General features: G+C 40.5%; 105 protein-coding genes and 8 tRNA genes (2 of these 113 only partly in view). 82 read left to right on the top strand and 31 right to left on the bottom strand.

All coding sequences use genetic code 11. The features are described 5' to 3' along the window. The 10 genes from HWV03_RS19980 to HWV03_RS19935 all read left to right on the top strand — a co-directional run. Positions 1-1,533, top strand: partial view of a CTP synthase gene (locus tag HWV03_RS19980; RefSeq protein WP_211677603.1) — the 3' portion only. Its footprint begins 105 nt before the window's first position; 1,533 of the gene's 1,638 nt are visible here — the last part of the coding sequence; the start codon falls outside the window, past its left edge; the stop codon is at positions 1,531-1,533. A 69-nt stretch (positions 1,534-1,602) separates the two neighbouring features. Continuing rightward, entirely contained in the window at positions 1,603-2,904 is a 1,302-nt protein-coding gene (eno, locus tag HWV03_RS19975) for a phosphopyruvate hydratase (protein ID WP_045108897.1), read from the top strand. 125 nt (positions 2,905-3,029) lie between these two features. After that, positions 3,030-3,308 (top strand): cell division protein FtsB, encoded by a 279-nt coding sequence (ftsB, locus tag HWV03_RS19970; protein ID WP_211677602.1) that lies wholly within the window; start codon positions 3,030-3,032, stop codon positions 3,306-3,308. 9 nt (positions 3,309-3,317) lie between these two features. Further along, complete coding sequence (ispD, locus tag HWV03_RS19965; RefSeq protein WP_211677601.1) at positions 3,318-4,010, top strand: 2-C-methyl-D-erythritol 4-phosphate cytidylyltransferase; 693 nt, start codon at positions 3,318-3,320, stop codon at positions 4,008-4,010. Positions 4,011-4,022: 12 nt separating this feature from the next. Then, positions 4,023-4,502 carry a 2-C-methyl-D-erythritol 2,4-cyclodiphosphate synthase gene (gene ispF / locus HWV03_RS19960; protein ID WP_067041671.1) on the top strand — a complete coding sequence of 160 codons (480 nt, stop codon included), beginning with the start codon at positions 4,023-4,025 and terminating at the stop codon, positions 4,500-4,502. 17 nt (positions 4,503-4,519) lie between these two features. Continuing rightward, the gene (truD, locus tag HWV03_RS19955) at positions 4,520-5,605 is read left to right on the top strand and encodes a tRNA pseudouridine(13) synthase TruD (RefSeq protein WP_255546949.1); all 1,086 of its coding nucleotides are present in this window, start codon (positions 4,520-4,522) and stop codon (positions 5,603-5,605) included. After that, on the top strand, positions 5,602-6,243 hold the full coding sequence (locus tag HWV03_RS19950; protein WP_211677599.1) for a protein-L-isoaspartate(D-aspartate) O-methyltransferase: 642 nt from the start codon (positions 5,602-5,604) through the stop codon (positions 6,241-6,243). Before truD ends, HWV03_RS19950 begins: the two co-directional genes overlap by 4 nt. Before the next feature lie 63 nt (positions 6,244-6,306). After that, positions 6,307-7,233: a peptidoglycan DD-metalloendopeptidase family protein gene (locus tag HWV03_RS19945; RefSeq protein WP_255546948.1), complete on the top strand. Its 927-nt coding sequence runs from the start codon at positions 6,307-6,309 to the stop codon at positions 7,231-7,233. Between the two features lie 69 nt (positions 7,234-7,302). Next, entirely contained in the window at positions 7,303-8,262 is a 960-nt protein-coding gene (gene rpoS / locus HWV03_RS19940) for an RNA polymerase sigma factor RpoS (RefSeq protein ID WP_211677597.1), read from the top strand. A gap of 170 nt (positions 8,263-8,432) precedes the next feature. Continuing rightward, complete coding sequence (locus tag HWV03_RS19935) at positions 8,433-9,119, top strand: RNA polymerase subunit sigma (protein ID WP_211677595.1); 687 nt, start codon at positions 8,433-8,435, stop codon at positions 9,117-9,119. 3 nt (positions 9,120-9,122) lie between these two features. Here HWV03_RS19935 and mutS read toward each other — a convergent pair whose 3' ends face one another. Further along, entirely contained in the window at positions 9,123-11,690 is a 2,568-nt protein-coding gene (gene mutS / locus HWV03_RS19930) for a DNA mismatch repair protein MutS (protein WP_211677593.1), read from the bottom strand. 178 nt (positions 11,691-11,868) lie between these two features. On the opposite strand from mutS, the gene recA reads away from it, so the two are divergent. Next, complete coding sequence (recA, locus tag HWV03_RS19925) at positions 11,869-12,927, top strand: recombinase RecA (RefSeq protein WP_211677591.1); 1,059 nt, start codon at positions 11,869-11,871, stop codon at positions 12,925-12,927. A gap of 110 nt (positions 12,928-13,037) precedes the next feature. On the opposite strand, the gene HWV03_RS19920 is transcribed toward recA, so the two are convergent. Both HWV03_RS19920 and traF read right to left on the bottom strand, forming a co-directional pair. After that, positions 13,038-13,646, bottom strand: coding sequence for a PepSY domain-containing protein (locus HWV03_RS19920; RefSeq protein WP_211677588.1), 609 nt, complete (start codon positions 13,644-13,646; stop codon positions 13,038-13,040). A 151-nt stretch (positions 13,647-13,797) separates the two neighbouring features. Continuing rightward, positions 13,798-15,102 carry a conjugal transfer protein TraF gene (gene traF / locus HWV03_RS19915; RefSeq protein WP_211677581.1) on the bottom strand — a complete coding sequence of 435 codons (1,305 nt, stop codon included), beginning with the start codon at positions 15,100-15,102 and terminating at the stop codon, positions 13,798-13,800. A 553-nt stretch (positions 15,103-15,655) separates the two neighbouring features. Between traF and HWV03_RS19910 the strand changes: the two genes are divergently transcribed. After that, positions 15,656-16,240 (top strand): YjaG family protein, encoded by a 585-nt coding sequence (locus HWV03_RS19910; protein WP_211677579.1) that lies wholly within the window; start codon positions 15,656-15,658, stop codon positions 16,238-16,240. Positions 16,241-16,494: 254 nt separating this feature from the next. Beyond that, on the top strand, positions 16,495-16,779 hold the full coding sequence (locus HWV03_RS19905; protein ID WP_017221893.1) for an HU family DNA-binding protein: 285 nt from the start codon (positions 16,495-16,497) through the stop codon (positions 16,777-16,779). 97 nt (positions 16,780-16,876) lie between these two features. On the opposite strand, the gene HWV03_RS19900 is transcribed toward HWV03_RS19905, so the two are convergent. Further along, positions 16,877-18,169 (bottom strand): HlyC/CorC family transporter, encoded by a 1,293-nt coding sequence (locus HWV03_RS19900; protein ID WP_211677577.1) that lies wholly within the window; start codon positions 18,167-18,169, stop codon positions 16,877-16,879. Between the two features lie 86 nt (positions 18,170-18,255). After that, a complete protein-coding gene (locus HWV03_RS19895; RefSeq protein ID WP_211677571.1) occupies positions 18,256-19,047 on the bottom strand; it encodes a cytochrome C assembly family protein in 792 nt (263 codons plus the stop codon). A gap of 218 nt (positions 19,048-19,265) precedes the next feature. On the opposite strand from HWV03_RS19895, the gene ffh reads away from it, so the two are divergent. The 5 genes from ffh (at position 19,266) to rplS (ending at position 22,933) form a co-directional block, all read left to right on the top strand. After that, the gene (ffh, locus tag HWV03_RS19890; protein ID WP_211677566.1) at positions 19,266-20,657 is read left to right on the top strand and encodes a signal recognition particle protein; all 1,392 of its coding nucleotides are present in this window, start codon (positions 19,266-19,268) and stop codon (positions 20,655-20,657) included. Between the two features lie 309 nt (positions 20,658-20,966). Further along, positions 20,967-21,215 (top strand): 30S ribosomal protein S16, encoded by a 249-nt coding sequence (gene rpsP / locus HWV03_RS19885; protein WP_006033748.1) that lies wholly within the window; start codon positions 20,967-20,969, stop codon positions 21,213-21,215. A 23-nt stretch (positions 21,216-21,238) separates the two neighbouring features. Further along, positions 21,239-21,766, top strand: a complete 528-nt coding sequence (gene rimM, locus HWV03_RS19880; RefSeq protein ID WP_211673157.1) for a ribosome maturation factor RimM — start codon at positions 21,239-21,241, stop codon at positions 21,764-21,766. Positions 21,767-21,790: 24 nt separating this feature from the next. Further along, positions 21,791-22,537 (top strand): tRNA (guanosine(37)-N1)-methyltransferase TrmD, encoded by a 747-nt coding sequence (trmD, locus tag HWV03_RS19875; protein ID WP_211677564.1) that lies wholly within the window; start codon positions 21,791-21,793, stop codon positions 22,535-22,537. Positions 22,538-22,567: 30 nt separating this feature from the next. Then, positions 22,568-22,933, top strand: coding sequence for a 50S ribosomal protein L19 (gene rplS, locus HWV03_RS19870; RefSeq protein WP_045108915.1), 366 nt, complete (start codon positions 22,568-22,570; stop codon positions 22,931-22,933). An 82-nt stretch (positions 22,934-23,015) separates the two neighbouring features. Here the strand turns inward: rplS and mutH are convergent, their stop codons facing one another. Then, the gene (gene mutH, locus HWV03_RS19865; RefSeq protein ID WP_211677562.1) at positions 23,016-23,693 is read right to left on the bottom strand and encodes a DNA mismatch repair endonuclease MutH; all 678 of its coding nucleotides are present in this window, start codon (positions 23,691-23,693) and stop codon (positions 23,016-23,018) included. Between the two features lie 701 nt (positions 23,694-24,394). Between mutH and rppH the strand changes: the two genes are divergently transcribed. Continuing rightward, positions 24,395-24,901, top strand: a complete 507-nt coding sequence (gene rppH / locus HWV03_RS19860; RefSeq protein WP_045108918.1) for an RNA pyrophosphohydrolase — start codon at positions 24,395-24,397, stop codon at positions 24,899-24,901. Between the two features lie 292 nt (positions 24,902-25,193). Continuing rightward, positions 25,194-26,009, top strand: coding sequence for a prolipoprotein diacylglyceryl transferase (lgt, locus tag HWV03_RS19855; protein WP_211680342.1), 816 nt, complete (start codon positions 25,194-25,196; stop codon positions 26,007-26,009). Between the two features lie 80 nt (positions 26,010-26,089). On the opposite strand, the gene HWV03_RS19850 is transcribed toward lgt, so the two are convergent. The 4 genes from HWV03_RS19850 to HWV03_RS19835 form a co-directional block, all read right to left on the bottom strand. Beyond that, on the bottom strand, positions 26,090-26,941 hold the full coding sequence (locus tag HWV03_RS19850) for a thymidylate synthase (protein WP_211677560.1): 852 nt from the start codon (positions 26,939-26,941) through the stop codon (positions 26,090-26,092). Between the two features lie 165 nt (positions 26,942-27,106). After that, positions 27,107-28,846: a GNAT family N-acyltransferase gene (locus HWV03_RS19845; protein WP_211677558.1), complete on the bottom strand. Its 1,740-nt coding sequence runs from the start codon at positions 28,844-28,846 to the stop codon at positions 27,107-27,109. 66 nt (positions 28,847-28,912) lie between these two features. After that, positions 28,913-29,749 carry an alpha/beta fold hydrolase gene (locus HWV03_RS19840; protein WP_211677556.1) on the bottom strand — a complete coding sequence of 279 codons (837 nt, stop codon included), beginning with the start codon at positions 29,747-29,749 and terminating at the stop codon, positions 28,913-28,915. After that, positions 29,715-30,740 carry a M14 family zinc carboxypeptidase gene (locus tag HWV03_RS19835; RefSeq protein ID WP_211677554.1) on the bottom strand — a complete coding sequence of 342 codons (1,026 nt, stop codon included), beginning with the start codon at positions 30,738-30,740 and terminating at the stop codon, positions 29,715-29,717. The genes HWV03_RS19840 and HWV03_RS19835 overlap by 35 nt, the downstream gene beginning before the upstream one ends. Before the next feature lie 159 nt (positions 30,741-30,899). Here HWV03_RS19835 and nhaA point away from each other — a divergent pair, with 159 nt between their 5' ends. Then, complete coding sequence (gene nhaA, locus HWV03_RS19830) at positions 30,900-32,117, top strand: Na+/H+ antiporter NhaA (protein WP_211677552.1); 1,218 nt, start codon at positions 30,900-30,902, stop codon at positions 32,115-32,117. A gap of 89 nt (positions 32,118-32,206) precedes the next feature. Here the strand turns inward: nhaA and rpsT are convergent, their stop codons facing one another. Continuing rightward, the gene (gene rpsT / locus HWV03_RS19825) at positions 32,207-32,467 is read right to left on the bottom strand and encodes a 30S ribosomal protein S20 (protein ID WP_019442312.1); all 261 of its coding nucleotides are present in this window, start codon (positions 32,465-32,467) and stop codon (positions 32,207-32,209) included. A gap of 200 nt (positions 32,468-32,667) precedes the next feature. Here rpsT and murJ point away from each other — a divergent pair, with 200 nt between their 5' ends. The 23 genes from murJ (at position 32,668) to HWV03_RS19710 (ending at position 53,023) form a co-directional block, all read left to right on the top strand. Then, complete coding sequence (gene murJ, locus HWV03_RS19820; protein ID WP_211677550.1) at positions 32,668-34,227, top strand: murein biosynthesis integral membrane protein MurJ; 1,560 nt, start codon at positions 32,668-32,670, stop codon at positions 34,225-34,227. Between the two features lie 73 nt (positions 34,228-34,300). Beyond that, positions 34,301-35,233, top strand: coding sequence for a bifunctional riboflavin kinase/FAD synthetase (gene ribF / locus HWV03_RS19815; RefSeq protein ID WP_211673144.1), 933 nt, complete (start codon positions 34,301-34,303; stop codon positions 35,231-35,233). Positions 35,234-35,267: 34 nt separating this feature from the next. Then, positions 35,268-38,087: an isoleucine--tRNA ligase gene (ileS, locus tag HWV03_RS19810; RefSeq protein WP_211677548.1), complete on the top strand. Its 2,820-nt coding sequence runs from the start codon at positions 35,268-35,270 to the stop codon at positions 38,085-38,087. A 312-nt stretch (positions 38,088-38,399) separates the two neighbouring features. Beyond that, positions 38,400-38,912: a signal peptidase II gene (gene lspA, locus HWV03_RS19805; RefSeq protein WP_211677546.1), complete on the top strand. Its 513-nt coding sequence runs from the start codon at positions 38,400-38,402 to the stop codon at positions 38,910-38,912. Then, on the top strand, positions 38,902-39,348 hold the full coding sequence (gene fkpB, locus HWV03_RS19800; protein ID WP_211673141.1) for an FKBP-type peptidyl-prolyl cis-trans isomerase: 447 nt from the start codon (positions 38,902-38,904) through the stop codon (positions 39,346-39,348). Before lspA ends, fkpB begins: the two co-directional genes overlap by 11 nt. A 12-nt stretch (positions 39,349-39,360) precedes the next feature. Further along, positions 39,361-40,305, top strand: a complete 945-nt coding sequence (gene ispH / locus HWV03_RS19795) for a 4-hydroxy-3-methylbut-2-enyl diphosphate reductase (protein ID WP_211677544.1) — start codon at positions 39,361-39,363, stop codon at positions 40,303-40,305. A gap of 250 nt (positions 40,306-40,555) precedes the next feature. Continuing rightward, the gene (locus HWV03_RS19790) at positions 40,556-40,996 is read left to right on the top strand and encodes a type IV pilus modification PilV family protein (protein WP_211677542.1); all 441 of its coding nucleotides are present in this window, start codon (positions 40,556-40,558) and stop codon (positions 40,994-40,996) included. Continuing rightward, positions 40,993-41,961, top strand: coding sequence for a PilW family protein (locus HWV03_RS19785; protein ID WP_211677540.1), 969 nt, complete (start codon positions 40,993-40,995; stop codon positions 41,959-41,961). The genes HWV03_RS19790 and HWV03_RS19785 overlap by 4 nt, the downstream gene beginning before the upstream one ends. After that, complete coding sequence (locus HWV03_RS19780) at positions 41,958-42,392, top strand: hypothetical protein (protein WP_211677538.1); 435 nt, start codon at positions 41,958-41,960, stop codon at positions 42,390-42,392. Before HWV03_RS19785 ends, HWV03_RS19780 begins: the two co-directional genes overlap by 4 nt. Positions 42,393-42,401: 9 nt before the next feature. Continuing rightward, positions 42,402-46,277 carry a pilus assembly protein gene (locus tag HWV03_RS19775; protein WP_211677536.1) on the top strand — a complete coding sequence of 1,292 codons (3,876 nt, stop codon included), beginning with the start codon at positions 42,402-42,404 and terminating at the stop codon, positions 46,275-46,277. Beyond that, positions 46,277-46,705, top strand: a complete 429-nt coding sequence (locus HWV03_RS19770) for a type IV pilin protein (protein ID WP_211677534.1) — start codon at positions 46,277-46,279, stop codon at positions 46,703-46,705. Before HWV03_RS19775 ends, HWV03_RS19770 begins: the two co-directional genes overlap by 1 nt. Before the next feature lie 114 nt (positions 46,706-46,819). Next, entirely contained in the window at positions 46,820-47,158 is a 339-nt protein-coding gene (gene glnB / locus HWV03_RS19765) for a nitrogen regulatory protein P-II (RefSeq protein WP_006033375.1), read from the top strand. 261 nt (positions 47,159-47,419) lie between these two features. Next, entirely contained in the window at positions 47,420-50,041 is a 2,622-nt protein-coding gene (alaS, locus tag HWV03_RS19760) for an alanine--tRNA ligase (RefSeq protein ID WP_211677532.1), read from the top strand. 135 nt (positions 50,042-50,176) lie between these two features. Continuing rightward, positions 50,177-51,400 carry an aspartate kinase gene (locus HWV03_RS19755; RefSeq protein ID WP_211677530.1) on the top strand — a complete coding sequence of 408 codons (1,224 nt, stop codon included), beginning with the start codon at positions 50,177-50,179 and terminating at the stop codon, positions 51,398-51,400. Between the two features lie 120 nt (positions 51,401-51,520). Further along, a complete protein-coding gene (gene csrA / locus HWV03_RS19750; protein ID WP_006033372.1) occupies positions 51,521-51,712 on the top strand; it encodes a carbon storage regulator CsrA in 192 nt (63 codons plus the stop codon). A 202-nt stretch (positions 51,713-51,914) separates the two neighbouring features. Beyond that, positions 51,915-52,006, top strand: a tRNA-Ser gene (locus HWV03_RS19745). An 84-nt stretch (positions 52,007-52,090) separates the two neighbouring features. Next, positions 52,091-52,167: transfer RNA gene (locus HWV03_RS19740), tRNA-Arg, on the top strand. An 89-nt stretch (positions 52,168-52,256) separates the two neighbouring features. Further along, positions 52,257-52,333, top strand: a tRNA-Arg gene (locus tag HWV03_RS19735). A gap of 42 nt (positions 52,334-52,375) precedes the next feature. Beyond that, a tRNA-Arg gene (locus HWV03_RS19730) sits at positions 52,376-52,452 on the top strand. Between the two features lie 69 nt (positions 52,453-52,521). Then, positions 52,522-52,598, top strand: a tRNA-Arg gene (locus tag HWV03_RS19725). A gap of 80 nt (positions 52,599-52,678) precedes the next feature. Next, a tRNA-Arg gene (locus HWV03_RS19720) sits at positions 52,679-52,755 on the top strand. Positions 52,756-52,779: 24 nt separating this feature from the next. Beyond that, positions 52,780-52,856: transfer RNA gene (locus tag HWV03_RS19715), tRNA-Arg, on the top strand. A 75-nt stretch (positions 52,857-52,931) separates the two neighbouring features. Beyond that, positions 52,932-53,023: transfer RNA gene (locus HWV03_RS19710), tRNA-Ser, on the top strand. Positions 53,024-53,240: 217 nt separating this feature from the next. Here HWV03_RS19710 and HWV03_RS19705 read toward each other — a convergent pair. After that, a complete protein-coding gene (locus HWV03_RS19705) occupies positions 53,241-53,408 on the bottom strand; it encodes a hypothetical protein (protein ID WP_211677528.1) in 168 nt (55 codons plus the stop codon). Positions 53,409-53,663: 255 nt separating this feature from the next. On the opposite strand from HWV03_RS19705, the gene HWV03_RS19700 reads away from it, so the two are divergent. The 5 genes from HWV03_RS19700 to HWV03_RS19680 all read left to right on the top strand — a co-directional run bounded on the left by HWV03_RS19700 (position 53,664) and on the right by HWV03_RS19680 (position 60,595). Further along, entirely contained in the window at positions 53,664-54,080 is a 417-nt protein-coding gene (locus tag HWV03_RS19700) for a YqaA family protein (protein WP_211677527.1), read from the top strand. Positions 54,081-54,123: 43 nt separating this feature from the next. Beyond that, on the top strand, positions 54,124-57,000 hold the full coding sequence (locus HWV03_RS19695) for a M16 family metallopeptidase (RefSeq protein ID WP_211677525.1): 2,877 nt from the start codon (positions 54,124-54,126) through the stop codon (positions 56,998-57,000). Positions 57,001-57,087: 87 nt separating this feature from the next. After that, entirely contained in the window at positions 57,088-58,680 is a 1,593-nt protein-coding gene (gshA, locus tag HWV03_RS19690; protein WP_211677523.1) for a glutamate--cysteine ligase, read from the top strand. Positions 58,681-59,003: 323 nt separating this feature from the next. Continuing rightward, positions 59,004-59,732, top strand: coding sequence for an SDR family NAD(P)-dependent oxidoreductase (locus HWV03_RS19685; protein WP_211677516.1), 729 nt, complete (start codon positions 59,004-59,006; stop codon positions 59,730-59,732). Then, positions 59,732-60,595 (top strand): amidohydrolase family protein, encoded by an 864-nt coding sequence (locus HWV03_RS19680; RefSeq protein WP_211677514.1) that lies wholly within the window; start codon positions 59,732-59,734, stop codon positions 60,593-60,595. The genes HWV03_RS19685 and HWV03_RS19680 overlap by 1 nt, the downstream gene beginning before the upstream one ends. Before the next feature lie 39 nt (positions 60,596-60,634). On the opposite strand, the gene HWV03_RS19675 is transcribed toward HWV03_RS19680, so the two are convergent. Then, positions 60,635-61,810 carry a mandelate racemase/muconate lactonizing enzyme family protein gene (locus HWV03_RS19675; RefSeq protein ID WP_211677512.1) on the bottom strand — a complete coding sequence of 392 codons (1,176 nt, stop codon included), beginning with the start codon at positions 61,808-61,810 and terminating at the stop codon, positions 60,635-60,637. Positions 61,811-61,845: 35 nt separating this feature from the next. Next, entirely contained in the window at positions 61,846-62,613 is a 768-nt protein-coding gene (locus tag HWV03_RS19670) for a class II aldolase/adducin family protein (RefSeq protein ID WP_211677510.1), read from the bottom strand. A gap of 368 nt (positions 62,614-62,981) precedes the next feature. Between HWV03_RS19670 and HWV03_RS19665 the strand changes: the two genes are divergently transcribed. Then, positions 62,982-63,626, top strand: coding sequence for a LysE family translocator (locus HWV03_RS19665; RefSeq protein ID WP_211677508.1), 645 nt, complete (start codon positions 62,982-62,984; stop codon positions 63,624-63,626). Between the two features lie 150 nt (positions 63,627-63,776). Next, complete coding sequence (locus HWV03_RS19660; RefSeq protein WP_211677506.1) at positions 63,777-64,376, top strand: DUF4136 domain-containing protein; 600 nt, start codon at positions 63,777-63,779, stop codon at positions 64,374-64,376. A gap of 67 nt (positions 64,377-64,443) precedes the next feature. Here the strand turns inward: HWV03_RS19660 and purD are convergent, their stop codons facing one another. The 3 genes from purD to plsY form a co-directional block, all read right to left on the bottom strand. Further along, a complete protein-coding gene (gene purD / locus HWV03_RS19655) occupies positions 64,444-65,733 on the bottom strand; it encodes a phosphoribosylamine--glycine ligase (protein WP_211673122.1) in 1,290 nt (429 codons plus the stop codon). Positions 65,734-65,883: 150 nt separating this feature from the next. Continuing rightward, positions 65,884-67,476 (bottom strand): bifunctional phosphoribosylaminoimidazolecarboxamide formyltransferase/IMP cyclohydrolase, encoded by a 1,593-nt coding sequence (gene purH, locus HWV03_RS19650; protein ID WP_211677504.1) that lies wholly within the window; start codon positions 67,474-67,476, stop codon positions 65,884-65,886. A 322-nt stretch (positions 67,477-67,798) separates the two neighbouring features. Then, positions 67,799-68,398, bottom strand: coding sequence for a glycerol-3-phosphate 1-O-acyltransferase PlsY (gene plsY / locus HWV03_RS19645; RefSeq protein ID WP_211673120.1), 600 nt, complete (start codon positions 68,396-68,398; stop codon positions 67,799-67,801). Between the two features lie 189 nt (positions 68,399-68,587). On the opposite strand from plsY, the gene folB reads away from it, so the two are divergent. The 3 genes from folB to HWV03_RS19630 all read left to right on the top strand — a co-directional run bounded on the left by folB (position 68,588) and on the right by HWV03_RS19630 (position 70,413). Then, entirely contained in the window at positions 68,588-68,956 is a 369-nt protein-coding gene (gene folB, locus HWV03_RS19640) for a dihydroneopterin aldolase (RefSeq protein WP_067041533.1), read from the top strand. Continuing rightward, the gene (folK, locus tag HWV03_RS19635; RefSeq protein ID WP_211677503.1) at positions 68,956-69,462 is read left to right on the top strand and encodes a 2-amino-4-hydroxy-6-hydroxymethyldihydropteridine diphosphokinase; all 507 of its coding nucleotides are present in this window, start codon (positions 68,956-68,958) and stop codon (positions 69,460-69,462) included. Before folB ends, folK begins: the two co-directional genes overlap by 1 nt. Before the next feature lie 96 nt (positions 69,463-69,558). Then, positions 69,559-70,413: an undecaprenyl-diphosphate phosphatase gene (locus tag HWV03_RS19630; protein ID WP_211677501.1), complete on the top strand. Its 855-nt coding sequence runs from the start codon at positions 69,559-69,561 to the stop codon at positions 70,411-70,413. Between the two features lie 100 nt (positions 70,414-70,513). Here HWV03_RS19630 and HWV03_RS19625 read toward each other — a convergent pair whose 3' ends face one another. After that, positions 70,514-71,674 (bottom strand): multifunctional CCA addition/repair protein, encoded by a 1,161-nt coding sequence (locus HWV03_RS19625; protein ID WP_211677499.1) that lies wholly within the window; start codon positions 71,672-71,674, stop codon positions 70,514-70,516. 257 nt (positions 71,675-71,931) lie between these two features. Here HWV03_RS19625 and HWV03_RS19620 point away from each other — a divergent pair, with 257 nt between their 5' ends. Further along, complete coding sequence (locus HWV03_RS19620; RefSeq protein ID WP_211677497.1) at positions 71,932-73,587, top strand: ExeA family protein; 1,656 nt, start codon at positions 71,932-71,934, stop codon at positions 73,585-73,587. After that, entirely contained in the window at positions 73,584-74,273 is a 690-nt protein-coding gene (locus tag HWV03_RS19615) for a general secretion pathway protein GspB (RefSeq protein ID WP_211677495.1), read from the top strand. Before HWV03_RS19620 ends, HWV03_RS19615 begins: the two co-directional genes overlap by 4 nt. A gap of 65 nt (positions 74,274-74,338) precedes the next feature. Here the strand turns inward: HWV03_RS19615 and HWV03_RS19610 are convergent, their stop codons facing one another. Further along, positions 74,339-75,367: an NAD(P)H-dependent flavin oxidoreductase gene (locus tag HWV03_RS19610; protein ID WP_211677494.1), complete on the bottom strand. Its 1,029-nt coding sequence runs from the start codon at positions 75,365-75,367 to the stop codon at positions 74,339-74,341. A gap of 453 nt (positions 75,368-75,820) precedes the next feature. On the opposite strand from HWV03_RS19610, the gene HWV03_RS19605 reads away from it, so the two are divergent. Further along, positions 75,821-75,997, top strand: coding sequence for a hypothetical protein (locus tag HWV03_RS19605; RefSeq protein WP_175545866.1), 177 nt, complete (start codon positions 75,821-75,823; stop codon positions 75,995-75,997). Between the two features lie 1,421 nt (positions 75,998-77,418). Here the strand turns inward: HWV03_RS19605 and srmB are convergent. After that, a complete protein-coding gene (srmB, locus tag HWV03_RS19600) occupies positions 77,419-78,684 on the bottom strand; it encodes an ATP-dependent RNA helicase SrmB (RefSeq protein ID WP_211677493.1) in 1,266 nt (421 codons plus the stop codon). A 321-nt stretch (positions 78,685-79,005) separates the two neighbouring features. Here srmB and HWV03_RS19595 point away from each other — a divergent pair, with 321 nt between their 5' ends. The 5 genes from HWV03_RS19595 to HWV03_RS19575 all read left to right on the top strand — a co-directional run bounded on the left by HWV03_RS19595 (position 79,006) and on the right by HWV03_RS19575 (position 84,042). Next, the gene (locus HWV03_RS19595) at positions 79,006-79,977 is read left to right on the top strand and encodes an inverse autotransporter beta domain-containing protein (RefSeq protein WP_211677492.1); all 972 of its coding nucleotides are present in this window, start codon (positions 79,006-79,008) and stop codon (positions 79,975-79,977) included. Positions 79,978-80,027: 50 nt separating this feature from the next. Beyond that, positions 80,028-80,771, top strand: coding sequence for a tRNA1(Val) (adenine(37)-N6)-methyltransferase (locus tag HWV03_RS19590; RefSeq protein ID WP_211677491.1), 744 nt, complete (start codon positions 80,028-80,030; stop codon positions 80,769-80,771). A 212-nt stretch (positions 80,772-80,983) separates the two neighbouring features. Beyond that, positions 80,984-82,309, top strand: coding sequence for a branched-chain amino acid transport system II carrier protein (brnQ, locus tag HWV03_RS19585; protein WP_211677490.1), 1,326 nt, complete (start codon positions 80,984-80,986; stop codon positions 82,307-82,309). A 121-nt stretch (positions 82,310-82,430) separates the two neighbouring features. After that, positions 82,431-82,613 carry a DUF2065 domain-containing protein gene (locus HWV03_RS19580; RefSeq protein WP_211677489.1) on the top strand — a complete coding sequence of 61 codons (183 nt, stop codon included), beginning with the start codon at positions 82,431-82,433 and terminating at the stop codon, positions 82,611-82,613. Between the two features lie 130 nt (positions 82,614-82,743). Beyond that, a complete protein-coding gene (locus HWV03_RS19575) occupies positions 82,744-84,042 on the top strand; it encodes an adenylosuccinate synthase (RefSeq protein ID WP_211673104.1) in 1,299 nt (432 codons plus the stop codon). A gap of 205 nt (positions 84,043-84,247) precedes the next feature. Here the strand turns inward: HWV03_RS19575 and ispB are convergent, their stop codons facing one another. After that, positions 84,248-85,219, bottom strand: a complete 972-nt coding sequence (gene ispB, locus HWV03_RS19570) for an octaprenyl diphosphate synthase (RefSeq protein WP_211673103.1) — start codon at positions 85,217-85,219, stop codon at positions 84,248-84,250. A 319-nt stretch (positions 85,220-85,538) separates the two neighbouring features. On the opposite strand from ispB, the gene rplU reads away from it, so the two are divergent. From rplU to HWV03_RS19535, 7 genes are all read left to right on the top strand, one after another. Beyond that, positions 85,539-85,847, top strand: a complete 309-nt coding sequence (gene rplU / locus HWV03_RS19565; RefSeq protein WP_006034531.1) for a 50S ribosomal protein L21 — start codon at positions 85,539-85,541, stop codon at positions 85,845-85,847. Positions 85,848-85,863: 16 nt separating this feature from the next. After that, complete coding sequence (gene rpmA / locus HWV03_RS19560; protein WP_019441736.1) at positions 85,864-86,121, top strand: 50S ribosomal protein L27; 258 nt, start codon at positions 85,864-85,866, stop codon at positions 86,119-86,121. Between the two features lie 284 nt (positions 86,122-86,405). Continuing rightward, on the top strand, positions 86,406-87,587 hold the full coding sequence (cgtA, locus tag HWV03_RS19555) for an Obg family GTPase CgtA (RefSeq protein WP_211673102.1): 1,182 nt from the start codon (positions 86,406-86,408) through the stop codon (positions 87,585-87,587). 404 nt (positions 87,588-87,991) lie between these two features. After that, positions 87,992-89,341, top strand: a complete 1,350-nt coding sequence (locus HWV03_RS19550; RefSeq protein WP_211673101.1) for an NCS2 family permease — start codon at positions 87,992-87,994, stop codon at positions 89,339-89,341. A 200-nt stretch (positions 89,342-89,541) separates the two neighbouring features. Beyond that, entirely contained in the window at positions 89,542-89,889 is a 348-nt protein-coding gene (locus HWV03_RS19545) for an ArsR/SmtB family transcription factor (RefSeq protein WP_211673100.1), read from the top strand. 48 nt (positions 89,890-89,937) lie between these two features. Next, entirely contained in the window at positions 89,938-90,564 is a 627-nt protein-coding gene (locus HWV03_RS19540; protein ID WP_211677488.1) for an HD domain-containing protein, read from the top strand. 208 nt (positions 90,565-90,772) lie between these two features. After that, the gene (locus tag HWV03_RS19535) at positions 90,773-93,115 is read left to right on the top strand and encodes a zinc/cadmium/mercury/lead-transporting ATPase (protein ID WP_211677487.1); all 2,343 of its coding nucleotides are present in this window, start codon (positions 90,773-90,775) and stop codon (positions 93,113-93,115) included. 78 nt (positions 93,116-93,193) lie between these two features. Here HWV03_RS19535 and HWV03_RS19530 read toward each other — a convergent pair whose 3' ends face one another. Then, positions 93,194-94,069 carry a GGDEF domain-containing protein gene (locus tag HWV03_RS19530; protein WP_211677486.1) on the bottom strand — a complete coding sequence of 292 codons (876 nt, stop codon included), beginning with the start codon at positions 94,067-94,069 and terminating at the stop codon, positions 93,194-93,196. Between the two features lie 224 nt (positions 94,070-94,293). Here HWV03_RS19530 and HWV03_RS19525 point away from each other — a divergent pair, with 224 nt between their 5' ends. Continuing rightward, a complete protein-coding gene (locus tag HWV03_RS19525; RefSeq protein ID WP_211677485.1) occupies positions 94,294-96,264 on the top strand; it encodes a monovalent cation:proton antiporter family protein in 1,971 nt (656 codons plus the stop codon). Between the two features lies 1 nt (position 96,265). Here the strand turns inward: HWV03_RS19525 and HWV03_RS19520 are convergent, their stop codons facing one another. Then, positions 96,266-97,393, bottom strand: coding sequence for a patatin-like phospholipase family protein (locus tag HWV03_RS19520; RefSeq protein WP_211673095.1), 1,128 nt, complete (start codon positions 97,391-97,393; stop codon positions 96,266-96,268). 215 nt (positions 97,394-97,608) lie between these two features. Beyond that, on the bottom strand, positions 97,609-99,330 hold the full coding sequence (locus HWV03_RS19515; RefSeq protein ID WP_211677484.1) for a proline--tRNA ligase: 1,722 nt from the start codon (positions 99,328-99,330) through the stop codon (positions 97,609-97,611). Positions 99,331-99,503: 173 nt separating this feature from the next. Here HWV03_RS19515 and HWV03_RS19510 point away from each other — a divergent pair, with 173 nt between their 5' ends. Next, positions 99,504-100,118: a transglycosylase SLT domain-containing protein gene (locus HWV03_RS19510; protein WP_211677483.1), complete on the top strand. Its 615-nt coding sequence runs from the start codon at positions 99,504-99,506 to the stop codon at positions 100,116-100,118. A gap of 37 nt (positions 100,119-100,155) precedes the next feature. On the opposite strand, the gene HWV03_RS19505 is transcribed toward HWV03_RS19510, so the two are convergent. The 3 genes from HWV03_RS19505 to rcsF are packed head-to-tail and all read right to left on the bottom strand — an operon-like array spanning position 100,156 to position 101,949. Then, positions 100,156-100,794 (bottom strand): acyltransferase, encoded by a 639-nt coding sequence (locus HWV03_RS19505; protein WP_211673092.1) that lies wholly within the window; start codon positions 100,792-100,794, stop codon positions 100,156-100,158. Further along, entirely contained in the window at positions 100,787-101,560 is a 774-nt protein-coding gene (gene tsaA / locus HWV03_RS19500) for a tRNA (N6-threonylcarbamoyladenosine(37)-N6)-methyltransferase TrmO (protein WP_211673091.1), read from the bottom strand. Before tsaA ends, HWV03_RS19505 begins: the two co-directional genes overlap by 8 nt. 2 nt (positions 101,561-101,562) lie before the next feature. Further along, complete coding sequence (gene rcsF, locus HWV03_RS19495; protein ID WP_211673090.1) at positions 101,563-101,949, bottom strand: Rcs stress response system protein RcsF; 387 nt, start codon at positions 101,947-101,949, stop codon at positions 101,563-101,565. A gap of 207 nt (positions 101,950-102,156) precedes the next feature. On the opposite strand from rcsF, the gene HWV03_RS19490 reads away from it, so the two are divergent. Continuing rightward, positions 102,157-102,960: a transporter substrate-binding domain-containing protein gene (locus HWV03_RS19490; RefSeq protein ID WP_211673089.1), complete on the top strand. Its 804-nt coding sequence runs from the start codon at positions 102,157-102,159 to the stop codon at positions 102,958-102,960. Between the two features lie 67 nt (positions 102,961-103,027). On the opposite strand, the gene HWV03_RS19485 is transcribed toward HWV03_RS19490, so the two are convergent. After that, positions 103,028-103,489, bottom strand: coding sequence for a hypothetical protein (locus tag HWV03_RS19485; RefSeq protein WP_211677482.1), 462 nt, complete (start codon positions 103,487-103,489; stop codon positions 103,028-103,030). A 214-nt stretch (positions 103,490-103,703) separates the two neighbouring features. Here HWV03_RS19485 and HWV03_RS19480 point away from each other — a divergent pair, with 214 nt between their 5' ends. After that, on the top strand, positions 103,704-104,054 hold the full coding sequence (locus HWV03_RS19480) for a RidA family protein (RefSeq protein WP_211673087.1): 351 nt from the start codon (positions 103,704-103,706) through the stop codon (positions 104,052-104,054). A 261-nt stretch (positions 104,055-104,315) separates the two neighbouring features. Here HWV03_RS19480 and HWV03_RS19475 read toward each other — a convergent pair whose 3' ends face one another. Further along, entirely contained in the window at positions 104,316-104,744 is a 429-nt protein-coding gene (locus tag HWV03_RS19475; protein WP_211677481.1) for a tetratricopeptide repeat protein, read from the bottom strand. A 159-nt stretch (positions 104,745-104,903) separates the two neighbouring features. Between HWV03_RS19475 and HWV03_RS19470 the strand changes: the two genes are divergently transcribed. The 4 genes from HWV03_RS19470 to HWV03_RS19455 all read left to right on the top strand — a co-directional run bounded on the left by HWV03_RS19470 (position 104,904) and on the right by HWV03_RS19455 (position 108,202). Continuing rightward, positions 104,904-106,298: a PhoH family protein gene (locus tag HWV03_RS19470; protein ID WP_211677480.1), complete on the top strand. Its 1,395-nt coding sequence runs from the start codon at positions 104,904-104,906 to the stop codon at positions 106,296-106,298. Positions 106,299-106,573: 275 nt separating this feature from the next. Next, positions 106,574-106,957: a type II secretion system protein gene (locus HWV03_RS19465; protein ID WP_211677479.1), complete on the top strand. Its 384-nt coding sequence runs from the start codon at positions 106,574-106,576 to the stop codon at positions 106,955-106,957. Positions 106,958-106,998: 41 nt separating this feature from the next. Next, a complete protein-coding gene (locus HWV03_RS19460) occupies positions 106,999-107,259 on the top strand; it encodes a hypothetical protein (protein WP_211677478.1) in 261 nt (86 codons plus the stop codon). 505 nt (positions 107,260-107,764) lie between these two features. Beyond that, positions 107,765-108,202, top strand: coding sequence for an Rrf2 family transcriptional regulator (locus tag HWV03_RS19455; RefSeq protein WP_211673082.1), 438 nt, complete (start codon positions 107,765-107,767; stop codon positions 108,200-108,202). Between the two features lie 210 nt (positions 108,203-108,412). Here the strand turns inward: HWV03_RS19455 and HWV03_RS19450 are convergent, their stop codons facing one another. Next, complete coding sequence (locus HWV03_RS19450; protein ID WP_211677477.1) at positions 108,413-110,683, bottom strand: nitric-oxide reductase large subunit; 2,271 nt, start codon at positions 110,681-110,683, stop codon at positions 108,413-108,415. A gap of 406 nt (positions 110,684-111,089) precedes the next feature. Continuing rightward, entirely contained in the window at positions 111,090-111,878 is a 789-nt protein-coding gene (locus HWV03_RS19445; protein WP_211677476.1) for a ferredoxin--NADP reductase, read from the bottom strand. A 344-nt stretch (positions 111,879-112,222) separates the two neighbouring features. Between HWV03_RS19445 and HWV03_RS19440 the strand changes: the two genes are divergently transcribed. From HWV03_RS19440 to HWV03_RS19420, 5 genes are all read left to right on the top strand, one after another. Next, entirely contained in the window at positions 112,223-112,927 is a 705-nt protein-coding gene (locus tag HWV03_RS19440) for a PepSY-associated TM helix domain-containing protein (RefSeq protein ID WP_255546938.1), read from the top strand. A 10-nt stretch (positions 112,928-112,937) separates the two neighbouring features. After that, the gene (locus HWV03_RS19435; RefSeq protein ID WP_211677475.1) at positions 112,938-113,471 is read left to right on the top strand and encodes a DUF2271 domain-containing protein; all 534 of its coding nucleotides are present in this window, start codon (positions 112,938-112,940) and stop codon (positions 113,469-113,471) included. A gap of 18 nt (positions 113,472-113,489) precedes the next feature. Beyond that, a complete protein-coding gene (locus HWV03_RS19430; protein WP_211677474.1) occupies positions 113,490-114,326 on the top strand; it encodes a DUF4198 domain-containing protein in 837 nt (278 codons plus the stop codon). A 161-nt stretch (positions 114,327-114,487) separates the two neighbouring features. After that, positions 114,488-114,817: a hypothetical protein gene (locus HWV03_RS19425; RefSeq protein WP_211677473.1), complete on the top strand. Its 330-nt coding sequence runs from the start codon at positions 114,488-114,490 to the stop codon at positions 114,815-114,817. Continuing rightward, positions 114,814-115,343 carry the 5' portion of a DUF6162 family protein gene (locus HWV03_RS19420; protein WP_211677472.1) on the top strand. Its footprint extends 82 nt past the window's final position, so the window shows 530 of its 612 coding nt (coding positions 1-530); its start codon is at positions 114,814-114,816; the stop codon falls past the right edge of the window. The genes HWV03_RS19425 and HWV03_RS19420 overlap by 4 nt, the downstream gene beginning before the upstream one ends.

The following is a 115,343-nucleotide window of genomic DNA, read 5'->3' as shown; positions in this document are numbered from 1 at the left end:
GTCACAATGATGAAACTAGACCCTTACATTAACATTGATCCGGGCACAATGAGCCCGATTCAACATGGTGAAGTATTCGTAACGGACGATGGTGCTGAGACTGATCTAGATTTAGGTCACTATGAGCGCTTTATTCGTACTCACATGACTAAACGTAATAACTTTACAACAGGTAAAGTGTATTCATCAGTGCTTGCTAAAGAGCGCCGTGGTGATTACTTAGGTGCAACGATTCAGGTTATCCCACACATTACGAATGAGATCAAAGAACGCGTAATCGCGGGCAGTGAAGGCTTTGATGTTGCAGTAGTAGAAGTGGGTGGTACGGTAGGTGATATCGAATCTCAACCTTTCCTAGAAGCATTACGCCAAATGGGCGTGCAACTAGGTCGTGACCACACAATGTTTATGCATTTAACATTAGTTCCTTATTTAGGTGCTGCTGGTGAAGTTAAAACAAAACCAACACAACACTCAGTGAAAGAGCTACGTTCAATTGGTATTCAGCCTGACATCCTAATTTGTCGTTCTGATCGTAATGTACCAGCGAACGAACGCGCTAAAATCTCGTTATTCTGTAACGTAGAAGAAAAAGCCGTTATTTCACTGAAAGATGTAGACAGTATTTACAAAATTCCTGCGCTATTAAAATCACAAGGTCTAGACGAGCTAATTGTTAACCGTTTCGGTTTAACAGCACCAGAAGCCGATCTAGCTGAGTGGGAACAGGTAATTTTCGAAGAAGCTAACCCAACTGAAGAAATTATTATCGGTATGGTTGGTAAATACATCGAACTACCAGACGCATACAAATCAGTAAATGAAGCACTTAAGCACGGTGGTTTGAAAAATCGTCTAAGCGTGAAAATTAAATATATTGATTCACAAGATCTTGAAGCGAAAGGCACTGATATTCTAAAAACTGTTGACGGTATCTTGGTACCAGGTGGTTTCGGTGAACGTGGTGTTGAAGGTAAAATTCTTGCAGCTCAATTTGCGCGTGAGAACAAGGTTCCTTACTTCGGTATCTGTTTAGGTATGCAAGTAGCGCTAATCGAATTCGCACGTAATGTTGCAGGTCTAGAAGGCGCACATTCAACAGAATTTAATCCAGAAACTAAGTTCCCTGTAGTTGGTTTAATTACAGAATGGATTGATGAATCAGGTAACGTTGAAGAACGTACTGGCGCATCAGATCTGGGTGGTACTATGCGTTTAGGTGCACAACTTTGCCACCTGAAAGCGGGTAGTAAAGTAAGAGAAATGTACGGTAGTGCGACGATTAAAGAACGTCATCGTCACCGTTATGAAGTTAACAACAACCTTCTTCCTAAAATCGAGAAAGCAGGCCTTAAAGTAACAGGTTTATCTGCGGATAAGAAATTAGTAGAGATTGTTGAGAATCCGAATCATCCTTGGTTTGTTGCTGCGCAATTCCACCCGGAATTCACGTCAACACCACGAGATGGTCACGCATTATTTGAAGGATTCATTAATGCTGCTGGTGAAAATAAAAAATCATCAACTAGCTAATCAGAGATTTTAATATTAGTGCCGCGGTAACGCGGCATACTTAAATTTTTAATAGTTAAGGAAGTAAAAATGTCTAAGATCGTTAAAATTATTGGTCGCGAAATCATTGATTCACGTGGTAACCCTACTGTTGAAGCTGAAGTTCACCTAGAAGGTGGTTTCATCGGTATGGCACCTGCTCCATCTGGTGCATCAACAGGTTCTCGTGAAGCACTTGAATTACGTGACGGCGACAAAACTCGCTTTTTAGGTAAAGGTGTTCTTAAAGCTGTTGCAGCAATCAATGGTCCAATTGCTGAAGCACTAATTGGTAAAGATGCAACTGATCAAGCTGCAATCGACCAAGTGATGATCGATCTAGACGGTACTGAAAACAAAGCTAACTTCGGTGCTAATGCTATCCTTGCTGTTTCTCTAGCTAACGCTAAAGCGGCTGCATCTGCAAAAGGTTTACCACTTTACGCTCACATTGCTGAGTTAAATGGTACTCCTGGTCAATACTCTATGCCTCTACCAATGATGAACATCATCAACGGTGGCGAGCACGCTGATAACAACGTAGACATTCAAGAGTTCATGATCCAACCTGTTGGCGCTAAAACTCTTAAAGAAGCACTACGTATCGGTGCTGAAGTATTCCACAACCTAGCTAAAGTTCTTAAGTCTAAAGGTCTAAGTACTGCTGTTGGTGATGAAGGTGGTTTTGCTCCCGACCTAGAATCAAATGCTGCTGCACTAGCTGCAATTGAAGAAGCTGTTAAAGCTGCTGGTTATGAAATGGGTAAAGACGTTACACTTGCTATGGATTGTGCTGCTTCTGAGTTCTATAACAAAGAAGAAGGTATCTACGATCTTAAAGGCGAAGGTAAGAAATTTACTGCTGAAGAGTTCAACCACTATCTTGCTGGTCTTGTTGACCAATACCCAATCGTATCGATTGAAGATGGTCTAGATGAATCTGATTGGGCTGGTTTCAAACACCAGACTGAACTACTAGGTGACAAGATCCAATTAGTTGGTGATGATTTATTTGTGACTAACACTAAGATTTTGACACGTGGTATTGAAGAAGGTATCACTAACTCAATCCTAATCAAATTCAACCAAATTGGTTCACTAACTGAAACGTTAGCAGCAATCAAAATGGCGAAAGACGCAGGCTTTACAGCTGTAATCTCTCACCGTTCTGGTGAAACTGAAGATGCAACAATTGCTGACCTTGCTGTTGGTACATGTGCTGGCCAAATCAAAACGGGTTCTATGAGCCGTTCAGATCGTGTTGCTAAGTACAACCAATTAATCCGTATCGAAGAAGCGCTAGGTGATGCTGCTCCTTTCCACGGTCTTAAAGAGGTTAAGGGTCAAGCTTAATTTGCTTAACTGTTAATTCTGAATAGATTAAAAAACCCGCTTTTTAGCGGGTTTTTTTTATGTATACGCTAACCAAACTCTGCATTATATGTGACAATAACTGATTAATTTACAGGATGATTGTCATGCGCCTTCTTTATTTTGTATTAATCTCCATACTCAGCTTGCTAATCTATCATTTTATTGCCGGTAATAACGGGGTGATGGATTACAGTCGTATCGAACGTGAAGTCATCGTTCAGCAAATGAATAATCAAGTTTTAATCGATCGTAATACCGCGTTAAAAAATGAAATATTAGATTTACGCAATGGGTATGACGCGATAGAAGAGCGTACCCGTAATGAACTTGGCATGATTAAAGAAGGTGAGACCTTCTACCGTATTATTAGTGATGATAACTAGGTTAGCGAGATGACAGAACAATTTATTGCGGTTGTCCCAGCCGCTGGCGTCGGCGCCAGAATGGGCGCGAGTATACCCAAGCAATATTTGATGTTGCAAGATAAAACAGTGATTGAACACACGTTAACGGCGTTGTTAAGTCACCCTAATATTGCGCAAGTCGTTGTGGCCCTCGGCCCGGAAGATGGCTGGTTTACTGATATTGCTATCGCGAAAGATCCGGCAATTATCCGTGTGAATGGCGGTAAAGAGCGTGCAGATTCGGTACTCGCGGGATTGCAGGCTTGTCAGTCGTATAATTGGGTTCTGGTACATGATGCCGCACGGCCTTGTCTTACTCATGCCGATGTGGACAGTTTGATTGCTGGCGCACTGGCATCTGAACATGGTGCTATTCTAGGGTGCCAGGTTCGCGATACAATGAAACGTACTGATGCTAATGGCAATATTATTACGACGGTCGAGCGTGATTTATTATGGCATGCGTTAACACCACAAATGTTTCCCGTTAAATTGTTAACCGATGCGTTAACTGCGGGATTAGCGAGTAATGCGAATATTACCGATGAGGCTTCAGCCATTGAACGATTAGGTTTAATGCCCAAAATGGTCGTTGGTCGCGCGGATAATATTAAAATTACACGTCCAGAAGACATGCCGTTAGCAACACTGTATCTACAACAGTCAGTGAATAATAAATAGGGAAAATATTTAATGTTTAGAATTGGTCATGGTTTTGATGTTCATAAATTTGGTAATGCTGGTCCTGTTATGATTAACGGTGTCGCGATCCCTTATGAACAAGGTTTTCTGGCTCACTCAGATGGTGATGTGGCGTTACATGCGATTTGCGATGCGCTACTTGGTGCTTTAGCGCTTGGTGATATTGGCCATCATTTTCCTGATACGTCGGCTGAGTTCGAAAATATTGATAGCCGTATTCTATTACGCGATGTGTTTAGTAAAGTCAAAGAACTGGGTTATCGCATTGGTAATTTAGATGTCACTATTATTGCTCAAGCACCTAAAATTGCCCCACATATTCAAGCAATGCGTGCAGTATTAAGCACGGATCTTGAAACCGAATTGTCAGCGGTGAATGTGAAAGCAACCACCACTGAAAAACTCGGATTCACTGGTCGTAAAGAAGGCGTGGCATGCGAAGCTGTCGTGCTGTTAATGAAAAATACATAATAAGTGAATATAAATTAATGCAAACTAATCCTAATGCGGAGACATCAATGCTTCCTGAATTTGAATATTTATATGGCAAACCTAACGTAACTGGTTTTATTAAGCAGGAAGCTGCCGATTTTGTGGTTATTGAAGACCTTGGTTTTGAATTAACGGGTGAAGGTGAACACATCTTTATTTCCATCCGTAAAATAGGTGAAAATACCCAATATGTTGCCCGTGAATTAGCCAAAGCAGCCGGTGTTTCAGGCAAGGATGTGAGTTATGCTGGGCTTAAAGACCGCCATGCTATTACTGAACAATGGTTTGGTATTCACATGGCGGGTAAAGAAACTCCCGATTTTTCTGTGATTGAAACAGCGCAAATTAAAGTATTAAAAATTGTTCGTCATAATAAAAAGTTACGTACTGGTGCATTAAAAGGTAATCAATTTACATTAAAACTAACGGACCTAAGCAGTACGGATGGATTAGCCGAGCGTTTAGAAAAAATTAAAACCACTGGTGTGCCGAACTATTTCGGTGAACAGCGATTTGGTCAAAACGGTAATAACATTGTGCGCGCACAAGCGATGTTTGCGGGTGAAAAAGTAAAAGATCGTAATAAGCGTAGTTTTTATATTTCAGCTGCACGTAGTTTGATATTCAATCATGTTGTCAGTGAACGAATTAAACAAGATAAATGGCAAACTGCAATGTCAGGTGATTGCTTTATTCTACAGGGTTCTAATTCATTCTTTGCGGAAGAAACCTTAACTGACGACATTATCGAACGTGTTGCCCAAGGCGCGCTACAATTATCGGCGCCACTCGTTGGTAAAGGTAACAGCAGCGCGACGAACGAAGCGCTAACATTTGAAAGCAGTATCATTACGCAATATCCAGAATTGCTTGAAGGTTTAAGTGCTGCGGGCCTACGTCAAGAGCGTAAAGCGTTAATATTACGTCCTGAAAACTTTAGCTACCAGCTAGCTGAAGATAGCCTAACAGTAAGTTTCTATCTGCCATCGGGTTGTTTTGCGACGAGTATTGTACGTGAATTGATTGAAGAAAAAGTCGTTATTCGTCACTTTGACCAAGCGCCAACATCAGGAACCGTATGATTGAATTGGGTAATACAGGAGTAGCAGGGCAGCGTATAAAAGCGCTGCTTGAAGAACAAGGAATTCGAGAACCGAGCGTGTTAGCTGCAATGCAAAATACACCTCGAAACTATTTTGTTGAAGAAGCGCTAGCGTTACAGGCATGGGGAAATCAGGCTTTACCCATTGGGGCAGGGCAAACGATATCTCAGCCTTATATTGTTGCACGAATGACGGAACTATTATTGCAAACTAAGCCAACAAAAGTATTGGAAATCGGCACGGGTTCAGGTTATCAAACGGCTATTTTAGCGCAGGTATTTCCACAGGTTTATTCGGTGGAACGGATCCAAGCGTTACAATGGCAAGCGAAGCGTCGGTTAAAGAATCTCGATCTGCATAACGTGATGATGAAATACGGCGATGGTTGGCAAGGTTGGCAGAGCAAAGGCCCTTTCGATGCTATTATCGTGACTGCTGCCCCCGCTTCTGTACCACAAGCATTACTGACGCAACTGGTTGATGGCGGGCAACTAATTTTGCCATTAGGTGTCGAATCTCAGGTGTTGCAAGTGATCACTCGTAATGGTGATACTTATACCAGTCAAAACATTGAACATGTCAGATTTGTGCCATTAATTATCGGCGATTTAGCGTGACGGTGTTTTTGCTAGACTTGAGGATTATGGTATTTAAATCATGGGATTAGGGGGAGTTAAGCGGTGACCATCAGCAGCAGGTATTTATGCAATATACGCCGATACCATTTATGGCTTCGTATCGCTGTTGTCTTTTTTTTAGTTCAGTTAGCTGGTTGTTCTACTGCTAATCATAGCCCTGCACCCGTCACGAGTGTTCAGGGTTATAAAACAGAGTTGAAATCAAGTATTAGTACGTCCACGTATCGCGTTAAAAAAGGGGATACCTTATATGCAATTGCATGGCGTAGTAATCAAGATTTCAAGCATCTCGCGGCATTAAATAAGATCCCTAAATCGTTTCAAATTTATCCTGGGCAGCTACTTAAGCTGAAAGGCAAGATCCCGGCTCAATCTTATAGAAAGCCAAAACCAGTGACTGTGGCTAAAACTAAAACAACGAAATCAGGCTCGACTAAAACCAGTGTTAAAGCGCCCACTAGGCCATTGGTTAAACCGGTGCCGATAAAAACTGTTACGGCTAAAGTAACTCCTCCGGTAAAAGTTAAAGCGCCAGTGAAAGCAAAACCGGTTGCTGCCAAAGTCTCGAAACCGAAAGTGGTCGTTCATAATAATAAATTGTCATGGGCATGGCCTGCATCGGGTAAATTAATTAGCACTTATTCCAGCAGCAAGTCGGGACAGCAAGGGATTAACATCGGCGGTTCATTAGGGCGTAACGTACTGGCTTCTGAATCCGGTCGAGTAGTTTATTCTGGTAATGGTCTGCGTGGTTATGGCAACCTTATTATCATTAAACACAACGATGATTATCTAAGTGCTTATGCCTATAATAAAGCGTTATTAGTTAAAGAGCAGCAATGGGTTAAAGCTGGACAGAAGATTGCGAGTATGGGGAACACTGGACCTAATTCGGGCGCTGAACTGTATTTCGAAATTCGTTATCGTGGTAAACCCGTTAATCCGATACGTTACTTGCCCAAACGTTAAGCCCGACCGAAAGTTGTTTATTAGGCTAATCTTAATAGGCTATTTACTTCAGTCAGGAGCCTATACCTAATGAGCAAGATAACTGATGCAGATAAGTTAAACGTTAAAGATCATGATGTATCTGAAAACGATAAAAAAGCAAAGCCAGGGATGGATATATTTAACGATGAGCACCTTATCCCTAACGATGCGAAAAGCTTAGATGCAACACAGCTTTATCTTGGGGAAATTGGTTTTTCACCGTTATTGACCGCAGAAGAAGAAGTTTTTTATGCTCGCCGAGCGCTACGCGGTGATGCTAGTTCACGAAAACGTATGATTGAGAGTAATCTGCGTTTAGTTGTTAAGATTGCCAGGCGTTATAATAACCGTGGTTTAGCTTTACTTGATTTAATTGAGGAGGGTAATCTTGGATTGATCCGCGCGGTCGAAAAATTCGATCCCGAACGGGGCTTTCGTTTCTCTACTTATGCAACATGGTGGATCCGGCAAACGATTGAACGGGCCATTATGAACCAAACCCGCACTATACGTTTACCTATCCATGTCGTTAAAGAACTTAATGTTTATCTTCGTGCAGCACGTGAACTTGCTCATGAGTTAGATCATGAACCGACAGCCGAGGACATTGCGGAAAAGTTAGATAAGCCAGTTGCCGATGTCAGTAAAATGCTGCGTTTAAATGAGCGTATTAGTTCTGTAGATACGCCTATAGGGGGCGATTCAGAGAAAGCGCTATTGGATATTATTTCGGATGATAAAGGCGATGGTCCTGAGCGCTGCACGCAGAACGATGATATTAAGTTTAGCATTGTGCGTTGGCTTGAAGAGCTGAACCCGAAACAACGCGAAGTATTGGCTAGGCGTTTTGGCTTACTCGGCTATGATGCCTCGACACTCGAGGATGTTGGTCGTGAAATTGGCTTAACCCGTGAACGCGTTCGTCAAATTCAAGTGGAAGCATTACGACGTTTACGGGAGTTATTAGCACAGCAAGGACTCTCTGTTGAAGCATTGTTCAGGTTATAAAGTACTGCTAAACGACCTTATTGAGTTGTTAATAATTAAGCTATTCCCTAGTCTTAGTTATTAACACTTTAATCAACCTTTAGCCTTATTTTATTAAAATCAGTCATTCTCTTCATTTTTTTCTAGTATCTTGATAACCCTCTGTAAACAAGGATTGTTTAAGGACGGTTATGCTATCTACTCATTATTTCATTAAGTTATTTTTGACAGTTAGTTTTGTTTTATTTGTCACGTCTTGTTCAACACCGCGATTATTTATTAATAGTGATCTTCCAGCCATTGAGAATGATGCTAAATTGATTGTATTGCCAACAGACATACACGGATTATCGGGCTCAAGGTCAGATAAAGAAACGATTTTTTATGAGTCGTTTAAAACGGCATTTGGTCAACAAGCAATTGAGACTCCACAGCTTACAGCACGCTTAAAAGCGAAGGGCTATGCAGATATATCCTGGAAAATGAGTCATGCTATGCACCGCCTTGTTACCAAGAGTGACGGTTTTAGTTATACGGATGCGTATTACTCAGCGTTTAATAATGGTGAAACGAGAAGTAAATTCAGAACACTTGATAATGAGTTATATTATTTGAGTCAATGGTTAAAGCAAGCCTATCAACTATCCGCTGTGCCGGAATATATTGCTGTTGCGCATATTGATAGTATGGGGGTGTCACAAGCGAAGAATTCGATTAAATATCGGGTGATTGCTGGGGTCTATTCTACCCAACGACAGGCGTTAGAACGGGTGGTTACTTATGTAACAGAAAGCCCAAATAATCCTATCGCTATTTTGCATGATTTAGATAATTTGGGCTTTTTGATCTATCGTGAACTATTTAATATTGGAGTATAGAAATTAAAGTTGTTCTTTTAAACGGTATAAAACATCCAGAGCTTCCCGTGGTGTCATATTATCGATATTTAACGCACTGAGGTCATCGATCACGGGGTGAGAAACGGGCGTCACTTCAACTTGTGGGCGTTCACCTGCTACAACGGGTTGGTGTGAATTTACCTCTAACTCATGTAACTTGACTTTAGCTGCATGAATTACCGTTTTTGGTACGCCTGCTAATGCCGCAACTTGCAAGCCATAACTGCGATCTGCCGCGCCGTCTTGCACTGCGTGCATAAATACGATCGAGTCACCGTGCTCAACCGCATCGAGATGCACATTGACTAAACTTGGGTGCTGTTCTGCTAACGTGGTTAGCTCAAAGTAATGCGTTGCAAAGAGAGTATAAGCCTGGATCTTATTCGTTAGGTATTCTGCACATGCCCATGCTAATGATAAACCATCGTAAGTGCTGGTGCCGCGACCAATCTCGTCCATCAATACCAAACTATTTGCAGTAGCATTGTGCAAAATATTCGCTGTCTCGGTCATTTCTACCATGAAGGTCGAGCGACCTGACGCGAGATCATCTGATGCCCCAATGCGTGTAAAAATACGGTCGATTAATGACGTTGTTACTTGCTCGGCTGGCACGAAACTACCAATGTGTGCCATTAGAGTGATCAAGGCCGTTTGACGCATGTAGGTTGATTTACCACCCATATTAGGACCGGTAATGATCAACATACGACGTTCAGGATTAAGCTGAACAGGATTGGCAATGAAGGGGTCCGTCATCACTTGCTCTACTACAGGATGACGCCCATTAGTAATGTCGATACCCGGTTGGACACTAATTGTTGGTCGGCAATAATGCAAGGTTTCTGCGCGTTCAGCAAAGTTACACAATACATCAAGTTCAGATAATGCCGCAGCGCTGTCTTGCAGTGCGGGAATATACGGTAACAACTTATCTAATAGTTGCTCATAAAGTTGTTTCTCTAGCGCCAGTGACTTACCTTGGCTACTGAGAACTTTATCTTCGTGTTCTTTCAGTTCAGGTATGATGTAACGTTCGGTATTCTTCAGCGTTTGACGTCTGATATACGTTGCTGGTACTTGATCTGATTGAAGACGACTGACTTCGATGAAGTAGCCGTGTACCCGGTTATAACCGACTTTTAAGGTTGGGATACCGGTTTGCTGTTTTTCGCGATCTTCCAATGCTTGTAGATAATCGGTAGCACCTTTACTTAGGGTACGCCATTCATCTAACTCTTGGTTATAACCGGGGGCTATCACGCCACCGTCTCGGATTAATACTGGCGGGTTGTCGATAACGGCGAACGTCAGTAGCTGTTCTAGCTCAGTGAACTCACCAGCTAATTGCTGCAATGAGTTTAAGTGTTCGGTATCGTGTTCTGCTAACAGTGTTTGTAATTCGGGTAACTGCTGGAAAGCATTACGTAAACGCACAAGATCACGAGGACGTGCAGAGCGTAATGACAAGCGTGCAATGATACGTTCAATATCACCAATAGTACGTAGAACTGGCTGGATATCGTTTAATGCACCCACATCAAGTAAGGATTGAATACTTGATTGGCGTTGTTGCAATACCAAGCTGTCACGAATTGGCTGGTGTAACCAACGTTTTAATAGTCGGCTGCCCATTGGTGTTGAAGTATGATCAAGTACTTCTGCAAGGGTATTATCAAAACCACCAGATAGGTTTTGGGTCAGTTCTAGGTTACGGCGAGTTGCTGCATCCATGACGACCATTTGTTCGGTTTGTTCAAGTTTGATCGCTCGAATATGTGGAAGTGCGGTACGTTGGGTTTCTTTCACATACTGCATCAAACACCCTGCAGCACATAACGCTACTGGTGAGTTTTCAACCCCAAAACCAATCAGATCTTTAGTGCCAAACTGTTGGCATAAGACGTTGCGACCAGTTTGTAAATCAAACTCCCATTCAGGGCGGCGACGTAAGCCTTTAAGTTGGTTGATGTGTTGCATTGATTCAAATGATTCGCAATACAACAGCTCTGCAGGGTCGGTACGTTGCAGTTCTGCCAGTAGTGTTTCTTCTGACGTAAATTGATTGATCAGGAAACGGCCGCTGCCCATATCTAACGTCGCATAACCAAAAGTAATGCCATCATGGAATAATGCTGCTAATAAATTGTCATTTTTCTCGGTGAGTAAGGCTTCGTCACTGACAGTGCCTGGTGTCACAATACGAACCACTTTACGTTCAACAGGGCCTTTGGATGTCGCAGGATCACCAATTTGTTCACAGATCGCTACCGATTCACCACTACGTACTAGCTTTGCTAAATAACCTTCCAACGAATGGTAAGGGATACCAGCCATTGGGATAGGATTACCATTTGACTTACCACGCTTGGTCAGAGATATACCTAATAATTGCGACGCTTTTTTGGCATCATCATAAAATAACTCATAAAAATCGCCCATGCGATAAAAGAGTAAGATCTCTGGTTGCTCAGCTTTTAACTTAAAGAATTGCTGCATCATAGGGGTGTGATTGGTTAAGTCTTGAGGTGCAAGAAAGTTAGGTTGCATAGCGGCTCGGTTTAAAAATAATAGTTGCAGCTATAATAACAATGCTAAAGCACGGTGGCGACTGTATTTTTTGTACGTAAGTATGAGCCACTAATAATAATTAAAAAAAATATTCGTTTATTACTTGATACTGTATGAACGAACAGTATACTTATGCCTATAAATTAAATACTCGATTATGCCTCAGGGGAATAAAATGGACGCGAATAAAGAAAAAGCCTTAGCTGCAGCACTTGGACAAATTGAAAAACAATTTGGTAAAGGTTCTATCATGAAGCTAGGTGATAACCGTACCATGGACGTAGAAACTGTTTCTACAGGTTCACTTTCTCTTGATATTGCGTTGGGAGCTGGTGGTTTACCGATGGGGCGTATCGTAGAAATTTACGGTCCTGAATCAAGTGGTAAAACGACGTTAACGCTAGAAGTTATCGCGTCAGCACAACGAGAAGGTAAAATCTGTGCCTTTATTGATGCAGAGCATGCACTTGACCCTATTTATGCAGGTAAACTTGGCGTTGATATTAATGAACTATTAGTCTCTCAACCAGATACTGGTGAGCAAGCATTAGAAATATGTGACATGCTCGCACGTTCTGGCGCTGTTGATATTATCGTAGTCGATTCTGTAGCAGCACTAACTCCGAAAGCTGAAATTGAAGGCGATATGGGCGATAGCCACATGGGTCTGCAGGCACGTATGTTATCGCAAGCGATGCGTAAATTAACGGGTAATTTAAAAACGACTAACACCATGTGTATCTTCATTAACCAAATTCGTATGAAGATTGGTGTTATGTTTGGTTCACCTGAAACGACTACAGGCGGTAATGCACTTAAATTCTACGCGTCAGTACGTTTAGATATCCGTCGTATTGGTTCAGTAAAAGATGGCGACGAGATCACGGGTAATGAAACACGTGTTAAAGTTGTGAAGAATAAAATTGCAGCACCATTTAGACAAGCTGAATTCCAAATATTATACGGTAAAGGCTTTAACCGTAATGGTGAGTTAATTGATCTAGGTGTTAAAGAAAAGCTAATCGAAAAAGCAGGCGCTTGGTATTCATACAAGGGTGATAAGATTGGTCAAGGTAAAGCTAAATCAACACAATTCCTTATTGACAACCCAAAGATTGCAGCTGAAATTGACGGTATGATCCGTGCTAATCTACTTGGTAATAAAGATGAAGCTGAAGTTGAAGTTAAGGCTCCTGAAGCTGAAAACGAATTTTAATTCTGATATTAATTAACGTGTAATCTTTGATTTTAGTATTTATTGATTCGCGTTAATTGAACAGATATTAATAGAAATAAAGGCAGGTATGGCTAACATACCTGCCTTTATTATTTTATAGTTATCGATGATTTCTTGATCATGACAATACCAGTTAGCGCCATCAATACCAATAATCCTAAGCCGATATACCCAAACCACTGATCAAACGTTTTGTTGCCTGTCCAGCGTAGGTAATGAATATCATACATAGTGTTAAAAATACGACTGTCCGCACCTTGTTGGTGTAAGTTTAAGCGCGACCAATCAAACATCAGTTTTACGTCGGTATCCGTAACAGCGATACCATCTTTGTAGTTCAAAACCAAACCATAGCGTTGTGGATTATGTTTCACAGCATCTTGTAATAAACTTATTATATTTTTTGCATTTGGTTCTGACAGCACTTGGTTATTTAGTGGATTAATATGCTGCCATTTATTCTCTATTTGAACACGGTAATGACGACCTAAGATTGTTTGGTTTATTGCTACTGCTTGCCACTCTGGTTCAGGAGAAAGTTGTAAAATAGAGGACAACGGATAGCGAGTTATTTGCAATTGTTCGTAGGCATCTTTATAACCAGGCTTAATTAAAAAAAACGCACCAGTGAAGGCCCATAGTGTTACCGGCAGAATTAATAAATATCCAAGGTAGCGATGTAGCTGATAAGTATTCATTGTTGTCTATCTAAGAAAGTGAATATGCTATTTTACGGTTTAATAATAACAAAAGCACCTTATGGAAGGTGCTTTTAACATACATTAATGTAACGAGTCTAAATATTGGCGCTTAATATGACATTACTATTTATATGATAAATATAAAAACTTAGAATTTAGCCGATACTTGCAAGACAAAACCGTCGATACCATAGACGGCATCATCACCTGTCGAACGGGCTGAATTAAGTCCGCTATCGTTAAATTTACCGTCTTGATAGATACCATAAGCACCGTTTTTGCTCACGGTAGCGGCTAGGTCAATATGTACTAGATCCATCGGTGATATACCAAAACCTAAGGTGAATAGGTCTTCACGGACATCATTTAGATCATGGCGAATACCTGCGCGTAATTGTAAGAAATCAAATAGATTAGCTTCAATACCTGCGCGGGCATAACGTGATTCTCTGTTGCTTTCAAACCCTATCGCATCATTTAAATCCATTTCTGCTGTCAGTGTTGCGTAATCATGGTGTAATGCAAAACCTGCCGTCACTAGTGGTGCTAACGTGAAAACCATTTTCTCATCTGTTTGGTTGATACCTTTGTATGCCGTTGTTTCTACTTTAAGATTTTTTTTAAGTATGTTACGGCCACTGACTGCAACGCGGAAGCTATCATAAAAATCAAAGGCAATACCGGCATCGAGATTAAAATGGCTTTGTTTATCTAACCCGTCAAGAAAGCCATCTTCAAACTCACGTAGGCCGTCGTCATTAATTGAAATATCATAACTATACGTGTCGATACGTTGATATTTTGGTGATATACCAATCGATACTTTGGCGATTCTGGCATCCCAGTTCATTGATAGTGCCAAACCAAGATCAGAAACCGATACTCCTGCCAGATTAACTTTGCTATCAAGGTCATCTAAAGTTTGGTTATTTGCTGAATCAATATCATTTTGACTCACTTTTGCTGTCGCGACACTGGTCATGTAAGCGTTGCCAAAAAAGGCCACTGATAATGCACTGCTGGGTAATACAATCGCGAAACTGGTGCCGACATTAGCGCCCATGCGTTGACCATCAAAATTGCCAAGCGCATTGGCATAAGCTGCAGCCGTTATTGGATTTTTGTTATTGTCATAAGCGTTTTGCGCAGTTTTAACATTGTCTAAGGCACCTAAAAACGCATCCGATGTTTCGGTTTGAGCACCAAAAGAGGTGGGGGCATAGCGGGTATTACCATTATCACTGTATGGGATTGCTGGCAGAATGAGACCAATATAATTATCTTTGCCTTGACCTAATAATGCAGGGTTTACAAAAGCTGCAGTAACAAAGTCCGAAGATGCGACACCAGCTCCCCCCATAGCATCATTACGAGCATCAAAATACAGCTGAGAAGCAAAAGTGGTTGGTGCGATAGCGCACGTTAGTGCTGAAATAATAAATATACGTTTCATATCAATCCCTGATTTTTATACGGTGCTATGTTTGTTATACAAGCGTTTATTAGATAAATAATTAATGCGAAAATGTGTTGATTAATCCTTTAATCAACGAGTAATATCGCTTGATGTATCGTTAATGATGTTGCTTATTTGCTGGATCAATATTAGCACTGGTTGAGATGAACTTAAGTTTGATGTTAGGTACTAGATTACAAGAATGAATTTGTGATCATGATCTTTTTAGTGTAATTAACGACGATTTAGTTAGATTGGTTTTCTCAGCCTTGTATCTCGCTAATATAGCGCGTATAAATAGCTGCACTCATACTGAGATAATCAGTAAAGCAATATAAAAACCTTATCGCGCGGTTTGCTAAAGCGGTAAGTGAAGTAGCAAGGTATGAGGTTGTCTTCTCATGCTTTTGCTTAGCTAATTGATTGCATCATTGTTTTCATGACTGGAAACGGTAGAAAGATGTAGGTCTTTGGTTAAATATCACCATCAGATTTAGTTATATTTAACTATTATAGAAAGAATAAAAACAATAAATAAGAGGCTATTTTTGTGCTTGAAGCAAACTATGAACAGCAATTAACGAAATTATTACCTTGGCAGAAAGTGAGTTTTATTGCGTCACTTGCTGAACGCAGCTTTCCTAATTACAAATTATTTTCTGAAGCTTGTGAAACCGGAGATGCGAAGCAGTTCCGTTCATCATTAGATCTGTTTTGGGAGTCTTTAACGGTTAAAAATAGCAAAATCAATTTTACTATTCAACTTGATCGTTTCGAACCGATTATTCCAAATGTAGACAAATTTGATGTGTATGGTGTTTACCCTGCACTGGATGCGTGTGTGACTTTAAACAGTGCTTTTAATAGTTTAGTTGGCCCTGATCCGGATGTGAACGAAGCTATTAATGCATCGCGAGTATCAATTGGTACTGTTGCAAGCTATTTAGAAGCGTTGGCAGGTGAAGAACTTGACGACGAGGTTATTTTCGCTGAAGAGTTAATGCAAGAAGAGCTTAAATTTCAGCAAGCGGTGTTGGATTTACTCACGGTACAAAAATCACCAGAGAGTATGAAGACGTTACGTCAGTTTGCTAAAAATGATGGGATTTCTAACATTGGTATTACCTTAGATTAATTGATTGAAATTTCATTAAAGAGGCGCCAGAGCTGGTGAGGCGGCGATCGGGAATTAGTTTTAAGGGTAGTCTCCCACCTTTTTTATGGTGTTTTTTTGTACATAGAATGGGATTAGTGTGAGCGCTACCCCATTTGTTGATTATTCTCTCAGCAATTGACTTAATTAAGGCGATAAATCCTTTGCGGTCAACGGTTTTTTTGAATACAGTGTTTAACAGTTTAATGTTATTGAATAGTGGAAAGGACATTCTTATGAATAAAACTCAATTAATCGATGCAGTTGCAGCGAAAGCAGATTTAACTAAAGTACAAGCTAAAGCAGCACTAGAAGAGATCCTAAGTGCGATCACTGATAGCCTTAAAGAAAAAGAAGCTGTACAGCTAATTGGTTTCGGTACTTTTAAAGTAAGCGAACGTTCAGCACGTACTGGTCGTAACCCACAAACGGGTGAAGAAATTCAAATTTCTGCAGCGACAATTCCAGCATTCGTTGCTGGTAAAGCACTGAAAGATGCAGTTAAAAACGCAAACAAATAAGCATTAACTTTTATTAATTTAAAGTTTAATGAAAAAAAGCACCTATATTAGGTGCTTTTTTATTATCTACAAGTCATGTCCAAGACGAAAATATCCGTTATAGTTTGGTTCTTCGTTTCTTTTTATCCGCTGGTTGAACACGAACACGTTGGATTACATTGTTGTTTATTTCTAATACTTCTAACGGATGGTCTGCAATTTTTAGACTAATATTTGATTCAGGTATCTCTTCTAAATATTCTAAAATTAAGCCGTTTAATGTTTTTGGACCATTGGTTGGAAAGTGCCAGTTCATCTCTTTATTAATATCACGCACGTTTGCCGTACCATCAATGATATAACTGCCGTCAGGTTGCGCCTCAATTTCTTCACTCGCTGAAGGTGCCATGGTAGTGGTAAAGTCACCGACAATCTCTTCTAAGATATCTTCGAGAGTCACCAAACCTTGGATGTCACCGTATTCGTCAACAATTAAACCGATCCGCTCTTTTTTACGTTGGAACTTTAATAGTTGCACGTTAAGTGGTGTTGCTTCAGGAATGAAGTACAGCTCTTTTACTGCTCTGAGTAGCGTTGTTTTATCAAACTGTTCTTTCAGTAATAGACGCAATGCATCTCGAGTATGCACAAATCCAACTGCATCATCGATGGTGTCACGATACAGCAATACCCTCGTATGTGAAATATTACGTAATTGGCGTAACAAAATCTCCCAATCATCATTAATATCAATCGCGATGATCTCGTTACGCGGCACCATAATGTCATCCACAGTGACTTTTTCAAGGTCGAGAATACTGATCAGCATATCTTGGTGACGCTGAGGGATCATTGTACCTGCTTCATGCACAACGGTACGCAATTCTTCGGAGCTCAATGCACCATTGTCATTATGATTGAGATTAACGCGCAATAGTTGCAACAGGCCATTAGAAATGATGTTCACCAGCCATACCAATGGATAAAACAAGGTTAGCATCGGGCGTAATAACAATGAGCTTGGAAATGCCACTTTTTCTGGATGCAGTGCAGCTAAGGTTTTAGGCGTTACTTCAGCAAAAATAAGGATAACGATTGTTAAGAGACCAGTCGATACGGCTAAACCAAGCGCTTCATTTTGTGCAAATAAACGCATACCAATAATCGTTGCGATGGAAGAGGCCAAGATGTTGACTAGATTGTTACCAATAAGAATAAGACCAATCAAACGATCAGGTCTGTTGAGGAGTTTCTCTACACGTTTCGCACCTGTATGGTTATTTTTAACCAGGTGCTTAAGCCTATAACGATTGAGAGACATCATACCTGTTTCTGAGCTAGAGAAATAAGCTGATATGAGGATTAAAATAGTCAGGAGGCCGAATAAGGTTCCTGTTGATATGTCGTCCAAGTGTTATCCTTTGATTACGCAAGTGTATAGTAATTAATATATGATAGTTTTAAGTATGTTTAAGTATGTTTAAGTATGTTTAAGTATTAATGAAGTAGGATCTCTTTTACAAAGCGAGAACCGAAATAGGCTAAAGAGAGCAGTACAGTGCCAAATAATGTACCAAAAGCAATCTTGTTGCTACGCCAGCCTTGTTTAAAGTGACCCCACAGCAATACCGAATAAAATAGCCAAGCTAAAATAGATAAAACAGTTTTATGCGCTTGAGAGTGGGTAAAAGCATCTTCAAAAAAGACAAAGCTTGTCACTATTGCCACGGATAGCAGCACTAAACCGATACTTAATAACCTGATGAGTTGTTTTTCTATGGTCATTAACGATGGCAGTGCTGGGTGCATTGCGGTTGGGCGTTTGTGCTTGAGTTGATAATCTAAGTAAGCCATTTGCAGGGCAAGTAAACTCGCCACAATGAAGGCCGCATAGGCAAATAATATCACGATAATATGGACAACAAGTGGTGTGTTATCACTTAAATTGGAAATGTAAATCGTTGGTAACAAATAGCTTATCGCAATGACAATGATTGAAAAACCATACACAATAGGTAATAAAGGTAATATTTTAAATTTATTGATCGAGAGTGTCATGAGCATCGAGATCAGCAAACTGATAAGTGCGGCTACATTGACAATGCTCAGGTTAATCCCTGCTGCCGTCACAATATCAAACCCCATCCAGAATAGATGGCAAAGTGTCGCGCCTGCGCCTAGGGTAAAAATAGTACGTATACTCGGCTGCTGCGTGATAGTTAAGACTTTAATGCAATAATAAGTTGCAGCTATATAAAGAAAAATAGCGCCGAGAGCAAACAGTTCCATAGGGCTCACTTTAATGTTGATTTATAGGTAGTTATGCTTCCCAGTATACGCTTGCTCTATCTATAGAGCTATATTCAAATGCATTATTTAGAAAGGAAAATATTATTTTTTTATAAAACAATAGCTAGTCGCGACTTGAGAGTGTGATTTTTGCCCTCAAATAAGGTTATAATCATCAGTAATTATTGCATTTAATCTAATTTATAACGGATAACGTCATGTTTGAGAATTTAACCGATCGCTTATCGGCAACACTGAAAAACGTCAGTGGCCGTGGTCGTTTGACTGAAGATAATGTCAAAGACACACTACGTGAAGTACGCATGGCGTTACTCGAAGCGGATGTTGCTTTACCTGTCGTACGCGCATTTATTAAAAATGTGAAAGAAAAAGCCTTAGGTCAAGATGTATCTAAGAGTCTAAACCCTGGCCAAGCCTTTATTAAGATTGTTCAATCTGAACTTGAATCGGCAATGGGTGAAGCGAACGAAACATTAAATCTTGCTGCGCAACCGCCAGCAGTATTAATGATGGCTGGTTTACAAGGTGCTGGTAAAACAACGTCTGTAGCAAAACTATCACGCTTCTTAAAAGAGCGTGAGAAGAAATCAGTATTGGTTGTAAGTGCCGACGTTTACCGTCCAGCGGCAATCAAGCAGCTAGAAACATTGGCTGGCGAAGTTGATGTAGAATTCTTCCCAAGTAATATCGAACAGAAACCTGTTGATATTGCTAATGCGGCAATTGAGCACGCACGCAAATCATTTATTGACGTTGTTATTGTCGATACCGCGGGTCGTTTACATGTCGATTCTGACATGATGCAAGAGATCCAAGATTTACATTCAGCGATTAACCCAGTTGAAACCTTATTCGTTGTTGATGCGATGACTGGTCAAGATGCGGCGAACACAGCTGCGGCATTCAATGAGAGCTTACCGTTGACTGGTATTATCTTAACGAAAGCTGATGGTGATGCGCGTGGTGGTGCTGCACTATCTATTCGTCATATTACTGGTAAACCAATTAAGTTTATCGGTATGGGCGAGAAAATTGATGCGCTGGAACCTTTCCATCCAGAGCGTATTGCGTCACGTATTCTAGGTATGGGTGATGTACTATCACTTATCGAAGAAGTAGAACGTAAAGTAGATAAAGACAAAGCTGAAAAACTGGCGAAAAAAGTTCAGAAAGGTAAAGGCTTTGATTTAGAAGATTTCCGTGATCAACTTGTGCAAATGAAAAGCATGGGCGGCATGATGGGGATGATGGATAAGTTACCGGGTATGAACCAGGTACCTGATGCTGTTAAAGACCAAATGGATGATAAGTTAACTAATCGTATGGAAGCTATCATTAACTCTATGACACCAGCTGAGCGTCAACGTCCTGATATTATCAAAGGTTCACGTAAGCGTCGTATTGCTATGGGTTCTGGTACACAGATTCAAGATGTAAACAAACTACTTAAACAGTTTACCCAAATGCAAAAAATGATGAAAAAAATGTCGGGCAAAGGCGGCATGAAGAAGATGATGGGTAAAATGAAAGGTATGATGCCACCCGGAATGGGCGGTGGTATGGGCGGTGGTAAAGGACCGTTTGGTTAACAACTTCGTGGTTTAACCCCTTCCTTATATATGTATTTTATTCCAAGCCCTGCTTATTAACAGTAGGGCTTTTTTATTTCCGCGGATTCTGGCTAACCTGCTTTTGATCACTGTAATAGCAAAATAATGATTGTTTATAGTATAAATAGCGCTAACTAAAGCGGTCATGACTCACAATAAGGTTGCATTTAGTTAAAATAAGAGTAAAATTGCGCGACTTCGAATCGTCTCATTCGTGAGTACTATTTGAACTATGGGGCCTTGTCAGTGCAAGGTCGGAATACACACTTAATTTATAAAGAGGACGATATGGTAACTATTCGTTTATCTCGTGGTGGTTCTAAGAAATCACCTTTCTACACAGTTGTTGTTACAGACAGCCGTAATGCTCGTGATGGTAAATTCATCGAGAAGCTAGGTTTCTTTAACCCAATGGCTGCTGGTCAAGAAGAACGTGTTCGTCTTGACAACGTGAAAATTGAAGCTTGGGTTGCTAAAGGCGCTACAGTTTCTAACACAGTTGCTAAGTTAATCAAAGACGCTGCTAAAGCTGCTTAATTATCTTAAGGTAAGGAGATCTTGTGAGTTCAACTGACAAACCTATGGTAGTTGGTCGTCTTGGTGCTGTTTACGGCATTAAAGGCTGGATGAAAATCAACTCCTTTACCGATATTCCTGAAGGGATTTTTAACTATTCACCTTGGCTCATTGAGCAAAAAGGCGAATGGGTTGAAGTGGCGATTGAAGATTGCAAACGCCATGGCAAAGGTTTAATTGCTAAGTTAGTCGGCATTGATGTTCGTGAAGAAGCGCAGTCCCTTACGGGTGCTGAAATTGCTATTCATGCTGATCAACTTCCAGATTTAGAAGATGAATATTACTGGCGTGACATTATTGGCTGCTCTGTTGAGACAGACAAGGGTTATACGTTAGGTAAAGTCACTGATATGATGGAAACCGGTTCTAACGACGTATTAGTAATTAAAGCGAATGCAACTGATGCCTTCGGAAAAAAAGAACGGTTAATCCCGTATCTTGATGGGCAAGTAATTATCAGTGTTGATATTACCGCTCAAAAAATTATTGTTAATTGGGACCCGAGTTTTTAAGACTCGTTGTCAGCGGAGGCTAGTATGTGGTTAGGGGTTATTAGCCTTTTTCCAGAGATGTTTAATGCCATCACTGAACAAGGAGTCATCGGTCGAGCAATAAAACGCGACTTGCTTAAGTTCCAAACTTGGAACCCTAGAGATTTTGCCCACGATAAACATAAGACGGTCGATGATCGCCCTTATGGTGGTGGCCCTGGCATGTTGATGATGGTTCAACCATTACGAGATGCTATCCATGCAGCAAAACAGGCAGCTGGTGGTGAGGCGAAAGTTATTTATCTTTCACCGCAAGGACGTAAATTGGATCAAGCTGGTGTACTGGAGTTGGCAACAAATGAAAAGATGATTTTTATTTGTGGCCGTTATGAAGGTATTGATGAGCGTATCATCCAATCGGAAGTTGATGAAGAGTGGTCTATCGGTGACTTTGTGTTAACTGGTGGTGAACTTGCAGCAATGACGATGATTGATGCTGTCTCACGCATGATTCCTGGTGTTTTAGGCACTCAGGCATCCGCGGAGCAAGATTCGTTTGCGGATGGTCTTTTAGATTGTCCGCATTATACGCGTCCGGAAGTGTTAGATGGTATGGTTGTTCCTAAGGTTCTCCTTAGTGGCAATCATAGTAAAATTAGCCAATATAGACAGAAACAGTCTTTAGCTCGAACGTTAGAACGACGACCTGATTTATTAAGTAACCTAGCTCTGACTGATCTGCAAGAAAAACTTCTTGTTGAGATCGTTCGCGAAAGTCGCGAGTTAAAGTAGAGTTTTTCAGTTTATTCTAGGGTATAGAAAATGAGCAACATTATTGCACAGCTCGAACAAGAGCAAATGAAAACAGATCTACCAACTTTTGGCCCTGGTGCTACTGTTGTAGTACAAGTAAAAGTTGTTGAAGGTGATAAATCACGTCTACAGGCTTTTGAAGGCGTAGTTATCGCTAAACGTAACCGTGGTCTGCACTCTGCATTCACAGTTCGTAAAATCACTTCAAACGGTGAAGGTGTGGAACGTGTATTCCAAACACATTCTCCAGTGGTAGCAAGCATCACTGTTAAGCGTCACGGCGATGTTCGTCAAGCTAAGCTATACTACCTACGTGGTCTTACTGGTAAAGCTGCACGTATTAAAGAAAAATTGGGTAAGCGTAAAAGCAAATAATCCATTTTTCATGCAGTTTAAGGTCCGTCTTCTGACGGGCCTTTTTTTTACCTGCGATTTATCATCATCATATTTTGATAGATTAGATATTAAAGTGTTTTTTGAGTAGCTGATGCGTAAAGGCCTTTTTAAGATAGAAGCCACGCGGTCGTACCTGAATGATCTCTCCCTCGCTGCCATACGCCTTTGTACGGACCTTATTATTTGCTGCCTTAGGGCGAAGCTGTAAATACTTACCGTGACGCGCAGTGATCTGTTCTACCTGTCCAAGTGCGATCATATCCATCAGCTCTTCCCAATCTTCTTGTAATTGCATATTTTCAAGTGCATCGGGCTGCCATAGTAGAGGTGAGCCTACGATACGTTCTGCGATCGGAATATCGCGTTCACCGAGTACTGGTATCCATAGCACTTGTTTTAGCTTATTAGCCACATTACAGGTTGACCAAGTAACGCCGTGATTACCGGTTAAAGGGGCTACGCAGACGAAGGTTGTTTCAAGTGGTTTACCTTGTGCATTAATTGGAATGGTTTTTAATTCTACCCCTAACTCAGGGAAATCTTGAATTGGTTTACTGCCCGCTGTAGCACCAAGGTGCAGCTCTAAGAGTTGTCCAATCCAGCCTTTTTCTTTACGCAGATCATAGGGTACACAGAGTTGGTGTAATGCGGCTATTTGTTGCAGGTTGAATCCGGCAATGGCTTGTGCGCGATCCATAAGCTCATTGATATCACGGGGTTCGTTAATTAGTGAAGGCATATCAAGTTATTCTTATATCTCAAGGTTTCTTTTAGCAGAATAACACTTTTAAATCTAGCTGTTAACGGTCGTTTTTCATACAAAGTGAGATGTGAATCTCGTTTTTATGTTACGTAGATATTTCAAGTGAAGCGTTGAATTTAAGTGATTGTTTTTAAACGTCTTTTGTTTGGGTTTTTATTCTTGTGGATAATTATACCATTTTTTTATTATGTTAAATGGTAATAATGTAAACACTTCACAAGGTTACCCACAGAAAAGGTGGATAACTTGCTATTCCCCCCCTGCATTTGTTAATAAATATCGAAAGTCGCGATTAATAAGACTACTTATCGCTATTTCTATCACTTTTCCACACATGTAATGTGTATAACTATGTATATTGTGGATGAGGAGAGATATTATTGGCATATTGGTGTTTTATTACTCAATCGAGAGTAAGGTAAATGTCTATATATTGGAGTGAAAGGTAGAACTCTGCTTTCATTGCATGTTTTCTTTTAAGATATCTATCATACTTGCTTCTCTATAAAGAAGGGGGTTATTTCAACAACGCCGCTCAGAAGTTCTGAATTAGAGATAAATCGGCGGTATTTTGTCTTTGTAAATGGATCTTTGGTAAAACTGCTGGTGTAAATTTGCTGCTCATTGATTTATATGAAACAATCAAGTTAACTAAGTTCTACCCTTAAGGTGCTAATGTGATTGATAGCGATGGCTATCGTCTTAATGTAGGCATCCTAATTTGTAATCGTGAAGGTCAAGTTTTATGGGCTAAACGTTGTGGGCAACATTCTTGGCAATTTCCGCAAGGTGGTGTAGATAATGGAGAGTCTGCAGAGCAAGCAATGTATCGAGAACTATATGAAGAAGTTGGACTCAAAGCGAAACATGTTTCGATTCTAGCCACTTCTAAAACATGGTTGAAATATAAATTACCAAAGCGATTAGTCAGATGGGATAGCAAACCAGTCTGCATTGGGCAAAAGCAAAAATGGTTTTTACTGCGTCTGGAAGCGGATGACAGTCAAATCGACTTCAAATGCACAGGACACCCTGAATTTGATGATTGGCGTTGGGTCAGTTATTGGTATCCTGTACGTCAGGTTGTATCGTTTAAAAAAGACGTTTATCGTCGTGTTATGAAAGAGTTTGCACCAGTGGCATTACCTTTTTTACGCAAAGACATTAAACGTAAACGACGTTAATGTTAAATAGTGCCTGCGCATTGAATTATTATACGATTCAATGCAAAGGCATTACTTATTCATTGAACTTTTCTCCATTCCAGTACTCCTAATTTCTCTCTCTCATACTTTGGTTTAATTTATCTTACTTTACCGATTCTATTGCGGCTAATTCTATGTTGTGACAAGCAATTGGTGTAAGGTGTATTTTATAAATAATAACGAATGTATATATAAATACATAGCTTACGTTATTTTGTAATTTTATTGCCTTAGCATAGGTGATCACTTTCTTTTACTCAGGAACTCAATGATGTCGCAGACATATCTACAATATCCAGAAATTGATCCCATTGCGATCAGTATCGGCCCGATTCATGTTTACTGGTACGGGTTGATGTATTTACTTGGTTTTTTATTTGCTAATTGGATGGGTAATCGACAAGCAGCGAAACCGGGTAGTAGCTGGAATAAAGACGAAGTAGGTGATTTATTATTTTACGGTTTCCTTGGGGTGATCCTTGGTGGTCGTATTGGTTACGTGCTGTTTTATAACTTCGGTTTATTCCTTGATGATCCAATGTATTTATTCCGTATTACGGATGGCGGCATGTCATTCCATGGCGGCCTGATTGGTGTATTGTTAGCATTTGCTTATTTTGGTCGTAAAACCCAGCGTTCATTCTTTGTCATTGCCGACTTTATTGCCCCTATGGTGCCGTTTGGCTTAGCGGCTGGACGTATTGGCAACTTTATTAATGGCGAGTTGTGGGGGCGAGTGACTGATGTGCCTTGGGCGATGATCTTCCCAACTGGTGGTGATTTACCGCGTCATCCGAGTCAGTTATATCAGTTTGCAATGGAAGGTGTGTTACTGCTTATTATCTTACAAGTATTTGCACGAAAACCGCGTCCAGTAGGCGCTATCTCTGGTTTGTTCTTATTAGGTTACGGTATTTTCCGCTTTATTGCTGAGTACTTCCGCCAACCAGACTCACAACTAGGCTTGTATTTTGATTTGATTAGTATGGGACAAATTCTATCGACCCCGATGATCTTCTTAGGTGCGCTTATTATGTTTATTGCTTATAAAAAGCCGACTTTGTTTGCAGGTAAACAAAACAAATAATTGGTTTACGCAGATAAAGAATGAAAAAGGGGTTAACTAAATTTAGTTAACCCCTTTTTATTTTAATCATCTATCAGTGTTTACACTGAAAATGGATATTTTATCGCATCATGATGTTGGTAATCTGTTACCTCGAAATCGTCCAATGTCACCCAAGTTTCTAAATCTTCCAATGTCTTAATTTTCGGGTTAATGTGTAATTTCGGCAGTGGTAATGGCTCGCGTTTTAATTGTACGTCACGCATTAATTCTAGCTGATCTTCATATATATGAGCGTTGACGATCTTGTGGTACGCTTGACCGGCTTTATGACCAGTGATTTGCGCTACCAACGCTAGCAATACATGTACTTGCACCATGTTGAAGTTTAGGCCTAGGGGCACGTCACACGAACGTTGGGTGCTGTTTAGATATAACGTATCACCGAGCAGTGAGAAATGGTGGCTGTACATGCAAGGACGTAAACAACCCAGTTCAAATGCACCCGGATTAAAGAAGGTTAAAATCTCGCCGCGGTTATCAATGCCGTTTGATAGGTCATCGATGATTTGGCGTAGTAAGTCGACTGTACCGCCTTGTGGTTTTACCCAGTTACGTGCACACGCACCGTACACATAGCCCATGTCGTCTTCACCTTTACGGTGTGGGCTTGCCAACCAAACTGGATTTTCATTGGCATTGGCATCCCAGGTTTTGGTACCTAATGCACGAAAGTCTGCGGCATTATCATAACCACGGATGTAACCAATTATCTCGGCAATGGCTGATTTCCAAAAGCTTTTTCGCGTGGTGACTAATGGAAATACATTATTCGCCACGTCATAAGTGAGATCAGCATTGATCACGGTTAAACAGCGTTTTCCGGTACGTTCATTTTCAACCCAAACACCGTTTTCCACTATTCTCGTACATAAATCAAGATACTGTTTCATCGACTACTGCCCTATTCTTATTGTTGTACATTAATTATTGTGCATTAATTTGCGTGGGCAGGATCTTTACATAGATTAGCAGGGGTTACAAATCGGATTTACCAAAGGCAAGTAATTATCGCTGACTTAATATCAGCGATAATGGGATGTTGTAGATAAGAGCTATTAGCGGTGTTCGAGTTGCAGCGCTTGTGCATTAAAACGTTTTTTGTTTTTATCAGTGAATTGAGCGAGGTCTAATACGATCAAACCATCAATACAATGATTAAAACTGGGGTCAATATTGAAATCAAAAATCTGCACACCACCAGGTTTACACAATTTGATATATTGCTTAAAGAGTGTCGGTACACTAAACCCCATGTGGTTGAGCTGGGCCTTTAGGATGGTCATACCTTCTTCGGCATCGACATCAGCAAATAAATCCGTTAAACGTGTATTTGCTTCTTCCGACAATCGGAATGGCATAGTGGCACTCGCGACATTGGTATTGTTACCGTAGAAATGTTGATAATAATAGACCAGAAGTTCTTTTGCTGGTTGTGAGTAACTATTACTGATACTCACAGTACCAAACAAGTAGCGACAACCACTGTGTTGAATGATGTATTCCATGATCCCTTGCCATAGGTATTCAAGGCTGCGGGTTCCCCAGTATTTGGGTTGAATAAAGCTACGGCCCAGCTCAATTCCGGTTGCCAAATAAGGTGTCATTGCTGCATGGTAATCAAATAACGTGGCACTATAGAGTTGCTGCTTTACGTTGATGCTCTCAATCTTATTCGTTTCTAATAAGCGATAGGCGCCGATTAACTCCAGCTTCTTATCATCCCACAATAGAATGTGGACATAAGAATTATCGTAGATATCTACATCACGACGCTCGCCTGTGCCTTCACCCACTAATCGAAATGACTCTTCTCTTAATCTGCCGATTTCGCGCATTATGGTGGAGTTTGCTTGATGGCGGTAGCAGTAGATTTGCTTCCCATCACGGCTTTCGCTGATCTTCTGGCAGGCGTGTATTTCACTGCGTAATAATGCTTTATTTTCTGGGTGAGCAATGGCTGACTGCGTATTGAAAATCGATGGTTTGTCTTTGGTTAAGCGGTATAAATGTTTACGAAACAATGCTGTTTTAGTATTGATAGGCAAGTCTAGCGACTGGTAAGTTTGATAATTAATCTGCTCGCCAATACGGATTGAGACGCAGTTGTGAGCGTGTTTAAACATTTCACGGATCAACCACAAGGTCGAAATAGGTTTTGATAATATGGACAAGCTATAAAAAAACAATGAATTCTTAGCATTGATATAAATGGGGATGATAGGGGCTTGGACGCTGCTCGCAATACGCAAAAAACCATTACGCCATTTACCGTCTTTTACACCCTGTGGGCTAATGCGTGAGACTTCGCCAGCCGGAAACATAATAATCACACCTTCATCCTTGAGATGTGTTTTTATTGCTTGTAAACGGTCGCTAGCGGTCCCCCCATTCATGTTATCTACCGGTAATAAATAATCTTTTACTGGTTTGATGATCATAAGCATGTCATTGGCCACGACCTTTACGTCTGGACGGACTTTACTGACCATTTTAAGCAGTGCCATACCATCGAGAGTGCCGATCGGATGGTTGGCGATGATCACTGCTTTACCTGTTGCAGGAATACGTTCTATTTCGTTAGGGCGAACTGAGTAACTAAAGCTGAAGTGCTCAAATACTTGTTCGATAAACTCGATACCGGTGAGGTGTGCATAGGTTTCACCAAATTGGCGTAATTCACGTTCATGAAAGAGTAATCTAAGTGTTGCCAGCATAGGTTTGGCAATGAGACGGGTACTTTTTTTATGAAAAAAGTCCGGATAACGTTGGTTTATTTCCGCTTCTATGTTGAGCATAATCTTCATCCTTTAGATTATTGTTTGTAGTTATCATAGAAGCTTGCTGTGACATTTTTAGTGGTTTTATATGGCAATTGAGTGACTGCTCAGAACTGGATGTGTGATCCAGCGCGATATTTTATCGCAGATCCACTTACTGTCATCTAAAGGTAAGTCGTGACCTGCTGTGGGGTGATAGTAGATTGGACAGTGCCATTGTGCGGCGATGGCACTACTACAACGAACATCAACTAATTGATCATATTGACTCGCGAGTAATAAAATATTGTCAATAGGTGCCTGCGGAGGAGGGCTAAAACGGCTTGCTGCATACAGTTGGCGCAAGGCGTTTTGACGGCTGACTGGTTGCAGTTCTGCATAATGACCCCAACGTTGAGACAATGCGTGATTTTTGTGTTGGGTATGACTGGTCATATTTAAAATAAGCTGTTCTTGCTGTAAAGGTGCACTGGATAATATGCGGATAAGGGTGGTTAGTTTGCTGAATTTTAAACGCTGATAAATAGGACTGAATTGTTTAAAACTGGTATTAATAAAAACCATATGTTCAATTTCGTTAGGAAATCGCTTTGCCCATTCAGTGCAGATCATACCGCCCATAGAAATACCTAACAACCGGATAGGGTAGGATACATCAGGGTTTTTCTGCCTAAATTGTTGTCTAAGTTGCAGGGTTATGTCGGTGATGGAGGCGGGTGTTACGCGCTGCCATTCAGTACCTGTACCTGGAATGTCACAGCATAACACCTGACTGTTAAGCTGCTGCGCTAATTTGATGGGAAAGTCTTCCCAGTGTTGCTGCTGTCTACATAGGCCTCGAACTAACAGCCAAGTTGGTGAGCGACTATCTTGTCTTGATGAAGTACTATTCTGTATACCAGAGTGAGGTTGCGTCGGCATGGCTACGTTCCTTGTTTAGTTGCGGTAACCAGTGTGCATAAGACCCAGTTACTTTGATCAAAAATTCCATTAGGACATGATGCTGTCGTAATACGCGTTTAATACGGTGAGGCTGGATCGGATGGAAAATACCACTGGATTTGAACACTTGAAGTGGGTTCTTTTTGATCCAGGTCCAGGAGCCCATTTCTAACGTTAGCGGAAGAAAAATGGTATCGATTTCCAGTGATTGATCATATAAGTAATCCCATAAATCACCATGTGTCATATAGTTACGCGCTTGTGGTTCGAATATGTAGTCTTGGTGTGGATAGGTTTCAATAAGCATTTTACGCAGCTTAAATATTTCAGCGAGATGGGGAATAGGTTGTTTTGATTTAGCATAAGGAAACCAAATCTGATTATCAAAACCAAAACCAGAATGACAATCTAGCGCAATACTAAAAGGGGCTGTTAATAATTGTTGGCGAATATGTGCTACCAATACCCGGGATTCAGGTTGCATTGCCTTGCTTTTTTTACCACGATACCAAGGCAGTATATTACTAATGCGCTGCCCTCCCACGAGCCAAGGTACATTGCCAACAGCATCTACCGGAGCATTACGCATTAAATCCACACCATTACCATTGGCGCGACTATTGTTTAGCATACCTATAGGGTTCATGAGTGGCAGGAATAGCAGTTTTACGTGACGGAGTTCTTGATGCAGTGATTGATCCCATTTTAATCGCCTAATGAGGCTTTCAAACAACGCTAAGATAACTTGCGTGCCAATACGCTCTACCCCATGGATTCCACCAACAAAGGCGATGACGGGGACATTGGGTTCTTGTGATCCCATACTGATTGAATACAAGGGGTAGCTGGACTTTTTATAAGACACATGTGCCAAAATCTGACTGTGTAAGTGTTTACCGCCTAACTCAATTAACTTCTCCAGTTGCATTAATTCGGGTAATAACTGCTGTTGTAGTGATTTTAAGGACATTAATAATTACCTAAATGAGTTAAATATAAAGATTAATGTCTACCAATATAGCGAAATTAACAAATTTAAAGGTTAAATCTTTGTGAATTTTCTATACTTGATCTATGTGGTTGATTATTCATTGAATACAAATCCCTGATAATAAGCAAGGAGGCTCATTTGTATAAATCCTTAACGCAATTTCTTCGTACTGAATCCTCAGGCGGTGTATTACTTATCATTGCGGCTATATTGGCGATGCTTGTTGCTAATTCTCCCTTTTCCGATTTGTATCTGGAGTTTTTACATACCGAGATCCAAGTTCGTGTCGCCGATATTGATATCAATAAGTCATTCAGTCATTGGATCAACGATGGCCTTATGGCGGTATTCTTTTTACTTATTGGTTTAGAGGTAAAGCAAGAGCTTGTTGAAGGTGCGCTAGCGAGTCGTAAAAAATCTCTTTTTCCCATTATCGCTGCGGCTGGGGGTATGCTAGCGCCTGCATTAGTCTATTTAAGTTTTAATGCCGCGAATCCAGACGCAATCAAGGGGTGGGCAATCCCTGCCGCCACCGATATCGCTTTTGCATTAGGGGTTTTGTCATTATTGGGTGAACGCGTGCCTGTTAATTTGAAAATTTTCTTATTGGCGCTGGCTATCATGGATGATCTCGGTGTGATCATTATTATTGCCTTGTTTTATACCGTGGATATGTCGGTATTATCACTGAGTTTAGCGTGCGCGTGCATTAGCCTATTGTGGCTAATGCACCGTTACAGCATCATGAGTTTAACGCCTTATCTTATTGTTGGCGCGTTATTGTGGGTAGCAGTACTTAAATCAGGCGTACATGCAACTTTGGCTGGCGTGGTGATCGGTTTTGCTATTCCTATGTATCGTAAAGATGATAAAAATGATGTTGAAAACCCGCACTCTCCAGCGAAAACGTTGGCACGCTGGCTGCATCCTTGGACTAAGTATTATATTTTACCCTTGTTTGCATTTGCGAATGCGGGGGTGCCGTTAACTAATATTCAGTTTAGTGACATGACCTCTGCACTGCCAATAGGCGTTGCATTAGGGTTACTGATTGGCAAACCTTTGGGGATCTTCAGTATTAGTTGGCTAGCGGTGAAGCTAAAAATTGCGACAATACCCGAGGGGATTAATTTTAAACAAATTTTTGCGGTGTCAGTGTTGTGTGGAATTGGCTTTACGATGTCGATGTTTATTACGTCATTAGCATTCACGGATCCGGTGATGGCGGATCTGGCGCGTTTGGGGATATTAATAGGTTCTACATTGGCTGCGGTACTAGGTTATTATTTACTTGCCTGTGCGACAACAACAAAAGATAAGGTGGAAGTTGAGAGAGAATTAGTGGATAAAGGTTGAATTAAGTTGAAATAGAACTGAAATCATATTTTTTAGATATAAAAAAACCAGCCGAAGCTGGTTTTTTCATTATCGTATTCAAGCAATAATTAAAGTGCTTTGATCTTAGCAGAAAGACGGCTCTTAATACGAGCAGCTTTGTTTGCGTGGATCAGGCCTTTACAAGCCATACGATCAAGAATCGGTTGTGCAGCAACAAATGCAGCAGTCGCTTCTTCTTTATTACCAGCAGCGATAGCTACGATAATTTTCTTAGTTAGTGTACGCATCATTGAACGACGTGAAGTGTTGTGCTTACGGCGTTTTTCAGATTGGATTGCGCGTTTTTTAGCAGACTTGATATTAGCCAAGGTCCTACTCCTAAATGTCTAAAGACGTTAATTTTATAAAGGCGAGGAATATGCCTTGCCTAACGAAATTTGTCAATATTTTTTGTGTAAATAACAGGCAAAATATTGGCAACTAACTGCAATGACAGTTAAGATGTGGGACATATTTTAGCAGCAAATGCGCCCCACGAACAGGGTTTGATTGACATAAAAGGTATTTCTTGAGTAATAAATTAATAAAATCTGGCCTTATCGTCAGTTCAATGACCATGATCTCGCGTATTTTAGGTTTAGTCCGAGATGTTATTGTTGCAAATCTAATGGGCGCGGGTGCGGCTGCCGATGTTTTCTTCTTTGCCAATAAAATCCCTAATTTTTTACGTAGACTCTTCGCTGAAGGTGCCTTTGCACAGGCTTTTGTACCTGTTCTTACTGAATATCAACAAACTGGTGATAAACAAAAAGTACGACAATTGATCGCTTCAGTATCCGGCACCTTAGGGGTGTTAGTGACCATTGTTACCTTGTTTGGGGTAATTGGTTCGCCATTAATCACGATTCTCTTTGGTGCGGGTTGGTTTGTGGATTGGCTCAACGATGGACCTGATGCACACAAGTTTGAACTTGCTTCATTTATGCTAAAAATAACTTTCCCTTATTTGTGGTTTATTACTTTTACCGCATTATCTGGTGCAATTTTGAACACTTTGGGTAAATTTGCTGTTGCGGCCTTTACGCCGGTGTTTTTAAATATCGCTATTATTGGTGCGGCATTGTTCATTGCACCAACTTTAGAACAGCCTGAAATTGGCCTCGCTATCGGGGTCTTTATCGGCGGTGCAATTCAGTTCTTATTTCAAATTCCGTTTTTAGCAAAACAGAATATGTTGGTGAAACCACGTTGGGGTTGGCGAGATCCTGGTGTGACAAAAATTAGAAAACTAATGATACCGGCAATGTTTGGTGTATCAGTGAGCCAGATTAACTTATTGTTTGATACGTTTATTGCCAGCTTCTTAATGACAGGGTCAATTAGTTGGTTGTATTACTCAGACCGTTTATTAGAATTTCCACTTGGTTTGTTCGGTATTGCGATCGCGACCGTTATTTTACCAGCCCTTTCTCGAACTCATTCAGCCCGCTCTGATAACCAATTTAAACTAACTATGGATTGGGGGGTAAGAGTTGTTCTATTACTGGGAATACCGGCGATGATGGGCATGATAGTGCTTGCCAGCCCAATGCTTAAAGTATTGTTTATGCGTGGTGAATTTGGCGCTGATGACGTCTCTATGGCCTCAATGAGTTTGATGGCTTATGGTTCTGGTTTACTTAGCTTTATGCTAATTAAGGTATTGGCACCAGGTTATTATGCGCGTCAAGATACCCGTACGCCAGTTAAGTTTGGCATCATCGCCATGATCAGTAATATGGGCTTTAACATCATTTTAGCGATTCCATTTGGTTATGTTGGTTTAGCGCTGGCTACAGCGGGGTCTGCGACATTGAATGCAGGCTTACTCTATTGGGGATTGCATAAGGAAGGTGTGTACAAGATTAATAGGGATACCGGTATTGTCGTGGTGAAGTTATTTGTCTCTGCAGGTTTGATGGCAGGCTTAGTGCAATACGCTAAACCAGACATGTCGCAATGGTACGAGTGGAGTTTATTAGACAGCAGTTTATGCTTGTTAGGCTTACTTGGATTAGCTGTAATAAGCTATTCTATGGCTTTATTGGTGTTTGGTTTACGCCCGCGACATTTTAAAATTACCGACTGAGTACAAATTGTTGCTGACCCTGTGCGTTGACTAAGTTATAATTTATCGTTTTAGTGGAATAGTTGGCAAAGACATGGAGCTGATTCGAGGCATTCACAATTTGAAGCCACACCATCAAGGGTGTGTTTTAACTATCGGTAACTTTGATGGCGTTCATCTTGGGCACCAATCGGTATTACGACAGTTAATCGAAAAAGCGAACCAATTGAATTTGCCTGCGACGGTAATGACATTTGAGCCGCAGCCACTAGAGATGATCATTGGCGACAAAGCACCTGCGCGATTAACACGGTTACGTGATAAATATGTAGCGTTAAAAGAGCAAAATATTGATCAACTTTTATGTGTTAATTTTAATAGAAAATTTGCAGCACTATCAGCGGATGAATTTATTACCCAGTTATTGGTGAATAAATTAGGCGTTAAATATTTAGTTGTTGGTGATGATTTCCGCTTTGGCCATAAGCGCACGGGCGACTTTGCTATGTTGCAAGCTGCTGGCGCCAAGTATGGCTTTGATGTGGTTAGCATGGATACCTTTAGCGTTGCTCAAGCACGCGTTAGTAGTACCATGATCCGCGACGCGTTAGCACAAGATAAACTTGATTTAGCCGCCGAACTATTGGGTCGACCATTCAGTATTTTTGGTAAAGTATCTCACGGTGCTAAATTAGGGCGAACTATCGGTTTTCCAACCGCTAATATACCGCTTAAACGCTGCGTAGACCCAATCAATGGCGTGTATGTAGTTGAAGTGTTAGGTATCAGTGATGATGCGATACAGGGCGTTGCAAACATTGGCAAACGTCCTACAGTTGGTGGCGTGTGCTCTCAACTGGAAGTGAATTTATTTAATTTTGATGGTGACCTTTACGGCAAACAGCTAGAGGTTGTCCTAAAGAAAAAATTACGCGGCGAACAGAAATTTGCATCTTTTGATGTACTTCGTCAGCAAATAGAACGAGATGTCATTGCAGCCAAAACCTTTTTTGGCCTGTCAGTTTAATTTTTATGAATACCAATAACGGAAATTAGGATACATGAGCGAATATAAAAAAACGCTGAACCTGCCAAAAACGGGCTTTGCGATGCGCGCTAACTTAGCGAACCGCGAACCAAACATGTTGAAGCAGTGGACTACTGATGATTTATACGGAAAAATCCGTGCCGCTAAGAAAGGTAAAAAAACCTTTATTCTGCACGATGGTCCTCCTTATGCGAATGGTAACATTCACATTGGTCACTCAGTTAATAAGATCCTGAAAGACGTTATTATTAAAGCGAAAGGCTTGTCTGGCTTTGACGCACCTTACATTCCAGGTTGGGATTGTCACGGTCTACCTATCGAATTAATGGTAGAAAAAAAAGTGGGCAAACCAGGCCGTAAAGTAACAGCTGCACAATTCCGTGAAGAATGTCGTAAATATGCGACAAAACAAGTTAACGGTCAACGTGAAGACTTTATCCGTCTTGGCGTACTAGGCGATTGGCAGAATCCATACCTAACAATGGATTTCAGCACTGAAGCAAACATTATCCGTGCTTTAGGTAAAATTGTTGAAAACGGTCACTTACAAAAAGGTTCTAAACCTGTTCACTGGTGTACAGATTGTGGTTCTGCACTTGCTGAAGCTGAAGTTGAATACGAAGATAAGAAATCACCTGCTATCTACGTGCGTTTTACGGCACAAGATCAAGCTGCTGTTAAAGCTGTATTTGGTAGTGATGTTGAAGGTTTGGTGTCAACGGTTATCTGGACGACAACACCTTGGACATTACCTGCTAACCGCGCGGTTGCATTAGCTGAGCGCGTTGAATATTCGCTAGTTAACATGGTAACTGAATCTGGTTCACAGCAACTAATTTTAGCAACAGACTTAGTTGAATCTTGCATGGCTGCATTTGCACCTGAAAGCTTCACTACGTTAGGTACTTGTACTGGTGCTGCACTAGAGAATTTACGCTTTAACCACCCGTTTTATGATTTCGACGTACCAGCAATTTTAGCTGATCACGTAACGACTGAAGCGGGTACGGGCGTTGTTCATACTGCACCGGGTCACGGTCAAGAAGATTACGTGGCTGGCCTACGTTATAACCTAGAGATTGCAAACCCTGTTGGTAACAACGGTGTTTACCTTGAAGATACACCTTTATTTGCTGGTCAACACGTATTTAAAGCAAACGATAGCGTTCTTGAGGTGCTAACTGAAAAAGGTGCGTTATTAAACCACCAAGTACTAAAACATAGCTATCCACATTGCTGGCGCCACAAAACGCCAATCATTTTCCGTGCTACACCACAATGGTTTATCAGCATGGAACAAAATGGTCTGCGTAATGCAGCAATGAAAGAAATTAAAGATGTGCAGTGGGTTCCTTCTTGGGGTCAAGAGCGTATCGAAAGCATGGTAACGAACCGTCCTGACTGGTGTATCTCTCGTCAGCGTACGTGGGGTGTGCCAATTTCTTTGTTCGTTCATAACGAAACACAAGAACCGCACCCGCGTTCTGCTGAACTAATGCAAGATATTGCTAACTTAGTTGAACAAAAAGGTATTCAAGCGTGGTGGGATCTTGATTCTGCAGACCTACTCGGTGATGACGCTGTAAACTACACGAAAGCACCTGATACATTAGACGTATGGTTCGATTCGGGTTCAACACACTTCTCAGTTGTTGATGCACGTAAAGAATACGACGGCGCAGATATCGATCTTTACCTTGAAGGTTCTGATCAGCACCGTGGTTGGTTCCAATCATCATTGATGATCTCAACAGCTATTCACGGTAAAGCACCTTATAAAGACGTATTAACACACGGTTTTGTGGTTGATGCGAAAGGCCGTAAGATGTCTAAATCTATCGGTAACGTAATGGCACCACAAGACGTAATGAATCGTCTTGGTGGTGATATTCTACGCTGGTGGGTTGCAAGTACCGATTACACAGGTGAAATGACGGTATCTGATGAGATCTTAGATCGCAGTGCTGACGCTTACCGTCGTATCCGTAATACTGCACGTTTCTTATTGTCTAACTTAGAAGGTTTCAACCCAGAAACTGATATTGTAGCGACAGAAGATATGGTTGCATTGGATCGTTGGGCAGTGGGTCGTGCACACGCACTACAAACTGAAATCCTAGCCGATTATGAAAACTACCAAATGCAGAATGTAACGCAAAAACTAATGACATTCTGTTCAATTGAAATGGGTAGCTTCTACTTAGATATCATCAAAGATCGTCAGTACACTGCAAAGTCAGACGGAATTGCACGTCGTAGCTGTCAAACTGCGATGTTCCATATCTTAGAAGCGATGGTTCGTTGGACTGCGCCTATCTTAAGCTTTACAGCGTTTGAGATCTGGAATGCAATGCCTGGTGAACGTGCTGAGTATGTATTCACTGAAGAGTGGTACACAGGTCTAACACCACTTGCTAATGATGCTGAGCTAAACAACGCTTACTGGAGTAAGCTACAAGCTGTTCGTAGTGAAGTAAACAAAACTGTTGAACTAGCACGTAACAATGCGGTTGTTGGTGGTTCTTTACAAGCTGACGTTACTTTATATGCGAATGCTGAACTTGCAGCTGACCTTGACAAATTAGGTAACGAATTACGTTTCTTACTATTAACGTCAAACACGACAGTAGTTGCGGTAACAGAAGCGCCTGCAGGCGTTGAAGCAAGCGCTATTGACGGTTTATGGATTAGTGTTGCTAAGAGTGACGCAGAGAAGTGTGAGCGTTGCTGGCATCATAACGAAACAGTAGGTCAGTCTGAAACGCATCCTACTATTTGTGCGCGTTGTGAAGATAATATCGATGGTGAAGGCGAGAAACGTCAATTTGCTTAATTGCTAGTGTGTTCATTACACCGAGCAAGTTAAAGAAGGGTAATAACCATTAAGCTGTTATTATCCTTCACATAGAATGCCTACTGTGTACTGGTTAGTTTAATCAGTATAAATACAGTAGGCATTTTTTTATGGATAAAAGCTTAACCCGTGTCATGAAAATGATATGATTGTAAATAATCTATTCCAATATGCTGGATTGATACCAATAACAATGCACTGTTTATACCTAAGCGATTGATATAGCATCTTGAAGTAACTTGGGTATATATTATATTTATCGTCATCACGTTGACGTATCAGAGGATAATCATGACCGTAGGCACAACAAAGAGAACAGGATTAATGTGGCTGTGGTTAGCCGTTGTCGTATTTTTTATTGATTTGGGTACCAAGACTTTTGTGGTGAGCCATTTTCAATTAGGTGAATCGGTAAATGTGTTACCTGTGTTTAATTTTACCTATGCACGTAACTATGGTGCGGCATTTAGTATGTTTGCAGATGCAGGCGGTTGGCAGCGTTGGTTCTTTGGCGTAATAGCTGTATCGGTTTCTGGTCTGTTGATTTATTGGTTAAAGAAACAACCAGCTCAGCAGTATTGGAGCAATATTGCTTACGCACTTATTTTAGGTGGTGCGTTAGGTAATTTATATGATCGTATTATTCATGGTTATGTAATTGACTTTTTACATGTGTATTGGGATACAAGCCATTTCCCTATTTTCAATTTAGCAGATACTTGGATCTGTATTGGTGCCGCGATGTTAATCTTGGAAGCCATTATGGAAAGTAAAAATGACAAGGACTCATCAAATGACAGTTAACGTAGCAACAATTGGTAATGATAGCCAAGTACTAATGCATTTTACTATTACCTTAGCAGATGGCTCTGTTGCTGATAGTACTGAACTACAAGGTAAGCCAGCCAAATTAGTGATTGGTGATGGTAGCTTAACGCCTAATTTTGAACGCTGTTTATTAGGTTTAACTGTCGGCGATAAAAACAAGTTTGAACTGCAACCAGAAGATGCATTCGGACAGCCGAATCCAGATAATATTTATTATTTAGACCGTGCTAAATTTACCGAAGTAAAAGCGGAAGTCGGTTTGATTGTTGGTTTTACTCAGCCAGACGGTGCTGAATTACCGGGCATGATTCGAGAAGTGATTGGTGACTCGGTAACTGTCGATTTTAATCATCCGTTAGCTGGACAAGTTGTAACGTTTGAAGTTGAAATTTTAGAAATTAATGCAGAATAAATAAGGTTTATGATGGAAATTTTACTCGCTAATCCTCGTGGCTTCTGTGCCGGTGTTGACCGTGCTATTAGCATTGTTGAACGTGCGCTTGAGCTGTTTGAAACCCCTGTTTATGTACGTCACGAAGTTGTGCATAACCGCTATGTGGTGGATGGCTTAAAAGAGAACGGTGCTATTTTTGTCGAAGAGCTTGATGAAGTGCCAGACGGTCGTGTGGTTATTTTTAGTGCGCATGGCGTATCTAAAGCGGTACAAGCTGAAGCTAAACGTCGTGACCTAAAAGTATTTGATGCAACTTGTCCGCTTGTGACAAAAGTACATATGGAAGTGACTCGTGCGAGTCGCCGTGGTATTGAATGTGTATTGATTGGTCATAAGGGTCACCCTGAAGTCGAAGGTACTATGGGTCAGTATGACAATGCTGATGGTGGTATGTATCTGGTTGAGTCGATTGCGGATGTTGCCGTTTTAGATGTTAAAGATGTGACAAACCTAACTTACAGCTCACAGACTACGTTATCGGTAGATGATTGCTCAGCTATTATTGACGCACTGCGTGAACGTTTCCCAGAAATTAGGGGACCACGTAAAGATGATATTTGTTACGCAACACAGAATCGTCAGGATGCGGTATCTAAACTAGCAGGTATGGTTGATATTATGTTTGTGGTTGGTTCTAAAAATTCATCAAACTCGAACCGTCTACGTGAAAAGTCTGAAAACCTTGGTGTCCCGTCTTACCTCATTGATAATGCAGGTGATATTGACCCTATATTATTGGAAGGTAAAGCTAAGATTGGTGTTACAGCAGGCGCGTCTGCACCTAAAGTGTTGATCGATCAGGTTGTTGAAAAGCTCCAAGAATACGGAGGTAAACTGGTGACTGAAGTCGAAGGGCGTCCAGAAAATACGATATTTGAAGTGCCAGCCGAATTACGTATTAAGCAAGTAAATTAACTCGCACTATTGATAGGCTCGTTTAGTCATCGACTCGACGAGCTTTATCCACTCATACACTCTTTTTAACTAATCTCTAATATCTCACCTCTATACCCTATAATTTTATTTGAATACCAGCTTGGTTTGCTACCGCATTGAATCATCGATTTAATTAATGTTGAGTCTCACAGAATAAAATGCGTCGTGTTTACATAAAATAAACATATGTGTAACATGGTCGTGTATAAATTATTTAAGTGAGTTAGTTATGCAATCTAGAAAGGAATCTGGATTCAGTCTCATTGAAGTGATGATCACATCATTCATCCTTGCCGTTGGCCTATTGGGCATAGTGGCATTGCAAGGGATTGCGAAGAAATCATTAGCAGATACAGACAAGCAAATTGAAGCTTCATATCTTGCGCGTACGGCGTTGCAAGAATTGCGGGCTAATACCGCTTGGCTTAACGCGACCTCAAATTCGTCACCTACCCAAGACGACATCATTTACGATATTCTCACGAATGCAGCAAACTCTGCTTCACTCAATAATATGGAATTATGCCGTAATATCGGAGCTACCGTGACGGTTGCTGTGAGCTGGCAAGTTCAAGGAGTAGACGCTGCAGAACCGAGTGAAAACTGTGGGACCCCAGTAACGAATCGTCGACAAGTAATGCTAACTAGCTTCATCAAGGGGGCTATATGAGAGCGAAGCAAGCGGGCTTTAATTTAGTGGAACTGATGATTGCGCTGGTTATTGGTTTGGTGCTTATGGTGTCAATCACAACGATGTTTGTGGATACTAAAGTCTCGGCTAACCGCTCTTCAACCGTTTCCAATTTACAGCAACAGGCGCAATTAGCCTTGCAAGTATTAGTGGAAGACGTACGTGCTATCGGGAGTTTTGCTGAATTTTCTGGCGGTGGACTTGCTGATATCCAAGTGCCTAATAATATTGCCGCTGGTGATTGTTTTGTCGTGCCTACAGCCGAACTGGCTGACCCACCAGATCCAAAGCAAACTACGACCGAAAACTATCACTTACCCAAGTTCGCTAATTGGATTCTAAATTCAAATGAAGTTGATACTGCTAATTGTAATCAAGGTGGTTATAGCACCTCAGAAAATAGCGACGTATTGTCTATAGCACGTATTCGTGGAGTGATTACCCCTAATCCTCAAGCTAATCGTTATTATGTTGCGATTTCACCTATGCAAGCGCAGTTATTTACAGGCGCAGCCCCTAGTATAGCTAACGCCGAAATATATCCTTACTTACATCACACCTATTTTGTCCAAGAGCATGATAGCAATAGCCCCCGATTAAGTCGTTTTAGCTTTATCGATGGTGATTTTACCAATGATTTAGTGGTGAATAATATAGAGCAAATACGAATCGATTTTGGTATTGATGATGACGACGATGGCCGAGTTGATCGTTATGATGAAAGCAATAATGTCACTACTGATATGTGGAGTAATAGCCAAATCGTATCTGCGCGTATTTATGTATTAGCACGTGCTAAAAATAAAGATTTAACATTAAATAATGACGAGGCGTTTAACGACAAGTTTGAACCTTTTAGCCCACCGAATAATGATAATTATCGTCGTTTTTTATTATCAACAACGGTCGTGATAAAAAATAACATGATGGCGGTGACACAATGAAACATCAGCGAGGCGTTACCTTATTTATTGTGATTATTATATTGGTTGTTATTACTTCATTGGCTGCTGCCGTGATAACCCAAACGCGCTTAGGGCAACATTCGATAGGTTTGACGCAAGACAAATTAGCGAATGAGCAAGCGTTATTAGGCAGCGTTAGTGAAGTGATGAGTAACCCTAATTTAATTAACGATATTATGGAGTGGGGGGAGGGAGCTAGTTCCGCTTTAAGTACGAGCGGTACTTCGCATGTGACTCTAGAGCAGCGCGGAGAAGGTCATTGTAAGCGAAGTGTAAACGCTTCGAGTGTCAATTTAATTAACTGTCGATTTGTGAAAATGGATTTTACACAAGACGATGGCCCGCGAGTTAAAGGTCTGGCAATGACCGCTGGCGTAGAACAGCCATTTTTGGCAGCGCAAAATCAATAGGGATAGGCAATGAAAAGGATTTTCAAACCAGTCAGCGTTATTTTCGCTGGATTGATGGCATTACATGCAGGGGCTGATGAAGGTGAAATTTATTCAGTTAGCTTAAATGGTAAGCCGCAAGTACTGATTATTTTAGATACCTCTGCTCATATGCGTGAAGAGGCGGATTATCCTTACCCTAAGTATTATGACCCGCATATTGCTTATCCACCGACACCAGATACAAATGTTGAAGATATCATTTACCGTTGGCTCTACGGTGGTGAGCAATTTTATTATAACAATAGTGTTAACGCTAAGGCGCTCAATCACACAGAGCTACGTGGTATAGCAGAAAAAGCGGTTGATACTTATTCGGGGGGCGCAGCTCTTACAGGTGATGAACAAGTTAAATACGACGAGTTTGTTACGACGATTCCGACTCGAGACAGTAGTAATAAGCTCGACTTTTCTAAAATGAATTGCTATTCAGCTGTCGCGGATTTTCAAGGTGATCTTGGTGCTTATCAAGACTATGTTGCTCAGTGGTTACCTGGCCCTTTAAAGTTTGGAGATGGCGTTGTAGGGATCCCGTATGAGTGGCGTACAATTGGCAGTAAAACTAGTATCGGGCGTAAATTTGTTGATTGTGACCAAGATATAGCTACGGGTGAAAAGCGAAACCCCGGTTACGAACACAGTGGGGTGATTAAGGCTGAAGAAGTCAACGAAGATGGTGAATCAGATGATGGTTCAGCTGATGGGTATGTTGAAAATCCGGATCGAGAAGGTTTTCCATCGAACGGACCTGAATATTATTGGAATATCTATGAAGATACGGCTCAAGGACGATTTAATGGCGATAGTAATAATAAAGCGTATTTATATTCAGATAATTTAGTTAAATGGGCAGCGTTAAAACCGACTAGTGGCGCAACGATTCAATTATCAAATTTGCAGATCGCTAAAAAAGTTGTTTTAGATTTGATGCTGGATACAACAGAAATTAATACTGGATTAGAAATTTTTAATCCGAATAACTCTATCACTAAACTCGACATTCTAAATAATAATGGTGGTCGAATTATTTCGAAGGTGAGCTCTTATGATCCTGATGATTACGATGCTACGACTAATGGCTATGTAAATAAAAAAAGTCTGCTAAAAAGCCAAATGCAAGATATTTTTACTACGAGTATGTCTAAGTCTGCCTTATGCGAAAGTTTGTACGAAGGATATCGATATCTATATGGTCAAGGTGTTTGGTATGGGGATGATGTTTTAATTGGAGAAAAACCAGAACGCGACCAAAGTGCAGAAGCTAGCGGTACTTACATTAGTCCTATGGATTGGGTAAATAGTTGTCAAACCGAAGCCTATATAATTATGGTCACAACAGGTCATCACGATGTATCTTCTAGACTTACTGATATTGTTAAGTGTGGTGGTATCTTTGGTGGGCGAATTAGAATTGATGCGTATGATCACGATAGTAAAGCTAATGAGTTGATTGAACAATTATCTGGAATGACCGCACAGGATATTGTAGACAAAGCGGTACAAGTTAATGATGCAGATACGACCTGTGATAAAAACCTACTCCCTGTACTATCAGGTTGGTTAGCAAATAATGATATGAACCCTACTACTAAGGATATAAAGGAGCGTATTGTTACTTATACTGTCGGTATTGGAAAACTGGATGATAAACGTCGTAATTTGTTAGAGAAAACGGCTAAATACGGTGATGGTGAATTTTATAACGCGCTTGATGCGAATGAATTACGTCAGAAATTAGATATGGTTTTTGCTGATATTATAACTAGACAGCAAGGTGTTACAGCGGCCGTTGGTACTTCTATTAATAGTAGTAATTCAACTAAGAGTAATGAATTTGTTTATTACCCTATGTTTAAACCGAGTCAAACTAGTCGCTGGCGAGGTAACTTGCGTAAATTTAAAGTTACTGATGACGGTACCTTGAGTGCATGGACGCAATCAGCAAGCGATGCTACGTCAACTAATTCAGATATATTACCAGCCTTGACTGGTAGTGACTCTAGTTTCTTTAATGATAATTTGTATTCAGCTTGGAGCTCAGAGAAAGGCCTCAATGATGTAGATAAAGGTGGTGTTGTAGAAGCATTTAGCACCCTTGAATCAACGGATACACGTAATATTTATATCACTAATGCTGATAATAGTGCGTTGCTAACTTTGAATAAAGATAATTTAAAAATCGCCCTATCTGTTGAAAGTGACGCGAATTTAGCGAGTGCTCTTGGTGTATCGGAAGCCACTTTAGACGCTGCAATTAGTTGGTTACAAGGTAAAAATGAAGCGGATGAATATCGTGATGATATCTTCGGCGATCCTATGCATGCAGAGCCATTAATTGTTGAATATCCAGATTCTAAACCACGGATATTTATTGGTACTAATGCCGGATTCTTCCATGCATTTAAAGATAACGGGCGTAGTGTTGAAGAAGAGTGGGCATTTATACCGAAAGAAAATCTCGCCATGGCGCTTATGTTAAACCTGCAAATCACAAGAGCTGAAAATCGCATTTATGGAATTGATGGCACAGCTGTTGATGCTCATTATTATGAAAATCCAGACAATCTTAAGCATATAATTACCTTTGGCTTACGACGAGGTGGGGAAAAATATTTTTCCTTGAATGTTAATCTTGATCGCAGCAAAGTAAATACCATCCCAGAATTAAACTGGGTGATGGAAAATGCTCCAGCACCAATAGCAAAAACGTATCCTGAATTGGCTCAAACTTGGTCGACTCCTATTGTGAGTAAAATTCTTAGAGAGGACCCGGATCAAAATGATAGACCGGTATTAATTTTTGGTGGCGGCTATGATACTAATAAAGATACTTGCGGTTCCAATAGTAGCAGTTCAGGTATTAGTAATATTTGTAGTGATACAACAGGTCGAGCTGTGTATATAGTCGATGCAATTAGCGGTGTTGTCGTGGAGTCGTTTGGGGGATTTAGCGATAGTATTGCCAGTCGGTTAGCTGTAATGGATAGCGATGGTGATAGCTATGCTGACCGAATTTATGCGCCTGACACAGCGGGTAATATCTACCGTATTGATATGACGAAAGCCTTCGATACTGATAAAAATAAATTTACCAAGGGTGCAAATACCTTTGTTCAACTTGCTAGTCTTGGTGGCTCGGGGGATAGTGATCTCCGATTTTTCAGCGCGCCATCAATTGTAAGAGCAAGGGATATAAATGGTAACTCCTATGATGGTTTATTATTAGGTAGTGGAGATATTACCAGCCCGAATTCTAATATTACCGTGCGTAATTATCTCTTTAATATTAAAGATAAAGATATATACCCTACAGTGTGGGGGGAAGGGCTTGGTAAAAAGCCTGAACCTACAGTGATAAAACGCGATAATTTATCTTTGATTAGTAATAACAACGTCTCTGGTAATGAAACTGTCACGGATGTCGAGAAAGACACTGTATTATCAGGTTGGCGTTATAAATTAAATGAAGCAGCTGAAAAGTCCCTTGGTGCTGCTGTCGTTATTAATGGTGTTGTACATTTTAATACTTATACTCCTTTTGCCAGTGACTATGTTATAGAAAATGGACAGTGTGTTGCGAACCTATCGGGTTATAGCCATTATTATCAACTCAACTTGAATGTTGGTACAAAAAAATATTATCGAAAATTACAGAATGTAATCGCTAAAGATCTTGCGGTTCATGCTGCGTCGAATAATGGTGCATCTGTATTACGTTTACTCGGTGCGGGGAAAGGGGACAGTAAAATGGTCGGTGGTGTTGCCGTTAACAAAGGAACTATTGATACGGAAGTATCGTTAGTACCGCATTCTACCTACCGTTACTTCAATGAGGCGGCGCAATAATGACAAATAAACAGACGGGTTTTACCCTCGTTGAATTGATGATCGTCATCGCTATTATCGGCATTTTAGCGGGTATTGGTTACCCTTCTTACAGTGCTTATATTATGAATAACAATCGTAATGATGCAAAAACGGCATTGTATAAAGCGCAGTTATTACAAGAGCAGTTTTATTTAGACAATAGAGAGTATGCAACCTCATTAGCCAGTGGTGTGGCGAATACATTATCTGGCTGGGATGATGACAGTGACTATTACACCTTTGCACTGAGTGCTAGCAGTACTGCAAACAACTATACGATAATTGCGACTGTCGAAGCTGGCAGTACGCAGGCTAATGATACAAATTGTGCCTCTTTTACCATTGATAATCTTGGTTCAACTACGTCGATGAATAGTGAAGATGAAGCAACAACAGATTGTTGGTGACTTTCTATAAAAAGAAATTTAGCGATTTCATCGATTTAATTACTCGTCTGATTGGCAATTCGAGTTTGCTTCGGTATGCTAATAGTTATATTTAGGGGCTAACAGGGACTGAACATGAAAAAAATTGAAGCGATTATTAAACCGTTTAAACTTGATGATGTACGTGAAGCGCTTGCAGAAATTGGCATTACAGGTATGACTGTATCTGAAGTGAAAGGTTTTGGCCGTCAAAAAGGTCATACCGAGCTTTATCGTGGTGCTGAATACATGGTTGATTTTCTACCTAAAGTAAAACTCGATCTTATTGTGCAAGACGATGACGTTGATGCATGCATCGACTCTATCGTTGAAACTGCGCATACAGGTAAAATCGGTGACGGTAAGATCTTCGTTACCGCTGTAGAACGCGTGATCCGTATTCGTACCGGTGAAGAAAACGAAGAAGCAATTTGATAACTATCAGTGAGATGAGTTACTGATAGTCGAATGGTTTTATAAAAACACCGAGCATTTATGTTCGGTGTTTTTTTTTAGCCTGCAAATCTAATCTAAATCTAAGTTGATTCGGTTGATTGACACACACAAAATCACGACCCAAGGGCGTCTCTGAGTTAGCATTTTGACGCGGTTTGGGTATAATCACTCCATTAACAGATCCGTTTATATTATTAAATCTAAACAATCGCTCATAATTAAAGCACCCAGGACGATTCCATGACAATGTCTACAGCTGAGATCCGCAACGCGTTTCTTGATTATTTTGCCAGTAAAGGGCACAACAAAGGTACAAGTAGCTCACTTGTACCTGCTAATGATCCAACTTTGTTATTTACAAATGCGGGCATGAACCAATTTAAAGACGTATTCCTAGGTGCAGAACAACGTTCATATACACGTGCCACAACGTCTCAACGCTGTGTACGTGCTGGTGGTAAACACAACGACTTAGATAACGTGGGTTATACTGCGCGTCACCATACATTCTTTGAAATGCTAGGTAATTTTAGCTTTGGTGATTACTTCAAAGAAGATGCGATCTTATTTGCATGGGAATTCTTAACGGTTGTCCTGAAACTGCCAAAAGAAAAATTGCTGGTTACCGTTTATGAAAGTGATGATGAAGCATTTTCATTCTGGGCGAACAAAGTAGGCGTGCCTGAAGACAAAATTATTCGTATTGGTGACAAATCACCAGAGAAGAAATTTGAATCCGATAATTTCTGGTCGATGGGTGACACTGGTCCATGTGGTCCATGTTCTGAAATATTCTACGACCACGGCGAAGATATTTGGGGTGGCGTACCGGGCTCAGCAGAGGAAGACGGTGACCGTTTCATTGAGATCTGGAACTTAGTATTCATGCAGTTTAACCGTCAAGCTGACGGCACAATGGAAGAACTACCAAAGCCATCTGTTGATACAGGTATGGGTCTTGAGCGTATTTCTGCAATTATGCAAAATGTACACTCAAACTACGAAATCGATATCTTCCAAACTCTAATCAAGCATGTTGCAGAGCTTATCGGTACAACTGATTTAGAAAACAAATCATTACGCGTAATTGCCGATCACATTCGTGCATGTAGCTTCCTGATCTCTGACGGCGTTATGCCATCAAATGAAGGTCGTGGTTATGTACTACGTCGTATCATTCGTCGTGCAGTTCGTCACGGTAATAAACTTGGCGCGAAAGGTCCATTTTTCAACAAACTTGTTGCGAAAATGGTCGAACTCATGGGTGATATTTCTGACGATCTAGTAAAACAACAAGCAATTGTTGAAAAAATCTTACTTATCGAAGAAGAGCAGTTTGGTAAAACACTTGAACGTGGTCTGAACATTCTAGACAATGAATTGTCACAACTAGACGGAAAAGTTGTTCCTGGTGATGTCGTATTCAAACTTTACGATACCTATGGTTTCCCATCTGATCTAACGGCTGATATTGCACGCGAACGCGATCTAACGATTGACGAAGACGGCTTTAAAGCAGCAATGGAAGAGCAACGTAATCGTGCGCGTCAAGGTTCTAACTTTGGCACTGATTACAACGAAATGATAAAAATTGATGCTACAACTGAATTTTTGGGTTACCAAACGCTGACATCTGATGCGCAAATCGTTGCATTAATTAAAGATAACGCTGAAGTTGAGCTGTTAAATGACGGTCAAGAAGGTGCTATTGTTTTAAACCAAACACCATTCTACGCAGAAGCGGGCGGCCAATCTGGTGACCAAGGTGTGATCAAAATTGGTGATGCAGTATTTACTGTAACTGACACCAAAAAAGCAGGTAATGCAACGGTTCACTTTGGTACTGTTTCGGGTGTTATTGAAGTTAATACCCAAGTTATCGCCGATGTTGATGTTAGCCGTCGTAAAGCGATTGGCCTTAATCACTCTGTTACTCACTTGGCACACGCTGCATTGCGTAAAGTTGTTGGCGAAAATGTACAGCAGAAAGGCTCATTAGTATTACCAGAACGTTTACGTTTCGATTTTTCACACTTTGAAGGTGTAACAGCAGCGCAATTGCTTGAAGTTGAACGTTTGGTTAACGCACAAATTCGCGCAAACCACGAAGTTGTAACTGAAGTAATGGACATTGATGCTGCGCGTGAAGCGGGTGCAATGGCACTATTCGGTGAGAAGTACGATGATGAAGTGCGCGTAGTGCGCATGGGTGATTTCTCAATTGAACTGTGTGGTGGTACGCATGTTAAACGTACTGGCGATATTGGTTTCTTTAAGATTTTATCTGAAAGCGGAATCGCTGCAGGTGTTCGTCGTGTCGAGGCGGTAACGGGTGATTCTGCATTAGCATATGTTCACGATCTTGTTGCCAAAATACAAGAAACTGCAGGTTTAGTGAAAGCGGACCAAAATACAGTTGTGGCAAAAGTGAGTCAAGTACTCGACCGTAATCGTAGCCTAGAAAAAGAAGTTGAGAAGTTAAACGTACAAGTAGCAAGTGCTGCGAATGCTAACTTGATCGATCAGGTACAAGTGATAAACGGTGTTAAAGTACTTGTTGCTAATCTAAAAGGTGCTGATCCTAAGTCGCTACGTAGCTCGATGGATGAACTGAAGAACAAACTGCAAAGCGGTATTATTGTTCTTGGTATTCCTGGTGAAGGCAAAGTTAACCTAATCACGGGCGTAACTAAAGATCTAATCGGTAAAGTGAAAGCGGGTGAGCTCGTAAGCTATCTAGCAGTTCAAGTCGGTGGTAAAGGCGGCGGTCGTCCAGACATGGCGCAAGCGGGTGGTTCAAACCCTGAAGCGCTAGCTGCAGCGCTTGAATCAGTGACTCCTTGGTTAACTGAAAAATTATAAGTTAGTATTATTAGTTAACAACACATCGTTGTTAACTAAGTTTAAATAAACAGTGTAATAACAACGAGTAGGCAATCCTTCTCGTTGTTTTGAACACAGGCGGTGATAAATTAAAGGTTATTAAAGGAAGTTGTTGTGGCGTTGTATGTACAAAAATATGGGGGTACTTCAGTTGGTTCAATTGAGCGCATTGAAGCTGTTGCCCAGCGAGTGAAAAAATCTCGTGAACAGGGAAATCAAATAGTTGTGGTCGTGTCGGCTATGTCTGGTGAAACTAACCGTTTACTGGGCATGGCGAAAGCGCTCGATGAGAACGCCGACCGCAGAGAAATGGATGTATTAGTTTCAACGGGTGAACAGGTTACGATTGCATTGTTAACCATCGCGCTGCATAAAGCTGGTGTCGATGCGATATCAATGACTGGTGATCAGGTTCAAATGAAAACCGATAACAGCCATGGTAAGGCTCGCATCAAAACTGTTGAAACAGACAACTTACAACGTCATCTAGATGAAGGTAAAGTGGTCGTAGTTGCAGGTTTCCAAGGTCGTGATGAAGATAATAATATCACGACGTTAGGGCGCGGCGGCTCGGACACAACCGCAGTTGCAATTGCAGCTGTACTGAAAGCTGATGAATGTCAGATTTATACTGACGTTAATGGCGTCTATACCACCGACCCTCGGGTTGAACCGCGCGCACGGAAATTAGATTGCATCACTTTCGAAGAGATGCTTGAAATGGCGAGCCTAGGTGCCAAAGTATTACAAATTCGCTCGGTCGAATTTGCAGGGAAATACAATGTACCTTTACGTGTTCTATCTTCATTTGAAGAAGGTGAAGGGACATTGATTACTTACGAGGACGTAAAAAAAATGGAATCAGCAATCATATCTGGCATTGCGTTTAACCGCGATGAAGCAAGTTTAACAATATCAGGTATCCCTGATGAACCTTTAGTCGCAGCCAATATCTTAACGCCAATTGGTGATGCCGGTATTGATGTTGACGTTATCGTCCAAAATGCACATGGTGAAGATGGTCTTGTTGATTTTACCTTTACTGTTCATCGTGACGATTACCAAGCCGCGAGAGCTCTCTTGGAAAAGACTTGCGAAGAATTATCTGGAAAAGATGTGCAAGGTAACGATCGTATTGCTAAAATTTCAATAGTAGGTGTCGGTATGTGGAATCATCCAGGTGTCGCTAAAACAATGTTTGAAGTTTTAGGCAGTGAAGGGATCAACATGCAGTTGATTTCAACCTCTGAAATTAAGATTTCAGTGATCGTTGACGAAAAGTATTTAGAACTCGGTGTACGTGCATTGCACGCTGCATTCAACTTAGATGTTGCTTGAACTGAGTGAATTAACAGCAAATTAAGTCTTATTTATTCTTTTCTTGTTTTACATTGAAGCTTTTAATAGAATAATAAGCGGCTTAACAAAAATATAATGAATTAGTTGAGGAATAAATTAATGCTAATATTGACGCGCCGTGTTGGCGAAACACTTATGATCGGTGATGAAGTTACAGTTACTGTTCTAGGTGTTAAAGGTAATCAAGTTCGTATCGGTGTTAATGCGCCTAAAGAAGTATCTGTTCACCGTGAAGAGATCTACATGCGAATTCAAGCAGAAAAAGGCGAAAGCCCTGAAGGCAACTTCTAAATTAGAATAATAAAATTATTACAGATTGGGTTTAGCGATAGCTAAGCCCTTTTTTTTATCTGTTTTTTGACTATTTTGGGACTTTCATCCTATTTATGCTGCAATAGTAGTTTTGTTGTTTGAAACTTAAACAGTTACTTGAGGGTGGTTAATTAACATTTGACTTATTTTCCAGTATCCGTATTATGAGCGCCAACAACACGGAGAGGTGGCCGAGTGGCCGAAGGCGCTCCCCTGCTAAGGGAGTATGGGCTTTAAATCCCATCGAGGGTTCGAATCCCTCCCTCTCCGCCATTGTTGTCCTACTCCTATCACATGTTTGAAAATGTGTTATAGTGTTTCGGTCAGCTTTTTGGTCGTTGTAAGAAATAATTGTATGCGGATGTAGCTCAGCTGGATAGAGTACCTGGCTACGAACCAGGCGGTCGGAGGTTCGAATCCTCCCATCCGCACCATTATTTCGATTAGAATTAATTCTAAGTAGTTAGTAGAAGTTGAAAACACTTAATCTAATTATGAAAATTATACGTTAGACCAAATATGTGCGGATGTAGCTCAGCTGGATAGAGTACCTGGCTACGAACCAGGCGGTCGGAGGTTCGAATCCTCCCATCCGCACCATTGGTTTTAACTCAAGAATAGATATAACAGAATAAATTATGTGCGGATGTAGCTCAGCTGGATAGAGTACCTGGCTACGAACCAGGCGGTCGGAGGTTCGAATCCTCCCATCCGCACCATTTATTCAAATCAACTAGAGATTTCAAACTAGACGTTGTAGAACGTAAACCTAACAGAACAAATTATGTGCGGATGTAGCTCAGCTGGATAGAGTACCTGGCTACGAACCAGGCGGTCGGAGGTTCGAATCCTCCCATCCGCACCATTTGTTCAAACCACAATTTAATTTTTATGGTTTAATTCGTTAAACGGTAAAATAAAACAAGTTCTTAAAATAGAAAATGTGCGGATGTAGCTCAGCTGGATAGAGTACCTGGCTACGAACCAGGCGGTCGGAGGTTCGAATCCTCCCATCCGCACCATCTATTTTAAATATAATTTTTTGTGCGGATGTAGCTCAGCTGGATAGAGTACCTGGCTACGAACCAGGCGGTCGGAGGTTCGAATCCTCCCATCCGCACCATTTATTATATTATTATGATTTTTCCGATGTAAGTCTTTACATTGTCGATGTTTTTCATAATAATAGGGTTTGTGTGGAGAGGTGGCCGAGTGGCCGAAGGCGCTCCCCTGCTAAGGGAGTATGGGCTTTAAATCCCATCGAGGGTTCGAATCCCTCCCTCTCCGCCATTAAATAAAGAAACCGCTTAATTGCGGTTTTTTTATGCCTGAAATTTACCTCACCAACTATCTGCTGATTATGGGCGTTCCGCTATATTGTTATTTTTGGTTATCATTACAGAATCGGGTGGTGGTTTATCTTGGTTGCATATGTGGCTGGGGCTTTCTCGTTAGATAATAAAGTAAGACTGATTCGCCTTTATAAGATGCAATTCTCGTCTGGTGCTCAGCGAGTAAGGTATATCATCAAACTAAGAAATGCGATGATGGCCGTTGTGCCGCCAATAATATAGATAAAACCTTTCTTACCTTGTTGTATACTCCAGTTATTATATTGCAAGAATCCAAACCACAAGATACTTAGTACTAAAGGTAATAGAAAAAATTTAAACATAAACTCCCCAATGTAGCGATTTATCACTGTTTATTGAATTATATAGTGGCTAAACTGTCCTACCACTTTTAATTATGCACGTAATATTTATAGAACAGTTAAATATTACCAGTCTGTGTATCCATAAGTGCGTTAAGCATAACATTAACATGCTTAACTTTGATTATACGTCTAACTTCAATATTATAGTGTGACTTAATTCTCTTAGTGGTAATACTGTGGGTAACCGTGGGTAGATGAGATTTAGAGGATTAGATGGGTCTTTGGTTATTGTTTTTTAGTAGTTTTACGTCTGCGACCATTTTACCTGGTAGTTCAGAAATACTGTTAACCGCGATGCTTGTTGAAGGTTCGTGGTCGCATTGGCAGCTTTTTATTATGGCGACCAGTGGCAATGTATTAGGGTCTATCCTTACCTTTTACATGGGGTATTTTATTTATGCGAAAAAGCCGATTGATTTTTCAGAAAATAAGCACTACCGCCGTGTACACAGCGTGATCCAACGATGGGGTTGGAGTAGCTTGCTATTTAGTTGGTTACCTGTTTTCGGTGATGTTTTTTGTTTATTAGCAGGTTGGTTACGTTTAAATCCTGTACTTTCTTTTATCGCTATTATGCTAGGTAAGTCAATTCGCTATGCAGTTATTATCTGGTTTATGAGTTTCTATTAGCTAATTATTTTATATTCAATTTAAAATTAACGAGGAATTTTTGATGCGTTTGAATTCTTTTTATGGTGCAGTGGTGCTGAGCTCTTCAATGCTGTTACTTAGTGGGTGCTCATTATTTGATAAAGACAGTGATATCGCAGCATTGCCGAGTGGAATGACATTAGTGGATCAGCAAGAAAAAGTGTCAGGAAGCTTGCTAATACCCTATGAAAAGTACCAGTTAAGTAATGGCCTTACCGTTATTTTACACGAAGACGATTCTGACCCGCTAACGTATATTGATATGACTTACCATGTTGGTTCTGCACGTGAAGAGCTCGGTAAATCGGGTTTTGCGCATTTTTTCGAGCATATGATGTTCCAAGGCAGTAAAAATGTGGGTGATCAGCAGCATTTCAAAATTGTTAATGAAGCTGGCGGTTCGATGAACGGCAGTACCAATCAAGATAGAACGAATTATTACCAAACCGTACCTGCGAATCAATTAGAAAAAATACTGTGGTTAGAAGCCGATCGTATGGGTTTTTTATTAGATGCGGTTGATCAACGTAAATTTGAGATCCAACGTGCTACGGTTAAAAACGAGCGTTCACAACGCGTTGATAATCGCCCTTACGGTTTACTTGGTGAACGTGTAGGTGAAGCTTTATATCCACGGGATCATCCTTATGCTTGGCAGCCAATTGGTTATGTTGAAGATTTAGACCGTGTTGATGTGAATGATTTAAAACAATTCTTCTTACGTTGGTATGGGCCGAACAATGCAACACTGACGATTGCGGGTAAATTTGATAAAGCGGAGACCTTAGCGTGGGTAAATCAGTATTTTTCGACCATTCCGGAAGGTCCTGAAGTAAAAGATATGCAACCTGTGCCTGTGAGTATTGATAACGATCGTTATATTACCTTAGAAGATAACGTGCCACAGCCGATGCTGTATATCAGTTATCCAACGGTATATATGGGGCATAAAGATGAAGCTCCGCTCGATCTGTTTGCTTATGCTTTAGGCGGTGGGAAAAACTCACTTTTGTATAAGAATTTGGTGGAAACTGGTTATGCAACGAATGTAGCTGCTTATCATAGTTGTAGCGAACTAAGTTGTACTTTTGATATCTATACGCAACCGAACCCAGCTAAAGGAATGGAGCTGGCCCCGTTATTGGCGAAGATTAATGCGTCGATGAAAGAGTTAGCAGATAAAGGTATCGCATCTTCTGAAGTAACTCGGTTACGCTCGATCATTGAAAGCTCCACGATATTTGGTATGCAAAGTGTTGCAGGAAAAGCAAAAGAGCTTGCGTTAGGTGAAACCTTGATGAATGATCCTAATTACTTAACGAAGGGGTTATCCGTTTTTAATACGATCACTGCAGAAGAAGGGATTGTTGGTTATAAAAAATACCTCGAAAATAAACCCAAAGTGATCATGAGTGTTGTGCCTAAAGGTAAGTTGGAATATGTTGCCCATGCTTCGACGTTTACACCTGCACCACGTGATATTGGTAAGCAAAATGCGCCGTTAGCTCAAACATTAGCAGTCAGAACGACGAAAGATACTTTTGATCGTTCAGTGATGCCAAAAGCGGGCGATAATCCACAGCAAACATTACCGACATTATGGCGTCAATCACTCGCGAATGACATTCAAGTGCTTGGTACGGTATACGATGAAACCCCTACCGTGAGTATACAGATTAATGTAAAAGGTGGGCGACGTGTTGAAAGTGCTGATAAACAAGGGATTGCAAAATTAACGGCCGCTATGATGAATCAATCTACAACGCTGCATTCATCGGCAGAACTCAACGATCAATTACAATCACTCGGCAGTAGCATTAATTTCTCTGCGGGCCTTTATGGTACGAGCATAAGTGTTAACAGTTTATCGAAAAATTTACCTGCAACATTAGCAATATTAGAAGAGAAACTGTTTAAACCGGGTTTTGTAGACGCTGATTTCACGCGTATTAAAGCACAGTCAAGACAAGCGTCATTACAAAATCAGCAAAGAGTTGGTTGGTTAGGGCAATTAGCTACACAACGTATTTTGTATGGTGAGGAGCGTGTTACTGGCAACCCATCATCTGGTACATTGAAAAATCAAGCAGCATTAACGCGTGATGATGTATTGGCTTACTATCAGCAATATTATAACTTAGCAGAAGCTAAAATCGTGGTGGTTGGTGATGTTAGTGAAGTCGCTGTTACGACGTCGTTAGATTTTTTACAGCAAGGCGCTCATTTGCCCGCAGTGACTTACCCGCCTCTAGCAAAAGCACCGTTATGGCAACCGAACACACTTTATATAGTTGATAAGCCAGGGGCGGTACAATCTGTAATTAAAGTAATATCACCCGCGGTAGCGTATGATGTGACAGGTGATTTTTTCAAAGCGAACTTAATGAACTTTAATTTAGGTGGTAACTTTAATAGCCGCTTGAATCAGAACCTACGCGAAGATAAAGGGTATACATACGGAGCGATGACAGGATTTTATGCTGACCGTGAATATGGTTTTTTCTCTTCATCGGCGGATGTTCGGGCTGAAGTAACTGGCGATGCAATCAAAGAAACGCTAAAAGAATTAAAAACTTATACAGATGGTGGTATCACTGATTCCGAACTGACTTATATGAAAAGTGCGATTTCACAGCAAGAAGCCTTGTCTTATGAAACACCAGCTCAGAAGTCTAATTTCTTAATGCAGCTATTATTATTGGATTTATCACCTGATTTTGTAGAGCAGCAAGCCAAGATTATTCAAACGATGAATAAGTCTGAAATTCAGGCATTAGCAAAGACTTACTTATCGAGCGATAAATTTTCTGTTATTGTGGTCGGTGATCGTCAGTTGATTGAAAAACAGGTTCAAGACTTTGGTTTAGATATTCAAGTTTTTGATCTGTTAGATAAATAATAGACTTGAAATTAACCTTAAAGATTGCTCCATTGATCGTGCAATTTTTAAGGTGATACTTTTATATAGTTCATTGGTGGATTTAATTTGAACGTTACATTTAAATCTCTGATCTCAAAATTATCAGAGCCAAGCAATATACAGTCGCTAAACGGCATCACCCGCGGCATTGAACGAGAGTGTTTACGCGTAAATGAAGCAGGCGGTTTATCACAGAACAGCCATCCTGCAGCGTTTGGCTCAGCATTAAGTCATCAGCACATTACCACAGACTATTCTGAAAGCTTATTAGAATTTATTACGCCTGTCAGCGATAGTGCCGCCAAGGCGCAACAGCAATTGAGTGATATCCATCGCAATGTAGTTAAAAACCTTGATGGGGAATTGTTTTGGCCTTCAAGTATGCCATGCCAGGTTTGTGATGCTGAAAGTATTCCATTAGCTAAATATGGTACATCGAATACAGGTAAAATGAAGCACACTTACCGAATCGGTTTAAAGCATCGTTATGGCAGTAGCATGCAAATTATTTCAGGTCTGCATTATAATGTGTCATTACCTATTACGTTTTGGCAAACGCTTTATGATCTAAAGGATGAAACTGGCGAACTCCAAGATTTTATTTCTGATAGTTATATGGGACTTATCCGTAATTTTTACCGTCATGGTTGGTTAGTCCCTTATCTATTTGGTGCTTCTCCTGCGTTAAACCGTTCATTCTTACCGACGGAGAAACAAACACCGTTCTCAACATTGGGTGAAGACACATTATATATGCCATATGCGACATCGTTACGCATGAGTGATCTGGGTTATACCAATAATGCCCAAGATGATTTGGTTATTTGTCATAACAGGTTAGAAAATTATACCGATAGTTTGAAGAAAGCGATTAAAACAAAAGCCCCTGAATTTGCAAATATCGGTATTAAGGTTGATGGTGAGTATCGCCAGCTTAATGATAATGTTTTGCAGATCGAAAATGAACTGTACGCGCCGATTAGACCTAAACGTGTGGCTAAGTCAAATGAAAAACCGTCGGAAGCATTAGCAGCTCGTGGTATTGAGTACATAGAAATTCGTTCTTTGGATGTGAATCCATTTGTTGCTACCGGTATTACCACTGCGCAGATGTCTGTGTTAGACAGTTTATTAGTTTGGATGGCACTGCAGCCTTCAGCTCCGATGACAGCCGACGAAATGGCTATCTGTCGTGATAACAGCACGAAAGTGGTAATGGAAGGACGTAAACCTGGCTTAACATTACAATTCGATGGTAAGGAACAAGTACTTGCTGATGTTGCCACTCATATTCTTACTGAAGTACAATTGGTAGCTGGGCTATTAGATGGTGCACAACTCGCTACGGAGACTGCTGCGAGTAATTTTTCGAAAGCGGTCGCTGAACAGCAGACATTGATTAATCGTCCAGAATCATTATTGTCTGGGCAAGTGCTTACGGCAATGAAGGCACAAGGTCTAGAGCATAATGATTTTATTTTAAACTTAGCTAAAAAGTATAAAGCAGAGTTATTAGCGACAGATTATGCGTATTGGGATGATACTTATTTCAAGCAAATGCAGCAGCAGTCAGTCGTGCAACAACAGCAGATCGAGGCTGACGACAAGCTTGATTTTGATACGTTCTTAAGTGAATACTTTGCAACAACTAAAAAATAGATAAAAAAAAGAGCCTATAATTAGGCTCTAAAAAATGAAAAAACAACTCTTGCAATGAATCAGACTACGGAATTGAGTTATGGTTCATAAATAATTGTAATAGTTGGAAAATAAAAAAAAGGAGCCTTAATAAGGCTCCCAAAAAATGAAAAAACAACTCTTGCACTTAATCTGACTACAGCATCAAGCAATGGTTCATAAAATTATTATTTGTTTTTATAATAGTATATTTGATTTAAAAATTTGATATACCCCATCATCATTAACATTATTATGTCCATAAGATCAGATTTCTCATATATAAAATTATAAAAGGAAAAATAATGAAGAAAGTCGCAATTGTGACGGGTGGTAGTAAAGGCATTGGCTTAGCTATTATCAAGAAATTTACAGAAGAATCCTATCACGTATATAACCTAGATATAGAAGCGGGTTCTGTTGGTGAATTTATTGCTTGTGACATTAGTAATTCAGAGCACGTTAATGCCGCAATGTCTGCAATTATAAAAAAAGAACAGCATATTGATACATTAATTTGTAATGCGGGTATCCACCTAAATTCAAATATCGAAAACACATCAGAACAAGATTTCGATCGCCTTTTTGCAATTAATGTAAAAGGCGCTTATTTTGCGATTCAAGCTGTTTTACCTGTCATGAAGTCCCGTAAACAGGGCTCTATTGTTTTAATCGCATCAGATCAATCAGTTGTCGCACACCATAATTCATTTGCTTATAATTTAAGTAAACATGCGCTCGCCTCAATAGCAAAAACGACCGCTTTAGATTATGCCGGATATAATATCCGAGCAAATGCTGTTTGCCCAGGAACCATTGAAACACCACTATACCATACCGCTATCGATAATTATTGCGCTCGTACTGGTGCAAATAAAGACAATATCCATAAAGAAGAATCTGCACTACAACCATTAGGTCGAATTGGGCAACCAGAAGAAGTCGCCGAATTAACGTATTTCATAGCAAGTGATAAGGCCAGCTTTATTACAGGGAGTTTGCAAATGATTGATGGCGGCTATACAGCGAAGTGATGGATAATATTATTGATCCTCATATTCATTTATTTGATAGAAATAAAGGCAGCTATGCTTGGTTAAAACCAGAGAACCCTCCCTATTGGTCAGATAAAGAGATTATCAATAACGACTTTTCTGAAAATGATCTGATATTGAAGTCCCCTTTAACACTCAGTGGTTTTGTTCATATTGAAGCTGGATTTGACAATGACTCTCCTTGGCGGGAGATTGAATGGCTTGAAAGCACTATTTCATGCCGCTTTAAAAGTGTAGCTTGTATCGACTTGATGCTTGCTTCCGAAGACTTCATTGGCCATATAACAAGGCTTAAGAAATTCTCTTCTGTCATTGGAGTCCGCCATATTCTAGATGAACAAGCTCATCTATTGCTGACATCAGATGTCGCTCAAATGAACCTAGTCTACCTTGCAACAACTGGATTACATTTTGAAGCCCAGTTATCAGGGAGCGATACAAAGGGCATAAACGCATTAGTCAATGTAGCAAGACAAAATTTAGGGCTTACATTTATCATCAGCCATGCGGCTTTTGCACCTTTAGATTCCACGCATCAAACATTACAATGCTGGAAGAATGGTATGGTATCACTCGCCGCTTTTCCGAATATCGTTGTAAAAGCTTCGGGCTGGGAAATGACTCGACGAGATTATATAAATACAAATTCGATTGATACTGTAATTACAGAACTACTTTCTTTATTTGGAGAAGATCGTATTATGTTAGCGAGTAATTTTCCACTAGCCCTATTTACAACTAGTTATCAAGAACTTTGGGCTTACTACAAAGCGCTAGGCCTACCACGAGCTTTATTAGAAAAACTGTGTCATACCAATGCCAAGAGAATTTATCAGTTTTAAATGATAATCGACTCTAGAATCGATTATCATTTTCTATATTTATTTAATCTCAATGCGAGGTGATCGCATAACAAGATCATCATTAAGTTCAATTCCGATACCCGGCGCTTCAGATACTTTAAATACACCATTTTCAGGTTGAGGATCCTGAATGCACAGCTCTCGATTCCATTTCTTTATCGCATAGGTATGATGCTCATGAATAAGGAAATTGGGGATCGCGGTTTCGAGGTGTAAGGATGCAGCTGTTGCAACAGGTCCACCACATACGTGGGCTTGAATACGAACATCAAAGATGTCTGCATAATCACACACTTTTTTCGTTTCGGTAAAACCACCACATAAGCCAATATCGGGTTGAAGTACATCAATACTTTGGTCTTCTAAATATGGACGAACACCCCAACGATTATATAACCGCTCTCCACCCGCAATAGGCACTGCAACTTTATCCGCCACTTTAGCATGCAAAGAGTGGTTCAAATAATTAACAGGTTCTTCGTAATACATACAACCGAATTCTTCTGCAATTTTTCCTAGCTGAATCGCTGTAGTTGCTCCAGGTAAACTATGGCACTCAAAAATAATATCAACTTCGTCGCCTACTGCATCGCGAATTGCTTGCATGCGACTACGGTATAGTTTCATTTCTGCTTTTGAAATAATTTTAGTGCGTTCGTAATAAGTATTCCCATTTTTATCATACATAATAGGGTCAACCTTCACGGCGTCATAACCTTGCGCTACCGCTTTTAATGCCGCTTCAGCATATTCTTCTGGGTGAGATAAAGCTTTGAATTCATCATCCCAATCAAATTGTAACTGAGATGCATAAGTACGTAGTTCATCATTCACTTTACCACCTAAAAGTTGGTAAACTGGAAGATTCAGTGCTTTCCCTTTAATATCCCATAATGCGGTATCAATAGCACTCATCGCTGCATAAACGATAGGTCCTCCACCTAATCCCCAAAAACTCTCTCGTAACATACGAGACCAAAGTTTTTCTGTTTGAAAAGGGTCATGTCCAATTAGGAATGCTTCTGCCATTTCTTTAATCATATTAGCCGCAGCACTATGACCCAAATCATACGCCAAGCCTGCTTCACCGACACCACTTATTCCTTCATCTGTATGAATACGAACAAATATCGGATTCCATCCTGCACGGTCTGGGCAGTGAATATCAAATACTTCAATCCACGTAACTTTCATCTAACTCTCCCTATTATATTTTTATTACGACTATATTATTCCATAAAACTAGGATCTAATTTATAAGCCTTACGTAACATAGCTGGCCATGCAAGCTGCCCACCAGTTGAACCCGTATGAACAATGTTAGCTTGCTTATAAATATTATCTAAAATTGGTTGTGGTACAGGAGTAATATCCTGTCCAGCTGATTGGATCATTATTTGTATTTCACAAGCACGCTGTAAATCATACATACGCATAAAGGCATCACCAATAGTGGGCCCTAATGTTAAACCACCATGATTAACTAATAACATATAATTAGTATGGCCGAGATCATCCTGCAAACGCTGTTTCTCAGAACTATCCACAGCAAGCCCTTCATAAGCATGATAAGAAAGTGATGATAATGAAAACATAGAATATTGGCTGTAAGGTAACAAGCCTTGTTTTTGTGTTGCGACTGCTATCATTTCTGCTGTATGCAAATGTATAACGCAATGTGCATCTTCACGAACCTCATGAATAGCGCTGTGAATCGTAAAACCAGCAGGATTAATACTAAAAGGACTATCATCGATAATATTTCCAGCGAGATCGACTTTAACCAGGTTAGATGCGGTCACTTCATCGAACGCAAGACCAAAAGCATTAATCAAATAATGTCGCGTTCCTGGGATACGGGCTGATAAATGCGTATAAATTAAATCATCCCAGTTAAAATGCGAAACCAACCGATAGCAAGCAGCCAGATCTATTCTAAGTTGCCATTCTTTGTCGCTGACCCCATTTTTAAGATCTGGCTTAGGTAAACTAAACATACTTTAATCCTTTTTAAGTTTTTAGCTTCTTATCCTTTATATCACGCCTAAGGGACTTTGTTACAATCCTATTTTACGCGAACCACTAAAATCGGATAAGTAGCCAATGCGACATTTCTATCGGTGAAAGCACATGACATTTTAAACTTGCTTAACATGATCGTAAGCGTATGGGCAACCACACCACCATCTAATATCTGATTGAATATAATGACAGGTTTCAATGGTGCTATTTGGGTACTTTTTAGAAGAACCTATACCGTCATAAATACGTTCGTCATTGATTTTTACTTTTTTGATTAAAAATAGATTAAAATGTTGCTAGTTGTATTACAATCTGGTTTTTTATTTTGCAACGCGACCATCTAATGATTGATTTCTCTATTCTGCCCCTGTATTTAACTGCTGTTGTGGCGTTATTATTGATCCCTGGACCTAGCATGTTATTAATTGCCAGTTCAAGCTTAAACTATGGCCGAAAGGTGGGCTTTTTTACCACATTAGGTATTACCACATCAGGTATTGCTTTCACGTTGTTAGCGGCAATGGGCGTATCTGTGATGATAGCTATGAGTCCAATGGCACTTAAGACACTACATTTATTGGGCGGGTTATACCTACTTAAAATGGGGTGGGGTTGTTTACGTACTAGCTCTGTTGTCGCGCCTGAAATAGATCAAACCAATAAAATGGCTCGTTCGCTGTATCGTAAAGCGGTATTTACTAATTTATTAAATCCAAAAGCATTATTGTTCTTCGTGATGTTTTTACCACAGTTCGTGTCACCAAATATTGAAGCTTCATCTGGGGAACAAATGCTGGTGTTAGGCTTACTGCTTAATGCATTAGGTTTATTGTTTAACTTATTACTTGTGGTCACTGTCGGTACATTAGGTAAATCGCTATTAACGAACGAACGTTTCCATATCTACCAACATAAGATCATGGGGGCGGTATTTGTATTACTTGGTGTATGGCTATTAGTTTCGAAAGTACCTGCTGCAGTCGTCTAGTTGTGTATAAATTATAGTGACTTCAGACTGAACATTAATCATTTTTTATTATCTTTACCTCGTATTAGTGCTAATTTAAATGGCAGGACTAATGATAACTTTCAAAAAGGTTATCCCGCATTATGAAGTATGTTGGGTATAGGAGATGTTATGAAAGCACGACAGTTGGTTAATAAAAAAGGTTATTTGGTTGCGTTGCTTAGCTTGGTTTTGGCCGCATGCTCCACCGTTAAAGTGAGTACAGATTACGATCAAAGTGCTGATTTTACCACGTTGAAAGGGTTTAATTGGTTACCTGAATCGGCAAAAGTTGAAAAGGAAAATGCTTATCTTAATAATCGAATCATGGATGTTCGTATCACCAAAGCGATTGACAAGCAGCTTGTTGCACAAGGTTTTTCATTTTCGACTGCGCCTGATTTTTATGTGAATTACAGTATTACCTCGGAAAAGAAAACTAATATTCGTACTTATGATAATTATTCCGGCTATGGCCCAAGTTGGGGTTGGGGTGTTGGTTATGGACACCGAGGCATGTCACTGAGCGCGCACACAGAAACCCGTATTGATGAATACCAGCAAGGTAGCCTTGTTGTCGATGTGATTGACCCAACAAGCTTAGAGCTAATTTGGCGAGGCATAGGGAGTAAACGTCTACCTGAATCGACAGATGCGGCTGAAATGGATAAGTTAGTTGCAGATGTGGTGAAAAGTATCTTAAGTAAATTTCCACCTAAAGCGTCAAAATAGCTATATTACAAGCAAAAAATGAGCAACCAGTGGCTGCTCATCTTTATAACATCAAAATAGTGTCTGACTATTTTTGGTTTTCACGCGCTATAGCACGGTAACCAATATCGGTACGGTAGAAAGCACCTTCCCAATTGATTTGTGCCGCTAGCTTATACGCATTTTCTTGTGCTTCTGTTACTGTATTACCCAGCGCAGTTGCACAAAGAACACGACCACCGTTAGTCACAATGTTGTCACCTTGCAATGCTGTACCTGCATGGAACACTTTGCTTTCAGTTGAGTCCGCTTTAGGTAGGCCCGTAATGATCTCGCCTTTTGCGTAATCAGCAGGGTAACCGCCAGCCGCGATCACCACACCAACCGCAGCACGTTCGTCATAATCCGCAGTCACTGTGTCTAGTTTACCTGCAACAGCAGCAAGACAAAGTTCAACAAGATCTGATTTTAAACGCATCATGATAGGCTGTGTTTCTGGATCACCAAAACGACAGTTATATTCTAATACTTTTGCTGTGCCATCCGGTGCAACCATCAGACCGGCATATAGGAAACCAGTGTAGGTATTCCCTTCTGCTTTCATGCCATCAACCGTCGGGCGGATCACTTCATTCATCGCGAAGTCATGAACCGCTTGTGTTACTACTGGGGCTGGGGAGTAAGCGCCCATACCACCTGTGTTTGGACCTTTATCACCATTGTCACGTGCTTTGTGATCTTGGCTTGTTGCTAGCGCCAGAATATTTTCGCCATCAACCATCACGATGAAACTTGCTTCTTCACCCACTAAGAATTCTTCGATAACTACGCGTGCACCAGCATCGCCAAACTTGTTACCTTCAAGCATGTCATCAATTGCAGCAAATGCTTGCGCTTCAGTCTCAGCGATAATTACGCCTTTACCTGCCGCTAGGCCGTCAGCTTTAATAACAATTGGGCAGCCCATTTCGCTTATATACGCCTTTGCTGGTGCGATTTCAGTGAAGTTTTGGTATGCAGCTGTTGGAATATTATGACGTGCAAAGAAGTCTTTTGAGAATGCTTTAGAGCCTTCTAATTGTGCAGCACCTTGTGTTGGACCAAAGATAGCCAAACCTTCTGCTTGGAACGCATCAACAACGCCAAGTACCAATGGTACTTCAGGGCCAACAATCGTTAGTTCAATTTTGTTTTCTTGTGCGAATGCAACCAATGCTGGAATATCTTCCACTTGGATAGGTACATTCTTACATTTGTTTTCTAGCGAAGAACCAATATTACCAGGTGCGATAAATACAGTTTCAACATTTTTAGACTGAGCCGCTTTCCAACCTAGGGCGTGTTCACGACCACCGCCACCAATAATTAATACGTTCATAATGATGTTATTCCTTTTACTTTATGCGCTAATCTTGGGGGTACTCTGCGATACTTAGCAAGATTTATAATTGAATGAGAGCAGTACAGTCAGAGTTGTGTGTGTCACTACTCTGACTGTATTTTTAACTAATGTGCTTTTCCAACAGGCTTAGTGACGGAAGTGACGCATACCTGTGAAGATCATTGTCATACCGTGTTCGTTAGCCGCATCAATAATTTCATTATCACGGATTGAACCACCTGGTTGGATTACACATGTAATACCCGCAGCCGCTGCAGCATCAATGCCGTCACGGAATGGGAAGAATGCATCCGATGCCATAACTGAACCTTCAACCACAAGACCTTCGTCAGCGGCTTTAATTCCAGCAACTTTAGCACTGTAAACGCGGCTCATTTGACCTGCGCCAACACCAACCGTTACGCCATCTTTTGCGTAAACAATTGCGTTTGATTTAACAAACTTAGCTACTTTCCAGCAAAATAGTAGGTCAGTCAGTTCTTGTTCTGTTGGTTGACGCTCAGATACAACCGTCAAGTCGTCTAGGCTAACCATGCCACGGTCGCGATCTTGTACTAAGATACCGCCGTTAACACGTTTAATATCGAACTCACCGTTTTTAGCTGTCCATTCACCACATTCAAGTAAGCGAACATTTTTCTTGCTCGCAACAATTGTGCTTGCTTCAGCACTGACTGATGGAGCTATGATTACTTCCGTAAATTGACGGTCAACGATTGCTTGTGCAGTTACTGCGTCAAGTTCACGGTTGAAAGCAATGATGCCACCGAATGCTGATGTGGGATCTGTTTTAAATGCACTGTCGTAAGCACTTAAGATATCGTCACCAATAGCAACACCACATGGGTTTGCGTGTTTTACAATCACACATGCTGGTGCATCGAATTCTTTCACACATTCGAGTGCTGCGTCAGTATCTGCGATGTTGTTATAAGATAATGCTTTACCTTGTAGCTGTGTTGCTGTTGCAACAGATGCTTCAGTGGTATTTTTTTCAACATAGAATGCGGCTTCTTGGTGGCTGTTTTCACCGTAGCGCATATCTTGTTTTTTGATGAACTGGCTGTTGAATGTGCGTGGGAATTTAGATTCTTCATCACCTTCTGTGTTGTCGCCATAACTCGGAACCATAGTACCGAAGTAGTTTGCGATCATGCCATCATAAGCAGCTGTGTGTTCAAATGCTGCAATAGCAAGGTCGAAACGGGTTTTATGAGTCAGTGAGGTATTGTTTGCAGACATTTCACTTAATACACGGTCATAATCGCTAGCGTTAACGACAATTGTCACGTCTTTGTGGTTTTTAGCTGCAGAGCGAACCATTGTTGGACCACCGATGTCGATATTCTCAACGGCGTCAGCTAGGCTGCAATTTGGATTGGCAACAGTGTTGGCAAATGGGTAAAGGTTAACAACTACAATATCAATCGGGTTGATACCGTGCTCTGACATTACTTCAACATCAATATCACGACGGCCAAGAATGCCACCATGTACTTTAGGATGTAGCGTTTTAACACGACCATCCATCATTTCTGGATGGCCTGTATAGTCAGAAACTTCTATTACTGGGATGTCATTTTCAGCTAATAATTTAGCTGTCCCGCCAGTAGATAATAATTCGACGCCTTGTTCTACTAGGCCGCGAGAAAATTCTACAATACCAGTTTTATCAGACACACTGATAAGTGCACGGCGAATAGGTCGAGCGTTGTCCATTTTACGATTACCTCAAAGTACATTTTTATAGAAGGATGTTTTCGGAAAAGGTCGCTTGGCCTTTTACGGAAACATCCTGCACTATGTTCCTTTTATATCGACTAACTTTAAGAAGCAATTTGCTTGTTAAATAGCTTTAGATATATAACGTACCGCAGATGGGGGGCATTCTAACTGAAAATTAATTAATTGTGTCGATTTTTTTAATAAAAATTCACGAACAGCATTTTTATGCTTTTAATTTAACGACGTAAGTATAATCGAGGTATATTAACGAATTATATACCTGTCGTAGACGCTAGCTTTTGTATTGCATTGTAATTTAACGTTTTTTCTTTTTGTGCCAGATCTTATCTTCTTTGCCTTGCAGCAGACGCATAATATTGTCGTAGTGACGCCAAATAATAAGGCAAGATAGCATGGCAACGGGTAGGGTATATTGGGCTTTAAAAATAAGAGTGTAAATTGGCGCGAAGAGAGCAGTAAAAATAGCAGCCATTGACGAATAGCCAGTAACGGCCAAGGATAGCCCCCAGCTCAATACAATTGAGGCTCCTAAATCAAGACCTATGGTCAGTAGCGCGCCAAATGCAGTTGCAACCCCTTTACCGCCTTGAAATTGAAAAAAAATGGGGTAAATATGACCTAGGCAAGCTGCGATTGCGATGAGTCCGAGAGAAAATGGCGTGAGGTTTAAATACCAAGCGACCCAGACCGGTAGTGCGCCTTTTAACATATCAAAAAAGAGAACTAAGCCTGCGGCGAATTTGTTTCCAGTACGTAATACATTGGTTGCGCCCGGGTTTAGTGAACCGTATTTTCGTGGATCAGGTAAGCGAAACAGCTGGCAAATAAGGATCGCTGAAGAAATCGAGCCTAGCAGATAGGCGAAAATGATAAAGATTAAGCTCAATAGGGTCATTACTGATTAATTCTTCTCTAGGTTTGCTGTATTATTGCATTATTATATCCATTAATAAATTACGTGCTGTAACAAGGCTTACAATTACGTAGTTTATTTTAGATATAAATAAAAATTGAGAAACCTATCATACGCGTTTTTTATTCGCGAGGGTATCCGACCTCTATCAAGTTTACTACGGACGAGCTCATGGACATTGTATTTATTGAAAAATTGGAAGTTTTTACCACGATCGGTGTATATGATTGGGAAAAAAAGATCATTCAACGGTTAGTATTTGATTTGAAAATGGCACATGATAATCGCCCTTCAGCACTGACTGATGATATTACCAAAGCATTGGATTATTCTGCCGTATCTAAGTTAGTGACTGACTTTGCACAAAACAATATTTTTGAGTTGGTTGAAACAATGGCAGAGCAAGTTGCTGAACTATTAATGACAACATTTGGTATACCTTGGATTAGCCTCAAACTGAGTAAACCTGGTGCTGTCGCAAATGCGGCAACGGTTGGTGTATATATTGAACGTGGCCAGCGTGATGGAACGCTAGCGTAATGGCTTTAGTGTATATCGGCATCGGCAGTAACATTGATAAAGAATATCATGTCGCGAATGCGCTACGTGATCTTGATAAGATGTTTGATGACTGTCGTATTTCTCCTATTTTCGAAAGTGCGGCTGTCAATTGCACGGGTGATAACTATTACAATTTAGTGGTGGAATTTACCACATCGTTATCGCTTAGCGAATTAATGCAGTGTTTAAAAGATCTTGAAATCACACATGGACGTAAAGCGACTGATCGTCGTTATGCACCCCGAACCTTAGATTTGGATTTATTGTTATTCGACAATATCATCCAATCTGAAACGCCTATTTTACCTCGCGCTGAAATTCTTTATCATGCTTTTGTATTATGGCCGCTTGCCGAACTAGCTCCGGATTTACGTCATCCGGTGTCTGGTATTTCAATGGCTGAATTATGGCGTGACTTTGACAAATCAACACAGGTACTCATGCTCGCTAAGTGGCAATGGCCGAAAATAGCTGAGCTGGCTTAGACGTTATAATGAGCAAGGTTAATGCGAATTATTTATAGTATTAACCTGTATCTTTAAACCTATTTATTTTTAACTATTACAATAAAGGAAATATGAATGAGTACTTTGGAAGTGATCGTTCTGGCATTGATTCAGGGACTCACTGAATTTTTACCTGTATCAAGCTCTGCTCACCTTATCTTACCGTCACAATTACTTGGATGGGAGGATCAAGGTCTTGCTTTTGATGTTGCTGTACATATAGGTACATTATTAGCGGTACTTATTTATTTCCGTGAGGAAGTTGGCGCTATGGCTGTGGCTTGGGTGCGTTCTCTGTTTAAACATGAACACACGAAAGACAGTCAGCTAGCATGGTGCATACTATTAGCAACCATTCCGGCTGCGTTAGTCGGCTTCTTTGGCAAAGATTTAATTGAATTATATTTGCGTAGTACCACGGTGATCGCCACTACTACGATTATCTTTGGCTTGTTGTTATGGTGGGCTGATGCTAATGCCACGCAAATAAAAGATGAATATAAAACTGGTTGGAAAGGGGCATTAATCATTGGTGTTGCACAAATGTTGGCGTTAGTTCCGGGTACTTCTCGCTCGGGAGTGACGATTACTGCAGGTTTAATGTTAGGGCTTAGCCGTAGTGCCGCAGCACGCTTCTCATTCTTAATGTCGATCCCGATTATTGCAATGGCAGGTGGTTATTTAACACTGAAATTAGTACTGAATGGTGATGTCGTTGAAACCCTGCAAGCGGGTGAAATCATTACGACAGTACGCGCTGTTGATTGGTTTGCTATGGGCTTAGGCGTTGTTATTTCTTTCTTTAGTGCTGTAGCCTGTATCCATGTATTTTTGAAAGTACTAGAAAAATTAGGCATGTTCCCGTTTGTTATCTACCGTCTACTTTTAGGCGCTGGTCTGTTCTATTTAATCTATACTCAAGGGCTTTAACTTCCTCGATTAGCATTAAGACTAAAGATGAAAAGGCTGTTACCTGTGAGGTAGCAGCCTTTTTTGATCTTACATGTTAACCATCATTTATGACCAGTGCTCATTGAGATCGTAATGTGGTTAATGCAGCAATACGTTGTGTTGTTAATTGCTGTTTGATTTCCGCACCACGGAATCCAGCTGCAATGATCGGTTGTACTGCAATATCACAAGCCGCATTAAGCATTTGTGTCAGGTATTGAGTCGGTTGATATTCATCGGGTAATTTACAGACTTTACTGCTTGAACAGGTTAACAATATTTGCTGAAAACGTTCAGGTTTACGCCATGCATCAGTATTATCGAAAAGGCTGATAATATCAGTAGGCTCTAAGGTTAGAGCGCTGTGAATGTTTTCTTGTTGTGCGCTAACCAGCAACGCTAAATCTCGGTGTTCGTTAGGCACTTTACAGCGTTTGGCCAGTGCTTTAATACTAACTTGAGAATTATCAAGCTTCTGCATCAATGCAGCAAAGCGAATGGCTAAATCAGCCGAAAGTAATGCAGTTTGCTGTAGCTGAATTAAGGCTTGCTGGCCGACAGTTGTAGTCTCATTATAACCTTCGCTATGTATACGCTCAAAGAGGGCATCGAGTTCGGGTAAGATAACTGCTAATGCGCCAATTTCATTTAAGACGTGGAAAAATATTTCTGGATTGGCTGCTGATAATGTCTTTTCAACTTCTTGCCATACGCGCTCGGGGGTTAATTCAGCAAGATCACCTGCCTGTGTCATGCCCTGCATTAACGTCAGTGTCTCATTAGCGATAGTAAAGCCAAGATGGTGAAAACGTGCGGCAAAACGGGCTACGCGTAGGACGCGTAATGGATCTTCACTGAAGCTTTCTGAGATATGACGCAGTATGCGATTATCTAAATCTGCTCTGGCATTAAGTGGGTCGATGGTTTGGCCGTTCATATCTTCAACCATAGCATTAATGGTCAGGTCTCGGCGTACAAGATCTTGCTCAAGCGTCACATCGGGTGCTGCATAGCAGGTAAAACCTGTATACCCTGAACCACTTTTTCGTTCGGTTCGTGCCAGTGCATATTCTTGCTTACTGCTTGGGTGTAGGAATACAGGGAAATCTTTACCGACTTGCTGATAGCCTTGTTCTAGCATTTCTGCGGGTGTTGCACCAACAACAACAAAATCTTTATCTTTTACCGGTAGAGATAATAATTTGTCTCGAACGGCTCCGCCAACTAAATATATTTGCACTAAACAACCCCTGTTACTTTACTTTAATGATAGCTTTAAGATAATTACATGGTATTTTTTAAGTATACCTTACCGAATAATAAATTCGATCTTTGCTGTCAATTGTGGAGATTTACTTGCGGTAACTCAGTTTCAGTTGATGGTTAATGAGCACTACAACTTATTTTATGAATAAAGTAGTATTTTTATCGCCTATTTTTGACATTTTGTTGTCTAGCTATTAACGTGAAGCATCAACTATAGGATGATAATCATAGATGTATACTGAGTTTTTTCATTTAAAAGAAATGCCTTTCTCTATTGCTCCCGATCCTCGTTTCTTTTTTATGAGCGATAGGCATAAAGAGGCACTGACACACCTGACTTATGGATTACAAGGTGCGGGTGGATTTGTCATGTTAACCGGTGAAGTGGGAACCGGTAAAACCACAGTTTCACGTGCATTAGCAGAGGGCTTAACGAATGACACGATCCTGGGTTATATTCATAATCCTGCAATAAGTGAGCTGGAGTTACTCGCGACGCTTTGTGATCAATTTAAGCTAGACTATGATAATAATGAGCTGAGTTTAAAGGTGCTCTTTGATTTATTACATCATTATCTACTCAGTAATTGTCAGCAACATAAATCCTGCGTGGTTATGATTGATGAAGCGCAATTATTATCCACGAAAGCATTGGAACAACTACGTTTGTTAACCAACCTCGATGTTGACCATAAAAAGCTATTACACATAGTGTTAATTGGCCAACCTGAGTTACAGCAAAAACTAAAACAGCCTGAGTTACGCCAACTCGCGCAACGTATTACCGCTCGTTATCATTTATTGCCTTTAACAGAATCTGAATTAACCAGTTATGTGGCGTACCGTTTAAGTATCGCATCCGGTAATCCAGGCTTATTTAACACCAAAGTATTAAAGCGTATTTACCAACATACTGCAGGTATCCCGCGTTTAGTTAATTTGGTGTGTGATAAAGCCTTGTATTATGCGTTTAAAGAAAATGCCAATAAAATTACTCCACAACATGTACAAGAAGCCGTTAATGCGGTCGTTGTTACTGGGACAAGCAAATCCAAGTCCAGTAAAGTAGGCTTATTTGCGGGTGCATTAGCCATGGTATTAATAGGTTTTGGTTTGGCTGGTTTTCAGCTGGGGTTATTTGATCGCCTAATAGATAAAGCGCCAACGACACAAGTAGTGGTAGTCAATGACACGGCAGACAAGAACGAGGTAAATAAACTTGTCATAGATGAGGCACCTCCTGTTATGAATGAGGTCATATCTGATAAGGCGTTATTAGCGAATATTAATTCTGCACGACAAAGCAGTGCAGCTACTCAGTTTTTATATAAAGAGTGGGGCTATGATATTGCATTGAACGATGCGACTTGTCGTAATGCGCAATATGCGAAATTACGTTGTCTGCAGCGACAGGGTAATTATGCACAATTAGTACAATATAACTTACCTGCTGTCGTCCGTTTACTGGATAACCTCGGTGAAGATTATTACGCAACCTTGTTGAGTATTACGTCATCAGGTGTGGAGTTACAATTAAACAACAGCCATTTATTGGTGAGCCAAGCTTGGTTTGAAAAATATTGGAGTGGTGATTTCACATTATTCTGGACTGCACCAAGTCGTTTTAAAAATAGCTTAAAACAAAATGATAAAGGCACACTAATACGCTGGTTAGATCGTAACGTGAGCGCAGCGCTTGGTGAAAAAGCCTTATCAGGTACGAGGTTTGATGCGATATTAATGAAAAAGGTGATACGTTTTCAACAACAGGCTGGTTTAACCGCTGATGGAATTGTTGGTCCTCAAACTATGATGACAGTTGTCCATTATGCTGATAGCACAGTGCCTAAATTGAATGTGGCAACACATATTCCGGAGAAAAAATGAGCCTTGCAGTTGGTAAAATCCTAAGTCTATGCAGTATCAGTGTAAGCTTAGCGGTGAGTGTATTATGGAGTCCAGCCTTGTTTGCAAACGACAATGCTCGTCATAATATAAATGTAACAAGGCCTGTTTTAACGGGCGTTGAACAAACCGATCCGCTGACTATTTTAAAGTTACCTGATATTGAGTTTGAACACCCATTATCTGCAGTTAATATTCCGGTAACGCCTTCTGTATCACCTTCATCAGAACAGTTACCTGCAGTGATTGTACCGAGTAGCAAGCCAGCAGTGAAAGAGGCTCAAGCTTCTGAGCTATTAACGATGAATGATGAGTTAGCTAATGAGCAGGTGTCAGCCGAACTACTTGCTAAATTTAATCGGGCGTTAACGGCGACAAGTGATACTGATAGCATACCTGCTAAAGTGATAGCAGAAAGTTACAATGCTGTCCCTATTAAGGACTTACCCGCACACTTACGTGCGCAAATCCCTAATATTAGTTATAGCTCGCATGTGTATTCGTCGAAACCACAAAATCGTAGCGTGCGTCTTAATAACCGAGACTTACGTGAGGGAAGTTGGTTGAGTGATGATGTTGAGATTTTAGAGATATTGCAAAATGAAGTGATTATGCGCGTCGGTGCGCAGAGCTTTAGTCTCCAAGCGTTATCTGATTGGTCTGCATAATCTCATTGCGCGGACAGTCTAAATGAGCAAGGAAGTCGTTAACTACATCCTTGCTTATCATCATCTTATTGTTTCGCTAATTTATTAATCACATTATCTGCTTCTGTCATAATACGATCTACGATAATAGCTACACTTGGTACATCATTAATCAATCCTTGCGATTGACCAATAAATTGCACACCAGTAGTTAAATCACCATTAATGGTAGCAGCTTCTAGTTTTTCAGTTGCAGCACCGAAATATGACAATTGCTTAATTTTATCGAATTGCACAAAGACGCCAGCGACTAATTTCAAAAACGGTAAATCGACCATTTTAGCGGCCTTTACCGATTTAAATAAGGCTAAGACAAAATTCATTGGCTTTTTGGTTGCTTTAATAGAAGCTGGCGTTTTTAAAACGCGGGCATAGAGACCATCAAAGTTTTTCGAATAGATAGTATCGTTTTCAGATTTGCTAGTAATGATTTGTTTAACGTTATTATGCAAAGCACTTTCTTGGCTGGTGGCAAAACGGGAGCCCATTGCAACCCCTTCAGCACCAAGTGAAAGAGCGGCAATTAAACCTCTACCATCAGCAAAACCTCCAGTCGCGATAATTGGAATATCTACGGCGCTGGCAATCGCGGGAACCAATACTAGTGAGGTGACATCGCCACCGTGCGCGGCAGCTTCATGGCCTGTTACCATCAAGGCATCGGCGCCAATCGATTGTGCAGACTTCGCATGTTTCTCATTAACGACAGTGGCAATAACTTTACCACCATAAGCGTGAACCTGTTCGACGATCCAATCACCTTTACCAAGTGAGAAGTTAATCACGGGTACTCGTTCTTCAATACCTATTTTGGCATTTTCTTTCGCTCCTGGCATAAGTAAGGTAGCGCCAATACCGAATGGTTTGTCAGTAAGCTCACGGATCTTTTTGATTGCTGTGCGGGTTTCTTCTTGGCTCAATGGTCCTGTTGCTAAAATGCCTAAACCACCGGCATTGGAAACTGCCGCAACAAGTTCTGGTTTTGATATCCAACTCATACCAGGTAAGACGATAGGGTGCTCAATTCCTAATAATTCTGTAATCCGTGTTTTCATCACTTTATCCCAAAGATGCAAAAAGGTTGGAAAATAAATTAGCATAAATGCACTAATACATACAGATGTTAATAATATGTTTATTTTTAACAAAGTTATTTATCGATAAGTTTTAACTATTGCAACTTTAGTTTGGGTATGTTCTGTGTATTTTATATCCACAATATTATCTGCTGGATAGATAGAATTCCATGTGTAAGACATCGACTATGTGGACGTCGGGATATAGTCGTTACGTCACTGTGTTTATCTCAGTATTAGACCTAGTCTTACACTCGTAAAAAATACCAATTTATATATATATCAACAACTTGTTGGTTTTCGTGTTTTTTTTCTTGTAAATTTATGTAATTTAATTGAATTTCCGCGATTGTTGCTCAGGCTTAATGACGTATATTTATAAGCACAAGGACGGAGCAGGAACATCTTCAGGAAGAAGACCAAAGGATTAAGTTGCAGGACGCGACACAAGGACAGCTTCAGGAAGAAGACCAAAGGATTAAGTTGCAGGACGCGACACAAGGACAGCTTCAGGAAGAAGACCAAAGGATTAAGTTGCAGGACGCGACACAAGGACAGCTTCAGGAAGAAGACCAAAGGATTAAGTTGCAGGACGCAACACAGAAATAAATCAGGATCGATTTATTGTGCTAGGAAGGCAAAAGGACACTCCGACGGATTGGGAAGTGGAAATTTAATGGAATGAATAGAGTCAGGATTTAGCAGGGGTGCTACACGTTTCATGGATTGAAAATATAGACTTTAGGGCGGCACAGTGTGCCGCCTTTTCTATATCTGGAGTTTAATATAAGCAGCGCTATATAACTTACCACCAACTAATTTTTCTGACATAACCCATCTCACTTCAACCATCTATATAACCTTACTTCTTACCTTTAGGTCTACTTATAGATGTATATGGTATGTTTGTTTTAACAGCATTATTTATCGCTATATTTTAAGTTTTACAACTTTAGTTTGGGTATATTCTGTCTATTTTAAATAAACAACATTATATACTGAGCTGGCAGGCTTCAATGTGTAAGATATCGACTATTTGTGGTGAGGGATATAACCGTTACATCACTGTGTTTATCTCGATGTTAGACCTAGTCTTATACTCGTGCTTCACGGTTATACTTATTTTTATCAATGGCTTATATTTTTACTTGTGTGTGATCTTGTAAAAGATTGTAATTTAATTGAATTTACGTGCTTCTTGCGAAACGTTAATGACGTATATTTATAAGCACAAGGACGGAGCGGGAACATCTTCAGGAAGAAGACCAAAGGATTAAGTTGCAGGACGCGGCACAAGGACAGCTTCAGGAAGAAGACTAAAGGATTAAGTTGCAGGACGCGACACAAGGACAGCTTCAGGAAGAAGACCAAAGGATTAAGTTGCAGGACGCGACACAAAGGACAGCTTCAGGAAGAAGACTAAAGGATTAAGTTGCAGGACGCGACACAAGGACAGCTTCAGGAAGAAGACCAAAGGATTAAGTTGCAGGACGCGACACAAAGGACAGCTTCAGGAAGAAGACCAAAGGATTAAGTTGCAGGACGCGACACAAGGACAGCTTCAGGAAGAAGACCAAAAGGATTAAGTTGCAGGATGCGACACAAGGACAGCTTCAGGAAGAAGACCAAAGGATTAAGTTGCAGGACGCGACACAGAAATAAATCAGGATCGATTTATTGTGCTAGGAAGGCAAAAGGACACTCCGACGGATTGGGAAGTGGAAATTTAATGGAATGAATAGAGTCAGGACTTAGCAGGGTAGCTACAAGTTTCATGGATTGAAAGTATAGACTTAGGGCGGCACTGTGTGCTGCCTTTTCTATATCTGGGATTTAATAAATACACAATTCAACGCTTTTCTATTCAATACTCGCCTACGAATTAACTATCGACATGACTTATCGTATACAGACCCAATTTATGTTTGAAAATTTAATATCAATATCTAATATTGAGATACAAAAAAGGCGCTAAATAAATTTAACGCCTTTTTTAATCAAGCTAATTTAAGCTATCGTCTGTTTAGCGATTACTTGCTTTTAGACTTATTTTTCTTGGTGCGTTTTTTAGCTTTAAGCTTCGCTTTCGCTGATACTTTATTTTTACCAGTCGCCGCTACTTTCGCTTTTTTCTTGGTTTTCGATATTGCAATTTTATTGTTTGGCTTCAAACCTTGAATTACACGACGCTTAATTGTTTCTTCAGTGTAACGTTCAATTTTACCAAAGATACGTAGATCATGCGCTTCCACTAATGAAATTGCTGTACCTTTCTTACCCGCACGTGCTGTACGACCAATACGGTGGACATAAACTTCAGCACTACGTGGTAAATCAAAGTTAAATACATGACTTACATCTTGAACATCAATACCGCGAGCGGCGACGTCAGTAGCAATTAGTACTTTTACTTTATCGTTTTTAAATTGATTTAATGAACGAGTACGTTTTGCTTGATCCATCTCTCCACGTAAATAAGCACACGGAATACCTTGAGACTGTAAATAGCTTACTAATTCAGCCAAACGTTCACGAGTTTTTACAAATACGATAGAACGAGTTGTGCTTTCGTCGCGTAACCAATGCACTAACAAGGCTTGCTTGTGTGCATGATTATCAACGTGATGCATTAGTTGGTGAATTTTTGCTTTTTCTTTACGTGAAGGATTAGCTGTAAATTTAGCTGGCTCTTTCAATAGTTCTTCAGCAAAACGCTCAATACCACGACCTTCTAGGGTCGCAGAAAATAGCATTGTTTGTTGACGACGAGTCATTTCATCAGTGATTTTTTTCACGTCATCATAGAAGCCCATATCTAACATACGGTCTGCTTCATCTAGAATCAGTACTTCAACGGCTGCGCATTCAAATGCATCACGACGGATATATTCTAATAAACGACCCGGTGTAGCGATGACAATATCAAGACTATTTTTTAATACTTCAGCGTGTAGCGCATAATCAACACCACCCGTTACCATCGATACTTTATGGTCAGTATAGGCAGCTAGCATTTTAGCTTGTTGGAATACTTGACTCGCGAGTTCTCGCGTTGGCGTCAAGATAAGTACTCGTCCAGGGCCTAATTCGCGACGTGGAAAGTCAAGAAGATGCTGAACAGCTGGTAATAAAAATGCCAGCGTTTTACCTGTACCTGTCGGTGCAGATGCAAGGATATCTCTACCTTCCATGGCAGTTGGCAATACTTGCTGTTGAATCAATGTTGGTTTAACAAGATTATTATCAGTAAGTGCTGCAATTAATTCAGGGTCTAGATCGAGACTTTCGAAGTCCATAAAACTACCGTATACAAGAGGTTAAAAAGGAAGATGAAGTTATCATTTGCTGTATTTAAACAAAGACACGTCAAATTTTTGAGCGCTAATCGGCCATTATGGCAGATTAGCGCCCTAGAGGGTATTAGTTTTCTACTCAAGTGACGAAATAATCGCGATTATAGTACTTATTTTTTGTCGGTATTATTGGCGCGATAGAATCGTTAAAGGGGATATTTAAATGCCCGATTGGTAATTATAGAGATTGATTATATTCATTAGCTTGGAGGCTATAATTTTGTTATCTTAGCTTCGTTGTTTTATTATTAAGGTACGTTTTCGATGAGCTCACATGGTCTACTTCCAACGGTATTATTGTCTTCTATTACGCTGCTATTATCCCTGTCTCCTTCTATTCATGCCGCTGAAGATAAGTACTACTCTGAAAATGAAGGTGAAGGTAAGGTTTCAAATAAAGGTTATTGGGGTAAGAATCGTGGTCACGTAGGCGGTGAAGAGCAACGTAAACCATCACCTATAGTAGAAGAGCCTGAACAACCAGAATTTACACCATTTGAATTTCCTGTACCACTTTATTCTAATCTTAGTTTTGGCATAACGTTAAACAGTAATTATGATGATTACGAGAGGCACGGAACTTCCTTAGCTAGTAACCCTGGGATTGATTACGTAGTTGACGATATCTTTGCTGATGATCTTGTCTGGCAAGCGAATATAGATTACAAAAATGGAGATGTATTAGTCTCTAATGGTATTGGTATTTTACCTGAAGATAGCCTTATTGGTGTGGGTGTTAATGCTTTCTGGGATATAGAGTTGAACTCCGGTAACCACCGTTTATCGGTTGGTACTAAATACGATGACCCAAATTATATTTTTAATTTGTCATCGAATATTTATTTTCCGACGTCTGGTAAAGATCATGAAGGTGACCTAGTTAACAGTGTGGATATTCGTGCCGAGGGCGCAATAACGACAACCGTAAAATTCCATAGTTCTTTTGAGTATTTCTTCGGTGATGATATTCAAATGAATGATGATTACGACCCTACTGATAATAGTCATAAATTAACAGTAGGCCTGGATTACACGCCAATCTCATTATTACAATTAGGGGCTGAAGCAACCAAAGTGAAAGAGCATGATGTCGGTTATGGTGTATATCTTTACTTCAACTATGATCCATGGCGACCATTTAGTGAACAGTTAGAGCTTATTTCTGATAATGATTTTTTGATGCATCAAATGATCCCATTCTCGCGTTCTAAAGTGCTTCCGCGTACTGCAAACTAGTGTAGAGTAGCGTCATCGTAATAACGCGCAGATAAAAGTGTGGGTATACAGTGACAAATAAAAATGATGGTTTTAGTTTTAAACAGTTTCATGTTTCACACGCTGATTGTGCGATGAAAGTAGGAACTGACGGTATTTTACTTGGCGGCTGGGCGGATGTGACAACAACGCCCGAAGCACCGCTAACAGTACTGGATATTGGTACTGGTTCAGGTCTTATTAGTCTTATGTTAGCGCAACGCTGTCAAGGTGAGCTACAAGCAACCGCGATTGATATTGACGAATTGGCGTGCCAACAAGCAAAAAAAAATATTGATAACTCACCATGGGCATCTTCAATCGTAGTTAAACATGCTGCTTTGCAATCATTCACCCCGGCATCTAAAGATAAAGATACTAAGTTTGACCTTATCGTTTCTAACCCACCTTATTTTATTCATGGCCAAAGTTTTACCGATGATGCCCGCAAAATTGCAAGGCATACGGGAAGCTTAACGCATCAGGAACTCGTGGATTGTGCGCTGGAATTATTATCACCAAATGGACGTATAGCACTTGTGTTACCTTATGATGCTGGTTGTGAACTTGTTAATTACTGCCAACAATTAGGTAATTTGCAAATAACGTGTCTGAACATAAAAACAACGCATACAAAGGCTTACAAACGTATGTTGATGAGTATTTCTCGAGGTCATAATCAATTGCAAAACCAGTCTCTTACTGTCCATAACCCAGATGGCAGTTACTCCCATGATTACCAGACCATCACTAAAGATTTTTACCTAAAAATGTAATTTCATTATAGTGCTGGCAGATTTGCTCTTGCACTTAATTACCAGATTGTTAGTATCGGTAATTAATAGGTGAGTGGCTGATACAAAATTCTTTACAAGAACATAATTATAATACTTTGTGCTACACCGGCTGGAGAGTATCTCTCCATGCTTACTTCACGGAAGAAGTTGATAAATGAAAACACAACAACATCTAAGCAGAGAGTATATTAATGACAACTAAGTTAAAAACAACTGATGTTTTAGCCATCGGCTTTATGACGTTCGCCTTCTTTTTAGGCGCAGGCAATATCATCTTTCCACCTTTAGCAGGTAATCTTGCTGGGCAATCATTTATGCCTGCAATGTTTGGTTTCCTTGTTACTGCTGTCGGTTTACCCCTGATTACAATCATCGCCGTTGCAAAAGCAGGCGGTGGTTTAATTACTATGACACGCTTTTTACCGGCAATGGTCGGCACCGCGATTGCCGTAGCTATTTATGTCATTATCGGTCCAGCCTTTGCTGCACCAAGAACAAGCTTAGTTGCTTATGAAATGGGGATTAAACCTTTTCTAGGTGATGCAGCTAACGATACTACATTGGCTTTGTACTCTGTTATCTTCTTCATTATTACTGCCTGTTTCGCTTTAGGCCAAGGTAAAATGATTGATAACATCGGTAAGATCTTAACTCCGGCATTAATTATATTATTAACGGTATTAGCGATTGCGGTCTTTATCATGCCACAAGGTGATATTGGCGCGGCACGTGAAGCGTATATAGATAGTCCTTTTACCAAAGGTTTCCTTGAAGGTTATAACACCATGGATACCTTTGCGTCATTAATGTTTGGTATGTTGATTATTAACGTACTTAAAAGCAAAGGCGTAAAAGATAAAGCGGGTCAATTTAAATATTTAGTCATGGCGGGTTCTATCGCAGCTGCGGGTCTTGCATTTGTTTATATTTCACTATTCTACTTAGGCGCAACGAGCCAATCTCTCATTGCCGCTGGTGCTGATGTAAATGGTGCGATGATCTTAGCTACTTATGTACAAGCCTTATTCGGTATGCCTGGCCAGTACATCTTAGCGGCGGTTGTAACATTAGCATGTTTAACGACAGCTGTAGGCTTAGCAAGTGCGGTAGCAGAATTTTTCCATGAGTTAAAGCCACAATGGTCATACAAAATGCTCGTTATTATTAATTGCATCGCGTGTGCGATTGTAGCGAATGTTGGTTTATCACAACTCATTAGTATCTCGGTACCGGTATTGTTTGCGGTATACCCACTTGCGATTGCGATTGTTGCACTAATCTTATTACAAGAACGTTTCCCTAATCCACAGTTTGCATTCCGTTTCGTTATGGTTGTTGCATTCATGTTTGGTTTATTAGACGGCATGAAAGTAGCGGGTATTGCAATGAGTGGCTTTGAATTTTTACCATTATTTGATCAAGGTTTAGCTTGGGTATTACCCACTGTACTTGCAATTATAATATCGATTGTTGCAATGCGTTCGCAAACGAATGTGCGTGTTGCTACAGCAAAATAGTCGGTCATATGCTCTAAATTAGAGTTGATTGTACTCATTTTAAATCCGTTCCCTCGTGAACGGATTTTTTATGTGATTTTTGTGTGAGTAACGCTTTATAGCACTATAATGAGGTGGTTTGATGGGTAATGAACTGTGGTTAGCGTTGGCGATTGTATTGATTATCGAAGGTACTATGCCGATGATAATGCCTAAGCAATGGCAAAAAATGCTAACCCTTATTACGCAGCTGCCCGCTGACAAAATACGCAAATATGCAGGTTGCCTGGTCGTAATCGGTATCGTATTATTGATTACGTTGTAATATAATTGTGCAACAGAACAACAAGTAAACTTATATTTTCTGATTTTAATGAGATAGAAATCAAATTTTTTAAACATTTTGATTTAAATTTTGCTAGAATCCTCTTTTAACCAACAACCGCGACGGTATCATGGGAAAGAATGTAGTTATTCTCGGCACTCAATGGGGTGACGAAGGTAAAGGTAAAGTAGTTGATCTACTAACTGACAGAGCTAAATATGTTGTGCGCTACCAAGGTGGTCACAATGCTGGTCACACTCTAGTAATCAATGGTGAAAAAACAGTTCTTCACTTAATTCCATCTGGTATTTTACGTTCAAACGTTAAATGTATCATTGGTAACGGTGTAGTATTAGCACCTGATGCATTAATGACTGAAGTTAAAATGCTTGAAGATCGAGGCATCCCAGCTCGTGAGCGTATGCTTATCAGCGAAGCGTGTCCATTAATTCTGCCATATCATGTATCACTAGATGCTGCCCGTGAAAAAGCACTTGGCAAAAAAGCAATTGGTACAACTGGTCGTGGTATCGGTCCAGCTTACGAAGATAAAGTAGCTCGTCGTGGTTTACGTGTTGGTGATCTATTCAACATGGAACTGTTTGCTGTTAAATTGAAAGAAGTAATGGAATACCATAACTTCCAACTACAGCATTACTATAACGAACCAGAAGTAAGCTATGAAGATGTACTAGCACAGATGCACGAAGTTGCACCTATTCTACTAGACATGATCGTAGACGTAACTTCACTTCTTGATGATGCACGTCGCCGCGGTGATGACATCATGTTTGAAGGTGCTCAAGGTACGTTACTAGATATCGACCACGGTACTTACCCGTATGTAACATCATCAAACACAACTGCAGGTGGCGTAGCTACTGGTAGTGGTTTTGGTCCATGTCACATCGATTACGTTCTTGGTATCACTAAAGCTTACACTACGCGTGTAGGCTCTGGTCCATTCCCAACTGAACTTGATGATGAAATTGGTCATCACCTAGGTACTAAAGGCCATGAATTTGGTGCAACTACTGGACGTGAACGTCGTTGTGGTTGGTTTGACGCAGTTGCAATAAAACGTGCAATTCAGTTAAACAGCATCACAGGTTTCTGCCTAACTAAACTGGACGTATTAGACGGTTTAGAAACGTTGAAAATCTGTACTGGCTACATGCAGCAAGACGGTTCAATCCTTGACGTGCCACCAATGGCTGCTGACGGTTATGAACTTGTTAAACCTGTATACGAAGAAATGCCAGGCTGGAGTGACGTAACATACGGCGCTACTTCTCTAGAGCAACTTCCAGAAGCTGCAATCGCTTACATCAAGCGCATTGAAGAAATTACGGGCGTGCCAATTCATATCGTATCAACTGGCCCAGATCGTAACGAAACAATGGTATTAGTTAACCCATACGACGTATAAGTCTGCCTGGTTAAACTGATAAATAAAAGGTCGCGTATGCGGCCTTTTTTGTATCTACAATTTATAAAAGCTACGTACCCTATAATCTTAGTTACCGTTTGTGACCTAATGATTTACGGTAAGGCTGTAGTTTCAGGTACAAAAAAGCCGTTTGATTCTTCGCGATAAGAATCAAACGGCTTTTTATTCACTAATCGGTTACTGCTTAATTACTGCGGTTTGCTGCAATGTAAGCGAGTGAGATCAGCGCTTGCTTGTATTCTGACTCAGGTAGTACTGCAATTGCTTGAACAGCTAAATCAGCTTCTTGCTGGGCTCTATCAAAGCAATAAGTAAGTGAGCCAGTACGGTCAAGTATCGCCAGAATGGCATCAAGATTATCCATGCCATTCATCTTCTCGATAGCTTCGCGTACCATTAATGCTTCTTGTTCGGTACCGTTCGCCATCGCATGAATTAATGGCAGTGTTGGTTTACCCTCTGCAAGGTCATCTCCAACGTTTTTACCCATCTCTTGAGCATCAGCTGTGTAGTCCATCACATCATCAATCAACTGGAATGCTGCACCTAAATGCACACCATAATCAATCATCGCTTGTTCGATGTGTGCCGGTTGCTCAGAGATAACCGCTGCAAGTTGCGTAGCGGCTTCAAATAGTTTGGCTGTTTTGTAGTAGATGACATCCATATAACGTTTTTCGTCAGTGTCTGCATCATTACAATTCATTAACTGTAATACTTCACCCTCAGCAATTACATTGGTTGCATCAGACAAAATATCGATAATTTTACTGTTATTGAGTTTTGCCATCATTTGAAAAGAGCGTGAGTATAAGAAGTCACCCACTAGCACGCTTGCCGCATTGCCAAATGCAGCATTTGCCGTTTCACGACCACGGCGCATGTCTGACTCATCAACCACATCATCATGCAACAAGGTTGAAGTATGAATAAACTCGATGATAGCGGCTACATCAATATGTTGTTGCCCCTGGTAACCCAGCGCGCGTGCACTTAACGTTGCTATTAGTGGACGAATGCGTTTACCGCCACCATTTACAATGTAATAACCCACTTGATTTACGAGGGCAACATCCGATTGCAGTCGATCTAAAATGAGTTCATTGACAGCGTCCATATCTTGTTTTGATAACGCTTGAATGGCTTTAATATCCATGAGTATAAGTTCCGTGCTACTTTTTATAGTTATATGACGATTTGAAAAGCTATTGATAGCTATATAGATAACTAGTTCTATCTTGATTGTAGGCTACAAGCTGAAATGCCCGTCAAATTTATGTCGTAATTGTACACTAAATTGGAATTGCCGAAAGGATTAAGCAGCAGCGATTTACAACTTTACTGCTTATTTATATTTATTTTAAAAATCAGCTTGCCTAACCGGGGAGTTTTGAGTAGAATTCGCGCCATTGTTATAAATTATTATGACGTGTCGCTACCTAAGGTACGCTGGACACGAATCGGAGTCAGAAAACATGTATGCTGTTTTCCTAAGCGGTGGCAAACAACACCGCGTTGCTGAAGGTCAAACTCTTCGTCTAGAACTTCTAGACGTTGAAGCTGGTTCAAGCATCGAATTTAACGAAGTATTAATGGTAGCTAACGGCGAGAATATCGAAGTTGGCGCACCTTACCTTGAAGGTAAGAAAATCACTGCTGAAGTGGTATCTCATGGTCGTGCGGACAAGGTTAAAATCCTTAAGTTCCGTCGTCGTAAGCACTCTCGTAAACAGATGGGTCACCGTCAATGGTTTACAGAAGTTAAGATTACTAAAATCGCTTAATTAGGAGTACTAAAAGATGGCACATAAGAAAGCTGGTGGTAGTACCAACAACGGTCGTGATTCAGAAAGCAAACGTTTAGGCGTAAAACGCTTTGGTGGCGAATCAGTTCTTGCGGGTAACATTCTAGTTCGTCAACGTGGTACTAAATTCCACGCTGGTACAAACGTAGGTTGTGGTCGTGACCACACTCTATTCGCTAAAGCTAGCGGTAAAGTGCAGTTCGAAGTTAAAGGACCACAAAACCGTAAGTTCATTAGCATTGTAGCTGAATAATTTCAGTACAAACTAAGAATTTTTAAACCCCGCCTATATGGCGGGGTTTTTTTATTGCTAAAATAAATATTAGTAATAAAAATAGTAGTCATTGATCGAGATTATTTTATCAACTTGCTGGTTAAGCTTGTCGAGTTATAATTCTCCATTGATAAAGTTGATAGCTGCACGGATTAATTTATTGATTCAATTATTTTACGGATGAAGTGATCTTACTGGTTAAGAGATCGATTACTTAATCCGTGCAACTAACTGCATTCCTAATTTGTAGGAGCGATAGCGAAATGAAATTTGTAGATGAAACCCGAATCAAAGTTGAAGCCGGTGATGGCGGTAGTGGTTGTGTAAGCTTCCGCCGTGAAAAATATGTTGCTCGTGGTGGCCCTGATGGTGGTGACGGCGGCGATGGCGGTCATGTATATATGATTGCAGATGAAAACTTAAATACGCTAGTCGATTTTCGTTTTGTCCGCTTCCATAAAGCGGAACGTGGTGAGAATGGTCGTCCTAAAGATCAAACGGGTGCTCGTGGTGAAGATATCACTTTACGTGTTCCTGTTGGTACGCGTGTAGCAGATGATGATACTGGTGAAGTTATTGCCGATCTTGTTATGCACGGTCAACGTAAAATGGTTGCTAAAGCTGGTTTCCACGGTTTAGGTAACACTCGTTTTAAAAGCAGTGTAAACCGTGCACCTCGTCAAAAGACACTAGGTACACCAGGTGAAGTGCGTAACTTACGTTTAGAACTAATGTTACTTGCTGACGTCGGTTTATTAGGTTTACCAAATGCTGGTAAGTCTACTTTCATTCGTGCGATTTCTGCTGCGAAACCAAAAGTTGCAAACTACCCGTTTACAACATTAGTACCTAACCTAGGTGTAGTAAGTGCAAGCCCAGAGCGTAGCTTCGTGGTTGCCGATATCCCAGGTCTTATTGAAGGTGCTTCTGATGGTGCTGGTCTAGGTATCCGTTTCTTACGTCACTTAGAACGTTGTCGTTTAATGGTTCACATTGTTGACCTATTACCTGAGAACATGAGTGATCCAGCTGAAAACGCAAAAGTTATTGTTAGCGAACTGGAAAAATACAGTGCCAAGCTAGCAGCTAAAACATGTTGGTTAGTATTTAACAAAACCGATCTTGTATTAGATGAAGAAGCTGAAGAAACAATTAAAGCGGTAGTGGCTGCGATTAATTGGGAAGGCGAAGTTCATACTATGTCTGCTTCAAGTGGTGTTGGTACCAAAGACCTTGTTCGCGCTATGATGGAACAGATTGAGTCTATGCCACGTCCTAAGATCGAAATGCCAGTTGAAGATGATGGCGATGTTGGCTTCTTATGGGATGAATACCATAAAGACCAAATTGCTAATCACGCCGTTATTGAAGATTGCGATGATGATGACGATTGGGATGATTGGGACGAAGAAGATGACGGCCACGTTATCTATGCTCGTGACTAAGCCTAATTAAACATTACGTTTATATTAAAATACCAGCCATGTGCTGGTATTTTTTTATCTAAAATTATACTTTTAGGCGTTTGGTCCATAATTTGCACTGAAATCATGGTTTTACATAATAAACGTATGCTTTAATGACAAAAAACTTTCAATTCAACTCAAATTAGCAGATAATCCCGCCCGTTCACAAAGTGAATATAGCAGGTAATAATTACCTATATTTTAAATCCGGTTATTTAATAATTGTCAGCTTAGAACTTTCCACTTTTCCGCTAAGCGATAGCCATTTATTAAATATCCAGTCACCTTAGTTTGTATCTATCAGTTGCATTAAAGAGCAATAAGTACAGACAGCCACTGTCATACAGTGAGTAAGGTGAACGAAACAAAAAGTGAGTACCTTAATGAATACCGCAAGTCAGTCTACCTCTGCTTCAACGAACACTTCTACTTTTGCAACTTTGATGGAAAAGTTGTTTAAGTTAAAAGCACATAATACGACAATTAAAACAGAAGTAATGGCAGGTTTAACTACTTTTGTCACCATGGCTTATATTCTATTTGTTAACCCTGATATTATGTCGATTGCGGGCATGGATTACCAAGCGGTATTCGTTGCAACAGCACTTAGTGCAGCAATTGGCTGTATCTTCATGGGTCTTTATGCGAACTGGCCTGTTGGTCTAGCGCCAGGTATGGGGCTTAATGCCTTTTTTACCTTCGCTGTTGTAAAGGGAATGGAATATACTTGGGAAGTAGCATTAGGTGCTGTATTTATTTCAAGCATCGTATTTGTCATCATGAGTGTAACGAAACTACGCGGTTGGATTATCGATAGTATTCCAAGCAGCTTGCGCTACGCAATGACAGCGGGTGTTGGTCTGTTCTTAGGTATTATTGGTTTAAAAGCAGCTGGCATCATCACTGCAAGCCCTGCAACGTTAGTGACACTGGGTAACTTTCATGATCCTAAAGTTATCTTAGGCTCACTCAGCTTTTTAATTATCGCTATCTTAGCAACACGTAAAGTATTCGGTGCGGTATTAATCGGTATTGTTATTACGACGGCAATCAGTGTGGTAATGGGTTTAGTCAGCCTACCAGATCAAGTCGTATCACTACCAACTGGCTTATCTAAAACATTCATGAAAATGGACGTAATGGGTGCGTTAGACGTATCTATGGTCAGTATCATCCTCGCATTCTTATTTGTAAACATGTTTGACACGGCTGGTACCATGATTGGTGTCGCTGAAAAATCAGACATGTATAACAAAGATGGCAAAATTGAAAACCTCAATAAAGCATTAACTGCAGACAGTGTTGCAAGTGTTGCGGGTGCGATAATTGGTTGTCCGCCGGTAACAACTTACATTGAAAGTAATGCGGGTATTGCTGAAGGTGGTCGTACAGGCTTAACGGCAGTTGTTGTTGGTCTACTATTCTTAGCGGCAATGTTTTTTGCACCAATAGCTCAGGTTGTACCAAGTTTCGCAACGGCTGGCGCGTTAATCTATGTTGCTTTCTTAATGGTTGGTAGCCTACATAAAGTGAACTGGGGTGAGTTCACAGACTACGTTCCTGCTGCAATCACCGCTATTATGATGCCACTAACGTATTCAATCGCTGATGGTATCATCTTAGGCTTCTTATCATTCACTATCATTAAGCATTGCACAGGTCGTTCTGCTGATGTGTCTTTAGGTATGAATGTATTAGCTGTTGTATTCATCGCGAAATTAGCATTTATCTAATGCGTTAGACTGCCAATCATTGACGGTGCCTGTGTTACCGCTAATGTGATCGCAGCTAATAGATAAATAAGTGCCAGCTGAGTATGCGCTATTCGTGTATATTAGGCTGGCATTTTTGATCTTCAAACCCTGTAGGTGTTGCCCCTATGACCTTAAGTGTTACACTTTCCTTTCATTCCATTTTATCTTAGCGGGGCAGAATGCCAAAATTAGAATCTCAATGTTGCCCAGAACCACAATGTAGTGCTGAATTACCTGCATTAGATGATCAGCATATTGCTTCTCTCGCGCATCTCTTTCATTTGTTAGGTGATGAAGGCCGTATTCGCTTAGTACTTGCCTGTATGGCTGGACCTGTTCCTGTTTCTGAGTTATCAGCAGTTACTGGGATGTCACAATCACTGACCAGCCACCATTTACGTCATTTACGTGAAGCGCGTATTTTACGCTCTGAACGTCAAGGTAAACAAATCCTTTATCGATTGGATGATCACCATATTCGTCATGTGGTACATGATCTGGCTTGCCACGTGACTGAGCATGCATAATTTTTATTCGAGCTCCTAGCTTAAAGGTTTTATTTTAAAGAGAGTGCCATGCGAAACCTATTTATCGAATTTTTAACCCAACTTGGTTGTGCCGATCGCGCGCATGACATCGACCATATTGAGCGTGTTGTTGCAACCGCTAGACAGCTAGGTGCGTGTGAAGGGGCTGAATTGGCTATTTTAGAGCCCGCCGCTTGGTTGCATGATTGTGTATCGGTTGCGAAAGATCATCCACAACGCAAGCAAGCCTCTTTATTAGCAGCAGATCGTGCCGTGGCATTCTTACAAGAGATAAATTACCCTCAGCAATATCACCAAGCTATTCATCATGCCATCGTCGCACATAGCTTTAGCGCGAATATTACGCCGGAAACTTTAGAGGCGAAAATATTACAAGATGCTGATCGTATGGATGCACTTGGTGCCATTGGTATTGTCCGCTGTATTTTAGTCGGTGGTAAGCTTAATCGTCAGCTCTATAGCAGCATTGATCCACTCTGTGTTGATCGTGAGCCAAATGACGATGTGTACACGCTCGATCACTTCTTTACTAAGTTGCTGATGTTGGGCGAGAGTATGAATACACAGGCTGCAAAGGCGGAAGCAGAGCGACGCAGCGTGTATATGCGTGATTTCTTAGCGCAGTTACAGTCTGAACTACTGACGCACGAGTAGAGAGTTAAAACTTAAATATAGCGCTTAAGAACATGACTGCTAACTTATTTTTCGTGAACAATAACGAATGAGTTAGCTTTTTTTTGTAAATACACTTGAATGAAATTTAATATGAATATATATTTATATGTAAGTTAACTGGCTTGAACGCTTTAACTGTTATTTATATTACTAACTTTGATTCAATTCTATTTACGAGGATAAACGCATGTCATGTAAAGGCAATACTGCAACAGCAGTCGCATCAAAATCAAACCTAGGATGTTGTGGTAGTGATCACAGCAAAACACACGTACACGAACATCAACATACAGATGAGCATAATGTAACATCTGCAAGTAGCGATTCTTGCTGTGTACCCGTAGAATCAAACGAGATTATTGCTGACGACGAGGAACCCGAGTCCAGTAGCTTAACTGCCCGTTTATCTTGGTTAGTCACTGGCATGGATTGCCCGAGTTGTGCCCGAAAAGTAGAAAAAGTCGTTCAAGCATTACCACAAGTAAAGCAATGCCGTGTTGCATTCGCCACCGAAAAACTACTTGTTGATATCGAAAAAAACACCAATAGCAATACTGTTGATAACATAAAAGAAGACGTTATTAATGCTGTTGTGAAGGCTGGCTTTAAGTTACAAGAAGCGGGTAAAAAAGCTAAAAATGTAGAAGAAGATAACTCGCTATCACAAAACATCCGTGAACATTGGCATGCGATTACGTTAGTCAGTGCCATCGTTATTGCCGCAATCCTAACGCAATTTAACAGTGATGCAAGTCAGTGGCTTTTTACCTTCGCCAGTGTATTTGGTGTTATTCCTGTTATTAACCGCTCAATTAAATTAGCGCGTTCAGGTACCCCATTTGCCATCGAAACATTAATGTCAGTTGCCACCGTCGGCGCCCTTATTTTAGGCGAAACCGCAGAGTCTGCAATGGTACTTGTACTGTTCATGATCGGGGAGAAACTGGAATCGTTTGCAGCAGGTAAAGCACGTAAAGGCGTTAAATCATTAATGTCATTAGTGCCAGAGGAAGCAACTAAAATAGTGGGTGATAAGCGCGTGCTAGTTGCAGCAAGTGACTTGCAACCAGGCGATATTATTGAAATTAAACCCGGCGATCGTCTACCGGCTGATGGTGCGTTACTTGCTTCTGGTATTAGTTTTGACGAAAGTGCATTAACGGGTGAATCTGTTCCTGTTGAGCATCAAGCTGACGATATTGTGATGGCGGGTAGCTTAGCTGTTAATCGTGTTGCGCAATTACGTGTTGTGTCAGAACCTGGTAATAATGCGATTGACCGTATTCTACATCTGATTGAAGAAGCGGAAGAAAACAAAGCACCAATCGAACGTTACCTTGATAGATTCAGTCGTTGGTACACACCTGCAATGATGTTATTAGCATTAGTTGTTGTGATTGTGCCACCATTATTGTTTGGCGGTGATTGGACTGAGTGGGTATATAAAGGGTTAACATTGTTACTGATTGCTTGTCCTTGTGCCTTAGTAATATCTACACCAGCAGCAGTGACATCGGCATTATCTGCAGCCAGTAAACGTGGCGTGTTAGTGAAAGGTGGTGCAGCGCTAGAGCAGATTGGCCGTATCCAACAAATTGCCTTTGATAAAACCGGTACATTAACGCAAGGTGTACCCGAAGTGACCAGTATCGTTAGCTTTATTGATGATGAAAATAAGGTATTACAGCTTGCTGCGAGTATTGAACAAACTTCGAATCACCCATTAGCAAAAGCGATATTGACGCATGCGGAACTAAAATCAGTCGCTTTGTTAGCGGTTAGTAATGACCAGACATTAGCGGGCTTGGGTGTACAAGGTGAAGTTCAACTGGGTGAGTCTGCACAGTTAATTAAGTTATTAGCTCCGCACCATATGACCGCACAGCTAGCGCAACTTCCTGAGGTTCGAAGTGCTATCGTAAACCTCGAAAATGGCGGCAATACTACAGTTGTAGTGCTGCAAAACGAGATCGTTATTGGTTTGGTTGCACTGGCTGATCGTATTCGTGAAGATGCGCGTGAAGCGGTAGAAAAATTGCAAAAGCTCGGTATTAATGCCGTGATGTTAACGGGCGATAACCGCCGAACAGCGAAAGTAATCGCCGATTCGCTAGGCATGGAATATCGTGCCGAACTATTACCAGAAGATAAATCACGTATTGTTGGTGAACTTAACCAGGGTAAAGATACTGCAATGGTGGGTGATGGTATTAACGATGCGCCAGCAATGAAGCGTGCAAAACTTGGTATTGCGATGGGCGGTGGTACCGATGTAGCGTTAGAAGCGGCAGACGTAGCATTAATGCATAACCGATTAGTTGAATTGCCACACATGGTTGAGCTTGGTCAGGAAACATTGGCTAATATTAAACAAAATATTACCTTGGCGGTTGGGCTTAAAGCTGTGTTTTTGGTGACGACATTACTTGGATTCACAGGACTGTGGGTTGCTATTCTAGCGGATTCAGGGGCCACTGCACTTGTTACAGCTAATGCATTAAGACTATTACGATTTAATGGTAAGAAATAATACGTTTAACGGTAAAAATAAATAGTACATTTTGTTCTATACTTAACAAAGCTCATCAAACTTAGTTTGGTGAGCTTTTTATTTGATGTTTAATTTACTGTTATACAGGTCTTCATCGGCTATTTTAAATAAACTCTCGATCGTTTCACCTGTTCGCCACGTTGCCGAACCAATTGCAGAGGTGATCTGAAATTCGCTCAGTAGTGAGTCATTGTTAATTTCAGCGTCAATACGCTCTACGACTAAGCGAGTTGATTGTTCTGATGCTGGCTGCAAGATAATTGCAAATTCATCGCCACCTAATCGGAATGCGATATCACTATTACGAATACTACGCTGCAATACGCGCGCATAATGTTTCAAAATACGATCACCAAATTGATGGCCATAAGTATCATTGATACGTTTGAAATCATCTAAGTCAGTAATCAATAACGCCATGTTGGATTTATGACGCTGGCATTGGCTATAAGAACGCTGAATGTTTTCATCAAAACTCGCGCGATTATCTAAACCGGTTAAATGATCTTTCATGATCCTAATTTGCATTTCTTGTAGCATTAAGGCGTGCATGAGATTAGTGACCAGCAGTTGATGTAATTCTTTTAATACGCTGAGTTCATTAATTTGTAATGGTTTGACTGAGCTATATACCAACGATCCCAAATCTTTACCTTGTGCCGTCAAATGATAATGTTGTTGAAAAACGGCGGTGCAGTCAGTCTTTAATTGGATATTGTTGGCTGCCTCAGTAAAACTTAAACCGGTAAAGCGGACATGCTGTGCCGCTATTGCGGCAAAATTATGTAACAAAGAATTGACGTCTAGGCTAGTTTGTAATTTTTTTAACGTGGTAATGGTTTGTGCCAAGCTTAACTTCTGTTGTCGCTTTGGCGTAGTAAGCCCATAATTAGTATGCATTTTGGGGGCGTTTATGATGCTTAAATTATCCATTTTAACCTCAGTCAAAAAAATCACTAGTCTAGTGTGATGTTAAATAATGCATATTGTGTACCATATTTTTAAAAATTAGGGTTAATTAATGCGGATCTTTGTTATTGATCCTTTGGTCAACTTGTTAAATCGGGAGCTAGTACATATTCTTTAGTGGCATTGTTTTTATTATCTTAGTCACGCTATTGATGGCGTTCATGTAACTGATTAAGGAGGAAAATAATTTGTTTATTGATATCATTCAATTACTTTCTCTTGCGGTTGCACTCGTGGCGTTATTCCAACGTATCCACTTACCGCCTATTCTCGCGTACCTTGCTACGGGTATGATTGCTGGGCCTTATGGCTTTCAATTAATTGTTGAACAAGCTGATATTGAACTGTTTGCCGAATTGGGCGTCGTTTTCCTCATGTTTTCATTAGGTTTAGAGTTCTCACTGCCGCGTTTATTATCGATGCGACATTTAGTTGTGGGGCTTGGTGGTGGGCAAGTGCTGAGTGTTGGCGTGCTATTTATGCTGCTCGGGTTGTTTGCTTCACTCTATTGGGCACAAGCATTTGTCGTTGCATCTGCGATGTTAATGTCATCAACAGCTATTGTGATCAAGCAGTTAGCTGAATCGAAATTACTGAATAGTCGCTTATCTAAGCTCTCTATCAGTGTGCTGTTATTTCAAGATATCGCGGTGGTGCCTTTCCTTATTATGATCCCTTTATTGGCGCAGCAAAGTGGCGATGTCATGCTGATTGCCGAGCAAATGGGTTGGGCAATGGTCAAAGGTCTATTCGCGGTATTTTTGATCTTATCCGTGGGACGCTGGATATTACCAACCTTGTTTAAAGAGATAGCTTTAATTCGTTCTGATGAGCTTTTTGTCATGTCGACATTATTAGTGGCCTTAATCGCAGGGCTTATGACCCATTGGTTAGGTTTATCTATGGCATTGGGCGCTTTTTTAGCTGGTATGATGCTAGGTGAGGGGCCTTATCGCCATCAACTCGAAGCTGATATCCGTCCATTTCGCGATGTATTAATGGGACTCTTCTTTATCACCATCGGTATGCTGCTTAATTTACCGAGCTTAATCGAGGATTGGCCTCGTTTAATAATAGTGCTTGTGGTGATGATGTTAAGCAAGATTATCCTGGTGTTTATACTTGCTAAATGGTTAGGGGAAAGCAGCAGTAATGCGCTTAGTACAGGCTTAGTATTAGCGCAAATGGGGGAGTTTGGTTTTGTTTTATTGGCGTTAGCTGGAAAATTGGCATTATTACCTTTACCGTTAATTTCGACCCTTGTTGGTGTTGGGGTTATCAGTATGGCGATAACACCTTGGTTCATTGATTGCCATCAGGGCATCGTGCGGCGGTTATTATTTCAGTCTAAACCTAAACCTAAACGTAAAAGTGGACTATCACCACCACTTCCTGGGCAATACAGTGATCATGTGATCGTTTGTGGTTATGGCCGCAGCGGGCAAACTATCGCGCGTTTTTTAAAAATTGAAGGTATCCCTTATACTGTTATCGATCGTGATCCTGTTCGTGTGCAAGAAGCCTTAAATGGTGGTGAAAAAATTGAATTTGGTGATGCCAGTCGCCGTGAAATTCAAATGATGTTAGGTGCAGAGAAAGCCAAGTCGATTATTATCACGTTTAACGATACCGAGAAAGCCATTGAACTGTTAAAGGTAGTTAAACCATTAACCGATGCGAAGGTATTAGTACGTACCACTGATGACTCCAATATACAGATGTTACATAATGCGGGGGCGACTGATGTGGTGCCTGAGTCCTTAGAAGGGAGTTTAATGATGGTCTCGCATGTCTTGGCTATTTCTGGTGTACCAATTAAACGTATTTTGAAACGCTTACAGCATGAACGAAAGGGGCATTATAACCATTTACACGGGTTTTATTTTGGTGGTGAAAGCAATGTGTCTTTTGAAGAAAGTGAAGCGTTAGAACGGTTACACGCGATCCGGCTTGAGTTTGGTGCTTACGCGATTGGTAAAACAGTCGCAGAAGTGAAATTAAAAGAAGTCAGTTACCGTGCAGTGCGCCGACAAGGAATTGAGTTGACTCAAGTTCATCAAGACTTTATTTTTGAAGTGGGTGATGTGGTACTGGTTTGTGGGCCTTCTCGTTATGTAAAGCGGGCGGAACATTGTTTGTTAGGTGGTTGGGCTGGCTAGATTATATATTTAAAAAAGCCCTTAATTCCTGTTCTTGTTTTAATACATCTTGATAGCCTAAGCGCATTAATTCACGCGTATAGTTTTGTTCAAATATCAGATAAGACGTAATTGAAGAATGGCTGTGTTCATTTACCCCTATGGTGCGTAATAGCATTCGGATGGTGATGGGTAATTCGTAAAAGTATTCATCGGCAATGGCATTAATATCATGTTCATTGGCTAAGTGGAATAAGCCAATCTGTTTTATATTTAACGTTGATAGTTGTGATTCTGGAGTTAATGTTAGGGTGTCATTAATACGTTTTAACCGTTCAATGTCAGAGTTTAAGGTATCGGTAAAAACGGTATCGAGTAGATGCCCTGCGATATCGGCACCTGATGGAGTCTGGCGTAATTCTCCAGGTTTAAGCTTTTGTGGTGGTTGTTCTGCACCGATCACCAGTAACTTCTCTGCGCCAAGGTGGATGGCGGGGCTCAATGGTGATAGCTGATGTACGGAACCATCACCATAAAAATCATGGCCTATTTGGGTACAAGGGAAGACCAAAGGGATAGCGGAAGACGCTAATAAATGGTGGGCGTGTAACTGTGTTCGTAACCCACTGCGACGGGCGCGTTGCCATTCTTGTAATTGCTGATTACCTTGAAAAAAGCTGATGGAATCACCGTTGCTATAATCAGATGCGGTGATCGAAATCGCATCTAGGTGTTTGCGTTGAATGTTAATGTCGATACGGCGCATATCCAAATAACGATCCAGCAGTTTACGCAAGGGTTTGTTGTTAAACAGGGATACCGGTTGTCGCACCACGTGTGGCGACTGGAATCGTGATAAAAAGGTAAGTAACAAGTGCCGTGATATTTCGTTAAAACTGCATTGAAATACTTGGTTGGCGTGGAAGTTATTCCAGATGTATTCGAGCTTTTTAACCCCCAAGCGAAAGCAACTGGCGTAGCAAGCTATCGCACAACTGTTGATGGCCCCTGCTGATGTACCAGTGATTACTTTAAAAGGTGTACCGTGATTACGGGGATAAAACTCCGCAATGGCTTTTAGCGCACCGACTTGATACGCGGCCCTTGCGCCACCTCCTGTCAATAATAGTCCTTGTTTAGTCCCTGCCATAACAAGCCAAATCCATAGATAAAATTCTGTTTAATCAAAGAAGAAATATCCTCTATTAATTATTGTTAAAGACTCACTGCTTCGCCAAATTAATACTGTTGGATAGGGGGATTTAGGGGGATTTCTAGATGTTCGCGCTTTCAGACACGAAAAAGCCAAGCAGATGCTTGGCTTTGATTGTTCACTTAACCGAAGTTAGTTAATTGCGTATTTGTTTATGCTAGTAGGCTTTTAATGTGCTCTACGATGTCAGTCAGTGCGATTTCAGTCTTATCACCAGTCGTACGTAGTTTGTGATCAACTAGACCATTCTTCAGGCTACGATCGCCGATGATGATGTTGTGTGGGATCCCGATAAGTTCAGAATCCGCGAACATAACACCTGGACGCTCTTTACGATCATCAAATAGTACTTCGATACCAGCGGCTTGAAGCTCAGCGTAGATTTTCTCTGCTGCTTCTTTCACGTCTGCTGATTTGTGCATGTTCATTGGGATGATAGATACTTTGTATGGTGCGATTGACTCGTTCCAGATAATACCGTTTTCATCGTGGTTCTGTTCGATTGCTGAAGCAACGATACGAGAAACACCAACACCATAACAACCCATTGTCATCGTTTGCTGCTTACCTTGCATATTCAGTACGCCAGCACCCATAGATTCAGCGTATTGAGTACCAAGTTGGAAGATATGACCTACTTCGATACCACGTTTAATTGACAGTGTACCTTTACCACATGGGCTCGCTTCACCTTCAACCACGTTACGTATATCTGCAACTGTGTATTCTGCAATATCACGGTCCCAGTTAGCGCCAGTGATGTGCTGACCATTAACGTTAGCACCACAAACAAAGTCTGCTAGGTGTGCAGCTGAACGATCAACAACAACAGGACAGTTCAGACCTTTAGGACCGATAGAACCTGCATCGCAGTTTGCGGCTGCTTGGATTTGAGCTTCGTTAGCAAATGTTAACGGGGACGCAACGCCAGCAATTTTTTCTGCTTTCACTTCGTTTAGTTCATGGTCGCCACGTAGAACAAGTGCGATAACGCCTTGTGCTGCGCCTTCTTCTGCTTCAGCAGCAACAAGCAGTGTTTTTACTGTTTGTGTTGCGTCAACGCTTAAGAATTTACAAACGTCTTCGATGCTGTGTGCATCTGGTGTATCAACAACGGTTAATTCTTGCGTTGCTGCAGGACGTTCGCCAGCAGGTGCTAGTGCTTCTGCTTTTTCGATGTTTGCTGCGTAATCGCTGCCGTCAGAGAATACGATATCGTCTTCGCCGCTTTCTGCAAGTACGTGGAATTCGTGAGATACAGCACCACCAATTGAACCTGTATCAGCAAGTACAGGACGGTACTCTAGGCCAATACGTTCGAAGATATTGCAATATGCTTGATGCATTTTGTTGTACGTATCGTTTAGACATTCATCTGATAAATGGAAAGAATATGCATCTTTCATCAGGAATTCACGCGAGCGCATCACACCGAAACGAGGACGAACTTCATCACGGAATTTAGTTTGGATTTGGTAAAGCGTCAACGGCAGTTGTTTGTAGCTGTTGATTTCTTTACGCGCGATGTCAGTGATCACTTCTTCGTGCGTTGGACCTAAAACAAAAGGACGGTTGTGGCGATCGTTAATGCGTAACAATTCAGGACCAAACTTATCGATACGGCCTGTTTCTTGCCATAAATCTGCTGGTTGAACCATTGGCATTAGAGTTTCAACAGCACCTGCTTTGTCCATCTCTTCACGTACGATGTTTTCTACTTTGCGTAAAACTCGTAAGCCTGTCGGTAACCAAGTGTATAGACCTGATGCAAGACGACGAACCATACCTGCACGAAGCATTAGCTGGTGACTAATTACTTCTGCGTCATTTGGAGTTTCTTTCAAAGTTGAAAGCAAGTAATTGCTGCTGCGCATAACGTTCCTTTATTTACTAATAAAATCGATATAAGAGAGCGATTTTAACAGGGCGACGCCTGAGTAAACAGTAAAAGTTCGTGATTAGTTTTATTTATTTTTGACTGGTGTCCTTTTATTCGTTTCTCGTAGGCCATATACTGGCTGCCAAAATTGGATTTATGCTACTTAAAATGAAAAAAACACTGAGATTAGCTGCACTTATAATAGTCGGCAGCGTATTGTTTGGTTGCTCGTCACAACCTCGTAATCCGGAAAATATTTGCGATATCTTTATTGAAAAATACGATTGGTATAAAGCGGCCATCGACAGTAAAGAAAAATGGGGCGTGCCTGTGCATGTGCCAATGGCGATGATGTATCAAGAAAGCTCATTTAAGCATAATGCCCAGCCGCCAATGCAGTATTGGTGGATTATTCCGACAGGACGCGCGAGTTCTGCCTATGGTTATGCCCAAGCAAAAACGATGACCTGGGGTGATTACGTTAAGGAAACAGGAAATAGCTGGTCAAGCCGTTCTGATTTTCATGACGCCATGGATTTTATGGGGTGGTTTATTAATAAATCTCAAAAAATCAATGGGGTATCTAAATGGGATGCCGAGAAGCAATACTTGAATTACCACGAAGGTTGGGGCGGTTATAAGCGTAAAACCTATAACCAAAAACCGTGGTTGAAGAAAGTGGCGAAGAAAGTAAACCAGCGTTCGTTGAAATATGCGGGTCAGTATCGCACCTGTAAAGAAGATTTAGATTCGAACTGGTTATGGCGTCTGTTCTTCTTATAAGCCTGTTGAAATTAACAATATAGGAAAATTCAGACCGTCACGCGGTCTGAATTTGTTTTAGCAGACTGTCTTTTTTATCCCGTCTGTCGCCAATTTGACGCGCGGGATTTCCAGCCATTATTGCCCATTGTGGTACATCCTTCGTTACCACACTTTGCATCCCAATCACTGCATTATCCGCAATCGTCACGCCATCGACAATTCCTACGTTAGCCCCAATCCAAACGTCTTTACCTATAATCACGCCTTGGGAGGTTGAGGCTTGCTGCCAAATAACTTGGTCAGGATGCATACCGTGATTAGAGGCATAGATACGGCAGTTATTGGCAATGCGGGTATCATCACCAATGATAATGCCATTTTTCCCCCCGTCTAATGAGCAGCTGTGATTGATCGCAACATTATTCCCCAGTGTCATTGGCCCGTGAATAAAACTCGCAGCAGCGAAGAAACAGTTATCGCCCATGGTGATCTTACGGCCGGGTTCTGCAAACATATGACAATCGGGGGCAATAAAGCAATTGTCACCAAATTCCACGGTTTCGACCGACATGACATAAGTTTGTAGGTCGGCTTGCCACGTTTTCGCCCAGCTTAATGCTTTGGGTTTTAGTTTGTAATATAAACCCGGCATCCACGCTAAGCGACGCTTGTGCTGAGCAATATAATCAATCATTTGTACTTTCCGGCTCAGTTTCTTTTGTAGGTGTAGTGACTGTCGCAAGCGTTGTTATTGTGTCAGTTTTAATTACCGAAAATACAGTCGTGATATTATCTTCTACTGTCCAGCGTACATTAAAGTCATACAACTTTACTCCGTATTCTTGGCGTGTTGTCTTATTCTTTTTATAAGCAGGACGTGGATCTTGAGCTAATACCTGTGCGATAAAGGTCTGTAATTCGGGATGCTTTTTTCTCTGTGCTGCAATTTGATTCAAGGCTTCGTCTGTAAACGTGACCGGCATATCTGCAATGGGGGCGTCAGTTGCGTAACCCGCTTGAGCATCAGGTAAACTGTCAGCATAAGGCACATAAGGTTTGATGTCTAAAATCGGCGTACCATCGACCAAGTCAATGCCTGATAAATTCAAAATGCACTGATTATTTTTAATTGTAATACTATCAAGTTTCGCTACCGACAGGCCTAACGGGTTAGGGCGAAATGTTGAACGGGTGGCAAAAACACCCAAGCGTTCATTACCGCCTAAACGGGGTGGACGTACTGTCGGACTCCAGCCTTTACCCATGGTTTCATGGAAAGCAAATATCAGCCATACATGACTAAACTGCTCAAGCCCACGTAAGGCATCTGCTTCATCAAATGGTGGGCTTAAAATGAGCTGTGCTTTAGCCGCGGAAACCAAACCTGGTTGACGCGGCACGGCAAATTTTTCTTTATATGGGGTATGGATAATCCCAACGGTTTCGAGTTCTAGTTTCATTATCAACTGTCGTCATTACTGCGGTTTAAAGGACTTACATTGATAGCATCGCCATAGCACACATAACTGCTAAGGCAGGCTTTAGATGCGGGAGGGGCGATACATGAACGAATAATAATACCATTAGCATTAAGCGCAGCAGCTTTACGTTTGGCGGCAATTTTAGCTTGCTGCTCTTCTGCTGGAGGAAGGTTCGTGGCGGTTTGGCAACTTTCGCCTTCAACTAAACCCAGTTGTTCAACCTGATAATTTTGTAGTGCGCCAGCAGTGTAATATTCGACACCTGAAATAGAGAAGTATTCGGTGAAGTTATCTTTATCTAAATTTGTTTGTAACGGATACTTACTACAGCCGCTCAGTAGTACTGTGAGTAATATTAAATATTTCATGGCATTTTAATCGAGTGATATTTGGGTTTAATTATAATTCTATCACTGGCTTAAAGACATTTATTTTTAGGGTGTTTACGCATGTTATCTAATTTATCGCAATTAAAATGAGCGATGAACGTGAATAATTGTGGTTATTTACTAGATAGCTAGACGATTATAGTCTTAACTTATATTGGATAAACGCCATATGAGGTAAGCAAGACGATGACAAAAACGAGCTGTATTATCGCTGTATTATGTTCACTAAGTTTAGCCAGTATTAGCCTTTATGCCCATGCGGGTATTGATAAAATACGTCTTACTGCAGAGGAACGTACCTATCTCTCTGCTCGCGCGCCGATAAAGTTGTGTATCGATCCTAACTGGATGCCTTACGAAGCATGGGACCCTAAACTGGGTTACATTGGTATTGCTGCTGATTATATAGCTGTGTTCTCGGCGATGTTAGATGTCGAATTTCAAGTTCGAGAAACAGAGACCTGGCAACAAAGTTTAGATGTTACTCGTAGTGGGGGGTGTGATGTATTGTCTTTTCTCAATCAAACACCAAGGCGCTCACAATGGCTAATTTTTACAGCTCCCTATGTTGAAGCGGTTGCAGCATTAGCGACTAAAAAAAATGTGCATGGTATTCGTAACTTAAAATCATTACGCGGTAAAACAGTGGCCGTGGTAGAAGGTTATGTGTATGAAGAATACCTACGTAACAACTACCCTCGAGTTATTGTGAGTCGTGTCGATAGCACAGATGAAGCACTGAGAAGAACGGCCAGTGGTGAGATAGTTGCAACGATTGAATCACTTTTTGTGTTGCGTTACAAAATTGCCAAACTTGGGCTTAAAAATTTAACCGTATCAGGTCGAACTAAATACGTGAACCGTTATCGCTTCGGAGTGCGTAAAGACCAAGCCATGTTACGTAAAATATTAGATAAGGCGATCATGCAAATTGAGCCAAAAGTCGAAAATAAAATTTTACGTAAATGGAGTTTGGCCATTAAGCAATAAACAAACCTGATCAAGTCGTTACACTACCGCCATTTGATCAGGTCGACTTATATCTCGGCGTTGGTTTTTATTTTTGTTCTTTGGTAAACCAGAACGAATCCATTCGAGAAATGAATTTTTTGTTAGTTTTATCCTTGGCTAATAAACCTGCCCATAGTTGCTGTAGTTCATCATTATAAGTACCAATTGAATGCCCACCATAAAGATTTTCGAACGCTACTGTTAAGGGTCTTATACCCTTAGGATCATCCTTGTCATTAAGGCCTTCAAAGCAGAATAAATTATTATTATTTTCATAGTCATCCACATTTTCAGTACCCATCGTATTATATTGTACTGAAAATACCTTACTGTCTGTACTACTGATTGTCGATGGCGTTATTTTCATAAAAATGAAGGTCTGGTTGTTACCCATCGGAGCCTTCCATTCCCCAATCAAATCATCACAGGTAAACGCTGTGGCAGCGATAGCATTCGGTACTAAGGCTGACAATAAAATAGTGGCACAAATTCGTTTTGTTATGTTCAATTTCCATTATCCTTAATAGTGTTTATTCACGATCGCATGTTAAAATGTAGCTGATTAGATGTCAATAATGTTGTTTTTAGGCAGGGTTGTTACAGAGATTTAACTAAGTACCATCTATACACATGAAATGTATTTAGGTGGAAAAATTTACTATACAAGTTAAAATGTAGCCATTAGTCCGACCTTGGACATATTTGATTGAGAGATAGGTAGCATGATAGAGAGAATAGAAACAAAGCAAAGAATGAGCCGTATTGTAAAGCACAACGGTACTATCTACTTATGTGGCCAAGTATGCGCAGATGCAACGTATGGAATCAAAGAGCAAACTGAAACCATGTTAGCAAAAGTAACGGATTTATTAGCCCAAGCGGGCAGTGATAAAGAACACATGCTATCAGCAACGATTTATATCAAAGAGATGACTGACTTTGCTGAAATGAATGCAGTTTGGGATGCATGGGTACCTGCGGGTCATGCACCTGCACGAGCATGTGTACAAGCGAGTATGGCACGTGAGGCGTTATTAGTTGAAATTTCAGTGGTGGCAGCTGAGATCGTATAAGCGATAGTGCGGTATGTAATAGAGCAGGGATGTATTGATTGCCATCAGTATTAACTGCTTTTTTATTTATTATATTTAACGAGCCCTACCTTTATAGTTGTTATTCACGTCATTTTATCCTCTAATTTAAGCGTAAGAATAGCGACTCCTGCGTTATTAGGCTTACCGTTTATTTTAGATTAGGTACTTGTTTGTTCGATGTTTTGGTCAGAATAATAACCACCCACTATAATAGTAAAAGAGGGTGGTAGAATTATTGTTTTATTTAGCTTTGGCAAAGGCTAAATATTTTGGATCATCATCACCAAAGATTTCTTCACCTTCAGCTTCAAATGCTTTTTCTAGTTGCTCTTTCGCTGGCCCCATGTTGCCAAGTTCAAAGTGTGCTTGACCTAAACGTAGGTGTAAATAAGGATTTACCGCACCTTCAGGGCATAACATAGCAAAACCAGTTGCTTCTTCTAATGACGGCCAATCGCCTAACATGAAGTGTGCATCACCTAGTGCTGTTAGGATCCATGTTGATACATTCCAGTGGATCTTAGGTTCAGGAACAAGATCATAAGCTTGCATAAAGGTATCGATCGCAGTTTTGTATTCTTCAGCTTCGAGCTGCTCTTCACCTTTTTCACAAATGATTTCGATTTTTTTAAATAGCTTAGGGTCAAGTGCTGTCTTGGTTGCTGTCATCTTATTTCCGTAATAAAAGCCTGATAGGGTCATCAGAGGTATGTATTTTGTAAGTATATCGTATTGCAGCACAGATATTGTAAAAAAATGGCTAAAAATGAAATCAACAAGGTCGACGGCTAAGCGCTAAGGGTTAGTCGAACTAAAAGAGGTGTTTTTATGGAAAGTACCAATAACAAAGTTTTCATTCTCGATACCAACGTGTTGTTACATGCACCTTTATCTATCTTCACCTTTCAAGAGCACGATGTCATGATCCCCATGACTGTTTTAGAAGAGCTCGATAATATCAAAGATAGAAAAAGGGATGTCAGTCGGGATGCACGAGTCGCTATTCGTGCATTGGAGGATATTTTTTCAAACGCCACCCCTGAAGAAATCAGTCAAGGTGTGCCATTGCAAAAAATAGAAAGTAAAAATAAATTGGGCAAGATCTCTATTTTTGCTGATCATAGCGTGATGAAGCAAGATGTTTTCTTTACTGAAAATGAACCCGATAATCGAATTATCAATGCCGCGTTGTTCCTGCAAAATCAATCTGATCGCGAAATTGTACTGGTCACCAAAGACATTAATATGCGCTTGAAAGCGAAGGGCGCAGGGCTTAATCGGGTAGAGGATTACCGTTCTGATCAATTGATTGAGGACATTAAATTTTTAGCGACCGGCTTTCATAAATTCGCTGGCGATTTTTGGCAAGAGATAAACGAATGCCACAGTGAAAGCATGAAAAGTGAAACGATGGGTTCAAAGACCATTCATACTGTCGAAACGGAATTGCTTAAAGATACTTTTATTAACCAATACCTGATTGATGAAACGGATCACTTTGCCGCCCGTGTTGTCGGAAAGGACAAGGGAGAAATTAGTTTTGTTGATTTAGGCCGTGAACGTCTGATGTCAAAAAAAGCTTGGGGTATACATCCTAAGAATATTTATCAAGGCATGGCGCTGGAAGCTTTACTTAATCCGCATATTGATTTGGTCATTCTGACCGGACCCGCTGGGAGTGGTAAGACTATTTTGGCGATGGCTGCTGCGTTAGAGCAAGTCGTTGAGCGAAAAATGTATGACAAGGTGATTGTTACACGTAACACGCCAGAAATTGCGGAAAGCATCGGTTTCTTACCTGGAACGGAAGAAGAAAAAATGTTGCCTTGGTTGGCCGCGATCACGGATACCTTAGAAGTTTTGCATAAACACGATGAATGTAAAGATGGCTCAGTTGAATACATTAAGCAGAAAGCGAACTTACAGTTCAAGTCAGTAAACTTTATGCGTGGTCGTTCGATTCAAAATGCGTTTGTATTATTAGATGAGTGTCAAAACCTCACTGCTGCGCAGCTTAAGACCATTATTACGCGTTGTGGCGAGGGCACTAAAATTGTGTGTTCGGGTAACTTATCGCAAATTGATAGTAGTTACTTGACCGCTGTAACCTCGGGTCTTACTTATATCGTGGAACGCTTTAAAGATTTTGACGGCAGTGCCAATGTGTTCTTAAAAGGAGTGCAACGTAGCCGTTTAGCTTCTTTTGCTGAGCATAATATGTAATTAATCATTAGATTTTAATGATACCGATAACGGGCTTTCAAGCCCGTTTTTTTGTGATTATTTTAAACTTTAGAATGCAAAATAAAAATTGTAGCACTACAGTTACTATGTATGAAACTAGTTATATATCAATGGTTATGCTTTGTTGTTTTGTAGCTATACTCTTAGTTGTTGGCGTAATATTTATCTCAATATTGTAATTGGCTGTGAGCTTTTGCTGTCCACATTTATCAGCAAAAATAATAGTAGACTCATGATCATGGATGGCCTAAAACATGAAAAAACAAGCTGGAGTTACGTTAGTTGAATTAAGTGCAGTTGTCGTTATATCAGGGATATTGGGTGCGATGGCTGTACCTCGATTTATTGATCTTACCGATGCCGCACTAGATGTCAGTGTGATTAATATTGCCCGTAGTATTGAAAGTGCAAATACGTTTAATTACGCTGCCAAAATGATCTCTAAATCGGGAGTATCTACAGGAGAGGCCGTGCACATTGATAATTGTGATGATGCTGGAAGTCTACTCAGTGGTTCATCATTACCTTTAGGTTACACTGTTACGCCAATGAGCATCGCTGAGAGTACCACTGCGACTTGCATCTTAACCCATACGGATTCAGCTAAAAGTACGACTTTTATTATGCAAGGATACTAAGTATGAACCAGAAATTTTTTATATAGGATCAGGAGCACACTATGCGTTTAAAATATGGTTTATTCACCTTGCTAGTATTAAGTATTACAGCCTGTAGTAAATCTGATTCAGAGTCACCGCTTATCGGCGGCGATCGTGACGAATATGGTTGCTTGCCTTCCGCGGGTTATATGTGGTGTGAACGAACTCAACGCTGTGAGCGTTCGTGGGAGCTTGCTGATGCAGCAGGCATTCCTCATACTGAAGCTGAAGTTATGGCCTATTGTAATATGAGTAATGCTGATGCAATTACTCATGAATAAGGCCTAAAGATGCATTTGACATGTATCTTTAGGTGGTGTAAATTAATATTTACTTTATCTGATTGTTTTCAGATGATTTTTATAAAATAAAGTCATAGCAATTAATTGGTGAATATTATGGTTAAACAGCACTCTAAGCAATCTTATCAACTGCTTAAAAATATAAGTAATTTAGTACTTTTTTTTACACTCGCAGGTGTCGTTATATCCATATTAATTTCATATCCTTACTCTGAATATTTTCAACTATCAATACAAATAGCCTCACATATTTTAACTATAGTTTTAGCCGCCATATTCAAAATCGCTTGTATTTTAAGAATGATTGCACTTCAAGGTATTAATAAATTTGAATGTATATCATGATGTAGTAGCTAAGAATTAAGAGTCTGATGTATGTATAAATAGAGTGTAAAGCTAGGCTGGAATAGAGTAATGAGTACTTGCATATATTAAAATATACAAATAAAATATATTTTATAGTACGTCTATTTAGAATTAAAATATGCAGTTAAACAGATACACTGATTATGGACTAAGGCTTTTAACTTACTTGGCGGTATTGCCTGACGGTCAGAAAGTGAGTATTGATGAGATAAGTAAAATATATGATTTATCAAGGAATCATATTAATAAAATTGTGCACCAATTAGGTAAAGAAGGAATCATAGAAACTAAGCGTGGTAAAGGTGGTGGTTTTTATTTATCTCGTACTCCAGAATCATTAAATCTTGCAGACATTGTAATATTACTTGAATCATCAATGGAGATCATTAATTGTACTTCACCTAGCTGCCGGATTTCTCCAGTTTGTAATCTAAATTCAATCTTATCTGAAGCAACTACAGCATTTATTGATAGCTTAAAGCAGTATACCTTAGCTGACCTTATTAAAGACAATAGACAACAATTAATCCAAGTGCTAGAAATTGGATCATTCTAATTTAACTTGGTTATTATCGATACCATGTAACAAAGGTTTCTAGAGCTTTAACCACTAATACCTCCTAATTATTTCAAGTGGTAATTCAATAATGCGATCATATTTTTAGTATAAATATGATCGCATTGGTAGTAATCAGATTGGTTTATAACTTACTCATTTTTAATAACAGGCATTTAGCTTATTCTTTTAGTCTAAATGCCAATTTAGTTAAGAAACGACAGATGGAGAGCGTTTAGTACTATTTTTTATTTCCCCTATTATTAATCGAGCAAAGAACGCAGCTAAGAACAGCCCTCCCATACCGAATAAAATATCACCGGGTACACGTAACCAAACAAACATTTCCACTAATTCACTATGAATTATTTCTGAGGATCTTGCATACCAATAACTATGCTCTACAGAAGCAATAAATTGTATTATGCCTACAGGGAGCAGGGACATGAATACCATGCCTGCCAAACCTATATTTAAAGACCAGAAACACCACTTAAGTAATTTATCATCCCATACTGAGAATTGACTTGTCACACCACGTAAGCAAGTTAACATTAAACCAATGCCTAGCATTCCATATACACCCATGAATGCTGCATGAGCATGAGTTGCCGTTGTATTTAAACCTTGAATATAATAAAGCGCTATCGGTGGATTGATAAGAAAACCAAGTACGCCTGCGCCAACCAAATTCCAAAATGCTGTTGCAACAAAGAACATAAATGCCCACTTATAACGAACCATCCAGCTTGTCGCTTTACGCATTCTATAAGTTTCAATAGCTTCAAAACCAATTAACGCGAGTGGTACAACCTCTAGTGCTGAAAACATTGCGCCCCATGCAACAACAGATGTTGGGGTACCTGTGAAATACACGTGGTGAAGCGTTCCAAGTATACCACCAGTGAGGAATACAACGGTAGCAAACAACACAGCACTATTAGCTGATTGAGCTCGAATAAGTCCTAAACGTACAAACACTAATGCAATTACTGATGTTGCAAATGTTTCGAAGAATCCCTCAACCCATAAATGAACTACCCACCAACGCCAGTATTCAGCAATCGCTAAATTAGTATGTTTACCTTGTAAGAATCCAACACCGTAAAATAATCCAATCGCTATACAGGATGCATAGAGAACCCAAATAACAGATTTCATTTCACTCTCTTTGGTGAGGGCTGGCTTAATTGCAGCCGTCACCAATGTTAGCCAAATTAATAAACCTGAAAACAGTAAGATTTGCCAGATACGACCAAGATCTATATATTCTTGTCCTTGGTGTCCTACCCAGTAACTTAAGTCAAGATCAAAGTATTGTTGAATCGCAAACCATTCTCCAGCCATAGAGCCAAGAACAACAATAACTAAAGCTACCCAGAGTATATTCACGCCTAGTTTTTGATATTTAGGTTCATGCCCAGATAAAGCTGGCGCAATATATAGTCCAGTACCTAACCAAGCCGTAGCAATCCAAAATACTGCAAGCTGAGTATGCCACGTACGAGTTAGTGAATATGGTAAAATCTCCGCTAGTGGGTAACCATAAAAAGTCTGCCCTTCAACTGCATAATGCGCAGTAATACCACCTAATAAAATCTGTAGGAGAAATAACCCGACAGCGGTTGCAAAATACTTGATTAAAGCTTTTTGCGAAGGTGTCGCTTTAACATCAAATAAGGGATCTTTAGTGGATACATTTGGCAGTGGATGCTCTTTAAGACTTGCATGATACCAAGCAAGTGCACCTACTGCAGCAATGAGCAGAACCATACTTAATATTGACCAAAAAATATTATCTGAGGTCGGAGTATTACCAATCACTGGGTCGTGTGGCCAGTTATTCGTATAGGTATAATTCTCACCCGGGCGTTCCGTCACTGCCGCCCATGCACCCCAGAAGAAGAATGCAGATAATTTTCGACGATGTTCAGCTGATGAAATTGTATTTTCTTTCATCGCGTAATCTTCACGAATCGGCTGAAAATCTGGATTATCACCAAATAAATTTGAATAGTAATTCTGCAGCGTACTAATTACTTCAGCACGACGTGTTGAGATTACTAATATATTGTTATTAGCATCAAAGCGATTAGATCGCATATCCTCACGTAGAAGAATTTCTAATGTAGCTTGTTGATAACTAGCTAACTGTTCAAATTGAACGGAGAATTGTTCTATTGCTGCTTTATCAAGCCAAAGTGTTGATTCTCGATGAAGCCAATCTGCAGTCCAGTCTGGCGCAACGTATGAACCATGACCCCAAATAGAGCCTAATTGATGTCCACCCATAGAACGCCAAACAAGTTGACCATTCTGGATGTCTTCTTTGGTAAAGATCACCTCACCTGTTGACGTTACAACTTTTTCGGGGATTGGTGGGGCTTCACGATAAATCTCACTTCCTAAGCTCAAAAGTATACTGAATGATGTTATACATACAATAATAAGAGCAATTAGGGAGAATTTTTGTTTAGTCATTTTAACTCCTCAATAATTAATTAACAATCCTATTAATCAATTTCCATGCCAAAGTGTAACCCGTTGTTTAAGCTTGGTTTATTTATTGCGGGTGTCAAATTGACAGTTAGTAATATTGTCAATTTGACAGTGGTGTTGTCTTTATGACAAAGGTTTAGTGTTGAACCTTTTTATTGCAGAGAGAGAAGGGAGCTTACCTATATGATTGTTTAGAGGAGGTTTGATTTAACAGCATTTTATCCTTTTGAGGAGGATAAAATGCACTGGAATTGTGTAGCAAAGTAGCTAGGCTTAGCTTCTGGTTATGATGTCAATGCTACCACCGAACCTAAGCCTATATGATAAACGTTGAGGTATCGGTGTTATTTAAATACTGACTGTTATCTTTGATTCTAGCCACTATAAATTAACCTACTTTCCAGTAATTCTCTGAACTGAATTGTCCTGATTTAGCTTGTAGATGTTTACTAAACCCTAATGATCTTAGCGTATCACTCGTGTCTTTAACCATTTGAGGATTACCACACATATACAAGAAACTTGATTTTTGACATAGCAATACTTTACATTCTCTCTCGAGTTCTCCCGTTCTAAGTAGTTCCGGAATTCTTCCTGATAGATTTCTGGGTGTCTGTTCTCTAGAAATAATTCGCACATATTTTAGTTTTCCTTGATATTTTGATTCAAGCTGCTTTATTTTATTTTTATACGCGAGCTCTGATTTTTTTCTCACCGCATGAACCAAAATTATATTGTTAAAACGCTTATTTTTATTTTCATTTTCGTCTTCGAGCATTGAAATAAAAGGGCCAATTGCAGTACCTGTCGATAAAAGCCATAGATCTTTGGAGCTAGTTGGAACCGCATCAAGGGTCATGAAGCCAGTACCTTCTGTACCAACGTATATATAATCATTAACGTTCAACTGATGGATTAGAGGAGAAAGATTACCCTTAGGGTCAGTAATAATTAGAAACTCCAGTTCACCTGTCTTTTTATGGTTTTCTGGACTATTTACTATAGAATATGCTCTTCTATGGAATTCTTTGTTTTTATCGTAAAGAGCTAGTTTGGTAAATTGTCCTGAGATATAAGGGATACTTCCAGATCGAATTCGAATTGTAAATAATGATTCAGTCCAATCTATACGACTAACAACTTTGCCTAAATTGAAGTTTATATTTTTCCATTGCATGATTATTTATATCCTCTTCGTTTCTATTTCTATTATTTTTCTATCTTAGTAGCATTATTCGAGCCAATATTATTTACTTTAAAAACAACTATTTAAATTGTTAATGGTAGCGTTTATGTCATTATGACAATTATTTATATTGTCATAATGATAATCATTGTCATTATGACAGCCGATTTGATGACGGTCTGAGTGCATATGCAGAGGGGTAAAGGGGCCTAATGATGACGCTTACAGTATTGGCATGAATTAACGTAAATAATGTAAATTCAATGCCAATGAAAACAATTATCAATTACATTGCTTGTACTTAAGTCCCATAATCAAGCAGTGTTATTACGATCATGTCTTCTCTCAGTCAACCTCTCACCCAGACACCTGCAAGATCGAAAAAAAAAGCGGCTAATTCAAATAACAAAACATTCCTAAAAAACAAACAAGTGCAATTATGGGCACGTCGCTTACATATTTATATTTCGATGGCGCTACTCTTGGTCGTATTATTTTTTTCGGTTACGGGTATTACCTTAAACCGCCCAAGTTTGTTCGTGAGCAGCCAGCCTGATATCCAAGAGACTATCCTTAACCTTCCGCAGGGTTTATTTAGCGATGCCAATGGCGGCGTTGCTGTCGATAAAGCCGGCATTGTTAATTACCTTACCGAACACGCCAAGCTTTCTGGTCAACCTTCTGCATTAGATGTATTTACCGAAGTTGAAGACGGTGAATTAATTGAAGGTGAAATCGCGATGGACTACAAAGGTCCGGGTTATAACGTCGCAGTATTCATTGACATGACCAGTGCTGAAGCTGTTATTGAAAAGACCCATTACGGTGTTATTGCAGTATTAAATGACTTACATAAAGGCCGAAATAGTGGCGGCGTATGGAAGCTGTTTATCGATATTGTCGCATTACTTATGGTGTTCTTTGTATTAACCGGTGTGTGTTTATTAGTGCCGAAAAAGAAAACCTTCGCAACCTCATTGAAATGGACCTTGTTTGGTTCCCTCGTTACCTTGGCTATTTTTGTGGTGGCCGTTCCTTAAAGGATCTTGTATGACTTTGTTATTTAAGCGTCTTAGTCAGTGCATTGCACTATTAAGTTGTCTGTTATTACCGGCTTATTTTGCCTCGGCCGCGCCAATTCCGGCCACTGCCACACTCGATGTTGAATTTAGTCTGCCTAAGATTGATACCACTATGTATGCCCGCCCTTATGTGGCGATATGGATCGAAAACTCAAAGCGTAAATCAGTGCGTACTGTTGAGCTATGGGTGGGTAAAGATGAATGGTTAAAAGATTTACGCAGCTGGTGGCGAAAAGTCGGACGTTATGATCGTGCTTTAGTTGACGGCGTAACATCAGCAACACGTCCTGCTGGTGATTATCGTTTCACTTGGGATGGCTTAGATAGTGATGGTAACCGCGTTGAAGCGGGCAATTATACATTTTATGTTGAAGTGGTGCGTGAACACGGTGGTCGTAATTATATCCGCCAAAAAATGACTTTAGGTGACAAACCGTTTAGTCACACTATTGATCCGACAGAAGAAACCGGTGATATCCGTATCAACTACCTAATTAAATAATAGAGCGAGTAAAGATTAATGACTAGAGTAAAAAAATTGAAAGCGTTAGGTCTAGCCTGTGCGGTTATTGCGGGACTAGCGGCAACAACAACGGCAAACGCACATCCACGTTGGCTATTACCATCACACTTCACTGTATCGAAAGAAGGTGGCGATTGGTTAACATTTGATGTAACGGCATCACACGGTACTTTTGTATTTGATAAACCTGCGGGCAGTGAATTTGCACAAGTGATCATGCCTGACGGTCGTAAAGAGCGCCCTAACTTTGTGATCCGCGGTAAACGACGTTCTATCTTTGACTTCTACTTTGAAGAAGAAGGCACGCACAAGGTAGCGATTAACAATGTACCGTCTTACTACACCTATTATAAAGCGGGCCGTCGCGATACCGTTAAATATGCTAAAGCAAATAAAGCAGAACGCGCGAATATAATCCCTGAAAAAGCACGCGATGTAAGTACACAATTAAGTTATACCCGCGCAGAAAGCTATGTAACGGTTGGAATGCCAACAGAAAAGGCATTAGAAATCGAAGGCAAATACCTAGAAATGCGTCCACTGACTCATCCATCAGACATTGTTGAAGGTGAAGAAGTAAGCTTCCAATTCTTCTTTAACGGTGAACCTCAAGCCGGTGTTGTTGCTGATATTACCCGTGAAGGTACGTTATACCGTAACCACCAAGAGCAAATTAATGTGGTGAGTGACAAGGACGGTAACGTTAAATTCACGCCAAATGTTGCGGGTCGTTATCTGATGAAAGCCAACTACAAAGGTGAATTGAAAAATGATCCGATGGCGGATAAAGCTAGTGTGAACGTGCATTTCACCTTTGAAGCACTATTACAGTAGTTTTTAACGACGACTAAGTCAGTCCTGTGTGGTTCTGAATTATTTATATTATGGCCTGTAATTAGACGCAATCTGATTACAGGCTTTGCTTCTTACTTATTTATCGATTAGTTATTACTTAGTTATTTATTCATAGTCCATAGTTAATTGTTGAGGTCTTCATGACAAAAATGCCAATCAAATCGGCGCTATTAGCGCTTTCATTGATGACGGGTTTATTTCCTGGGACGGCAAGTGCCCATTTTCCACTAATGATCTGCTGGTTCGAGTTTGAAAAAGTGGCTTGTGAAGCGGGTTACAGTGATGCCAGTACTGCGGTTGATTACGCTGTAAATATGTATGACTACGATGACAACCTGATTGCTAAAGCCGTGACTGACAAGCGTTCAATTGTAGAATTTAATAAACCGGATACTGACTTCTACTTAGTATTCGATGCGGGCCATGAAAACCCAGTTGAAGTCGATGTTGTTGAGATAAGCGCAAAATGATCAGTCAATCAGTCCATGCCGATGACGGTGGTCGTGAAGGTAAGTGGGTGGCGTTATTAATCATTTTAATCTTAGCGATAGCGGCATTACTTTTACCTTACCATCAAGCGATATCGAACAATAAAGTACTCGCGAATCATCAGATCTCGATTAAAGATTTACCGTCTGTTGAACTGGCGATGATCGCTGAACTGCGCTTAGCGCATGAAGAGATCCGCAATATTCATCAAGACAGTCTTGAGCTAGAAAGTGTCGAATTTGAAGGTGTCGATATTTGGCCTGATATGGCTGAACTAAAAGAGCTATGGTTAGCGCCATTTATTATAGATAAAAGCTGGGAGCGTAAAGGTAAACATGACTGGCGTAAAGTAGCGCCAGCTTTATATCAAGGCATTCCTGCGCTGACAACGGGCAGTGTTGCGGTGTTATTAAATAGCCAAGATGTACGACCTGAAGTGTGGTTAGCATTAGATATGACGACACCAGCCCCGATGACAGCAAACGCGCTTAATACAGCAGATCTTAT

The sequence above is a fragment of the Moritella sp. 36 genome (assembly GCF_018219415.1).
Lineage (GTDB): Bacteria > Pseudomonadota > Gammaproteobacteria > Enterobacterales > Moritellaceae > Moritella.
The sequence above is the reverse complement of the archived record's forward strand: the minus strand, read 5'-3'. Positions and strand labels throughout refer to the sequence as shown.

What these genes read in the sequence shown, in the direction of transcription:
- srmB (WP_211677493.1), bottom strand. Translation starts at nt 78,684, where the DNA reads ATGGACTTCGAAAGTCTCGATCTAGACCCTGAATTAATTGCAGCACTT.
- eno (WP_045108897.1), top strand. Translation starts at nt 1,603, where the DNA reads ATGTCTAAGATCGTTAAAATTATTGGTCGCGAAATCATTGATTCACGT.
- HWV03_RS19695 (WP_211677525.1), top strand. Translation starts at nt 54,124, where the DNA reads ATGCGTTTGAATTCTTTTTATGGTGCAGTGGTGCTGAGCTCTTCAATG.
- purD (WP_211673122.1), bottom strand. Translation starts at nt 65,733, where the DNA reads ATGAACGTATTAATTATTGGTGGCGGTGGTCGTGAACACGCCCTAGGT.
- HWV03_RS19620 (WP_211677497.1), top strand. Translation starts at nt 71,932, where the DNA reads ATGTATACTGAGTTTTTTCATTTAAAAGAAATGCCTTTCTCTATTGCT.
- rplS (WP_045108915.1), top strand. Translation starts at nt 22,568, where the DNA reads ATGAGCAACATTATTGCACAGCTCGAACAAGAGCAAATGAAAACAGAT.
- folK (WP_211677503.1), top strand. Translation starts at nt 68,956, where the DNA reads ATGGCTTTAGTGTATATCGGCATCGGCAGTAACATTGATAAAGAATAT.
- csrA (WP_006033372.1), top strand. Translation starts at nt 51,521, where the DNA reads ATGCTAATATTGACGCGCCGTGTTGGCGAAACACTTATGATCGGTGAT.
- HWV03_RS19540 (WP_211677488.1), top strand. Translation starts at nt 89,938, where the DNA reads ATGCGAAACCTATTTATCGAATTTTTAACCCAACTTGGTTGTGCCGAT.
- tsaA (WP_211673091.1), bottom strand. Translation starts at nt 101,560, where the DNA reads ATGAAACTAGAACTCGAAACCGTTGGGATTATCCATACCCCATATAAA.
- lspA (WP_211677546.1), top strand. Translation starts at nt 38,400, where the DNA reads ATGACCGTAGGCACAACAAAGAGAACAGGATTAATGTGGCTGTGGTTA.
- ribF (WP_211673144.1), top strand. Translation starts at nt 34,301, where the DNA reads ATGGAGCTGATTCGAGGCATTCACAATTTGAAGCCACACCATCAAGGG.
- HWV03_RS19670 (WP_211677510.1), bottom strand. Translation starts at nt 62,613, where the DNA reads ATGTTTAGTTTACCTAAGCCAGATCTTAAAAATGGGGTCAGCGACAAA.
- recA (WP_211677591.1), top strand. Translation starts at nt 11,869, where the DNA reads ATGCCTCAGGGGAATAAAATGGACGCGAATAAAGAAAAAGCCTTAGCT.
- glnB (WP_006033375.1), top strand. Translation starts at nt 46,820, where the DNA reads ATGAAAAAAATTGAAGCGATTATTAAACCGTTTAAACTTGATGATGTA.
- rpoS (WP_211677597.1), top strand. Translation starts at nt 7,303, where the DNA reads ATGAGCAAGATAACTGATGCAGATAAGTTAAACGTTAAAGATCATGAT.
- HWV03_RS19460 (WP_211677478.1), top strand. Translation starts at nt 106,999, where the DNA reads ATGCGTTTAAAATATGGTTTATTCACCTTGCTAGTATTAAGTATTACA.
- HWV03_RS19840 (WP_211677556.1), bottom strand. Translation starts at nt 29,749, where the DNA reads ATGCCGACGCAACCTCACTCTGGTATACAGAATAGTACTTCATCAAGA.
- brnQ (WP_211677490.1), top strand. Translation starts at nt 80,984, where the DNA reads ATGACAACTAAGTTAAAAACAACTGATGTTTTAGCCATCGGCTTTATG.
- HWV03_RS19685 (WP_211677516.1), top strand. Translation starts at nt 59,004, where the DNA reads ATGAAGAAAGTCGCAATTGTGACGGGTGGTAGTAAAGGCATTGGCTTA.
- HWV03_RS19445 (WP_211677476.1), bottom strand. Translation starts at nt 111,878, where the DNA reads ATGCAATGGAAAAATATAAACTTCAATTTAGGCAAAGTTGTTAGTCGT.
- HWV03_RS19950 (WP_211677599.1), top strand. Translation starts at nt 5,602, where the DNA reads ATGATTGAATTGGGTAATACAGGAGTAGCAGGGCAGCGTATAAAAGCG.
- ispD (WP_211677601.1), top strand. Translation starts at nt 3,318, where the DNA reads ATGACAGAACAATTTATTGCGGTTGTCCCAGCCGCTGGCGTCGGCGCC.
- traF (WP_211677581.1), bottom strand. Translation starts at nt 15,102, where the DNA reads ATGAAACGTATATTTATTATTTCAGCACTAACGTGCGCTATCGCACCA.
- HWV03_RS19430 (WP_211677474.1), top strand. Translation starts at nt 113,490, where the DNA reads ATGACTAGAGTAAAAAAATTGAAAGCGTTAGGTCTAGCCTGTGCGGTT.
- purH (WP_211677504.1), bottom strand. Translation starts at nt 67,476, where the DNA reads ATGGACAACGCTCGACCTATTCGCCGTGCACTTATCAGTGTGTCTGAT.
- HWV03_RS19450 (WP_211677477.1), bottom strand. Translation starts at nt 110,683, where the DNA reads ATGACTAAACAAAAATTCTCCCTAATTGCTCTTATTATTGTATGTATA.
- HWV03_RS19480 (WP_211673087.1), top strand. Translation starts at nt 103,704, where the DNA reads ATGATAGAGAGAATAGAAACAAAGCAAAGAATGAGCCGTATTGTAAAG.
- HWV03_RS19895 (WP_211677571.1), bottom strand. Translation starts at nt 19,047, where the DNA reads ATGGAACTGTTTGCTCTCGGCGCTATTTTTCTTTATATAGCTGCAACT.
- HWV03_RS19535 (WP_211677487.1), top strand. Translation starts at nt 90,773, where the DNA reads ATGTCATGTAAAGGCAATACTGCAACAGCAGTCGCATCAAAATCAAAC.
- HWV03_RS19700 (WP_211677527.1), top strand. Translation starts at nt 53,664, where the DNA reads ATGGGTCTTTGGTTATTGTTTTTTAGTAGTTTTACGTCTGCGACCATT.
- HWV03_RS19935 (WP_211677595.1), top strand. Translation starts at nt 8,433, where the DNA reads ATGCTATCTACTCATTATTTCATTAAGTTATTTTTGACAGTTAGTTTT.
- HWV03_RS19790 (WP_211677542.1), top strand. Translation starts at nt 40,556, where the DNA reads ATGCAATCTAGAAAGGAATCTGGATTCAGTCTCATTGAAGTGATGATC.
- ispF (WP_067041671.1), top strand. Translation starts at nt 4,023, where the DNA reads ATGTTTAGAATTGGTCATGGTTTTGATGTTCATAAATTTGGTAATGCT.
- HWV03_RS19425 (WP_211677473.1), top strand. Translation starts at nt 114,488, where the DNA reads ATGACAAAAATGCCAATCAAATCGGCGCTATTAGCGCTTTCATTGATG.
- HWV03_RS19920 (WP_211677588.1), bottom strand. Translation starts at nt 13,646, where the DNA reads ATGAATACTTATCAGCTACATCGCTACCTTGGATATTTATTAATTCTG.
- HWV03_RS19845 (WP_211677558.1), bottom strand. Translation starts at nt 28,846, where the DNA reads ATGCTCAACATAGAAGCGGAAATAAACCAACGTTATCCGGACTTTTTT.
- HWV03_RS19615 (WP_211677495.1), top strand. Translation starts at nt 73,584, where the DNA reads ATGAGCCTTGCAGTTGGTAAAATCCTAAGTCTATGCAGTATCAGTGTA.
- fkpB (WP_211673141.1), top strand. Translation starts at nt 38,902, where the DNA reads ATGACAGTTAACGTAGCAACAATTGGTAATGATAGCCAAGTACTAATG.
- trmD (WP_211677564.1), top strand. Translation starts at nt 21,791, where the DNA reads ATGTGGTTAGGGGTTATTAGCCTTTTTCCAGAGATGTTTAATGCCATC.
- rpmA (WP_019441736.1), top strand. Translation starts at nt 85,864, where the DNA reads ATGGCACATAAGAAAGCTGGTGGTAGTACCAACAACGGTCGTGATTCA.
- plsY (WP_211673120.1), bottom strand. Translation starts at nt 68,398, where the DNA reads ATGACCCTATTGAGCTTAATCTTTATCATTTTCGCCTATCTGCTAGGC.
- ffh (WP_211677566.1), top strand. Translation starts at nt 19,266, where the DNA reads ATGTTTGAGAATTTAACCGATCGCTTATCGGCAACACTGAAAAACGTC.
- HWV03_RS19470 (WP_211677480.1), top strand. Translation starts at nt 104,904, where the DNA reads ATGGAAAGTACCAATAACAAAGTTTTCATTCTCGATACCAACGTGTTG.
- HWV03_RS19780 (WP_211677538.1), top strand. Translation starts at nt 41,958, where the DNA reads ATGAAACATCAGCGAGGCGTTACCTTATTTATTGTGATTATTATATTG.
- HWV03_RS19545 (WP_211673100.1), top strand. Translation starts at nt 89,542, where the DNA reads ATGCCAAAATTAGAATCTCAATGTTGCCCAGAACCACAATGTAGTGCT.
- HWV03_RS19475 (WP_211677481.1), bottom strand. Translation starts at nt 104,744, where the DNA reads ATGACAGCAACCAAGACAGCACTTGACCCTAAGCTATTTAAAAAAATC.
- HWV03_RS19455 (WP_211673082.1), top strand. Translation starts at nt 107,765, where the DNA reads ATGCAGTTAAACAGATACACTGATTATGGACTAAGGCTTTTAACTTAC.
- HWV03_RS19575 (WP_211673104.1), top strand. Translation starts at nt 82,744, where the DNA reads ATGGGAAAGAATGTAGTTATTCTCGGCACTCAATGGGGTGACGAAGGT.
- HWV03_RS19440 (WP_255546938.1), top strand. Translation starts at nt 112,223, where the DNA reads ATGTCTTCTCTCAGTCAACCTCTCACCCAGACACCTGCAAGATCGAAA.
- HWV03_RS19595 (WP_211677492.1), top strand. Translation starts at nt 79,006, where the DNA reads ATGAGCTCACATGGTCTACTTCCAACGGTATTATTGTCTTCTATTACG.
- ileS (WP_211677548.1), top strand. Translation starts at nt 35,268, where the DNA reads ATGAGCGAATATAAAAAAACGCTGAACCTGCCAAAAACGGGCTTTGCG.
- HWV03_RS19610 (WP_211677494.1), bottom strand. Translation starts at nt 75,367, where the DNA reads ATGAAAACACGGATTACAGAATTATTAGGAATTGAGCACCCTATCGTC.
- ispH (WP_211677544.1), top strand. Translation starts at nt 39,361, where the DNA reads ATGGAAATTTTACTCGCTAATCCTCGTGGCTTCTGTGCCGGTGTTGAC.
- HWV03_RS19835 (WP_211677554.1), bottom strand. Translation starts at nt 30,740, where the DNA reads ATGTCCTTAAAATCACTACAACAGCAGTTATTACCCGAATTAATGCAA.
- rplU (WP_006034531.1), top strand. Translation starts at nt 85,539, where the DNA reads ATGTATGCTGTTTTCCTAAGCGGTGGCAAACAACACCGCGTTGCTGAA.
- HWV03_RS19580 (WP_211677489.1), top strand. Translation starts at nt 82,431, where the DNA reads ATGGGTAATGAACTGTGGTTAGCGTTGGCGATTGTATTGATTATCGAA.
- lgt (WP_211680342.1), top strand. Translation starts at nt 25,194, where the DNA reads ATGTCGCAGACATATCTACAATATCCAGAAATTGATCCCATTGCGATC.
- HWV03_RS19770 (WP_211677534.1), top strand. Translation starts at nt 46,277, where the DNA reads ATGACAAATAAACAGACGGGTTTTACCCTCGTTGAATTGATGATCGTC.
- HWV03_RS19705 (WP_211677528.1), bottom strand. Translation starts at nt 53,408, where the DNA reads ATGTTTAAATTTTTTCTATTACCTTTAGTACTAAGTATCTTGTGGTTT.
- ispB (WP_211673103.1), bottom strand. Translation starts at nt 85,219, where the DNA reads ATGGATATTAAAGCCATTCAAGCGTTATCAAAACAAGATATGGACGCT.
- HWV03_RS19490 (WP_211673089.1), top strand. Translation starts at nt 102,157, where the DNA reads ATGACAAAAACGAGCTGTATTATCGCTGTATTATGTTCACTAAGTTTA.
- HWV03_RS19660 (WP_211677506.1), top strand. Translation starts at nt 63,777, where the DNA reads ATGAAAGCACGACAGTTGGTTAATAAAAAAGGTTATTTGGTTGCGTTG.
- HWV03_RS19515 (WP_211677484.1), bottom strand. Translation starts at nt 99,330, where the DNA reads ATGCGCAGCAGCAATTACTTGCTTTCAACTTTGAAAGAAACTCCAAAT.
- HWV03_RS19510 (WP_211677483.1), top strand. Translation starts at nt 99,504, where the DNA reads ATGAAAAAAACACTGAGATTAGCTGCACTTATAATAGTCGGCAGCGTA.
- HWV03_RS19905 (WP_017221893.1), top strand. Translation starts at nt 16,495, where the DNA reads ATGAATAAAACTCAATTAATCGATGCAGTTGCAGCGAAAGCAGATTTA.
- HWV03_RS19850 (WP_211677560.1), bottom strand. Translation starts at nt 26,941, where the DNA reads ATGAAACAGTATCTTGATTTATGTACGAGAATAGTGGAAAACGGTGTT.
- HWV03_RS19785 (WP_211677540.1), top strand. Translation starts at nt 40,993, where the DNA reads ATGAGAGCGAAGCAAGCGGGCTTTAATTTAGTGGAACTGATGATTGCG.
- rcsF (WP_211673090.1), bottom strand. Translation starts at nt 101,949, where the DNA reads ATGAAATATTTAATATTACTCACAGTACTACTGAGCGGCTGTAGTAAG.
- cgtA (WP_211673102.1), top strand. Translation starts at nt 86,406, where the DNA reads ATGAAATTTGTAGATGAAACCCGAATCAAAGTTGAAGCCGGTGATGGC.
- HWV03_RS19680 (WP_211677514.1), top strand. Translation starts at nt 59,732, where the DNA reads ATGGATAATATTATTGATCCTCATATTCATTTATTTGATAGAAATAAA.
- HWV03_RS19505 (WP_211673092.1), bottom strand. Translation starts at nt 100,794, where the DNA reads ATGATTGATTATATTGCTCAGCACAAGCGTCGCTTAGCGTGGATGCCG.
- HWV03_RS19675 (WP_211677512.1), bottom strand. Translation starts at nt 61,810, where the DNA reads ATGAAAGTTACGTGGATTGAAGTATTTGATATTCACTGCCCAGACCGT.
- folB (WP_067041533.1), top strand. Translation starts at nt 68,588, where the DNA reads ATGGACATTGTATTTATTGAAAAATTGGAAGTTTTTACCACGATCGGT.
- HWV03_RS19530 (WP_211677486.1), bottom strand. Translation starts at nt 94,069, where the DNA reads ATGGATAATTTAAGCATCATAAACGCCCCCAAAATGCATACTAATTAT.
- HWV03_RS19630 (WP_211677501.1), top strand. Translation starts at nt 69,559, where the DNA reads ATGAGTACTTTGGAAGTGATCGTTCTGGCATTGATTCAGGGACTCACT.
- ftsB (WP_211677602.1), top strand. Translation starts at nt 3,030, where the DNA reads ATGCGCCTTCTTTATTTTGTATTAATCTCCATACTCAGCTTGCTAATC.
- alaS (WP_211677532.1), top strand. Translation starts at nt 47,420, where the DNA reads ATGACAATGTCTACAGCTGAGATCCGCAACGCGTTTCTTGATTATTTT.
- mutS (WP_211677593.1), bottom strand. Translation starts at nt 11,690, where the DNA reads ATGCAACCTAACTTTCTTGCACCTCAAGACTTAACCAATCACACCCCT.
- mutH (WP_211677562.1), bottom strand. Translation starts at nt 23,693, where the DNA reads ATGCCTTCACTAATTAACGAACCCCGTGATATCAATGAGCTTATGGAT.
- HWV03_RS19435 (WP_211677475.1), top strand. Translation starts at nt 112,938, where the DNA reads ATGACTTTGTTATTTAAGCGTCTTAGTCAGTGCATTGCACTATTAAGT.
- HWV03_RS19550 (WP_211673101.1), top strand. Translation starts at nt 87,992, where the DNA reads ATGAATACCGCAAGTCAGTCTACCTCTGCTTCAACGAACACTTCTACT.
- rpsP (WP_006033748.1), top strand. Translation starts at nt 20,967, where the DNA reads ATGGTAACTATTCGTTTATCTCGTGGTGGTTCTAAGAAATCACCTTTC.
- HWV03_RS19520 (WP_211673095.1), bottom strand. Translation starts at nt 97,393, where the DNA reads ATGGCAGGGACTAAACAAGGACTATTATTGACAGGAGGTGGCGCAAGG.
- HWV03_RS19465 (WP_211677479.1), top strand. Translation starts at nt 106,574, where the DNA reads ATGAAAAAACAAGCTGGAGTTACGTTAGTTGAATTAAGTGCAGTTGTC.
- HWV03_RS19775 (WP_211677536.1), top strand. Translation starts at nt 42,402, where the DNA reads ATGAAAAGGATTTTCAAACCAGTCAGCGTTATTTTCGCTGGATTGATG.
- truD (WP_255546949.1), top strand. Translation starts at nt 4,520, where the DNA reads ATGCAAACTAATCCTAATGCGGAGACATCAATGCTTCCTGAATTTGAA.
- HWV03_RS19665 (WP_211677508.1), top strand. Translation starts at nt 62,982, where the DNA reads ATGATTGATTTCTCTATTCTGCCCCTGTATTTAACTGCTGTTGTGGCG.